Source organism: Halopiger djelfimassiliensis (genome assembly GCF_000455365.1).
Classification (GTDB): Archaea; Halobacteriota; Halobacteria; order Halobacteriales; family Natrialbaceae; genus Halopiger_B; species Halopiger_B djelfimassiliensis.
The window spans coordinates 1-106654 of sequence record NZ_HG315688.1 but is presented as its reverse complement, the minus strand read 5'-3'; the positions used below and the strand labels follow the sequence as shown (position 1 = coordinate 106654).

The 106654-nt window shown below is 64.3% G+C and carries 125 protein-coding genes, 2 tRNA genes and 5 pseudogenes (1 of these 132 cut by a window edge); 84 read left to right on the top strand and 48 right to left on the bottom strand.

Annotation, left to right across the window (positions count from 1 at the left end):
- Nucleotides 1-150: the start of a cation:proton antiporter regulatory subunit gene (locus TX80_RS17950; RefSeq protein ID WP_049924699.1), read on the bottom strand. It extends 345 nt beyond the left edge of the window; the window shows 150 of its 495 coding nt (coding positions 1-150); its start codon is at nt 148-150; the stop codon falls past the left edge of the window.
- A gap of 196 nt (nt 151-346) precedes the next feature.
- Here TX80_RS17950 and TX80_RS17945 point away from each other — a divergent pair, with 196 nt between their 5' ends.
- The 4 genes from TX80_RS17945 to TX80_RS17930 all read left to right on the top strand — a co-directional run bounded on the left by TX80_RS17945 (nt 347) and on the right by TX80_RS17930 (nt 3254).
- Nucleotides 347-1147 (top strand): class I SAM-dependent methyltransferase, encoded by an 801-nt coding sequence (locus TX80_RS17945; RefSeq protein ID WP_049924697.1) that lies wholly within the window; start codon nt 347-349, stop codon nt 1145-1147.
- Nucleotides 1148-1210: 63 nt separating this feature from the next.
- Entirely contained in the window at nt 1211-1903 is a 693-nt protein-coding gene (locus TX80_RS17940; RefSeq protein ID WP_049924696.1) for a haloacid dehalogenase type II, read from the top strand.
- A 43-nt stretch (nt 1904-1946) separates the two neighbouring features.
- Entirely contained in the window at nt 1947-2783 is an 837-nt protein-coding gene (locus TX80_RS17935; RefSeq protein ID WP_049924695.1) for an alpha/beta fold hydrolase, read from the top strand.
- Between the two features lie 51 nt (nt 2784-2834).
- The gene (locus tag TX80_RS17930) at nt 2835-3254 is read left to right on the top strand and encodes a VOC family protein (protein WP_049924694.1); all 420 of its coding nucleotides are present in this window, start codon (nt 2835-2837) and stop codon (nt 3252-3254) included.
- 3 nt (nt 3255-3257) lie between these two features.
- On the opposite strand, the gene TX80_RS17925 is transcribed toward TX80_RS17930, so the two are convergent.
- Complete coding sequence (locus TX80_RS17925; RefSeq protein ID WP_049924693.1) at nt 3258-3524, bottom strand: hypothetical protein; 267 nt, start codon at nt 3522-3524, stop codon at nt 3258-3260.
- 138 nt (nt 3525-3662) lie between these two features.
- On the opposite strand from TX80_RS17925, the gene pyrF reads away from it, so the two are divergent.
- Together pyrF and TX80_RS17915 are read left to right on the top strand one after the other, a co-directional pair.
- On the top strand, nt 3663-4463 hold the full coding sequence (pyrF, locus tag TX80_RS17920; RefSeq protein ID WP_049924692.1) for an orotidine-5'-phosphate decarboxylase: 801 nt from the start codon (nt 3663-3665) through the stop codon (nt 4461-4463).
- A 448-nt stretch (nt 4464-4911) separates the two neighbouring features.
- The gene (locus TX80_RS17915; RefSeq protein ID WP_049924691.1) at nt 4912-5118 is read left to right on the top strand and encodes a hypothetical protein; all 207 of its coding nucleotides are present in this window, start codon (nt 4912-4914) and stop codon (nt 5116-5118) included.
- Between the two features lie 146 nt (nt 5119-5264).
- Here the strand turns inward: TX80_RS17915 and TX80_RS19575 are convergent, their stop codons facing one another.
- Complete coding sequence (locus TX80_RS19575) at nt 5265-5441, bottom strand: hypothetical protein (RefSeq protein ID WP_195893112.1); 177 nt, start codon at nt 5439-5441, stop codon at nt 5265-5267.
- 159 nt (nt 5442-5600) lie between these two features.
- Here TX80_RS19575 and TX80_RS17910 point away from each other — a divergent pair, with 159 nt between their 5' ends.
- Nucleotides 5601-7256, top strand: coding sequence for a GTPBP1 family GTP-binding protein (locus tag TX80_RS17910; protein ID WP_049924690.1), 1656 nt, complete (start codon nt 5601-5603; stop codon nt 7254-7256).
- A 106-nt stretch (nt 7257-7362) separates the two neighbouring features.
- Complete coding sequence (locus TX80_RS17905) at nt 7363-7674, top strand: hypothetical protein (protein WP_049924689.1); 312 nt, start codon at nt 7363-7365, stop codon at nt 7672-7674.
- 10 nt (nt 7675-7684) lie between these two features.
- Here the strand turns inward: TX80_RS17905 and TX80_RS17900 are convergent, their stop codons facing one another.
- The 8 genes and pseudogenes from TX80_RS17900 to TX80_RS17875 form a co-directional block, all read right to left on the bottom strand.
- Nucleotides 7685-8182: a hypothetical protein gene (locus tag TX80_RS17900; protein WP_081661670.1), complete on the bottom strand. Its 498-nt coding sequence runs from the start codon at nt 8180-8182 to the stop codon at nt 7685-7687.
- Nucleotides 8183-8184: 2 nt separating this feature from the next.
- Nucleotides 8185-9117 carry a methenyltetrahydromethanopterin cyclohydrolase gene (gene mch / locus TX80_RS17895; RefSeq protein ID WP_049924687.1) on the bottom strand — a complete coding sequence of 311 codons (933 nt, stop codon included), beginning with the start codon at nt 9115-9117 and terminating at the stop codon, nt 8185-8187.
- A 56-nt stretch (nt 9118-9173) separates the two neighbouring features.
- Nucleotides 9174-9383, bottom strand: coding sequence for a heavy-metal-associated domain-containing protein (locus TX80_RS17890; RefSeq protein WP_049924686.1), 210 nt, complete (start codon nt 9381-9383; stop codon nt 9174-9176).
- 65 nt (nt 9384-9448) lie between these two features.
- Nucleotides 9449-9760 carry an MTH1187 family thiamine-binding protein gene (locus TX80_RS17885; RefSeq protein WP_049924684.1) on the bottom strand — a complete coding sequence of 104 codons (312 nt, stop codon included), beginning with the start codon at nt 9758-9760 and terminating at the stop codon, nt 9449-9451.
- Between the two features lie 102 nt (nt 9761-9862).
- The gene (locus TX80_RS17880; RefSeq protein ID WP_049924682.1) at nt 9863-10216 is read right to left on the bottom strand and encodes a HalOD1 output domain-containing protein; all 354 of its coding nucleotides are present in this window, start codon (nt 10214-10216) and stop codon (nt 9863-9865) included.
- Between the two features lie 193 nt (nt 10217-10409).
- Nucleotides 10410-10616 (bottom strand): annotated as a pseudogene (locus TX80_RS20180) (DUF7836 family putative zinc-binding protein); the annotation flags it as partial.
- A gap of 138 nt (nt 10617-10754) precedes the next feature.
- Entirely contained in the window at nt 10755-10910 is a 156-nt protein-coding gene (locus TX80_RS19180; RefSeq protein ID WP_154658703.1) for a hypothetical protein, read from the bottom strand.
- Nucleotides 10911-11160: 250 nt separating this feature from the next.
- Nucleotides 11161-11231 (bottom strand) — tRNA-Gly (locus tag TX80_RS17875).
- Nucleotides 11232-11510: 279 nt separating this feature from the next.
- Between TX80_RS17875 and TX80_RS17870 the strand changes: the two genes are divergently transcribed.
- From TX80_RS17870 to secY, 25 genes are read left to right on the top strand one after another with little or no spacing between them, the layout of a single operon-like run.
- Nucleotides 11511-12380, top strand: a complete 870-nt coding sequence (locus TX80_RS17870; RefSeq protein WP_049924681.1) for a putative RNA uridine N3 methyltransferase — start codon at nt 11511-11513, stop codon at nt 12378-12380.
- A 4-nt stretch (nt 12381-12384) separates the two neighbouring features.
- Entirely contained in the window at nt 12385-13404 is a 1020-nt protein-coding gene (locus TX80_RS17865) for a 50S ribosomal protein L3 (RefSeq protein WP_049924679.1), read from the top strand.
- 3 nt (nt 13405-13407) lie between these two features.
- Nucleotides 13408-14160, top strand: coding sequence for a 50S ribosomal protein L4 (rpl4p, locus tag TX80_RS17860; protein WP_049924677.1), 753 nt, complete (start codon nt 13408-13410; stop codon nt 14158-14160).
- Nucleotides 14157-14411, top strand: coding sequence for a 50S ribosomal protein L23 (locus TX80_RS17855; protein ID WP_049924676.1), 255 nt, complete (start codon nt 14157-14159; stop codon nt 14409-14411). The genes rpl4p and TX80_RS17855 overlap by 4 nt, the downstream gene beginning before the upstream one ends.
- Before the next feature lie 2 nt (nt 14412-14413).
- Nucleotides 14414-15136 (top strand): 50S ribosomal protein L2, encoded by a 723-nt coding sequence (locus tag TX80_RS17850; RefSeq protein WP_049924674.1) that lies wholly within the window; start codon nt 14414-14416, stop codon nt 15134-15136.
- A complete protein-coding gene (locus TX80_RS17845; protein ID WP_049924673.1) occupies nt 15133-15555 on the top strand; it encodes a 30S ribosomal protein S19 in 423 nt (140 codons plus the stop codon). The genes TX80_RS17850 and TX80_RS17845 overlap by 4 nt, the downstream gene beginning before the upstream one ends.
- Before the next feature lie 7 nt (nt 15556-15562).
- Nucleotides 15563-16036, top strand: coding sequence for a 50S ribosomal protein L22 (locus TX80_RS17840; RefSeq protein ID WP_049924671.1), 474 nt, complete (start codon nt 15563-15565; stop codon nt 16034-16036).
- Nucleotides 16036-16968 carry a 30S ribosomal protein S3 gene (locus TX80_RS17835; RefSeq protein ID WP_049924670.1) on the top strand — a complete coding sequence of 311 codons (933 nt, stop codon included), beginning with the start codon at nt 16036-16038 and terminating at the stop codon, nt 16966-16968. The genes TX80_RS17840 and TX80_RS17835 overlap by 1 nt, the downstream gene beginning before the upstream one ends.
- The gene (rpmC, locus tag TX80_RS17830) at nt 16968-17189 is read left to right on the top strand and encodes a 50S ribosomal protein L29 (RefSeq protein WP_049924669.1); all 222 of its coding nucleotides are present in this window, start codon (nt 16968-16970) and stop codon (nt 17187-17189) included. The genes TX80_RS17835 and rpmC overlap by 1 nt, the downstream gene beginning before the upstream one ends.
- A gap of 7 nt (nt 17190-17196) precedes the next feature.
- Nucleotides 17197-17658, top strand: a complete 462-nt coding sequence (locus tag TX80_RS17825; protein ID WP_049924668.1) for a ribonuclease P protein component 1 — start codon at nt 17197-17199, stop codon at nt 17656-17658.
- The gene (locus tag TX80_RS17820; protein WP_049924667.1) at nt 17649-18098 is read left to right on the top strand and encodes a 30S ribosomal protein S17; all 450 of its coding nucleotides are present in this window, start codon (nt 17649-17651) and stop codon (nt 18096-18098) included. The genes TX80_RS17825 and TX80_RS17820 overlap by 10 nt, the downstream gene beginning before the upstream one ends.
- On the top strand, nt 18098-18496 hold the full coding sequence (locus TX80_RS17815; RefSeq protein WP_004213668.1) for a 50S ribosomal protein L14: 399 nt from the start codon (nt 18098-18100) through the stop codon (nt 18494-18496). The genes TX80_RS17820 and TX80_RS17815 overlap by 1 nt, the downstream gene beginning before the upstream one ends.
- Nucleotides 18497-18500: 4 nt before the next feature.
- Nucleotides 18501-18857 (top strand): 50S ribosomal protein L24, encoded by a 357-nt coding sequence (gene rplX / locus TX80_RS17810; protein WP_049924666.1) that lies wholly within the window; start codon nt 18501-18503, stop codon nt 18855-18857.
- Entirely contained in the window at nt 18854-19549 is a 696-nt protein-coding gene (locus TX80_RS17805) for a 30S ribosomal protein S4e (RefSeq protein ID WP_049924665.1), read from the top strand. The genes rplX and TX80_RS17805 overlap by 4 nt, the downstream gene beginning before the upstream one ends.
- Nucleotides 19546-20082: a 50S ribosomal protein L5 gene (locus tag TX80_RS17800; protein ID WP_049924664.1), complete on the top strand. Its 537-nt coding sequence runs from the start codon at nt 19546-19548 to the stop codon at nt 20080-20082. Before TX80_RS17805 ends, TX80_RS17800 begins: the two co-directional genes overlap by 4 nt.
- Nucleotides 20075-20269, top strand: coding sequence for a 30S ribosomal protein S14 (locus TX80_RS17795; protein WP_049924662.1), 195 nt, complete (start codon nt 20075-20077; stop codon nt 20267-20269). The genes TX80_RS17800 and TX80_RS17795 overlap by 8 nt, the downstream gene beginning before the upstream one ends.
- Nucleotide 20270: 1 nt before the next feature.
- On the top strand, nt 20271-20663 hold the full coding sequence (locus TX80_RS17790) for a 30S ribosomal protein S8 (RefSeq protein ID WP_049924661.1): 393 nt from the start codon (nt 20271-20273) through the stop codon (nt 20661-20663).
- A 2-nt stretch (nt 20664-20665) separates the two neighbouring features.
- The gene (locus TX80_RS17785) at nt 20666-21199 is read left to right on the top strand and encodes a 50S ribosomal protein L6 (RefSeq protein WP_049924660.1); all 534 of its coding nucleotides are present in this window, start codon (nt 20666-20668) and stop codon (nt 21197-21199) included.
- Between the two features lie 3 nt (nt 21200-21202).
- The gene (locus TX80_RS17780; protein WP_049924659.1) at nt 21203-21925 is read left to right on the top strand and encodes a 50S ribosomal protein L32e; all 723 of its coding nucleotides are present in this window, start codon (nt 21203-21205) and stop codon (nt 21923-21925) included.
- A complete protein-coding gene (locus TX80_RS17775) occupies nt 21918-22367 on the top strand; it encodes a 50S ribosomal protein L19e (RefSeq protein ID WP_049924657.1) in 450 nt (149 codons plus the stop codon). Before TX80_RS17780 ends, TX80_RS17775 begins: the two co-directional genes overlap by 8 nt.
- Nucleotides 22367-22915: a 50S ribosomal protein L18 gene (locus tag TX80_RS17770; RefSeq protein ID WP_049924656.1), complete on the top strand. Its 549-nt coding sequence runs from the start codon at nt 22367-22369 to the stop codon at nt 22913-22915. Before TX80_RS17775 ends, TX80_RS17770 begins: the two co-directional genes overlap by 1 nt.
- A complete protein-coding gene (locus TX80_RS17765; RefSeq protein WP_049924655.1) occupies nt 22912-23568 on the top strand; it encodes a 30S ribosomal protein S5 in 657 nt (218 codons plus the stop codon). The genes TX80_RS17770 and TX80_RS17765 overlap by 4 nt, the downstream gene beginning before the upstream one ends.
- Nucleotides 23568-24035, top strand: a complete 468-nt coding sequence (locus TX80_RS17760) for a 50S ribosomal protein L30 (protein ID WP_049924653.1) — start codon at nt 23568-23570, stop codon at nt 24033-24035. Before TX80_RS17765 ends, TX80_RS17760 begins: the two co-directional genes overlap by 1 nt.
- Before the next feature lie 2 nt (nt 24036-24037).
- Complete coding sequence (locus tag TX80_RS17755; protein WP_049924651.1) at nt 24038-24523, top strand: uL15m family ribosomal protein; 486 nt, start codon at nt 24038-24040, stop codon at nt 24521-24523.
- A gap of 3 nt (nt 24524-24526) precedes the next feature.
- A complete protein-coding gene (gene secY, locus TX80_RS17750; RefSeq protein WP_049924650.1) occupies nt 24527-25993 on the top strand; it encodes a preprotein translocase subunit SecY in 1467 nt (488 codons plus the stop codon).
- Nucleotides 25994-26087: 94 nt separating this feature from the next.
- Here secY and TX80_RS20055 read toward each other — a convergent pair whose 3' ends face one another.
- The 3 genes from TX80_RS20055 to TX80_RS17735 all read right to left on the bottom strand — a co-directional run bounded on the left by TX80_RS20055 (nt 26088) and on the right by TX80_RS17735 (nt 29400).
- Nucleotides 26088-26210: a hypothetical protein gene (locus TX80_RS20055; RefSeq protein ID WP_268258159.1), complete on the bottom strand. Its 123-nt coding sequence runs from the start codon at nt 26208-26210 to the stop codon at nt 26088-26090.
- Nucleotides 26211-26982: 772 nt separating this feature from the next.
- Nucleotides 26983-28965, bottom strand: coding sequence for a hypothetical protein (locus TX80_RS17740; protein WP_154658702.1), 1983 nt, complete (start codon nt 28963-28965; stop codon nt 26983-26985).
- A 168-nt stretch (nt 28966-29133) separates the two neighbouring features.
- Nucleotides 29134-29400, bottom strand: coding sequence for a cytochrome C oxidase subunit IV family protein (locus tag TX80_RS17735; RefSeq protein ID WP_049924647.1), 267 nt, complete (start codon nt 29398-29400; stop codon nt 29134-29136).
- 102 nt (nt 29401-29502) lie between these two features.
- Between TX80_RS17735 and TX80_RS17730 the strand changes: the two genes are divergently transcribed.
- The 3 genes from TX80_RS17730 (at nt 29503) to TX80_RS17720 (ending at nt 33015) form a co-directional block, all read left to right on the top strand.
- On the top strand, nt 29503-30906 hold the full coding sequence (locus TX80_RS17730; RefSeq protein WP_049924646.1) for a hypothetical protein: 1404 nt from the start codon (nt 29503-29505) through the stop codon (nt 30904-30906).
- A gap of 121 nt (nt 30907-31027) precedes the next feature.
- Complete coding sequence (locus TX80_RS17725) at nt 31028-31315, top strand: DUF7410 domain-containing protein (RefSeq protein WP_049924645.1); 288 nt, start codon at nt 31028-31030, stop codon at nt 31313-31315.
- 80 nt (nt 31316-31395) lie between these two features.
- A complete protein-coding gene (locus tag TX80_RS17720; RefSeq protein WP_049924644.1) occupies nt 31396-33015 on the top strand; it encodes a S8 family serine peptidase in 1620 nt (539 codons plus the stop codon).
- Between the two features lie 208 nt (nt 33016-33223).
- Here the strand turns inward: TX80_RS17720 and TX80_RS17715 are convergent, their stop codons facing one another.
- Together TX80_RS17715 and coxB are read right to left on the bottom strand one after the other, a co-directional pair.
- Nucleotides 33224-35698, bottom strand: coding sequence for a cbb3-type cytochrome c oxidase subunit I (locus tag TX80_RS17715; protein WP_049924642.1), 2475 nt, complete (start codon nt 35696-35698; stop codon nt 33224-33226).
- Entirely contained in the window at nt 35695-36738 is a 1044-nt protein-coding gene (gene coxB / locus TX80_RS17710; RefSeq protein ID WP_394324887.1) for a cytochrome c oxidase subunit II, read from the bottom strand. The genes TX80_RS17715 and coxB overlap by 4 nt, the downstream gene beginning before the upstream one ends.
- Nucleotides 36739-37166: 428 nt before the next feature.
- Here coxB and TX80_RS18800 point away from each other — a divergent pair.
- Nucleotides 37167-37449 (top strand): annotated as a pseudogene (locus TX80_RS18800) (amphi-Trp domain-containing protein).
- Nucleotides 37450-37470: 21 nt separating this feature from the next.
- On the opposite strand, the gene TX80_RS17705 reads toward TX80_RS18800, so the two are convergent.
- A complete protein-coding gene (locus TX80_RS17705) occupies nt 37471-37881 on the bottom strand; it encodes a hypothetical protein (RefSeq protein WP_049924638.1) in 411 nt (136 codons plus the stop codon).
- 59 nt (nt 37882-37940) lie between these two features.
- Between TX80_RS17705 and TX80_RS17700 the strand changes: the two genes are divergently transcribed.
- Nucleotides 37941-38576: an adenylate kinase gene (locus TX80_RS17700; protein ID WP_049924637.1), complete on the top strand. Its 636-nt coding sequence runs from the start codon at nt 37941-37943 to the stop codon at nt 38574-38576.
- Nucleotides 38577-38582: 6 nt separating this feature from the next.
- Here TX80_RS17700 and TX80_RS17695 read toward each other — a convergent pair whose 3' ends face one another.
- Together TX80_RS17695 and TX80_RS17690 are read right to left on the bottom strand one after the other, a co-directional pair.
- Complete coding sequence (locus tag TX80_RS17695; protein WP_049924636.1) at nt 38583-40067, bottom strand: DUF7289 family protein; 1485 nt, start codon at nt 40065-40067, stop codon at nt 38583-38585.
- Nucleotides 40068-40245: 178 nt separating this feature from the next.
- Nucleotides 40246-41754, bottom strand: a complete 1509-nt coding sequence (locus TX80_RS17690) for a DUF7289 family protein (protein WP_154658701.1) — start codon at nt 41752-41754, stop codon at nt 40246-40248.
- 147 nt (nt 41755-41901) lie between these two features.
- Between TX80_RS17690 and TX80_RS17685 the strand changes: the two genes are divergently transcribed.
- The 4 genes from TX80_RS17685 to TX80_RS17670 all read left to right on the top strand — a co-directional run bounded on the left by TX80_RS17685 (nt 41902) and on the right by TX80_RS17670 (nt 44586).
- On the top strand, nt 41902-42849 hold the full coding sequence (locus TX80_RS17685) for a DUF106 domain-containing protein (RefSeq protein WP_049924633.1): 948 nt from the start codon (nt 41902-41904) through the stop codon (nt 42847-42849).
- Between the two features lie 123 nt (nt 42850-42972).
- Nucleotides 42973-43548, top strand: a complete 576-nt coding sequence (cmk, locus tag TX80_RS17680; RefSeq protein WP_049924632.1) for a (d)CMP kinase — start codon at nt 42973-42975, stop codon at nt 43546-43548.
- The gene (locus TX80_RS17675; RefSeq protein WP_049924631.1) at nt 43548-44456 is read left to right on the top strand and encodes an RNA-guided pseudouridylation complex pseudouridine synthase subunit Cbf5; all 909 of its coding nucleotides are present in this window, start codon (nt 43548-43550) and stop codon (nt 44454-44456) included. Before cmk ends, TX80_RS17675 begins: the two co-directional genes overlap by 1 nt.
- Nucleotides 44457-44515: 59 nt before the next feature.
- Nucleotides 44516-44586, top strand: a tRNA-Pro gene (locus tag TX80_RS17670).
- Nucleotides 44587-45354: 768 nt separating this feature from the next.
- Here the strand turns inward: TX80_RS17670 and TX80_RS17665 are convergent.
- Both TX80_RS17665 and TX80_RS17660 read right to left on the bottom strand, forming a co-directional pair.
- On the bottom strand, nt 45355-45825 hold the full coding sequence (locus tag TX80_RS17665) for a type IV pilin (protein ID WP_049924630.1): 471 nt from the start codon (nt 45823-45825) through the stop codon (nt 45355-45357).
- A complete protein-coding gene (locus TX80_RS17660; RefSeq protein WP_049924629.1) occupies nt 45822-46307 on the bottom strand; it encodes a type IV pilin in 486 nt (161 codons plus the stop codon). The genes TX80_RS17665 and TX80_RS17660 overlap by 4 nt, the downstream gene beginning before the upstream one ends.
- Nucleotides 46308-46832: 525 nt before the next feature.
- Between TX80_RS17660 and TX80_RS20050 the strand changes: the two genes are divergently transcribed.
- Complete coding sequence (locus TX80_RS20050) at nt 46833-46961, top strand: hypothetical protein (protein ID WP_268258158.1); 129 nt, start codon at nt 46833-46835, stop codon at nt 46959-46961.
- Nucleotides 46962-47090: 129 nt separating this feature from the next.
- Here TX80_RS20050 and TX80_RS19570 read toward each other — a convergent pair whose 3' ends face one another.
- Together TX80_RS19570 and TX80_RS17655 are read right to left on the bottom strand one after the other, a co-directional pair.
- Complete coding sequence (locus tag TX80_RS19570) at nt 47091-47249, bottom strand: hypothetical protein (protein ID WP_195893110.1); 159 nt, start codon at nt 47247-47249, stop codon at nt 47091-47093.
- A 97-nt stretch (nt 47250-47346) separates the two neighbouring features.
- Nucleotides 47347-47544, bottom strand: coding sequence for a hypothetical protein (locus tag TX80_RS17655; RefSeq protein WP_049924628.1), 198 nt, complete (start codon nt 47542-47544; stop codon nt 47347-47349).
- Between the two features lie 113 nt (nt 47545-47657).
- On the opposite strand from TX80_RS17655, the gene TX80_RS17650 reads away from it, so the two are divergent.
- The 3 genes from TX80_RS17650 (at nt 47658) to TX80_RS17640 (ending at nt 49975) form a co-directional block, all read left to right on the top strand.
- A complete protein-coding gene (locus TX80_RS17650; RefSeq protein WP_049924627.1) occupies nt 47658-48479 on the top strand; it encodes an Nmad3 family putative nucleotide modification protein in 822 nt (273 codons plus the stop codon).
- Between the two features lie 52 nt (nt 48480-48531).
- Nucleotides 48532-49041 carry an acyltransferase gene (locus TX80_RS17645; protein WP_049924626.1) on the top strand — a complete coding sequence of 170 codons (510 nt, stop codon included), beginning with the start codon at nt 48532-48534 and terminating at the stop codon, nt 49039-49041.
- Nucleotides 49042-49105: 64 nt separating this feature from the next.
- A complete protein-coding gene (locus TX80_RS17640; protein ID WP_049924624.1) occupies nt 49106-49975 on the top strand; it encodes a DUF4013 domain-containing protein in 870 nt (289 codons plus the stop codon).
- Between the two features lie 12 nt (nt 49976-49987).
- Here the strand turns inward: TX80_RS17640 and TX80_RS17635 are convergent, their stop codons facing one another.
- Together TX80_RS17635 and rocF are read right to left on the bottom strand one after the other, a co-directional pair.
- Nucleotides 49988-51157, bottom strand: a complete 1170-nt coding sequence (locus tag TX80_RS17635; RefSeq protein WP_049924622.1) for an NAD(P)/FAD-dependent oxidoreductase — start codon at nt 51155-51157, stop codon at nt 49988-49990.
- 82 nt (nt 51158-51239) lie between these two features.
- A complete protein-coding gene (gene rocF / locus TX80_RS17630; protein ID WP_049924621.1) occupies nt 51240-52151 on the bottom strand; it encodes an arginase in 912 nt (303 codons plus the stop codon).
- A gap of 102 nt (nt 52152-52253) precedes the next feature.
- On the opposite strand from rocF, the gene TX80_RS17625 reads away from it, so the two are divergent.
- The 3 genes from TX80_RS17625 to TX80_RS17615 all read left to right on the top strand — a co-directional run bounded on the left by TX80_RS17625 (nt 52254) and on the right by TX80_RS17615 (nt 54634).
- Entirely contained in the window at nt 52254-52934 is a 681-nt protein-coding gene (locus TX80_RS17625; protein WP_049924620.1) for a metal-dependent transcriptional regulator, read from the top strand.
- 117 nt (nt 52935-53051) lie between these two features.
- Nucleotides 53052-53984, top strand: coding sequence for a ZIP family metal transporter (locus TX80_RS17620; protein ID WP_049924618.1), 933 nt, complete (start codon nt 53052-53054; stop codon nt 53982-53984).
- Between the two features lie 116 nt (nt 53985-54100).
- Nucleotides 54101-54634, top strand: a complete 534-nt coding sequence (locus TX80_RS17615) for an Rrf2 family transcriptional regulator (protein ID WP_049924617.1) — start codon at nt 54101-54103, stop codon at nt 54632-54634.
- Between the two features lie 255 nt (nt 54635-54889).
- Here TX80_RS17615 and gyrA read toward each other — a convergent pair whose 3' ends face one another.
- Both gyrA and gyrB read right to left on the bottom strand, forming a co-directional pair.
- Nucleotides 54890-57379 carry a DNA gyrase subunit A gene (gene gyrA / locus TX80_RS17610; RefSeq protein ID WP_049924616.1) on the bottom strand — a complete coding sequence of 830 codons (2490 nt, stop codon included), beginning with the start codon at nt 57377-57379 and terminating at the stop codon, nt 54890-54892.
- Nucleotide 57380: 1 nt separating this feature from the next.
- Nucleotides 57381-59315: a DNA topoisomerase (ATP-hydrolyzing) subunit B gene (gene gyrB / locus TX80_RS17605; protein WP_049924615.1), complete on the bottom strand. Its 1935-nt coding sequence runs from the start codon at nt 59313-59315 to the stop codon at nt 57381-57383.
- 230 nt (nt 59316-59545) lie between these two features.
- On the opposite strand from gyrB, the gene TX80_RS17600 reads away from it, so the two are divergent.
- From TX80_RS17600 to TX80_RS17585, 4 genes are all read left to right on the top strand, one after another.
- On the top strand, nt 59546-60325 hold the full coding sequence (locus TX80_RS17600) for a sulfite exporter TauE/SafE family protein (RefSeq protein WP_049924614.1): 780 nt from the start codon (nt 59546-59548) through the stop codon (nt 60323-60325).
- Between the two features lie 61 nt (nt 60326-60386).
- Nucleotides 60387-60812: a universal stress protein gene (locus tag TX80_RS17595; RefSeq protein ID WP_049924613.1), complete on the top strand. Its 426-nt coding sequence runs from the start codon at nt 60387-60389 to the stop codon at nt 60810-60812.
- A 100-nt stretch (nt 60813-60912) separates the two neighbouring features.
- Nucleotides 60913-61437 (top strand): hypothetical protein, encoded by a 525-nt coding sequence (locus TX80_RS17590; protein WP_049924612.1) that lies wholly within the window; start codon nt 60913-60915, stop codon nt 61435-61437.
- 82 nt (nt 61438-61519) lie between these two features.
- Nucleotides 61520-62779, top strand: coding sequence for a hypothetical protein (locus TX80_RS17585; protein ID WP_049924611.1), 1260 nt, complete (start codon nt 61520-61522; stop codon nt 62777-62779).
- Nucleotides 62780-62857: 78 nt separating this feature from the next.
- Here TX80_RS17585 and TX80_RS17580 read toward each other — a convergent pair whose 3' ends face one another.
- Entirely contained in the window at nt 62858-63820 is a 963-nt protein-coding gene (locus tag TX80_RS17580) for a transcription initiation factor IIB (protein WP_006108914.1), read from the bottom strand.
- Nucleotides 63821-63982: 162 nt separating this feature from the next.
- On the opposite strand from TX80_RS17580, the gene rnhA reads away from it, so the two are divergent.
- Nucleotides 63983-64576 (top strand): ribonuclease HI, encoded by a 594-nt coding sequence (gene rnhA, locus TX80_RS17575; protein ID WP_049924610.1) that lies wholly within the window; start codon nt 63983-63985, stop codon nt 64574-64576.
- Between the two features lie 49 nt (nt 64577-64625).
- Nucleotides 64626-65243, top strand: a complete 618-nt coding sequence (locus TX80_RS17570) for a DUF7108 family protein (RefSeq protein WP_049924609.1) — start codon at nt 64626-64628, stop codon at nt 65241-65243.
- Here TX80_RS17570 and TX80_RS17565 read toward each other — a convergent pair.
- The gene (locus TX80_RS17565) at nt 65224-65583 is read right to left on the bottom strand and encodes a PadR family transcriptional regulator (protein ID WP_049924608.1); all 360 of its coding nucleotides are present in this window, start codon (nt 65581-65583) and stop codon (nt 65224-65226) included. The two genes, TX80_RS17570 and TX80_RS17565, sit on opposite strands and share 20 nt — an antisense overlap.
- Nucleotides 65584-65779: 196 nt before the next feature.
- Here TX80_RS17565 and TX80_RS17560 point away from each other — a divergent pair, with 196 nt between their 5' ends.
- The 12 genes from TX80_RS17560 to TX80_RS17515 all read left to right on the top strand — a co-directional run bounded on the left by TX80_RS17560 (nt 65780) and on the right by TX80_RS17515 (nt 75262).
- Nucleotides 65780-66313, top strand: coding sequence for an inorganic diphosphatase (locus TX80_RS17560; protein ID WP_049924607.1), 534 nt, complete (start codon nt 65780-65782; stop codon nt 66311-66313).
- A gap of 131 nt (nt 66314-66444) precedes the next feature.
- Nucleotides 66445-66579, top strand: coding sequence for a hypothetical protein (locus TX80_RS20045; protein WP_268258157.1), 135 nt, complete (start codon nt 66445-66447; stop codon nt 66577-66579).
- Between the two features lie 120 nt (nt 66580-66699).
- A complete protein-coding gene (locus TX80_RS17555) occupies nt 66700-68043 on the top strand; it encodes an alkaline phosphatase family protein (protein ID WP_049924606.1) in 1344 nt (447 codons plus the stop codon).
- A 58-nt stretch (nt 68044-68101) separates the two neighbouring features.
- Nucleotides 68102-68476 (top strand): hypothetical protein, encoded by a 375-nt coding sequence (locus TX80_RS17550; protein ID WP_049924605.1) that lies wholly within the window; start codon nt 68102-68104, stop codon nt 68474-68476.
- Nucleotides 68477-68534: 58 nt separating this feature from the next.
- Nucleotides 68535-68948, top strand: a complete 414-nt coding sequence (locus TX80_RS17545; RefSeq protein WP_049924604.1) for a DUF371 domain-containing protein — start codon at nt 68535-68537, stop codon at nt 68946-68948.
- Nucleotides 68949-69095: 147 nt separating this feature from the next.
- Entirely contained in the window at nt 69096-69263 is a 168-nt protein-coding gene (locus tag TX80_RS19565; RefSeq protein ID WP_195893109.1) for a hypothetical protein, read from the top strand.
- A 133-nt stretch (nt 69264-69396) separates the two neighbouring features.
- Nucleotides 69397-70209: an endonuclease III domain-containing protein gene (locus tag TX80_RS17540; protein ID WP_049924603.1), complete on the top strand. Its 813-nt coding sequence runs from the start codon at nt 69397-69399 to the stop codon at nt 70207-70209.
- A 74-nt stretch (nt 70210-70283) separates the two neighbouring features.
- A complete protein-coding gene (gene bluB, locus TX80_RS17535) occupies nt 70284-70946 on the top strand; it encodes a 5,6-dimethylbenzimidazole synthase (protein WP_049924602.1) in 663 nt (220 codons plus the stop codon).
- Between the two features lie 293 nt (nt 70947-71239).
- Complete coding sequence (locus TX80_RS17530) at nt 71240-72397, top strand: ABC transporter substrate-binding protein (protein WP_049924601.1); 1158 nt, start codon at nt 71240-71242, stop codon at nt 72395-72397.
- Between the two features lie 3 nt (nt 72398-72400).
- Complete coding sequence (locus TX80_RS17525) at nt 72401-73540, top strand: ABC transporter ATP-binding protein (protein WP_049924600.1); 1140 nt, start codon at nt 72401-72403, stop codon at nt 73538-73540.
- 2 nt (nt 73541-73542) lie between these two features.
- On the top strand, nt 73543-74466 hold the full coding sequence (locus TX80_RS17520) for an ABC transporter permease (RefSeq protein ID WP_049924599.1): 924 nt from the start codon (nt 73543-73545) through the stop codon (nt 74464-74466).
- On the top strand, nt 74459-75262 hold the full coding sequence (locus TX80_RS17515; protein WP_049924598.1) for an ABC transporter permease: 804 nt from the start codon (nt 74459-74461) through the stop codon (nt 75260-75262). The genes TX80_RS17520 and TX80_RS17515 overlap by 8 nt, the downstream gene beginning before the upstream one ends.
- Nucleotides 75263-75315: 53 nt before the next feature.
- On the opposite strand, the gene TX80_RS17510 is transcribed toward TX80_RS17515, so the two are convergent.
- Nucleotides 75316-76281 (bottom strand): EamA family transporter, encoded by a 966-nt coding sequence (locus tag TX80_RS17510; RefSeq protein ID WP_049924597.1) that lies wholly within the window; start codon nt 76279-76281, stop codon nt 75316-75318.
- 224 nt (nt 76282-76505) lie between these two features.
- Nucleotides 76506-78440 carry a beta-CASP ribonuclease aCPSF1 gene (locus tag TX80_RS17505; RefSeq protein WP_049924777.1) on the bottom strand — a complete coding sequence of 645 codons (1935 nt, stop codon included), beginning with the start codon at nt 78438-78440 and terminating at the stop codon, nt 76506-76508.
- 337 nt (nt 78441-78777) lie between these two features.
- Here TX80_RS17505 and TX80_RS17500 point away from each other — a divergent pair, with 337 nt between their 5' ends.
- The gene (locus TX80_RS17500) at nt 78778-79263 is read left to right on the top strand and encodes a hypothetical protein (protein WP_049924596.1); all 486 of its coding nucleotides are present in this window, start codon (nt 78778-78780) and stop codon (nt 79261-79263) included.
- On the opposite strand, the gene TX80_RS17495 is transcribed toward TX80_RS17500, so the two are convergent.
- Nucleotides 79264-79875, bottom strand: coding sequence for a hypothetical protein (locus tag TX80_RS17495; protein ID WP_049924595.1), 612 nt, complete (start codon nt 79873-79875; stop codon nt 79264-79266).
- A gap of 126 nt (nt 79876-80001) precedes the next feature.
- On the opposite strand from TX80_RS17495, the gene nucS reads away from it, so the two are divergent.
- Nucleotides 80002-80730: an endonuclease NucS gene (nucS, locus tag TX80_RS17490; RefSeq protein ID WP_049924594.1), complete on the top strand. Its 729-nt coding sequence runs from the start codon at nt 80002-80004 to the stop codon at nt 80728-80730.
- 75 nt (nt 80731-80805) lie between these two features.
- Here the strand turns inward: nucS and TX80_RS20040 are convergent.
- From TX80_RS20040 to TX80_RS17465, 5 genes and pseudogenes are all read right to left on the bottom strand, one after another.
- Nucleotides 80806-80880, bottom strand: a pseudogene (locus TX80_RS20040) (helix-turn-helix domain-containing protein); the annotation flags it as partial.
- A gap of 354 nt (nt 80881-81234) precedes the next feature.
- Nucleotides 81235-81696 (bottom strand): YbhB/YbcL family Raf kinase inhibitor-like protein, encoded by a 462-nt coding sequence (locus TX80_RS17480; protein WP_049924592.1) that lies wholly within the window; start codon nt 81694-81696, stop codon nt 81235-81237.
- A gap of 95 nt (nt 81697-81791) precedes the next feature.
- Nucleotides 81792-84059, bottom strand: a complete 2268-nt coding sequence (locus TX80_RS17475; protein WP_049924590.1) for a heavy metal translocating P-type ATPase — start codon at nt 84057-84059, stop codon at nt 81792-81794.
- Between the two features lie 176 nt (nt 84060-84235).
- Nucleotides 84236-86956, bottom strand: coding sequence for a DNA mismatch repair protein MutS (gene mutS, locus TX80_RS17470; protein WP_049924588.1), 2721 nt, complete (start codon nt 86954-86956; stop codon nt 84236-84238).
- A gap of 129 nt (nt 86957-87085) precedes the next feature.
- Nucleotides 87086-87706 carry a DUF7509 family protein gene (locus tag TX80_RS17465; protein WP_049924776.1) on the bottom strand — a complete coding sequence of 207 codons (621 nt, stop codon included), beginning with the start codon at nt 87704-87706 and terminating at the stop codon, nt 87086-87088.
- 97 nt (nt 87707-87803) lie between these two features.
- Between TX80_RS17465 and TX80_RS17460 the strand changes: the two genes are divergently transcribed.
- From TX80_RS17460 to TX80_RS17445, 5 genes and pseudogenes are all read left to right on the top strand, one after another.
- The gene (locus TX80_RS17460; RefSeq protein ID WP_049924587.1) at nt 87804-88229 is read left to right on the top strand and encodes an ArsR/SmtB family transcription factor; all 426 of its coding nucleotides are present in this window, start codon (nt 87804-87806) and stop codon (nt 88227-88229) included.
- 10 nt (nt 88230-88239) lie between these two features.
- Nucleotides 88240-88384, top strand: a pseudogene (locus TX80_RS20175) (IS6 family transposase); the annotation flags it as partial.
- A 111-nt stretch (nt 88385-88495) separates the two neighbouring features.
- Nucleotides 88496-89989, top strand: a complete 1494-nt coding sequence (locus TX80_RS19870) for a helix-turn-helix domain-containing protein (protein ID WP_049924586.1) — start codon at nt 88496-88498, stop codon at nt 89987-89989.
- A 167-nt stretch (nt 89990-90156) separates the two neighbouring features.
- On the top strand, nt 90157-90786 hold the full coding sequence (locus TX80_RS17450) for a DUF7437 domain-containing protein (RefSeq protein ID WP_230198768.1): 630 nt from the start codon (nt 90157-90159) through the stop codon (nt 90784-90786).
- Complete coding sequence (locus tag TX80_RS17445) at nt 90779-91357, top strand: hypothetical protein (RefSeq protein WP_049924585.1); 579 nt, start codon at nt 90779-90781, stop codon at nt 91355-91357. Before TX80_RS17450 ends, TX80_RS17445 begins: the two co-directional genes overlap by 8 nt.
- Before the next feature lie 9 nt (nt 91358-91366).
- Here the strand turns inward: TX80_RS17445 and TX80_RS17440 are convergent, their stop codons facing one another.
- Nucleotides 91367-91624 (bottom strand): winged helix-turn-helix domain-containing protein, encoded by a 258-nt coding sequence (locus tag TX80_RS17440; RefSeq protein WP_230198767.1) that lies wholly within the window; start codon nt 91622-91624, stop codon nt 91367-91369.
- 66 nt (nt 91625-91690) lie between these two features.
- Here TX80_RS17440 and TX80_RS20170 point away from each other — a divergent pair, with 66 nt between their 5' ends.
- On the top strand, nt 91691-92344 hold the full coding sequence (locus TX80_RS20170) for a zinc ribbon domain-containing protein (RefSeq protein WP_449271538.1): 654 nt from the start codon (nt 91691-91693) through the stop codon (nt 92342-92344).
- On the opposite strand, the gene gvpO is transcribed toward TX80_RS20170, so the two are convergent.
- The 3 genes from gvpO to gvpA are packed head-to-tail and all read right to left on the bottom strand — an operon-like array spanning nt 92311 to nt 94239.
- Nucleotides 92311-92871: a gas vesicle protein GvpO, halophile-type gene (gene gvpO, locus TX80_RS17430; protein ID WP_049924583.1), complete on the bottom strand. Its 561-nt coding sequence runs from the start codon at nt 92869-92871 to the stop codon at nt 92311-92313. The genes TX80_RS20170 and gvpO overlap by 34 nt on opposite strands.
- 57 nt (nt 92872-92928) lie before the next feature.
- Entirely contained in the window at nt 92929-93948 is a 1020-nt protein-coding gene (gene gvpN / locus TX80_RS17425) for a gas vesicle protein GvpN (protein ID WP_049924582.1), read from the bottom strand.
- Between the two features lie 6 nt (nt 93949-93954).
- Nucleotides 93955-94239: a gas vesicle protein GvpA gene (gene gvpA, locus TX80_RS17420; protein ID WP_049924581.1), complete on the bottom strand. Its 285-nt coding sequence runs from the start codon at nt 94237-94239 to the stop codon at nt 93955-93957.
- 273 nt (nt 94240-94512) lie between these two features.
- Between gvpA and TX80_RS17415 the strand changes: the two genes are divergently transcribed.
- The 8 genes from TX80_RS17415 to gvpM all read left to right on the top strand — a co-directional run bounded on the left by TX80_RS17415 (nt 94513) and on the right by gvpM (nt 99287).
- The gene (locus tag TX80_RS17415) at nt 94513-95136 is read left to right on the top strand and encodes a GvpL/GvpF family gas vesicle protein (protein ID WP_049924580.1); all 624 of its coding nucleotides are present in this window, start codon (nt 94513-94515) and stop codon (nt 95134-95136) included.
- 2 nt (nt 95137-95138) lie between these two features.
- Nucleotides 95139-95393 carry a gas vesicle protein GvpF gene (gvpF, locus tag TX80_RS17410; protein WP_049924579.1) on the top strand — a complete coding sequence of 85 codons (255 nt, stop codon included), beginning with the start codon at nt 95139-95141 and terminating at the stop codon, nt 95391-95393.
- On the top strand, nt 95393-96241 hold the full coding sequence (locus TX80_RS20065) for an Hsp20/alpha crystallin family protein (RefSeq protein ID WP_049924578.1): 849 nt from the start codon (nt 95393-95395) through the stop codon (nt 96239-96241). Before gvpF ends, TX80_RS20065 begins: the two co-directional genes overlap by 1 nt.
- Entirely contained in the window at nt 96238-97110 is an 873-nt protein-coding gene (locus TX80_RS17400) for a hypothetical protein (RefSeq protein WP_049924576.1), read from the top strand. The genes TX80_RS20065 and TX80_RS17400 overlap by 4 nt, the downstream gene beginning before the upstream one ends.
- 107 nt (nt 97111-97217) lie before the next feature.
- A complete protein-coding gene (gene gvpJ / locus TX80_RS17395; protein WP_049924574.1) occupies nt 97218-97754 on the top strand; it encodes a gas vesicle protein GvpJ in 537 nt (178 codons plus the stop codon).
- A complete protein-coding gene (gvpK, locus tag TX80_RS17390) occupies nt 97751-98095 on the top strand; it encodes a gas vesicle protein GvpK (RefSeq protein WP_049924573.1) in 345 nt (114 codons plus the stop codon). The genes gvpJ and gvpK overlap by 4 nt, the downstream gene beginning before the upstream one ends.
- Nucleotides 98092-98964 carry a gas vesicle protein GvpL gene (gene gvpL, locus TX80_RS17385; RefSeq protein WP_049924571.1) on the top strand — a complete coding sequence of 291 codons (873 nt, stop codon included), beginning with the start codon at nt 98092-98094 and terminating at the stop codon, nt 98962-98964. The genes gvpK and gvpL overlap by 4 nt, the downstream gene beginning before the upstream one ends.
- The gene (gene gvpM / locus TX80_RS17380) at nt 98961-99287 is read left to right on the top strand and encodes a gas vesicle protein GvpM (protein ID WP_049924570.1); all 327 of its coding nucleotides are present in this window, start codon (nt 98961-98963) and stop codon (nt 99285-99287) included. Before gvpL ends, gvpM begins: the two co-directional genes overlap by 4 nt.
- A 59-nt stretch (nt 99288-99346) precedes the next feature.
- On the opposite strand, the gene TX80_RS17375 is transcribed toward gvpM, so the two are convergent.
- The 3 genes from TX80_RS17375 to TX80_RS17365 all read right to left on the bottom strand — a co-directional run bounded on the left by TX80_RS17375 (nt 99347) and on the right by TX80_RS17365 (nt 102452).
- Nucleotides 99347-99562 carry a hypothetical protein gene (locus TX80_RS17375; protein WP_049924569.1) on the bottom strand — a complete coding sequence of 72 codons (216 nt, stop codon included), beginning with the start codon at nt 99560-99562 and terminating at the stop codon, nt 99347-99349.
- 393 nt (nt 99563-99955) lie between these two features.
- The gene (locus tag TX80_RS17370) at nt 99956-100969 is read right to left on the bottom strand and encodes a Gfo/Idh/MocA family protein (protein WP_049924568.1); all 1014 of its coding nucleotides are present in this window, start codon (nt 100967-100969) and stop codon (nt 99956-99958) included.
- A gap of 421 nt (nt 100970-101390) precedes the next feature.
- Nucleotides 101391-102452, bottom strand: a complete 1062-nt coding sequence (locus TX80_RS17365) for a zinc-dependent alcohol dehydrogenase family protein (RefSeq protein ID WP_049924567.1) — start codon at nt 102450-102452, stop codon at nt 101391-101393.
- A 181-nt stretch (nt 102453-102633) separates the two neighbouring features.
- Between TX80_RS17365 and TX80_RS17360 the strand changes: the two genes are divergently transcribed.
- Nucleotides 102634-103380 carry a class I SAM-dependent methyltransferase gene (locus TX80_RS17360; RefSeq protein WP_049924566.1) on the top strand — a complete coding sequence of 249 codons (747 nt, stop codon included), beginning with the start codon at nt 102634-102636 and terminating at the stop codon, nt 103378-103380.
- A 237-nt stretch (nt 103381-103617) separates the two neighbouring features.
- Here the strand turns inward: TX80_RS17360 and TX80_RS17355 are convergent, their stop codons facing one another.
- The 4 genes and pseudogenes from TX80_RS17355 to TX80_RS19860 all read right to left on the bottom strand — a co-directional run.
- A complete protein-coding gene (locus TX80_RS17355) occupies nt 103618-104355 on the bottom strand; it encodes a hypothetical protein (RefSeq protein ID WP_230198766.1) in 738 nt (245 codons plus the stop codon).
- A 233-nt stretch (nt 104356-104588) separates the two neighbouring features.
- A complete protein-coding gene (locus TX80_RS17350; protein WP_049924564.1) occupies nt 104589-105455 on the bottom strand; it encodes an eCIS core domain-containing protein in 867 nt (288 codons plus the stop codon).
- 5 nt (nt 105456-105460) lie between these two features.
- Nucleotides 105461-106378 carry a hypothetical protein gene (locus TX80_RS17345; protein WP_049924561.1) on the bottom strand — a complete coding sequence of 306 codons (918 nt, stop codon included), beginning with the start codon at nt 106376-106378 and terminating at the stop codon, nt 105461-105463.
- Between the two features lie 2 nt (nt 106379-106380).
- A pseudogene (locus TX80_RS19860) lies at nt 106381-106654 on the bottom strand (DUF4157 domain-containing protein); the annotation flags it as partial.

Here is a 106654-nt window from a genome sequence, read left to right as displayed (position 1 = left end):
CAGTTTGTCGCCATCCGCGTCCGCGTCCGCCTTCAGGTAGACCTCCCGCTTTCCCGTGTTGTGGGTCACGATGACGAGTCGGGTGCTGTCCTCGAGTTCGACCTCGAACTTCTTCCCGACGCCGGGGAGATCGCTCTCGTAGATGGTCATACGGATACGTTGGAACCGCGGGCATTAAATGCCGACCCCCGTCCGATCGGACCTCATCGCGCGTTTCACTCCACGTCCCCGTGCCCGGCGTGACGTGTGAGCGCGTTCACGCTTTGCACGGGGGTGAACGGTTGTGTCCGGGGAAGAATACAGCTGACGGCCGCCGACTTTTCCCCGTCGAGCGTTGAGACGCGGTATGACCGACTCGAGCGAGTCCGGCGACCGATCGGCGAGACACGTCTGGTCGGCCGGCCGGTATCCGGCGATGGCCCCGAACATGTTGCCCGCTATCGCGCGCCTGATCAACGCCGCGGGCGTCGATCCGGGCAATCGCGTCCTCGATGTCGGCTGCGGGACGGGCAACGCCGCGCTGACGGCCCGCCGGTCGGGGGCCGACGTCGTCGGCATCGATCTCGCCCACGGAATGCTCGAGCGCGCCCGCGACAACGCGTCGCTCGCCGGCTACGACGACATCGACTGGGTCGCCGGCGACGCCGAGACCCTGCCCGTCCCGGACGACGCGTTCGACGTCGTCCTCTCGAACTTCGGCCACGTGTTCGCGCCGGACTCGACGCGCGCCGGCGCGGAACTCCGGCGCGCGACGCGGACCGGCGGACGGGTCTGTTTCACCGCGTGGTCACCGAACGGCGTCGTGGGTGACCTCACGGCGGTCCTGACCGACCACGTCGGGTCCTCGCCCGACGATCCGTGGTCGCACCTCCAGTGGGGCGACCCCGACTTCGTCCGCGAGCAGTTCGCCGATGTCGCCGCCTGCTCGTTCCAGCGTCGCCTGCTCGAGTTCCGGTATGCCACGCCCCATCACTTCTGGCGCGAGTTCGCCGAGGAGTCCGGACCGCTCTCGCCGATCCTCCGGCGCATGGACGACGACGAGGCCCGCGCCGCGCTCCGTCGGGACGCGGTCACGGTGCTCGAGGAGTGGTTCGGCGACAACGCGATCCGGGTCGAGTACCTCCAAGTTCGGGCCGTGATCGAGTGACGGCGACGTACTCGTGTGGGCGCGGGCCAAGCTATTTCGACCTCCTCGGGGTAGCACAACGCCATGTCGTTCGACCCCGACGCGGTCGAGACGATCGCGTTCGACTCGTACGGGACGCTCGTGGACGTCTCCGCCGTCGCCGAGGCGCTCTCGGACCACCTCGAGGAACACGACCCCGATCTCGTCGCGAAGCTCTGGCGGGAGCGGTCGCTCACCTACGCGATGGTCGGCAACGCGATCGGCGAGTACGACGCCTTTTACGGGATGAATCGCCACGCGCTGCGGTACGCCCTCGAGACAGTCGGGGCCGGCGTCGGCGAGGACGAGCGCGAGGCGATCCTCTCGACGTACCACGAGCTGCCGGTCTTCGACGACGTTCGCGACGGTCTCGAGCGACTCCGGGAGCTGGGATACGACTGTTACGTCGTCTCGAACGGCAACGAGGGCATGCTCGAGTCGATGGTCGACCACGCCGATCTCGAGACGCTGCTCGCGGGGACGATCAGCGCCGACGAGGTCGAACGGTTCAAACCCGTTCCCGATCTGTACCGCCACGCGGCCGATCGGATCGGGACCCCGGTCGAAGCGATCGCGTTCGTCGCCGCGGGCTGGTGGGACGTCCCGGGCGCGATCAACGCCGGCATGCAGGGCGTCTGGATCAACCGACAGGGGACCCGGTGGGGACCGTACGAGACTGACCCGGATCTGACGATCGAACGCATCCCCGAACTCGTCGACGAACTCGAGGCGGCGTGACCCCCCAACCGCTATTGACGTTCGCGTGGCACCGCGACACGCCATGGAGTACGACACGTGGACCGAAACCCAAGAAACGGCGACGGTGACCGTCGACGAGCACGACCTCGAGGTCGCCTACTACGACGACGGGAGCGGCGATCCCCTGCTGTTTTGCCACGGGATTCCGACGTCGTCGTACCTCTGGCGAGACGTCGCCCCGCCGCTGTCGGACGACTACCGGGTGATCGTCCCGGACATGGCCGGCTACGGGAACTCGGCGATGCACGACGGGTTCGACCGCTCGATCCGCGCTCAGGAGGCGATGGTCGACGGACTGCTCGCGGAACTCGGCCTCGAGACCGTCTCGTTCGTCGGCCACGACCTCGGGGGCGGCGTCGGGCTTCGCTACGCCGCCCATAATCCGGGGGCCGTCGAGACCCTCGTGCTCTCGAACGCGGTCTGTTACGACTCGTGGCCGGTCGAATCGATCCTCGAACTCGGCCTCCCCGCGACTATCGAGGAGATGAGCGTCGGCGACGCCCGGGACCTGCTCGAGGGGATCTTCCGGACGACCCGCTACGACGACCCGGAGGAGGCGTTCGTCGAGGGGCTGCTCGCCCCGTGGGACTCCGAGACGGCGATCGTCTCGCTCTCGCGCAACGCCATCGGGACGAACACGAGCCACACGACCGAGATCGATCCGAGCGACGTCTCGGCCCGGACGCTCCTGCTGTGGGGGGCCGAGGACGAGTTCCAGCCGATCGACTTCGCCGAGCGGCTGGAAACAGACGTCCCCGACGCGACCCTCGTCGGGATCGACGAGGCGAGCCACTGGGTCATGGCGGACCGCCCGGACGCCTACCGCGAGCGACTGCGTGAGTTCCTCGAGGCGGGCTGAGGCCCCCGGGGAGGCGGAAGCGTTTTTCCCTTGGCCTCGAAGATCTACCACATGTCATCGCTCAACGCACACCACGTCGGGCTCACCGTCGGCGACCTCGAGACGACGCTGCCGTTCTACCGGGACGTGCTCGGACTCGAGGTCGTCGATCGGTTCAGCGTCGGCGGCGAGGCGTTCTCCGAGGCCGTCGGCGTCGACGACGCCCGCGGCGAGTTCGTCCACCTCGACGCGGACGGCGTCCGCGTCGAACTCGTCGAGTACGACCCCGAAGCCCGCGGCTCGCCGGCAGCAGGGCTCAACCAGCCCGGCGCGTCCCACGTCGCGTTCGCGGTCGACGACCTCGAGGCCTTTGCCGCGGCGCTTCCCGACGACGTGCCCACGATCAGCGAGCCGCAGACGACCGAAAGCGGCAGTTCGATCCTGTTCCTCCGCGATCCGGAGTCGAACCTCGTGGAAGTGCTCGAGCGCTGAGCGCTACCGGGAGCGAAACGTGGAGCGAACCTGCTCTACGTCGCGTTCACACCGTGGACAGACCCGTTTTTCCTCGGCGATGTAGACGACCGAACAGTGCGGACAGGAAAAGAGGTTGCCGAGCGACTCGTTCGTCGACGCCGGTCCGTCGGCGGTCGATCCCCGGTCGGGAGCGGTGTCGCCGGAACCGGCGGTTTGCAGCGCAACTCGAAGGCGGTCCCGGAGACGACCGAGTCCGGAACCCTTCGTCAGCGTCCGTCGAAGCGTCATACCCGCTCCTTCCAGAACGATGGCGAAGTAGCTATCGTCAAATAATTTTGGAGTGAGTGATAGTCACGATCACGAGTCGGTACCGAGGGTGTTCGACGGATAGCAACCTTTTCGACCGTCGGCCGGCCATTCGGTCGCATGAACTTCTTCGACCGCTTGCACGACCGCATCCGGACGGTCGACAGCGTCGTCTCCGTCGGTCTCGACCCCGACCCGTCGCGCATTCCCGACCACCTCGAGGAGTACGACCTGCCCCGGTGGGCGTTCAACCGGCGGATCATCGACGCGACCCACGAACACGCCGCCGTCTTCAAGCCAAACGCGGCCTTCTACGAGGACCCCGACGGGTGGGCCGCGTTGGAGGAGACCATCGCCTACGCCCACGGCAAGGACGTGCCGGTCCTGCTCGATGCCAAACGCGCCGACATCGGGAACACGACCAGACAGTACGCGAAACTGCTCGAGACCGTCGACGCGATCACGGTCAACCCCTACATGGGTCGGGATTCGCTGCAGCCGTTCCTCGCGGACGCGGAGTCGGGCGTGTTCGTCCTCTGTCGCACCTCCAACCCCGGCGGTGCCGACATTCAGGACCTCGAACTCGAGACCGGCGAACCCGTCTACGAGCGGGTCGCGGCGCTCGCGGATCTCTGGAACGAGAACGACAACGTCGGACTCGTGGTCGGGGCGACCCAGCCCGAGGAACTCGAGGAGTTGCGCGAACAGGTGCCCGACCTTCCGTTTCTCGTTCCCGGGATCGGGGCGCAGGGCGGCGACGCCGAGGCCGCCGTCGAGTACGGACTGGCCGACGGCGTCGGCCTCGTCAACTCCTCGCGCGGGATCATCTTCGCCGGCGAAGACGACGGCGAGGAGTTCGCGGCGGCCAGCGGACGGGCGGCCAAGCGGCTGAAGCGGCGGCTCAATCAGTATCGGGACTGACCGGGACCCGGGCCGCCCACGCCGACTGACGGCTTTCGGCGATTTCCTCGAGCCACCCGTCCACCGGACGTGTCGGACCGCTAACAGTAGATATAAGTTATCCGACGACAATACGCAGAATGGAAGTCACGTTCCACGGGCGTTCGCGAAATGCCCCGGGTGCTGGCACACCCGAGACGTGGCTTCCAATCCCCTAGCCGGGATTTGAAGCCATGATTGCGTACATTCTACCGGGATATAAACGTCCCGCAAGACAACCGTACCGTCCGAAAAATACAGCGAGAGACAGCGAAGGCGTCCGTTCCGCGGACGGGTGCCGTCCAGCCGTTCCGGCCACTCGCCTCGCGTCCACTGCGGCAGTGACTCGAGACCCGCTCCTCGAGACGACCGCTTCGACCGGCCGGAGTACCGATTTCGGTCATAACGCCGGAGCCGGAGGGGTGGGACGATGACCGGCGGCAGTCACGACCGCGACGGAAGCGACGACCCTGATCCGCCGTCGTGGGCGACCCCCTGCCCGCGGTGTGGCACGCCGATCCTGCGGGTGTCCGTGGCCGGGCCGCTCGAGGCCACCGCCGGCCCGTGTGGCTGTCCGGTTTCGCCGGGGATTCTCGATCGGCGGTCCGACGGCGACCCGGACTCGCGGACCGGATAACGGCCGTCCGGCCTCCCGTCTCGAGGCGGGCGGCACGCCGGCTCCGCGGCGTTCGGGCGACGGCCGCTCCCAACCGCGTCCACAGCCTCCCTCCCAACCGCCGCCGTTGCTCCGCCCGCGGGGCCGGCCCGTACACCGGCCTCGAGTCAGAACCGGTGGATGTCCACGTCCGACTCTTGGCCCGGGTCGGCCTGTGCGGCACAGTCCGCACAGAGTCCCTTCCCGCGGTCGTAGTGTTTTTCGCACGCGAGCGTGCCGCAGTTGGTGCATCGTTCCTGTGCCTCCCGGGACTCGCAGATCTGACAGAGGCCGCTGATGCTCATAAGTGCTATCGGGCCTCGAGCGCCTTGAAACCGGGCCCGGAACTGCTCGGGCGGTGAGCCGCTCCGCCGGCCCCAAACCGGGAAATACCGCCGGTAAAGGATGGTGTACGGTATCAATTGACGAGAAAGCTTTTGCCGTGGGGGCCGCTATCGGACCATATGAGCCGTGACCGGGCCCTCCTCGAGCGGGCCCTGGAACGTGGCGAACAGGACGGTGGCAACGTCGAGTTCAAGGAACGACTCTCGCGGGACGTCCACCTCGAGGGTGGGCGACGGGAGAGCCTCGCCGCGCAACTGCGACACCGACTCCTTTCCGGCGACGGCGAGGCGACGTACGTGGTCGGCGTCACCGACGACGGCGGCCTCGCCGGCGTCGATCCCGACACCTTCTCCGAGACGATGGACGTGCTTTCGTTGCTGGCCGAGGAGGCCGACGCGCACATCGACGACGTTCAGACGTGGGGCGTCAACGGGATTTCTGACTCGACCGGGGAAGAAGCGGACCGGGCGTCGGAGACCGCCGAACGCGGACTCGTCGGCGTCGCCACGATCCGCGAGGGCGGCGTCCTCGAGACCGACGACGAACACGTCGTCGTCGGGACGGCGGGCCACGTCGACCACGGGAAAAGTACGCTCGTGGGATCGCTGGTGACCGGCAAGGCCGACGACGGCGACGGGGCGACCCGTGCGTTCCTCGACGTCCAGCCCCACGAGGTCGAGCGCGGGCTCTCGGCGGACCTCTCCTATGCCGTCTACGGGTTCGACGACGACGGTCCCGTCCGCGTTCGAAACCCGAACCGCAAGTCGGACCGCGCCGAGGTCGTCGAAACCGCCGATCGGCTCGTCTCGTTCGTGGATACCGTCGGTCACGAGCCGTGGCTTCGGACGACCATCCGCGGGCTCGTCGGCCAGAAACTCGACTACGGCCTGCTGGTCGTCGCCGCCGACGACGGGCCGACGCGGACGACCCGCGAACACCTCGGCGTGTTGCTCGCGACCGACCTGCCGACGATCGTCGCGATCACGAAAACCGATACCGTCGACGACGATCGCGTCGAGGAGGTCGAACGCGAGGTCGAGCGACTCCTCCGGGAGGTCGACAAGTCCCCGCTTCGGGTCACACGCCACGGCGTCGACGCCGCCGTCGAGGAGATCAGCGAACGCGTCGTCCCGATCGTCCGAACGAGCGCCATGACGATGGAGGGGCTCGACACGCTCGACGAACTGTTCGACCGGCTCCCGAAGACCGCCGAGGACGCCGGCGAGTTCCGGATGTACGTCGACCGAAGCTACTCGGTGACCGGCGTCGGTGCCGTCGCCTCGGGGACGGTGATGTCCGGCGAGGTCGAAGCGGGTGACGAACTCCTCATCGGACCGATGCCCGACGGCCGGTTCCGGGAGGTCGAGGTGCGGTCGATCGAGATGCACTACCACCGCGTCGACACGGCCCAGGCGGGTCGCATCGTCGGCATCGCGCTCAAGGGGATCGACGAGAGCGCCATCGAACGCGGCATGGTGCTCCTGCCCCGAGACGCCGACCCCGACCCCGTCCGGGAGTTCGAGGCCGAAGTCATGGTACTCAACCACCCCACCCGGATCGGCGACGGCTACGAACCCGTCGTCCACCTCGAGACGATCGGCGAAGCCGCCGCGTTCTACCCCGAAAACGGCCGGCTCCTCCCGGGCGATACGGGCACGACCACCGTCCGGTTCAAGTTCCGCCCGTACCTCGTCGAGGAGGGCCAGAAGTTCGTCTTCCGCGAGGGCCGTAGCAAGGGCGTCGGGACGGTGACCGACGTCCATCCGATCGACTGAGGCTGATCGGTAACGCGACGGTCGCCGCGGAACCGCGTCCGGTCACGTCTCCACCGGAAATGTAATTTCAATAGATATTCGAAGAATTAAAATGGGTGTTTAGCCCGTGCTTCCCGACTCCCCGCTCGGCCGTCTCGAATGGGCGTTCAGAGAATCGCTGGTGATTTTCGGCATCCTCCTGCTTTGGGTCGGCGTCGCCATCGTCGCGACGCTCGCGACGCGGATATTCGGTATCACCGTCGAAGCCACCATCGAACTGATCGGTGGGCAGGCCGTTCCCCCGATGGCCGAACTGCTTCGACTAACGGAGCACCTCTGGGAGGCCGTCGTTCCGATAACCCTCGTCACGGCGACCCTCTACGTCCTCGTCCGTGCGGGGACGCTTCTCATCGACCACTATCACCGAACCGCGCGGTGACCGATCCCGTCTATTCGAGCCCCTCGGCCGTCCGGTAGCCGTCGGTCGTTCGCTCGGCGAGGTCGAACAGGACGGCCCACTCGAGGAGCCGTTCGGTTCGTTCGGGGTCGCCCGTGCCGGAACGGCCCGCCGAATCCCCTCGCCGAACGCGATCGACAACGTCCGCTGCCGAGAGCGGGCCGTCGGCAGCCTCGAGCGTCTCGAGAACTGCGGATGCACCGTACACCCGGTTCCGAAACGCCGTCCGGAGCCGCCCGGGTTCGAGATCGCCTCGTGTCCGCACGAACCCGGACGGCTCTTCGGTCGCCAACTCGAGCGCCCGGAGGAAGGTCAGCCAGGTGCCGGCTTCGTCGCGGTCCCGAACGTCGGTCCGGCGGACGACTCGAGCACAGCAGTCGACGTCGCCGTCCGATTCGGGCCCCGCGTCGGTAGCCGGGGGAACCGCTCTGCGGACATCGGCCAGCGCGTCGAGATCGGCGGGCGGGTCGGGAACGGGTTTGAACTGCACGGTTACAACTGGAACGATTCGGCGAGCAGTTCCTCGTCGGTCTCGCCGTGGACGTAGGTCGGACCGCCGAGGACGTCGATCGTCACCTTCGCAGGGGCAAACAGGTCCGACGGGACGTCCTCGAACTCCCAGTCGAGGTCGTCGAACACCTCGCCGAACGGGCGACCGTGGTCCTCGGCGGCAGTCGACGGGACCGAATCGAAGATATCGGCGTCCTCGCGAACCGTCAGATGTGCCGTCCCACCGTATGCAATCGAATCGTTCGTACGCGCGATGGCCGTTCGCTCGTCGTCCGCTACGGGCGCTACCGGTGCCCGTCCCGTCGCCGAGACGACGTCCAGCGGATCGTAGCCGAGTTCGGTCAGGCGAAACGTCGCGAGTTCGGCCGCGCGGGCGGCGTTCGTGATGCTCCCGACGACGCTTGCGGTCGGATACGCGAGCAGGAAGACGCTGCTGGTCTCGACCTCGGCGAGGTCGGCGACCTGCGTCGCTGCGGACTCCGGCGGAAGTTCGTCGGTCTCGACCGCAAGCGCCGTCAGGTCGAACGCGTCGGTGTAGCCGACCCGGCGGAACTCCGCCTCTTCGGCGACCAGCGCCCGAGCAGGGCCACTGCCCAGCCCCTCGAAGTCCTCGGTCCGCAGCTCCCAGCCTGCCTTCTGCGAACAGAGCAGCGATAGCGCCGGCTGGTCGGTCGACAGCTCGACGACGGGGATCGGCGCGCCGTCGATCTCGCCGAGTTCGTGACTCGGCGTCGCCAGCCCGGCGGTCTGGATCTCCGTCAGCAACAGGCCGGCCTCGACGCCGCCGTCGAACTCGATCCCGAAGTCAAGCACCGTCGCCTCGTTCTCGAGGTCGTAGCCCCCGACGTTCAACTCCTCGGCGTAGTCGAGGGCCTCGTCGACCAACTCGATCGCCATCCGGTTGAGACTCTCCATGGCCGCCCTTTCAGCGCCCTGCGTAAAACAGTTTGTCAGTTTACGTCCGACCGAGGTCAGACCGCCGCCTCGTATCCCGCGTTCTCGATCGCGTCGACGATCGCACCGTCGTCGACCGCCGTTTCGTCGTGTTCGACGCGGACTTCGTCGGCATCGTGATCCGCGGTCACGGACGAGACCCCCTCGAGCGCCTCGACGGCCTCGATCACGTTCGTCTCACAGCCGCCACAGGACATCCCAGTGACCTCGAACGTTGTTCGTTCCATACGCGACGGTAGTCACCAGAACGGATTGAGCCTTCCGTTCCCGATCGATCGGGTCCGACGGACGGCTAGTCCGTGCTCGTCGGCGGCCGTCCGAGCTCCGCCTCGACGGCACCGACCTTCTCCGCGGCCGAGGTGTCACGCGTCCGTTTGTCGTCGATCTTCAGGACGGTACTGACGCGGTCGCCGTCGACGGCCTCGTGTGCCGCCTGTGCGGCCGCGAACAGTTCGCCGATATCGTCGGTTTCGATCACCGTCCCCATCGGGTTCGTCTCGTACTCGACGTCGTAGTCCTCGAGCGCGTCGACCGCTTTCGCGATCTCGCCGGCCATGCTGTCTTCGATCACGGGTGCGACGCTCAGGAGTGCAATAACTGTCATCGCTTTCGTTGACGGCAAGGAGGCCCCTAAATCCGTTCCATGCTGGATACGGCGCAACGCGAACGGAACCGGTCGTTTCGGGCCGTCGAGAGCGAATCCCGGTTAGTTCGCCTGCGGCGACCGGGTCGCCTCCGTCGGCGGGTAGATGATGACATCGCCGTTGGCGTAGACGTAGATCTCGTGCTCGAGGGCGGTGAACGCGACGTGACCGCCGGACCGTTCGGTCCCGTCGGCTTTCTTGCTGAAGATGCGATCGAGCGCGTCGGGATCGACGCTGTCGTAAAGCGAGAACTCCCCCTGTGAAACGTCGGTGTCCGCGATCGATGCGAGGGCGTGGACGATCGTCGTGGTGATCGTCGCAGTCCCGTCGGGATCGTGCTTGAAGACGTAGCGATCGTTCGTCTGGTCGTACTGGTACTCGTCCGTGCTGTCGGTTGGTGAAAGTTCAGTTTGCATAGGAGGTCAGCAGCTTCAATCGACTATTGATTCGTAGTTACTTGGAGTATAAAAGCCAATCGCAGCCGGAATCGGTAAACGTATGTGAAGGAAAGTGCGGCTAATATTTCACGATTCCCTATTCACTATCGATCCGTGAACGTCGCCGGTCGTGACCGGTCCCTGCGACCGAGACCGTCGTCGAAAGCAGGGGTTACTTGCGGTCGATCGTTCGCGTTCCGACGCAACCGGGGCTTAGGTCCCGCTCGCAGGCCTCCGCTGGCTTCCCGTGGAACTCCACGAGGATGTCGAGGCCGCACTGTGTCTTCACGAACGCCGCAGTCGACCGTTTTGCCCCGCAGTGATCGCAGGTGAACTCGGTTCTGGGCGACGGCAGGTCGGCGGGGTCGGCGTCCCACCGTTCGTCACAGTCGACATACTAGAGCTGGATCCAACCATCGCGCATACGGTCTGGGTCGTCTTCCGCTCCTCCTTGAGGTCTCTCGTGCGCGTTCGTCTACGCCGTGAAGGCGGGACTGCGAAGGCGGTGGTCGTGGCCTTAACTCACGTATTTGGCCACGACGAAGGTGAGGAACATTCCGACGATGAAAAGGAGGATTCGGCTGTTGAAGAGGAGCAGCATCGATCCGAAGACGCCGATCGGACACACGACCCGTGCTGGATCGCGTTTCACGCTGGCGAGTAGTCCGCTCATTTCGGTTGTCCTACAGCCGTCGACGAGTTAAGGGTTCGCTTCGCTATCCGTGGCGTTCGGCTGCATCGAGTGGGTTCCACCGACGAACGCACGGATCGCACGTGGGTTCGTTCGCAACAGAACCGACACGGGATTGCCGTCGCTCGTGGGGGAGTCCGGGACGTGCGCTGGCTGGGATTCGAACCACGCCGAGAACCCGGAACGAGTTTCGAGGAACAGGCTCCTCGCTTGCCGTGTGGTTCCTCAAAAATGCGCTGGCTGGGATTTGAACCCAGGTTGTGACCATGGCAAGGTCACGTGATACCACTACACTACCAGCGCCCTGCTGCACTTACACCTACTGTCGGAAGGATGTATAAGGGTTGCGAATCGACACGGCATCGGCATGGTCCGGCATGCCGGTATTCGCCCGCCGGTAGGGGACTCGAGAGGGCTTCGTCGACGGGGCGGCGATCGATCACCTCGAGTGAGTGTGTGTTCGTTCGGCACGAATTCGGGGCTGTGAGGCGTTCACAGCCGTAATCGAATCCGCTATCCTTTTAAGACCCTGTCCGCAAAACATCGCTACAGTCTAGTGACGCGGCGCCGAAGCGTCACGGCATGACCGTCAGCGTACTCGTGCCGTCGTCGCTCACCCGGGAAGCCGAGGACAAACGCGAGGCCACTCGCAAACTCGGATACGTCGCCCGCGCGGCGACTGTCTTCCGGGCTGACCGCCTGATCGTCTTCCCCGACCGGGACGGCGAACGGGGGGAGTTCGACGGCGGGTTCGTAAGCACCGTCTTTCGGTACGCCGCAACGCCGCCGTACCTCCGCAACGAGGTATGGGGGATGCGGGACGAACTGGAGTACGCGGGCGTCTTGCCGCCGCTCCGCGCTGTGTCACGGACCGGCTCCGAATCCGACGGTTCGGGGTCGTTAAGACAAGGGATCGTGACCGAGGTCGGACCTGAAGGGCGCGTCCGGGTCAATTGCGGACTGCAACACCCGATCTCCCTCAACGTCCCTCCGAAAATGGAGGTCGACGAGGGGGAGCGCGTGACCGTCAGGATCTCTTCGCGACGACCGGTCCGGGCGAAGCTCGTCGGCCGGCCCCTCCCGGGGCTGTCGGTCGAGCGGACGGACCTTTCGGCAGCACTCGGCCGTGAGGACGCCGGCGTCTGCATCGCCGCCTCCCGCTACGGTGAACGACTCACCGTCGGGCGGCTCGAGACGCTGGCCGGGACGATCGAACGGGACGGGATGACCGTCGCGTTCGGTGCACCCGAGCGAGGGTTGCCGGATATCCTCGGAATCGAGGCGTCAGCCGTCCCCTCGTCCGACGAGGGTGACGCTGACGACGGAGTCGAACCCACAGCCGATCCGGGGTTCGACCTCTGGCTAAACACGGTTCCGGATCAGGGAAGCGGGGTCGTGCGAACGGAAGAAGCGCTGTTCGCCACCCTCGCTCCCCTCTCACTGAGAGAGTGATAGAATGCCACAATCAAACGCACCACGGAAAGGCTCACTCGGGTTCGGTCCACGGAAGCGCGCCACCTCGGAGGTGCCGCGTTTCAACTCGTGGCCGGACGACGACGGACAGCCGACGCTCCAGGGCTTTGCGGGCTACAAGGCCGGCATGACCCACGTCGTCATGGTCGACGATAAAGCGAATTCGCCGACCGAGGGGATGGAACAGACCGTCCCCGTGACGATCGTGGAGACGCCGCCGATGCGCGCCGTCGCCCTGCGTGCGTACGAAGACACACCGTACGGTATGAAGCCGGTCACCGAGGTCTGGACCGACGAGTTCGTTCCCGAACTCGATCGCGTCCTCGATCTCCCCGGCGATGACTACGACAGCGACGCCGCCGCGGACGAACTCCGCGGCTACCTCGATGAGGGACGCGTCGACGACGTTCGCGTCATCACCCATACGGTGCCAGCCGAGGTTCCCTCGGTTCCGAAGAAGAAACCGGACGTGATGGAGACCCGCGTCGGCGGCAGCGCCGTCGAGGAACGCGTCGACTTCGCCCTCGAGTTGCTCGAGGACGGCGGCGAACACGTCATGAACGACGTGTTCCGTGCCGGCGAGTACGTCGACGCAAGCGGCGTCACGAAAGGGAAGGGGACACAGGGTCCCGTCAAGCGATGGGGCGTCCAGAAACGCAAGGGCAAACACGCCCGGCAGGGCTGGCGCCGCCGCATCGGGAACCTCGGTCCCTGGAACCCGTCCCGGGTTCGGTCGACGGTCCCACAGCAGGGCCAGACCGGCTACCACCAGCGGACGGAACTGAACAAGCGCCTCGTCGATATCGGCGACGGCGCGGACGCGACGGTCGACGGCGGCTTCGTCAACTACGGCGAAGTCGACGGGCCGCACGCGCTGATCAAGGGCTCGCTCCCCGGGCCGGAGAAGCGGCTTGTCCGCTTCCGCCCGGCGATCCGACCCGGAGACCAGCCGCGCCTCGATCCCGAGGTTCGGTACGTCTCCACCGCATCCAACCAGGGATAACATATGGAAGCAACAGTACGCGACCTGGACGGCTCGGACGCGGGCACGCTCGAGCTCCCGGCGGTCTTCGAGACCCAGTACCGCCCGGACTTGATCGCCCGCGCGGTCCGTGTCGCCCAGGCAAACCGGAAACAGGACTACGGCGCCGACGAGTTCGCCGGCCTTCGAACGCCGGCCGAATCGTTCGGTAGCGGCCGCGGGATGGCCCACGTCCCACGACAGGAGGGGCGCGGTCGGCGCGTTCCCCAGACCGTCAAGGGACGCAAGGCACACCCGCCGAAAGCCGAGAAGGACTGGACCGAATCGATCAACACGAAAGAAAAGAAGCTGGCCGTCCGCAGCGCCATCGCCGCGACGACCGACGAATCGCTCGTCGCCGAGCGCGGCCACGAGTTCGACGAGGGCCTCGAGCTGCCCGTCGTCGTCGACGACGAGTTCGAGGACCTCACCAAGACCAAGGAGGTCGTCTCGTTCCTCGAGGCCGCCGGCCTCGCGGACGACGTCGAGCGCGCGGATGAGGGCCGCAGCGTCCGCTCGGGTCGCGGGAAGACCCGCGGTCGCAAGTACAAACAGCCCAAGTCGATCCTCTTTGTCACCTCGAGCGAGACCGGCCCGTCCCGTGCGGCCCGGAACCTCGCCGGGGCCGACGTGACGACCGCTGCGGAGGTCAACGCCGAGGATCTCGCGCCCGGAACGCAGCCGGGTCGACTGACCGTCTGGACCGAAAGCGCACTCGAGGAGGTGGCCGACCGATGAGTTCGATCATCGAACACCCGCTGGTCACGGAGAAGGCGATGAACGACATGGACTTCGAGAACAAGCTCCAGTTCGTCGTCAACCCCGACGCCACCAAGCCCGAGATTCGGGACGAAGTCGAGGAGCGCTTCGAGGTCTCGGTTGACGACATCAACACGCAAGTGACGATGAAAGGCAAGAAGAAAGCAACCGTCAAACTCTCCGAGGACGACGACGCGCAGGAAGTCGCCTCGCGAATCGGGGTGTTCTGAGGATGGGACGACGCATTCTCGGACAACGACGCGGTCGCGGTACATCGACGTTCCGCGCCCCGTCGCACCGATACAAGGCGAAGCTCGACCACAAGAAGGCAGAAGACGACGACGTCGTTCGCGGGACGATCGTGGATATCGAACACGATCCAGCGCGATCGGCACCCGTCGCCGCCATCGAGTTCGAGGACGGCGAACAGCGGCTCGTCCTCGCGCCCGAAGGCGTCACCGTCGGCGAGGAGATCCAGGTCGGCGTCTCCGCGGAGATCAAGCCGGGCAACACGCTTCCGCTCGCGGAGATCCCCGAAGGGGTCCCGATCTGTAACGTCGAAGCGAACCCGGGCGACGGCGGCAAGTTCGCTCGTGCGTCGGGTGTCAACGCGGACCTGATCACCCACGACCGCAACGCCGCGGTCGTCCAGCTTCCAAGCGGCGAGGTCAAGCGCCTCGATCCGCAGTGTCGTGCCACCATCGGCGTCGTCGCCGGCGGCGGCCGCACGGAGAAGCCGATGGTCAAAGCAGGCAACAAGCACCACAAGATGAAAGCTCGGGGTACCAAGTGGCCCCGCGTCCGCGGTGTCGCGATGAACGCCGTCGACCACCCGTTCGGTGGCGGCGGCCGACAGCACCCCGGCAAACCGAAATCCGTCTCGCGGAACGCTCCGCCGGGACGGAAGGTCGGTGACATCTCCTCCCGGCGAACCGGCCGAGGTGGGAACAAATGAGTCAGGAGTACCGAACCGGCCGCGAAGGTGAGTTCACCTATCGTGGCTACACGCTCGAGGAGCTGCAGGAGATGGAGCTCGAAGAAGTCGCGGAACTGCTGCCCGCACGAAAGCGGCGAAGTATCCAGCGCGGCCTCTCCGTCGAGAAGCAGAAGCTTCTCGAGGAGGCACGCGAGAAAGGCGAGGAAGAGACCGCGAACGCGCCGATCCGGACTCACCTGCGGGATATGCCGATCCTGCCGGAGTTCGTTGGCCTGACCTTCGAGGTCTACGACGGCCAGTCGTTCGAGCGCGTCCGGATCGAACCCGAGATGATCGGACACTATCTCGGCGAGTTCCAGCTGACCCGCAAGTCCGTCGAACACGGACAGGCGGGGATCGGCGCGACTCGCTCGTCGAAGTTCGTCCCACTGAAGTGATCAACGTATGGGAATCAACTACTCAGTCGACGCCGACCCGGATACGACCGCGAAAGCGATGCTCCGGGAGCGTCACATGAGCCACAAGCACAGCAAGGAGGTCGCCCGCGAACTCAAGGGCCGAACGGTCGGCGACGCGCAGGCGTACCTGCAGGACGTAATCGACGAGAAACAGTCGGTGCCGTTCAAGTCCCACAACGCCGGTGCCGGACACCGGTCCGACGTCGACGGATGGGACGCCGGTAAGTACCCCGAGAAGGTCTCGGAAGCGTTCCTCGACCTGCTCGAAAACGTCGAGTCCAACGCCGACCACCAGGGTTTCGACGGCGAGTCGATGGAGATCGTCCACGTCGCCGCCCACAAGGTCGGCGAATCGATGGGACGCAAGCCCCGCGCGATGGGGCGTGCCTCGGCCTGGAATACGCCCCAGGTCGACGTCGAAATCGTGGTCGAAGAGACCGACGAAGAGGGTGATAGCTAATGGCTGACGAACAACAGTTCATCGAAAACGGCCTGCAGCGGTCACAGATCGACGAGTTCTTCGCTGAAGAACTCGGCCGCGCAGGCTACGGTGGCATGGACGTCGCCAAGACGCCGATGGGAACCCAGATCGTCCTCAAGGCCGAGAAGCCGGGGATGGTCATCGGCAAAGGCGGCGAGAACATCCGGAAGGTAACGACCGCGCTCGAGGAGAAGTTCGACCTCGAGGATCCCCAGATCGACGTACAGGAGGTCGACGAACCCGACCTCAACGCACGGATCGTGGCGGATCGACTCGCGAACGCCTTGGAGCGTGGCTGGTACTTCCGAAAGGCCGGTCACACGACGATCGACCGGATCATGGAAGCCGGCGCACTCGGTGCCGAGATCGTCCTCTCGGGGAAGGTCACGGGCGCGCGATCGCGCGTCGAGAAGTTCAACCGGGGCTACATCAAGCACAACGGCGAACCCGCAGAGGAGATCGTCGACGAAGGCCAGGCGACGGCCGTCATGAAACTCGGCACGATCGGCGTCACGGTGAAGATCATCCCGCCGAACGCCGAACTGCCAGACGACTTCCGAATCCACGACGACGTCGATCCCGAGGAGCTCGTCCCCGAGGCCGTCGAGGCCAACGAGGCCGAAGGCGTCGACGAACTGCTCGAGGGTGAACCCGAAGCGGCCGATGTCGACGCCGATGCCGACGAGCCGGCCGCCGAAGCCCCCGACGAAGGCGAGGCCGAGGAGGTCGTCGAGGAAGTCGTCGAATCGGACGCCGAGGCCGACGAGGAGTTCGAGGAAGTCGAGGTCCCCGGAGACGAGGGCGTCGAAGAGGAACTCGAGGAACTCGAGGAAGACGTCGAAGCCGAAGCCGAAGAACTCGTCGCGGAGATGGAAGACGAGGACGAGGATGACGACGGAGGTGACGCCTGATGGCGATCCTGCACACCGAGGAGATCCGCGACATGACGCCTGCCGAACGGCAGGAGGAACTCGAGGAACTCGAGACGGAACTGCTGAACGCAAAGTCCGTCCTCGCAGCCGGTGGGGCCCCGGAGAACCCGGGCCGTATCGGCGAACTGGGCCGGACGATCGCGCGGATCAAGACGATCCAGCGCGAGGAAGGCGATCTCGAGGACGAAGACGAACAGTAATACACAAATGGCACTGACACCCGAGACTCTGCCGCGACACGAACTCAACGGCCTGCCCGTCCGCGTCGTCGAGAGCGACGACGCCTCGCGGGTGGGGCTTGAGGGGCGGGTCGTCATCGAGACGACAAACACCCTCTCTATCGAGGTTCGCGAAAACGGCGAGTCTCGGGTCGTCATGGTGCCGAAATCGGGCTCGACGTTCGAGTTCGCGATCACAGATGACGCCGCCGACCCCGCCAAGGGGTCGGGGACCGCGTCCGAACTGGCCGATTCCCAACCCTCGGCCGCCGGCAACGGCGACGAGGAACGAGCCGGCGGCGACGCCGCCGGCTGTCGTGACGATGATCCCTCGCGGGATCACCGTCACGCTGCCGGCGAGGACGTGGCCTACGTTACGGTCGATGGATCGCGACTGCTCTCACGACCCGCCCGACGAACGGAAACGACTGGTGATTCACCATGGCAATAGGACTAGACGTTGAAACCCCTCCGGAACCCGAAAACCCGGAGGAATACGACTACGAGAAGTGTCCGTTCTACGGCGACCTTCCCGTTCGAGGCCAGGTCCTCGAAGGAACCGTCGTCTCGACGGACATGGACAAGACCGTAGTCGTCGAGCGAGAGTACGACGTAGCGGTCCCGAAATACGACCGCTACATGAAGCGACGCTCGCGCATCCCGGCACACGTGCCGGGCGTGCTCGAGCCGCTCTCGGTCGGTGACACGGTCAAGATCGCAGAGACCCGACCACTGTCGAAGACCAAATCGCACGTGGTCGTCGAAGTAACCGAAGAAGCGACCGTGGAGGACGTCGCCGAACTGACACGCGAAGCGGAGCCCGAACGGGAACTTTCGGGCGGCGACGTTACCGAGGGAGCCGAACCCGAAGCAACCGAGGGTGATCGGTGATGGAGGCAATGAAAGCCGACGTCACGCAGGGCCTCAAGAAGGGGTCGCTGGTCACGTGTGCCGACAACACCGGCGCGCGTGAACTGAAGGTCATCAGCGTCTCGGGATACCACGGCACCAAGAACCGCCAGCCGAAGGCGGGACTCGGTGACAAAGTCACGGTCTCCGTGACCAAGGGTACCCCCGAGATGCGCCGTCAGGTCCTCGAGGCCGTCATCGTCCGCCAGCGCAAATCGATCCGCCGGCCGGACGGGACGCGGCTGAAGTTCGAGGACAACGCGGCGGTCATCATCGACGAGAACGAAGAGCCCCGCGGAACCGAGATCAAGGGGCCGATCGCCCGCGAAGTCGCAGAGCGCTTCGGAGCAATCGCCTCTACCGCGACGATGATCGTATAGAACCATGAGCAAGCAACCCCACAAACAGCGAACGCAGACCGAGCGTGCGCCGCTGCACAAGCGACAGAAGCAGCTTCACGCGACGCTCTCCGAGGAGCTCCGGGAGGAGTACGACACGCGCCGAACCCGCGTCAACGCGGGGGATACCGTCGAGATCATGCGCGGCGACCACGCCGGCGAAGAGGGCGAGGTCGTTCGCGCCATCCTCGAGGACGGCGTCGTTCACGTCGAGGACGTGACCGTCGAGACGGCCGACGGCGAAGAGGTGCCCCGGCCGCTTGACCCGTCGAACATCCGTATCACGGAGCTCGACCTCGAGGACGAGCGTCGCGAGGCACGCCTCGAAGGTGATAACGAATGACGAAACACCAGAAACGACTGTCAGTACCGAAGTCCTGGCCGGTCGAGCGCAAGACCGACGTCTTCACGGTGAAAGCCGACGCCGGTCCCCACGGCGAGGACGGCGTTCCGCTCGTCGTCCTCCTTCGTGACGTGCTCGGCTACGTCGACTCGAAGAAGGAAGCGCGATACGCCCTCTCCGAGGACGCGATCCTCGTCAACGGGACGCCGATCAACGACGAGCAACGTCCGATCGGGATGTTCGACATTATCGCGTTCCCCGGTCGCGAGGAGTATTACCGCGTCTTCCCCGACGAGGGCGGTCGGCTCGCGCTGACCGAGATCGACGGGGCTGCAGCCGACAGCCGCCTCGGAAAGATCGAGAAGAAACAACACGTCACCGGCGGCGACGTCCAGTTGACGCTGCACGACGGGACGAACGTCATCGTCGACGACGAGTACGAGACGAACGACTCGATCGTCATCGACAACGAGGACAAGTCGATCGTCGCTCACTTCCCCTACGAGGAAGGGGCGCTCGTGACGGCCGTCCGTGGCAACCACGGCGGCAAGATCGGCGAGATCGACGACATCGAAGTCACCTACGGCAGCGGTTCGAACACCGTCACCGTCTCGACGGACGACGGCGAGTTCGAGACCGTCGAGGAGTACGTCGTCGTGATCGACGAGAACTTCACGGGTGGTGACGAATGAGCGAAGCCGAAGCCGACTTCCACGAGATGCGCGAACCGCGCGTCGAGAAAGTCGTCGTCCACATGGGCGTCGGTCAGGGTGGTCGCGAACTCGGTAAAGCCGAAGACATCATCGAGGAGATCACCGGTCAGGAAAGCGTCCGTACGCAGGCGAAACGGACCGAACCGGACTTCGGGATCCGTCAGGGCGATCCGATCGGCACGAAGGTCACCCTTCGTGGCGAGGACGCGTCCGACTTCCTCGAGAAGTCCCTGCCGCTTGCGGAGCTTTCGAAAAGGCAGTTCGACGATACGGGGAACTTCAGCTTCGGCGTCGAGGAACACACCGAGTTCCCGAGCCAGGAGTACGACCCGAACGTCGGGATCTACGGGCTGGACGTCACCGTCAACCTGGTGCGTCCGGGCTACCGCGTCTCCAAGCGAGACAAAGCGACCCGTCCGATCCCGTCGCGACACCGACTCACCCCCGAGGACGCCATCGCGTTCCTCGAGGCGAACTTCGACGTAACCGTCGAGGAGACTGACGATGAGTGAAAGCGAAACCGACCACGAAACCGAAGCCAACCGCACGGGCGAGCACGCGGCAAAGCGCACCGGCCAGATCGAGGAGTGCCAGCGCTGTGGTCGCAAACAGGGACTCGTCGGCAAGTACGACATCAACCTCTGTCGGCAGTGCTTCCGCGAGATCGCCCGTGACATGGGATTCAAGAAGTATCGATAATATGACTGGAAACGATCCACTCAGCAACGCGCTCTCGGGACTCGACAACGCCGAGAGCGTGGGACATCTCACGCACGAGGTAACGCCCGCCTCGAACGAGATCGGCAGCGTACTCGAGGTCTTCTACGACCGCGGGTACATCGACGGCTTCGAGTACGTCGACGACGGCAAAGCCGGTCAGTTCGAGGTCGAACTGAAAGGAGCGATCAACGAGTGTGGCCCCGTCAAGCCCCGCTACAGTGCCGGTGCCGACGAGTTCGAGAAGTGGGAGAAGCGTTATCTCCCCGCTCGGGACTTCGGCGCGCTCGTCGTCACGACGAGCAACGGCATCATGAGCCACTACGAGGCTCGCCAGCAGGGTATTGGGGGCCAGGTGATCGCATACGTCTACTAACCATGCGAGTCGAACTGGAAATCCCCGACAACGTAACCGTCGAGAAAGACCACCTCGACGTGACCGTCGATGGACCGGAGGGCAGCGTCACACGACGTCTCTGGTACCCCGACGTGAACGTCGCGGTCGAAGACGACAGCGTGGTAATCGAAAGCGAAGCCGAGGACGCAAAGACCAATGCGACCGTCGGCACCTTCGAGAGCCACCTCGAGAACGCCTTCCACGGCGTGACTGAGGGCTGGGAGTACAAGATGGAAGTCTTCTACTCCCACTTCCCGATGCAGGTCCGCGTGGAAGGCGACGACGTCGTCATCGAGAACTTCCTCGGCGAAAAGGCAGCGCGACGAACGACCATCCACGGTGATACCGATGTCTCCGTCGACGACGAAGTCGTCGTCCTCTCCGGTCCGGACAAGGAGGACGTCGGCCAGACGGCGGCGGACATCGAGCAGCTGACACGCGTCAGCGGCAAGGACACCCGCATCTTCCAGGACGGGGTCTACATCACCGAGAAACCCGCCACCGGAGGTGCCTGATAGATGGCAGAAGACAACGCGGACGAGCCACAGGAGCTCGAGGACATCAGCGGCGTCGGCGCAAGCAAGGCAGAAGCGCTGCGCGAGGCCGGTTTCGAGTCCATCGAGGACGTCAAGGAGGCCGACCAGGACGACCTGGCGGAGGCCGACGGCGTCGGAAACGCACTCGCGGCCCGCATCAAGGCCGACGTCGGCGATCTCGAGGTCACCGAAGAGACCGAAGCCGAGATCGAAGACGAAGGCGTCGAAGAAGAAGCGGAGCCGGAGGAAGACGTCGAGACGGAGCTTCGGCCACGCGGGCTGACCGAGAAGACGCCCGAGCTGACTGACGACGAGGAGCGTCTGCTCCAGCGGCGTCGTTCCGTCGGCAAGCCGCAGTTCAACCGTCAGGATTACCACAAGAAAAAGCGGACGCCGGAATCGTGGCGCCGCCCACGCGGTACGCTGTCCAAACAGCGCAAGGGCGTCAAGGGCAAGGGTCCGAAAGTGCAGGCCGGTTTCCGGTCGCCGACCGAAGTCCGGGGCAAACACCCCAGTGGCTTCGAGGAGGTCTACGTCGAGAACACCGACGATCTCGACGGCGTCGACGGCGACCGCGAGGCGGTCCGTATCGCTTCCTCGGTCGGCGCTCGCAAACGCGAGCGGATCGAGGAGCTCGCCGAATCGGAGGGCATTCGCGTCCTGAACCCGACCTACGAAGAAGTCGAGGTGGAATCCAATGACTGATCTTTCCGCACAGAAGCGACTCGCAGCCGACGTCCTCGACGTCGGCGAAAACCGCGTCTGGCTCGATCCCGACGCGCAGGGAGACATCGCCGAGGCGATCACCCGCGACGAGATCCGCGAACTCGTCGAGGAGGGTCGCATTCAGGCCGACGAGCCCTCGGGCAACTCCCGCGGCCGCGCCCGCGAGCGCAACGCGAAACGCGCCTACGGCCACCAGAAGGGGCCGGGCAAGCGACGCGGCAAGAAGGGCGCACGCCAGAACGAGAAAGACGAATGGCAGAACAAGATTCGCGCACAGCGACGGAAGCTGCGTGAACTCCGCGACAAGGGCGAGATCACGCCCACGCAGTACCGCGAGCTCTACAAGAAGGCTGGCGGTGGGGAGTTCCGTAGCGTCCGGTACCTGTTGAACTACATCGACGAGAACTACGGTGACCAATAATGGCGACAGGACCACGATACAAGGTGCCGATGCGGCGTCGCCGTGAGGTCCGGACGGACTACCACCAGAGGTTGCGCCTGCTGAAATCGGGCAAGCCACGCCTGGTTGCTCGCAAGAGCAACAAGCACACCACGGCGCAGCTGATCACTCCCGGACCTCAGGGAGACGAGACGCTCGCGAGCGCACACTCGAGCGATCTCGAGGAGTACGGCTGGGAAGCCCCCACGAGCAACATTTCCGCGGCGTACCTGACCGGCCTGCTGGCCGGCACGCGGGCCGTCGAGGCCGGCATCGAGGAAGCGGTTCTCGACATCGGCCTCAACACGGCCACGCCCGGAAACAAGGTGTTCGCGGTACAGGAAGGGGCGATCGACGCCGGCCTCGAGATCCCGCACAACGACGAGGTGCTCGCGGACTGGTCGCGTACCCGCGGCGAACACGTCGCCGAGTACGCCGAACAGTTAGACGAGCCGCTGTACAGCGGTGACTTCGACGCAACGGACCTACCAGAACACTTCGACGACGTACGAGAGGCGATCCTCGAATGAGCGCAAACGACTACAACGACGACGGTTGGCAGCCCGTCACCCGTCTCGGCCGGAAGGTTCAGGAGGGCGACATCGATACGATGGAGGACGCCCTGAGCTCGGGACTTCCGCTGAAGGAACCCGAGATCGTCGACCAGCTCCTCCCGGGGCTGGACGACGAAGTGCTGGACATCAACATGGTCCAGCGGATGACCGACTCCGGACGCCGCGTGAAGTTCCGATGTGTCGTCGTCGTGGGCAACCGCGACGGTTACATCGGCTACGCGGAAGGCCGGGACGATCAGGTCGGGTCTGCCATCCAGAAGGCGATCGGTATCGCGAAGCTAAACATCATCGAGGTCCCGCGTGGCTCCGGGTCGTGGGAGGACCGCTCGGATCGGCCCCACTCGCTGACCCGACGGACCAACGGCAAAGCCGGCTCCGTCGAGGTCGAGGTTATCCCCGCGCCGGAAGGGCTCGGACTGGCCGCAAGCGACACCGTTCGCGCGGTGCTCGAGCTGGCCGGTATCGAAAACGCCTGGACCAAGAGTCACGGCAACACTCGAACGACCGTGAACCTCGCGAAAGCGACGTTCAACGCGCTCGAGAACGCATCGCAGTCGCGCCATCCACAGCGCCGGACGACTCGCGACGAAGCCGAGGTGACTGAGTGATGAAGGCAATCGTGCAGGTCCGTGGCGAAGTCAACCGCCAGCAGGACGTTCAGGACACCCTGCAGATGCTCAACATCCACAGCGTCAACCACTGTGTGCTGGTCCCCGAGACCGACACCTACGAGGGGATGATCACCAAGGTCAACGACTACGTCGCCCACGGCGAACCCAGTTCGGACGTGCTCGCGACGGTGCTCGCACAGCGTGCGGAACCCCTCGAAGGGGATCAGTCGGACGTCGACGAGGAGTGGCTCGCCGACAACACCGACTACGACGACTTCGACGCGCTTGCCGACGCGCTGCTGGCCGAGGAAACGACGCTTCGCGACGTGGGGCTGTCCCCGACGCTGCGATTGCACCCGCCCCGCGGCGGTCACGATGGCATCAAGAAGCCGACAGCCGAGGGAGGGCAACTCGGAAAGCATACAACAGAGCAGATTAACGACCTGCTAGAATCGATGCGATAACCATGACGAGTAAAAAACGACGCCAGCGCGGATCGCGAACGCACAGCGGCGGCTCGCACAAGAACCGACGCGGTGCGGGTCACCGCGGTGGTCGTGGCCGCGCCGGGCGGAGCAAACACGAGTTCCACAACTACGAACCGAAGGGCAAACACGGCTTCAAGCGACCGCAGGACATCCGAGAGGACGTCGCGGAGATCGACGTCCAGAAGCTCGACGAGGATGCGATCCTCTACGTCGCGGAAGACGTTGCCGAGGAGACCGACGACGGCTACCGCCTCGACGCTCGCGATATCGTCGAGGACGGTCACGAAGTCGACGTCGTCAAAGTCCTCGGCTCCGGTCAGGTCCGAAACGCCCTCGAGGTAACGGCGGACGCGTTCTCCGAGACGGCACGCGAGAAACTCGAGGCTGCCGGCGGTGAGGCAGTCCTCTCCGAACGTGCACAGGAGGACGAAGCCGACACCGAATCCGAACAGGACGAGGAGTAACATATGGGATGGAAGGAAGCCGCTGAACCGGTCTTAACGCGGATGCCCACAGTGCGCCGACCGGAGGGGCACGTCCCCTTCAAGCGCAAGCTGGCGTGGACGGCCGGCATCCTCGTGTTGTACTTCTTCCTGACGAACATCACCCTGCTCGGCGTGGAAACCGGGCAGACATCCGACCTCTTCGGCGAGTTCCGTGCGATCCTCGCCGGTGAGCATCGGTCGGTGTTACAGGTCGGTATCGGCCCCATCGTCACGGCAAGCATCGTTATGCAGTTGCTCGGTGGTGCGGACCTGCTCGGGCTCGACACGGACGACCCGCGGGATCAGGTCCTCTACCAGGGACTGCAGAAGCTGCTCGTCTTCGTCATGACGGCGTTGACCGCGCTTCCGATGGTGTTCGCCAGCGGCTTCCTGCCAGCCCAGTCGTCGTTGACGCTCGGCGGGTTCACCTTCGATCAGACGCAGGTCCAGCTGCTGATGTTCCTCCAGATCTTCATTGGCGGTGCGCTCGTCCTCTATATGGACGAGGTCGTCAGTAAGTGGGGGGTCGGCAGCGGGATCGGCCTGTTCATCATCGCCGGGATCAGCCAGCGTCTCGTGACTGGGTTCATCCAGCCCACGGAGGGAGGATTCTTCTACGACTGGTACCGAATCCTCACCGGGCAGGTGGAGGTCGGGTCGCTCGTCACCAGTGATGGGTTGACCACCCTGTTGCTTCAGGACGGCCATCTCATCGCCCTACTCACGACGCTGCTGATCTTCGGAATCGTCGTGTACGCGGAATCCGTCCGGGTGGAGATCCCGCTCAGCCACGCCCGCGTCAAGGGTGCTCGCGGCCGCTTCCCCGTGAAGCTCATCTACGCGAGCGTCCTGCCGATGATCCTCGTTCGGGCAGTGCAGGCGAACGTCCAGTTCCTGGGCCAGATCCTCTATCGACAGCTGGGCAACGATATGCCCAGCTGGCTCGGGCAGTACAATCCACGGGGGCAACCCGTCAGTGGGTTCTTCTACTACGTCGCGCCCATCTACTCGCCGCAAGATTGGATGTGGTGGACCGGGAACGTCTCACAGGAGACCTGGATGGTGTTGATCCGTATCGCCGTCGACCTCTCGTTCATGATCGTCGGTGGCGCGGTCTTCGCCATCTTCTGGGTCGAGACGACGAACATGGGTCCGGAAGCGACCGCAAAGCAGATCCAAAACTCGGGGATGCAGATCCCCGGCTTCCGACAGAACGTCGGCGTTATCGAGAAGGTCATGGAGCGGTACATCCCGCAGGTGACCGTCATCGGTGGCGCACTCGTCGGTCTGCTCGCCGTCTGGGCTAACATGCTCGGCACCATCGGGACCGTCTCCGGGACGGGACTGCTGCTTGCCGTCTCCATCACCTACAAGCTCTACGAGGAAATCGCGGAAGAGCAGATGATGGAGATGCACCCGATGATGCGCCAGATGTTCGGCAAGGAGTAGCGGACCGAGACGCCGTTTCGTTTTTTATCTCTCGTTGCGCTCCTCGCGTCGCACGAAGGTGTCGAACGGCTGCGGTATCGCCGAGCGTCCGAGCTCACAGCAGCCGCTGGACACGGTCCCGTTCGTAGAACTCGAGGCTTCGTGTGTCGGCGTAGCCGTCCCTGTAGACCGCTCGAAGCTCCACGAACCCGAACGGAAGTAGCGATGCGAGGGTCATGACGACGAGCCCGACGTTCGTCAACCAGAAGGCTCCGCGGAATCAGATCGGTTCCCACGCCGCTTCGGGGTGACGACCTGTAGGATGCACGTTCGATGTCCCGCTTGCTAACCTCCTCGAGCACGCGACCGAGAGGACGGTCCGGGTTGACATCTAACTCGGCGCAAAACCGTGCGTGGGCCGCCGTGATCGCAACGGTGCTCCGGTCGTTTACGTTCGAGGATGCCCGCTCGCACGCCCTCGGGTCCGAAGCCGGCCCAGCCGGCCAGTCACGGTCGTATCGTCGCAGGAACGCCTCGAGCGCCCGGCTACAGCGACCGTCACCGTGGCGTCGGCCGTTCGCGGCGATCGTTTTCGATACCGGTGGTCTTCAGGTCGTCGACAACCCGCTGGACGAGTCGGTCACTGCCCTCGCGTTGATCGTTGCTGCCTCGATCGAGCGCTTCGGTTGCCCGTCAAGCGGCAGCGCAACTGGCCCGCGCCGACATCGCGTATGTTTCGACGCCCGTCTCGAGACGATCAGTCACGGAATCGATCCGCCGACGGTCGAAACCGTTCCGGGAGTCGCTACCGGACAGGACATTTCTGCTCCTCATGGCAGATCGTACATCCGCTCGTATCCCTAGCCGGCTCGACGGGAGTCCGTAATAGTACAGGCGTCACTTGCAGGGGAGCTCCGACCGCCCATCAGGTGTAAAAACTGTAGCGAAGCGATTCGGTGGCCGCTTTGAGCGATCGATTCCGGGGACCGGCGGCGAAACGTCGGAAGGCGTTACGACCGCCGCGCCAGCAGTGCCGTCAGTACGACGGCGACCGAAACGAGCGCAGTACCGATACCGTATCCGGGAAGTCCGTCCGAGGAGGACTCCGTGGCCGTGTGTTCGATACCGAGGTACTCACTGGCTTCGGCAGTGTCGACCTCGGGGAACTCGGTGTCGGCGTCCCATTCGCCGGCCTCGTGGACCGTCGTCTCGTCGGAGACGAAGTCGAGGTGTTCGATGTCGGCTTTGCTCGCCGAACCGGTCTCAACGTCGAGATCCTCGACGTGGACGTACACCGTCGACGTTCCGTCCTCGGTCTCGCTGGCGATGCTGGAGATCCCGACTGCGTTCTCGGGACCGACCTTCTCGAGCAGTTCGCCCATGTTCTCGAACTTCGCGCCGCCTTCGACCGTCACCGTGCCGTCCTCGAATTCGATGTCGGTCCGTGCGAGTTCGAGATCGGACTGTTCGAGGGCGACGATGAAGTCGGCCGCATCAGTCGTATCCGCGGGGTTCTGTCGGAGCGACTCGGTCATGCTCTCGAGTGCCTGGTCGATGAGTTCCTCCTGCTGGATTTCGAACTCGCCGTCGAGAACGATCTCGTCGTTTTCGGTAGTGACCTGAAGGTCGAAGGTCATGTCTTGACCGGTCTCGACGCCGCGTTGTTCGAGTTCATCGACGTATGCCTGCCAGTTCTCAGTGGAACTGCTGACGTCGGCGGTGATCTGGGTCTTCTGATCGGGCGTCTGCCCGGCCCGACCGGACCACTCGATCGTCGTTCGGAGGTCCGCAGCGTTCTGTGCCTCGAACATGGCCTGAACGTCATCGAGTTCCTCGTCGGAGACCCACTCGGTCGTGGTTTCGTCCGACTGGACGACCTCGATCATCGCGAGGACGGCGTCGTCGTAGTTCGTCAACTCGACCTCCCAGTCGGCCTCGACCGATCCGCCGTCGCTGATCATCGAGAACTCGAAGGTCTCGAGTTCGATCTCGCTGACGGAGGCACCGATCTCTCGGGCCTGTTCGTCGGTCAGATCGAGTTCGGGATCGTTCGCCAGCTCGTCGGTGACGGTTCGTTCGATTCCGTCCTCGATCCCGGTGTACGTGACGGTCACGTCGAGTTCGAGATCGTACTGTCCGTCGTCGCGCTCATCGAACGAGTAGTGTTCGATGGTGATTTCGCTCTCACCGCCGAGGTCGTCCGCAATGGAGCCGAACTCGTCGTCGAGAGTCTGCTCTGCGGCCTCGCGGGTTTCCCAGCGGTCTTTCGACCAGCCGTTGACGATCTTCGTTCTGGTCACGTCAAGTTCGTATCCCTCGGCGGAGTCATCGAGGGATGCCACGAACCGCTCTTCTCCGTTCTGTCCTGCAGCAACGCCGGATTCGTAGGCAAGAGTGCCAGTCGTCCCGAACGTATCCGACGTGGCGTATATCTCGCCGTCCGTCGTGACTGCTGTCGAACCGAGCGTCTGGTCTTCGAACGTGGTCTGGAACGTCGCGTCGAACTCGTTTACCTCGTCGGAGGACTCGCCGGAGATGTCCACCGAGAGATCCTCGAGATCACTCGGTTGGTCGGCGTTCAACGAGGCTTCCCCCGAAAAACTGCCTTCGTCGAGGAGGGCGGTCGCGTTCCCCTCGATCCCCTCGGCCCCTTCGTCGAGTTCGTCGACGATCAGCAGGTGTGCCAGCCCTTCGCTGACGTCGACGCCGATCTGCATCTCGTTCAGGTCGGTGTCGTCCTCGTAGGCGAGGACGGCACTTCCGTCGTCTTTGAGATAGACGTCGTCTGCCGGATCGAGTTCGTTTTCGGCCGCTGCAACGGAGTCATACGACGAGAGCTCGTACTCTGCGTCGGTCTCAGCACCATCTACAGTCGACGTCCCGGCGAACATAACGCCGAACGACGCTGTAGCGAGCATCCCGACAAGGAGGACACTTACGAGCGCACCACGGCTGATGCCTCGTAATCTGTCTGTCGGTTTTCTTTCACCCATGTGTTACTGTACTAGCTTCTCACATATAAATGTTCTAATTACAAATGGTTCCGTCGCCTAGTGCAGGACGGACGAAACGGATCGGAGCCCGCCGCTACTGGGTCGACGAGCCCCAGCAGAAGTGTGAAAGTACCGGAGGGCGGACAGAATCGGGACCGGGAAATCGGGTTACTGGATCGAGTATCCGGCGGCGATTGTCAGCAGGAACACCATAAAGACGGCCGATGCCATCATGTACGTGAGCGACCGCGGCTCTTCGATCAGATGCTGGTAGTAGCCGGCGATCAACGACGACTTGATGATTGCAAGAATGATCGTCCCACCAATAGCCATCTGGTACGTAAAGACCTGGTCGAAGTGGAAGAAGACGAACTTCCCCGTCCCTAACGCTAACAGTGCGACGTAGATGAGGGCGTACGTTCGAATGTCAGCCATTGGTATCGAATGTGAGCGACGGCTACTTATACCTTCCTCATACGAGTAGCCTGAGACGACTGAAACGACACGTAGATGGGTCCCCAGTGCGATTATCCAGCAATGAATCGACGTTCGGCTCTCGTCCGCCGGACCGGTATCGTGATCGCGTTCGTCGTGGCGTTGCTGTCGGCTGGGGCCGGTATCGTCGCGGCGAGTAACGCCGCCGTTGGACTTTCCGGTTCGAGTGGCAACGTGACGGTCCCCACGTGGCTCTATCTCGCCACCGGTGGGGGTGTCGTCGGCGCGTCGGCGCTCGTGACGATGCTCGTTACCGATCGGACGATCATCGACGCGTTTCACGACGATGCGGTCGGCTTCCCGATGCAACGTCTGCAGGACGTCGGCTCGCTCCTGCTCGGGACACTCGGCGTCGTCGCTCTCGTGTTCGTGATCGCCGTCGGTCTCGTCGGCCCACAGATCGGTAACTTCAGCGCGGCAGTGCTGGTGACGTTCGTCGGCGGGCGCGCCCTGTTGACGATCGGGGCGTATACCATCGGGAATCCGTGGCCGGCCCTGAATCCCTGGCGGCGGATCGCGACGGTGCTTCCGAACGGATACGCACGCTATCCCTCGTGGCTCGGTTCTTGGCCCGCGGTTGCCGCACTCCTCGTATTGCTCTGGCTCGAGATCGTCGCGCCGCTTAGCAGTTCGCCGCGCGTGCTCGCGCTCGTGGTCCTCGCCTACACGGTCGGAACGCTCGCCGCTGCGGTCGTGTTTACGCCCGAGACGTGGTTCAAGAGGGGCGATCCGATCTCGGCGTGGTTTCGGCTCTACGGTGCGGTTGCGCCGATCCAGCGCACCGCGGACGGCCTCGAGTTCCGGTATCCGGGGGCGAAGCTCAGCGAGGACGACATCGTCACCGAGTCCGCGACGGTCGCGGTCGTGCTCCTGTTGGTCTGGGAGCTGACTTACAGCGGTTTCATCGTCACGGAGCCGGGCGTCCGGACCGTCGAAACGCTGGTCGGTATCGGGTTCCCGCCGAGCCTCGTCTACCTCGGGCTGCTTCTCGCCGGGTTCGGGCTCTTCTGGAAGGTGTACTGGGTCGCCGCATCACGGGCACGAGATCAGGCGGAGACGTACCTCTCTGAGCGGTACATCGCGCTTCGGTTCGCGCCGTCGCTGCTTGCCATCGCGGCCGGGTACCACTTCGCCCACTACGCCGGGTTCGCGATCTCGCTGTGGCCCTCGTTGCTGGATACCCTCGTTGCCCCGCTGAACCCGCCCGCGAACCCGACCCAGTACGCGCTCACGTCGTGGTTCGGCTACGTCGAAATCGCCGGTGTCTTGCTCGGTCACGTGGTTGCGGTCTGGATCGCTCACACCGTCTCGTTCGAACTGTTTCCCGGCAAACTCCAGGCCATTCGAAGCCAGTATCCGTTCATCATCGTGATGGTGTTCTTTACGATGGTGAGCCTCTATCTCGTCTCGCTGCCGTCGATGGGCGCACTGTACGTTCCTGACTGAACCGCCGGTCGGCCGTTTCGACGGCATCGCTGCTGATCCGCCCCGACACGGCTGCTGGCCGCTGGGTCGTCGGGGGATCGGTAAACACTTCATCGCTGCAGTACAACTCGAGACTACGGAGATGTCCGTCGATCGAATCACCGAGGGCAGATACGACGTGCCGGACGACGAGGTGCCGGCCACGAGTTGTCCCTACTGCGGTCGTCCGTTCCGATCCGAGCAGTACGCGACCTTTCACGTCGGACTCGCCCATCCCGACGAGTGTTCGGACGACGAACTGGCGGCGTTCGACGAGGAACGCGACGACGAGGAGTACGATCTCCTCACCTTCCATCTCAAAGCGGCGGTCTCCGTCTTTCTGGTGTATTTCATGTTCACCTTCCTCTATGCGCTTGTCTGGGCAGGGTAACGTCCTCGACCCGTGATCGTTTCCACGACCGATCACCGCTCCAGAACCTCTTTATTCGATGACTTTCCAGTACACGTATCATGGCCGGTTGCCGCTTGCCGTCACGATCACTCGTCGTCATCGTCTCCTGTCTCCTGATTACGTGTACCCTGTCGCCGATCGCTGTCGCGACTCCGTACTCCGACGGGAGTGGGGCGGTAACCGACGATACCCCCGAAAGCATCGTAATCGACGACTCGCTGCCCGATTCGGGCGATCCGATCGGGGTCGTCGTTCGACTCGAAGACCCTGCGATCGATCGAACGGACGACCACGACGAACCGGTGCCAGCGCGTCTCGAGACTCACGCCGACGACACGCAGGAACCGGTACTCGAGTACGCAGCGGCGACCGACGGGATCACGGTCGAATCGGAGCTCTGGTTAACGAATGCCGTGGTGCTCGAGGTCGATCCCGACCGGGTCGACTTCGAGACGTTCGAGCGGTTCGATGCAGTCGAGGCGGTCCACGAGAACTTCGAGGTCGATGTCCCAGCGATATCGGCGGGCGAGAGCGCCACGACGGGAGCGATCGCAGCGGGTTCCAACCGAACCCCAGAGCCGACGACGCCGGGAGTCGACATGGTGAACGCACCCGCCGTCTGGGACGAGTACGACACCTGCGGTGACGGCGTTCGCGTCGCGGTCCTCGATACCGGTATCGACGCCGACCACCCCGATATCGACCTTTTCACCGACGATCCGACCGATCCGACCTATCCCGGCGGCTGGGCTGCCTTCGACGAAACCGGCGGGGCCATCCACGGCGCTGTCCCACACGACACCGACGGGCACGGGACTCACGTCAGCGGGACGGTCGCCGGCGGCGCTGCAAGCGGCCCCGCGATCGGCGTCGCCCCAGACGTCGACCTTCTCCACGGACGCGTTCTCGACGAGAACGGCGGGACCTTTGCACAGCTCGTCGCCGGCATGGAGTGGGCACTCGAGGAAGACGCCGACGTGCTCAGTATGAGCCTCGGTTCGACCGGTGCCCACGCACAGCTGATCGAGCCGGTTCGCAACGTCCGGGCAAGCGGCGTCGTCGTCGTCGCGGCGGTCGGGAACGAAGGACCGGAAACGTCGGATTCGCCCGGCAACATCTACGAGTCGATCAGCGTCGGAGCAGTGACTGACGCTGGAGCGGTCGCACCGTTTTCCGGCGGCGAACGGCTCGAGCGATCCGACTGGCGGACCGTTCCGTCGACGTGGCCGGACTCGTACGTCGTTCCGGACGTCGTTGCCCCGGGCGTTGCGATCGAAAGCGCCGTTCCGGGCGGCGGATACGCACGGATGCCGGGCACTTCGATGGCGACGCCACACGTCACAGGGACGGCCGCCTTGCTGTTGTCGATCGATCCGACCGCCTCCCCGGCGGAAATCGAAGCCGCGCTCTCGGAGACGGCCCGAAGGCCGACCGGCGAGGATCTCGAGCCGGATTCCCGCTACGGACACGGAATCGTCGACGCGAACGCCGCAGCCGACGCACTCGTCGCTGACGACAGCGGTCAGGACTCGAGGACGGTGGCCGCCGAAACCGGCGATGAATCGACGGGAAGCGGCTCCGGTGAGTGGTCGGTGACGGACGCCGTCTTCGCGATCGCCCTCGCTGGCCTCGTTGCGGCCCTCGCCGCGGCGATCCGGGAATGGAACGACAGTCACTGACGAACGGTCGACGTACCGCTCGTATCGTTTTACGTTGGGCCTGAAAAGGGTCGCAACCGGATCAGGCCACGCGGTCGGCCTCGAGTGTTCCGAAAACGGCTCCCAGAACCGGCTCCGGATCCGTCACGCTCGAGCCAAAGCAGCAACGCTCCTGTCGTGAGAGCGGTGAAAACGGAACCTCGAACCGAAACGACGTAGCGGAGAGCCGCTACATCAGGTAGAACAGCGGGAACAGGAAGACCCAGACGATGTCGACGAAGTGCCAGTAGAGGCCGAAGAACTCCACCGGCCGGTGATCCTCGAGGTAGGCGTCGACGGTGAAGATCCGGTAGACCATGAAGCCGGCGACGAGCAGCCCGAGGATCACGTGCAGGGCGTGGAGTCCGGTCGTCACGAAGTACAGCGAGTACTTCATCTCCGAGAACCAGTAGACGCCGTGAGCGAACTCCTCGGACCACTCCCAGGCCTTCACGCCGAGGAACACGAACCCGAGCAGGAGCGTCGCGAGCATGGTCCCGAGCAGCCCCTTCTTGTTCTTGCGTTCGGCCATCACCAGTGCGAGGATGACGGTGAAACTCGAGGTCAGCAGGACGTAGGTGTTGAAGAGCCCGGCCATGCTCGACGGCGGCACGGGTTCCCAGGTCCCCCAGCCGGCGTGGATGCGTGCGAAGATGTAGGCCCCGATAGCGGCTCCGAAGACAACGACGTCCGACGCCAGGAAGAACCAGACGCCGAGTTTCGTCGTTCCGACGCCGCCGAACGGCCACCGTTCGGCGATGGCCATCTCGGGGACGTTGAACTCCTCGCGACCGAAGCTAAACAGCGCGACCGCCATCATCGCGAGACCGAGCACGGTCAGGGCCGGATACATGACGTTCGGCTCCGCGGAGGTCCCGATTACATCGTGACCACGCGCTTCGGCGAATTCAATGATATACGGCGTAATACCCGTCAGCCCGAGGAAGAACACGAAGGTGCCCACGCCGATTCCGAACGGCCAGATGCTTGCGTGGTCGGCGTGTTCCTCTTCGTGGGTGACCGTCGCTTCGGCGGTCGTTCCCTGGCCGTGTGCGACGCCGCCGTCGGTCGCGGCCCCCGAGTCATCGACGAACTCGAGGTGACCGCTAGCGTAGCTCGGCCGACCGCTCCAGTTCTCGAGCGGCGGCGGCGAGGGGATCGACCACTCGGCAGTGCGGGAGAACTCCCACGGGTTGTCGGGGGCGTCCGGGCCCGCAACGAAGCTGTGGATGAACGTCGCGAACATGATCAGGAACGACGCGCCGAGGGTAAACGCCCCGACCGTCGCGATCTGGTGGTAGATCTGGATCTCCTCGGGGAAATGGAAGACACGGCGTGGCGTCTCCCAGGCGAGGAACATCGGGAAGTACAGCAGGTTAAACCCGATGAAGTAGACGGCGAAGTTGAGTTTGCCGAGCGTCTCCGAGTACATCTTCCCGGAGATTTTCGGCCACCAGTAGTACAGGCCCGCGATCAACGCGGTGACACCCGAGACCATCACGTAGTGGAAGTGCGCGACGACCCAGTAGGTGCCACGGAACTCGTAGTCGAGCACGACGGCACCGAGGAAAACCCCGGTGATACCGCCGAGGATGAACAGGACAAGTGCGCCGAGGCTAAACAGGAACGGCGTCGTAAACCGGACCCGTCCCTTGACCATCGTGTAGATCAGCGCGAAGACCATCAGGTCGAACGGCAGCGAGATGCCGATGGTCGTCGCCATGAACAGCGTTTTGATTTCCAGGTTGATGGTCGTCAGGAACATGTGGTGCATCCAGACGAGGAACGACTGGACGGCCACGAGCACCATCGCGATGATGACCCACTTCCGACCGACGAGCCGCCGGCCACAGAAGGTCTGGAACGTCTCGAACATGACGCCCAGTGCGGGGAAGAAGACGATGTACACCTCCGGATGGCCGAAGAACCAGAACAGGTGCGCCCACAGCAGGCCCGAGCCCTGGTCGGTCGCGAAGTACTGCGTAAGGAGGATGCGGTCGGCCGACAGCAACAGCAACGCAGCCAGCAGTGCTGCGAAGGCAAACAGCATCATCCAGACGGTCAACAGCCACGACCAGGTAAACATCGGCATGTTCCAGAGGCCGAGTCCCTCCGCACGCGAACGGTGGATGGTCGTGAGGAAGTTCACCGTCCCGATCGTAATCGAGATGACGAACAGCACCAACCCGAGGATCGTCGCGTTTCCGCCGGTCGTCGCTTCCATCGCCGGGTGGTACATCGGCACGTTCAGCGGCGCGTACATCGTCCACCCGCCGGCGAAGGAACTACCCTGGAAGAACGACACGATGAGCAGGATCCCCGAGAAGAGGTAGAACCAGTAACTCAGAGCATTGAGCCGGGGGAACGCCAGATCTTTTGCGCCGATCTGCAGCGGGACGAAGTAGTTCGCAAAGCCGGCTGCGAACGGCGACAGGAACCAGAAGACCATCAACAGCCCGTGGGTCGTGACGGCCTGGTTGAACTGTTCCCCTTGAAGGAGACCCGTTCCGCCCGGTACCCACAGGTGGGCACGGAACACGAGCGCCATGACGCCACCAAGCAGGAGGAAAAACAGCGCCGTCGCCAGATAGAGGATCCCCACGTCCTTGTGGTTGGTCGTAACGAGCCAGCGCTTGACCGTGTTCATCGGCGGGAGCTCACTCATTCGCTTTCACCTCCAGTTTCGGTTTCGGTTCCCTCGTCGGTGGCGTCCTCGCCACCGTCGGTCGATTCGGTGTCCGTGGTTTCGGTTTCGTCATCGGTATCATCTCCGCCCGAACTCGCGAGTTCGTAGGTTTCGTCTACGGGTCCGGTGAAGTCGATGGTGTCCTCGGTCTCTTCGAACTGACCGTCGGTCGGCGTAATCGTCACGTTGTACGATCCACCTTGCTCGATATCACCGATCGTGATCGACCCGTTTTCGAACTCGTCGTCGGTGTACGTGAAGCTGAGGTCCTCGTCGAACTGATCGTTGTTCTGGTGGTCGAGCGAGAGTTCGAAGCCGTCAGTGACGCGTTCACCGTTCTCGTCTTCCAGCGTGATCGTCATCGTGAGCTGTTCGTCCATCCACTCCTCGAACTGCTCTTGCTCGAGAACGGTCACGTCGGACGTCATGCCGGAGTGTCCGGGACCACACAGCTCGTAACACTGGGCAGTGTGATTGCCGGGTTCGTCCGCGACGAACCAGGTTTCGTCGTACTCTCCGGGGATCGCGTCGGCTTTCACCCGCAAGTCGGGTATCCCGAACGAGTGCCAAACGTCTAGGGACGTCGTCTCGACCCAGATCGGCGTATCAGCGGGAACGACCAGCCCTTCGCCGAGGGAGTCGGTTTCGACGCCGTTCTCGTAGTTGAAGTTCCAGCCGAACGCCCACCCTTCGACTTCCACTTCGAGTCCGTCTTCGGGGCTTTCCGCCGGGCCGTCCTCGACGTACAGCAACATCCCGTACGTCCAGACGACCAGCGAAATGACGATGATGGCACTCAGTCCGAACGAGAGGAACAATTTCTTTCCGCCCTGTCCGCCTGTCGGTAGTTCCCCGAGCGTCGGCAGATCTTCGTCGGCTTTCCGATCGCCGTGATCACGGTACTTGTACGCGTTGTACAGCGTGTACGTGATCACGACGACACCGACGAGCGTCCCGAGTGCGAGGAAGACGAGGAAAATCTCCTCGAACACGTCGACACGCGTCTGCTGTAACGGCATCGGGTTCATAAGTGCGCTGAAGATTGTATTCACCTCTTTTGAAGGCCGCTTATATGTCGGACGATGGTTGCCGGGGGCACTTATCTATTTGGAAACCGGCCGACAGCCCGTCGCTCGTCGACCGTCGTGTCGGTACCGTTTGCGTTCGTCGCCCCGTTTGCTCGGTCCTCTCCGTTCTGTTGGGTTCCGTCCTCTTTTTTCTATCGCTAATCCACACCGGTTATTATCGAAAAAAGCGACCATCACGGGAAACGGGGGGTATATCCGAACCAGTTCGGGTCGTAATCGAACGTTACCCCGCAAATCGGACCGTCGATCCCGGTCCGACCGTCGTGGTTTCGCTCTCGCGCGCCTGTGCGCTATGCGGTCAGTTCCGATCGGGACCCCATCGGCGGAACGTTCTCTACCTTCGGTCCCGAAGCGGACGTCTGCCAGAAGAAGTGCTCTTCGAGTTCGAGCGGCGACTGGACCGAACCGAGATCGCGGACTACTTTCGGACCGTCGCCGACAGCATCGAGGGCGGCGAGGCGATCACGCTCCGTGCAGCAGACGAGTCCGTGACGCTGACTCCCCCGACGGCCGACCTTCGAGATTACGGCCGAACGGGAAACCTCGAGCGAGGGCGACCCGCGCGAACTCAGCGTCGAGTTCGAGCTCGAGTGGGTGGAAGGAGAGACCAGATCCGAGAACGGGGAGCTCCGGATCGAGTAGGTTCGGCGCGTCGTCGAACGGCTACACTTCGACGGCCCAGACGCGGAATCCCTCGGGGAGTCCGTAGACGCGACGAAACACCGCGTCGAGACACTGTGCGATCCGGTTGGGGTCCGCTTTCGCGCTCACGCGGACGTTAACGCCGTCGGTATCGTCGGGACGCGTTACCTCGTCGATCTTGAACGCGGGGAACTCCTCGAGCAGCGACTTGAGTTCCGCCAGTTCCGCGTCGGTGCAATCGAGATTGATCGTCCCGTCGCCGAACTGGAGCCACGGGACGCCCAGTTCCGGATCGGGTGCCTCCGTGGCCGCCAGTTCCTCGCCGTCGACCTCGAGCGTCAGGAAGCCGCTCCCGCGTTCGCGGTGGGCTGTGATGGCATCGACGTACAGTTTTCGGCGCTCCGTCGGATCCGCTGCGTCGAAGCGGGTCATACGGAAACGGATGTGGCCGTTTCTTTAAGCCTTTATGTGCCGGCCCTGAACGGTGACGTATGGCACAGCCACGAATCCTGATTCTGGGTGCTCCCGGCGCTGGGAAGGGGACCCAGAGCGCGAACATCGTCGAGGAGTTCGATGTCGAGCACGTCACCACGGGCGACGCCTTGCGATCGAACAAGGAGATGGACATCTCCGACATGGACACGGAGTACGATACCCCCGGCGAGTATATGGACAAGGGTGAACTCGTTCCGGACGAGGTCGTCAACGCCATCGTCGATGAGGCCCTTTCGCAGGCCGACGGCTTCGTCCTCGACGGCTACCCGCGGAACCTCGAGCAGGCCGAAGAACTCGAGGGGATGACGGATCTCGACGTCGTCCTTTATCTCGATGTCAGCGAGGAAGAACTCGTCCACCGGCTGACCGGTCGCCGTCTCGATCCCGAGACCGGCGAAATCTACCACGTCGAGTACAACCCGCCGGAGGACCCCGAGGTCGAGGACCGACTCGAACAGCGCGAGGACGATACGGAAGAAACCGTCCGGGAACGACTGCGAGTCTACCGGGAGAACACGGAACCAGTCATCGACTACTACGACGACCGCGGGGAACTCGAGCTGATCGACGGCGAACGGGCCCCAAACGAGGTCTGGGACGACGTGAAGGCGACGATCGAGGACGCGGCGTAACGGACGTCAGTTGTTTTTGACCGTCACCTCGTGGCGAGCGACGTTGAGGTAGGTGAGCTGTGGCGGGAGTTCGTAACTATCGGGATACAGGTCGATATCGTTGTTCTCGAGGGACGTATCGTACTCGAAATCGACCGAAGCCGAGTGGACGTACGCGGACGACGCGATGAGTGCCCCATCGAACTCCACGTTCGCTTGCATACACACCTGTTCGGAACAGCCCGGATCGAACACCGCGTTCGGGGTATCTCCCCACGTTTCGTCGCGGGGAGCGTAGATCGTTCCCTCGAAAGAGGACGTTTGAATCCCAATGTGAGTTTCCGAGGTCCCGTATAGCTGTAACTGTGCCGCGGTACCGTCATCGACGGAGACGTTTCCGTTGTGAAGGTCAACGTGACCGGTCGTATAGATCTTCAGTTCGTGGTCCGTCCCGTCCGTGTCGGCATAGACGTCGCCGTCGATGGTGATATTGTCGTCGACGATCAGCGTCGAGTTTCCGTCCGAAACGTCGAACGTGAGTTCGTCATCGTCTTCGATATGTAACTCGTCCGACTGCCAGTACGTCCCGTTGTCCGCGACGGTCCCGTCCGTCGTCGGCAGCGGGTCATATGCCATCGAACCGTCCTCGATATCATCGATCATCTCCGCAATTACCTCGTCGAGTTCCGGCATCGATCCCTTCTTGATGTCGCCGTCCTCGACGTCGGCGTTCTCGAAATCGTCGAAGTTCTCGGAGATGAGAATGCCGTCTTCGAAGGCTTCCTCGATCTCGAGATAACCGACCCGTACCTTGAGGGTCCGGTTGTCGTGGTCGACGGATTGGACGACAGTATCGCCCGCCTGAGTTCGGAAGTACGACTCCCAGCCGCGGTAGTAGTCGCTCTCGATCGTGATCGTCACGCTCTCGTTTTCGACGACGTTGGCTTCCTGATACGTCTTCGTCTCTCTGTGGCTGATGAATACGTTTCCGGAACCGAGCTTTTGCTTGCCGCTGACGGTCACGACAGGGAGCGTGAGGGTTTCGGTGGCTGTGTCGTAGTATATCGGCGGCGACGAGACGAGTTGTGTCTCGTTCCCGGTCTCTCGGAAGACGGTTCCCGCCTGATAGGCAAGCACTGTCCCGTCGCTGCTCTCGTACTCGATCGTTCCGATCGTGAGATCGATGTCGTTTTCGAGAGCAGCCGAAGTAACGTTGACTGAGCCGGTATTCTTCCGGACGACCGCCCCGTCCTGACCGATCTCGAGGTTCATCGCCCGCGACGTGTCGTCGTTCGACGAGGCCGTCGCCATCTGTTGTCCCAGTTCGACGAACGCGTTTTCGACACGGTCCTGTTCGGACTGCTGTTCGATACTGGTGATCGTCTCCCCGGCAACGAGAACGATCCCGACGCTGATGGTTGCGACCATTCCGATCAACAACACGAGACCCAGCATAGCCGACTGAGCCCGGGCCGTCGATCCGGCAGGAGTATCACCGCGTCGTCTACTCATGGCCGGAAGATATTCAGTATAGATAATAATCAACCGGTCCGATCAGACGCTTCAAAATGGTTTATATCGTCCAGAGCAACCATATATTCGTTACTTTGGTACGGGAATTAGGCAGAAGGGGAAGCCGAACCGAATCAAAACGGAGTAAACGGATAGCGGGCCGATCAGGGTACTGGTCCTACTCGTTTTCGACGATCACTTCGTGTTCGGCGACGTTGAGGTAGGTGAGTTCCGGCGGGAAGATATATTCGTCGAGGTTCAGTTCCGGGCTGAAATCCACGAGGTCGGGATCGTGATTCGCTTCGGTGTTCGGCGTTTGCGAATGTGCGGACGCAACGACGAACGAGCCGTCGGTTTCGACCGTCGACTGATAGCAGAGTTGTTCGTCGCTACACTGTCCCGTGTTGTGAATCTCGTTGTCGGTGAACTCGGTGTCTCCCGGCGGGGCATAGAGCATCCCCTCGAAATATGTTTTCCCGGTCCCCATACTGATGCTCATGTCCGATTTCCCGTACACCTGTAGGTGTTTCGCGTCCACCTCGTCGTTACAGGGTTCGACGCACATCTCACCGCCGCCGCCGCTGGCGTCGAAGTTCCCGCCGGCATAGATCTGGACCGATCGGTTGCCGCCTGCGTTGGCGACGTGCAGTTCGTCGCCGTCGACGACGATGTCTTCCTCGACGACGACCGTCGCGTTACCGCTCGAAAGATCGAAGGTAAGGTCCCCGCCGAAATCGGCAGGGTCGAGTTCTTCGGCATAGTACGTGCCGCTCGAGATCGGACTACTGACGTCGCTGAGATTCGTCACGTCGTCGTCCGACCTGAGGTCGGCGATCATGGTATCGATCAACCCATCGAGCGACGGCGGGGAGTCGCCGTCGCCAGTGCTTACGTCCCACCCACCTGTCTTGCCGTTTACCTCGTCGTAAACGACGACGCCGTCCTCGAACGTTCCGTCTTCGATGTCGAACCGGCCGAGCTGGACGCGAACCGTGTCGTCGTCACCGCACGTTTCGCGGATCGCTTGTCCGTCGCCGGTTTCCGTCTGTTTCTCGAAGTACGTCTGCCAGCCGACGCAGTACTCGCTGGTGACGTTGACCATGATACTGTCGTCGACGTGAACCGTGTCCTGATACGGTTCGGTGTTTCCGGAGTGCGTGACCGAGACGTCGCCGGAGTCGATGTCCCCGTCGTCCGCGATCTCGGTTATCGAAAACGAGAACGTGTTCGTCTCGCTGTCGTAGTCGAGTGGCGGTGCCGAGACGACCTGCGTTTCGTTGCCGGTTTCGCGGAACACGCCACCGGCCTGATAGGCGATTCGTGTTCCGTCGTCGCCCTCGTACTCGATGGCCCCGATGTCCGTTTCGATATCGAGATCCGCGCCGCTGATCTCGATCGTACTGACGTTCGTTTTGACGACCGCACCGTTTTCTCCCGCATCGAACTCGAGGGTGGTCGAGGCGTCGCCGGTCGACGCGACCGTCCGCATCTGTTGACTCAACTCGACGAACGTCTGTTCCACTCGTTCGTTTTCGGACTGTTTCTCCACGCTAGAGACGCTTTCACCCGCGACCAGAAATAGCCCGACGCTGATGGTTGCTACCATTCCGATCAATAACACGAGCCCGAGGAGTGCGGACTGCCCTCGTCTCGACGGCGTCACTGAACGTCCCCTGCGCGAACTCATTGCACAAAATATGCGGTGTAGCTATAATAAAAGGTTCGGACAGCTAGACACTCACGAGCGAAAACGGGTCGGTCGATCGAAAGCGAGCACGCGAGAGGCCACCGAAGATAAACACTTGTATACCGAACGACCCCTAGCACGAATCAGATGACGCGTACAGCCGAGAAGATCAACTCCCTCGTTCGTGAGGATTCCTCGATGACGGACGCCCTCGAGGCCATCCGCGAGGAAGCCGACAGGAACGGCGGGGAAATCCAGTGGTCCGACGTAAGCGACGACCTAACGAGCGGACAGTGGGGCCGATTAATCGAAAAAGGCGTCCTGGTCGACGGCGACGAGGGATTCGAAATCGCCGACCGAGAGGCCTACGACGACGCCCTCGACGGCGACGGTGACGGGCCGGCAGCCGACGTGGAAATCGACGCGGAAACGACACAGTGGTCACAGTGGGACAAGACCGCCGCAATGGGGTCGGTGTTGCTGATGGTCGGCTACTGGCTCAATTCGGTTCGGGACACGGTCGGGTCGACGATCGACACCGTTCTCGCACCGCTCGATGCGGCCTTGCCGTTTTATGCGGTAATCCTGTCCGTCGCGCTGTTGACGGGCCTGTACTCGACGCTGCTGCAAGCGAACCTCATGAACCCGGAGGTCATGAGCAAGTACCAAGAGCGGATGAAAGCCATGCAGGAAAAGCAGGAAGACGTCCGCGAGCGCAAAAAGGCAGCCGAGGAACGCGGTGCTAGCGAAGCCGAGATCGAACGTCTCGAGAAGGAACTGGAGGAAGTCCGCGAGGAACAGATGGAAGCGATGGCCGAGAACATGGGCATGTTCAAAGAACAGATCCGGCCGATGGTCTGGATCATGCTGTTTACGATCCCGCTGTTCCTCTGGATGTACTGGAAGATCAACTCCGTGGGCCTCGATGGGGCCGAACAGACCGTGGTCATGCCGATCGCCGGTGAAACCAAGTGGACCGCGTCGCTGCTCGGCCCGATGCCCGCGTGGATCGTCTGGTATTTCCTCTGTTCGATGAGCTTTACGCAACTGCTCCGCAAGTCGCTGAACATCGACATGACGCCGTCGACGTCCTGATTCGACGGTCGTCCGATCGATTTGCTTCCGGTCCGTTCGCCTTCCAGCTTGAACCACCCGCCGACGGCATCGAGGTCTCGAGCGATTCAAAACCCATTTTACCCGCCACGTCGCAGATTAGATATGTTACTGACCGTCTCCGGCCCGCCGGGCAGCGGGAAGAGCACGACTGCGGAGTTGTTGGCCGACGCGTTCGGTCTCGACCACGTCAGCGGCGGCGACATCTTCCGCGAACTGGCCGACGAACGCGGCTATACGCCGCTCGAGTTCAACAAACTCGCCGAGGAGAACGATCAGATCGATCGAGATCTGGACCGACGGCTCCGGGAGATCGCCATCGAGGAGGACGGGCTCGTGCTCGAATCCCGACTCGCCGGCTGGCTCGCAGGTGACCACGCCGACTTTCGGTTCTGGCTCGACGCACCACCACGGGTTCGTGGCGAACGGATCGCCGAACGCGAGGATAAGGATCCCGAGCGTGCAACCGAGGAAACCAAAGCCCGCGAGGCAAGCGAAGCCCAGCGATACGAGGAGTACTACGGGATCGACATCAGGGATCTAACGATCTACGATCTCTCGGTGAATACGGCACGCTGGGAGCCCGACGCCGTCCTCGACATGCTCGTGACCGCCGTCGAGGAGTACGACCCCGACGGCGACGAAGGACAGGCACGCGTTCATCTCGACGCCGAGTTCTAATGGCGCTCCGTGGCCCACCCGAAGACCGTCCGCCCGCCGAATTGCTCACGTTCGGCGTCGTCAACCTCGACAAACCGCCCGGGCCGTCCTCCCATCAGGTCAGCGGCTGGCTTCGCGACGCCGTCGCGGAGACGCTGGCCGAACGCGGCGCCGACGCCACTATCGACCGGGCAGCCCACGCCGGCACGCTCGATCCGAAGGTAACCGGCTGTCTGCCGGTCATGCTCGGCGACGCGACGCGGCTCGCACAGGTCTTTCTCGAGGGACCAAAGGAGTACGTCACCGTCCTCGAGTGTCACGCACCGGTCCCAAGCGACGCCGAGTCGGTCGTCGCGGCGTTCGAGGGGCCGATCTACCAGAAGCCGCCCCGGAAGAGCGCGGTCGCGCGTCGCCTCCGCGTGCGCGAAATCTACGACCTCGAGGTGCTCGAGCGCGATTCGCGACGGCTCCTGTTACGAATCCGATGCGAGAGCGGGACCTACGTCCGCAAACTCTGTCACGATCTCGGGCTGGCGCTCGGGACGGGTGCCCATATGGGACACCTGCGCCGGACGGCGACGACGCCGTTCGACGACACGGACCTCCACTCCGCACACGAGTTCCTCGACGCGCTTTCCTTCTGGATCGAGGACGACGACCCCGAGCCGCTTTTCGAGGTCGTCGATCCGGCCGAACGGATCCTCGAGGGGATTCCCCGGGTCGTGATCGCCGAGAGCGCGGCCCGCGAGGTGGCCACCGGTGCGCCGGTTTACGCCCCGGGCGTGCTCGAGGCCGACGACGCGGCCGATCACGGGGAGCTCGTGGCGTGTGTCACGCCCGACGAGGCAGCGGTTTGTCTCGGGGAAGTCGTGGGCGACCCCGATGCGGACGAGGGTGTTGTCGTCGACCTCGAGCGGGTGCTGGTGTGATCCCGACGACGATCGCGAAACGACACGCTTAAACGGCAGACGGTCCTCGGTTCACGTGCGGGACCGTGGGGTAGTGGTATCCTCTGCGGATGGGGTCCGTAGGACCCGAGTTCAATTCTCGGCGGTCCCACTTCATATTCCCTAAGTGTTCAACTCTTAGCCGCTCGTACCCCTGAGGCGGCCGAAAATCCAACTATTGTCTTCTGCATATTATCGGATAGTCGACAGACTGTTTGGAGGTAGTCGGCGTGACGATCGCTCCCATCGATGTAGCGAGTGCTCCCGTGTGAAGGAGTACGCAAATCCGTCGGTCACGGTGTGGTTCGCGGGTGGGACCGTTCATCCGACTGGAGTGTCGATCGCGTTGATACCGTCCAATAGAATCACAAGACGGCCCACGAACGATCAATCGAGGTGGAAATCCACCGATGAAACTCCTCGCGATCGGCTTTGCCCTCGTCACAGCGGTCGTCCTCTCTTTCCTCCCGGTGGGGCAGTCCAGTGGTGGCATTCGATCGAGTCACCCAGAAACTCCGTAGACGTGACTGGCGAGCGATTACGGACGGCCGCCATCGATGTCTGTGTTATTGTGGCGCATACCCTGTAGAGACTAGATCGGGAGTGGTGACAGAATGAGCCGTTTTCTTGCGACCCCCGACGTTGGACGCGGTTTGTCGGTCGTAGTTGCTCGAGAGACGTGATTTCTTGCTCCGAACCACTTTACTCACCCGACGAACGCACGAATTTCGATCCCGTCAAGCGGTCCGTCGGTATCGACGGGACGTATTCCGTGAGAACAGCACTGACCGTAGATACGGCGGGTTTTCATCAATCCAAAAAACGCTATGAAACCGATGTCCGATGCAGCGTCTAAATAACTGAGAACGGTTGTGCTACGTTAGCACTCCCAGTCTTTGCTACCGACGTTCGTCCACGACTCGCCGTCCTGAGACGCGACGATGGTTACCGTTCCACTGTCGCCGGCACTTTCGTTGAGTCGATAGCCGCCGCTGCTATCGCACGAGAGCTTAAGCGTATCGCCAGCGCCGCTTAGAGAGGTGTAGTTCTCGTTATCGCTGACCCACGCGCTATTACTTGCATCGTAGTAATCGCCACGGACCTCCCAGTAGTTGGAGTTGCCCTCCGAGGTGAGCTCAACCGTCAGCTCGGCATCGTCCGTGTCGTATTCCATCTGAGCGCCGGCTTGTGCTTCTTGGTCGATGCTGTCGCCCATATCGAGCACGAACGCGGCGATCACAGCGGCCAGGATGACCGTGATCGCTACCATCAGGATCACACCGATGACGGGAGAGACGGCACGCTCCTCCTCACTCCCGACAAGCTTCGAGCGAACCTCCTTCAAATTCATGGGTTACCACATTCCCACTCCTGGCTACCGACGTTCGTCCACGACTCGCCGTCCTGAGACGCAACGACCGTCAGCTTACCGGTCTCGTCGTTACTGGAGGAGTTCAGGGAATATCCGCTGGAGGGGTCCGAACAATCGATCGTTAGCGTGTCTCCAGCGCCGCTCAGGTTGCTGTAATTGCCGTTTTCGGAAACCCAGTCGCCGCCCGTATTGTCGTAGTAGTCGCCGCGAAGTTGCCAGTATTCGGAGTTACCTTCGGAGGTCAACTCGACGTCGAGTTCTCCGCTGTCCGAATCGAACTCCATCTGGACACCGGCCTGTGCTTCCTGGTCGATGCTGTCACCCATGTCCAACACGAACGCAGCGATGACGGCTGCGAGGATGACGGTGATTGCGACCATCAGGATGACCCCGATGACCGGCGATACGGCACGTTCCTCGTCGTTTCCGACGAGTTTGTCGCGGATGATTTTCGCGTCCATATGTTATCACAGCACCCCAAACGGGCGGGAAAGCTTATGATGGCCGGCGTGAAACCGGCCCACTGGCGCTTGGGGGTGGAGCCCGTCGCGCCATACCGCACTTCCTCGCCGCGTTTGGTGCTGGTAATGGGCACTGTAGGAGATGCATATATATCTAGGGGATCGTGATTGTTCACGGCAACGAACACACTTTCAATTCTGATAATCAGCGGTGACTGGAAGGGTTACAGCACCCCCTTGAACCGTTGCAGTCCTGCGATTTTTCGATTTAGGTCTCGAGTCCGACTCGAACTGACTAGTCGTCTCGAGTGACTGATAATATTGGTTACAGGGACGCCTTGGATGGCGGTGGGAGGCACTTGAGGGAGACCACCGGGGAGACGCCGGAGCGGCGAACCCGTGACTGTGCGCGCCAGCGCGTGACGTGGGTCGGCCGTCTTCGATCCTGTCGACCGCGTCGACATCGATCCGCCGTCGTGGGCGACCCCCTGTCAGCGGTGCGGGACGCCGATCGTGCGGGTGTCGGTGGCCGGGCCGCTCGAGGCCACCGCCGGCTCGTGTGGCTGTCCGGTTTCGCCGGGGGTCCTCGAGCGCGGTTCGGGATCTGACTCCGCGGCCGTCGACGCCGAGGCTCGCGACTCCGCCGGCGAGTAGCGAGGTGGCGGCTCGGCCACGGCGGGACGCCGGCTCCGTGGCCCGTTGGCAACAGCCAATCGACACTCTCCCACCTATCGCCGTTATCCCGACCCGCGGAGCCGGCCCGGATACTGGCCGCGAGTCGCCTTACGAGATGTCGCCCTCGGTCATCGCTCGCGTCTCGCTGACGACGAACTTCGCCAGTTTGCGCTTCGAATGCGCCGCCATCAGGTGTTCCTCGAGTTTCTGATCCGACGGTGGATCCTCTCGACAGAGCGGGCATTCGACCGGTGCTTTGGATGCCATATGGTATCCAGCATCCGGGCGAAGAAAAGGCTGTAGCTGGCACGCTCGGTGCCGTAGCCGCGTCGACCCGCCGACGCGGCCGGCCGGCCGAGCACCGCTACGCTTGCGGTCGTCCCCGATCGTCGACGTCCGGAACGTCCTCGAGTTCGCTGTCGTCGAGTACGTCGAACGTCTCGTTGCCACACGAACACGTCGCGCCGGTGCCGATCGGGTGGACCGAGCCGTCCTCCCAGACGGTGACCGCGAGCACGTTTTCACACGCCGTACAGACCGCCGCCGCTCGCTCCCTAGCCATTAGCGGTTACCCTACGCCATCGCGCCGCATCAAGCTTTTCTCAGGATACCCGACGGATCGAGACCGCCGACCATCGGGGGCTTTATCGCCGTCCTCTTCCAGCACGTACACGAATGACGGTCGTCCTTGCAGGCGTCGGCGCGGATAGCACCAACCTCGGGGTGCTGGGACCGCTGTACGACGACGGGCGGTTCGAGTACGTTCCGATTCCGGAGAAGACCCGCGAGACGACCGAATCCGAAACACTCGGCTCGTGGGAGCTCCGTGGCGACGACCGAGTCGCGGCCGATCTCACAACCCGGATCGAGCCCCAGCCGGTCCGTGACGGTGCCGAGTCGGTTACCGGCGACGCCCTCGCGTCCTGGCCGCTCCATCGCGACCCTCACTTCGAGGCGCTGACCTACGGCGAACACCGCACCAGCGGCTACGTCACCCGGCTTCGCGCCCTCGAGCCCGGCGACGTCGTCGGGTTCTACGCGGGCCTGCGCCGCCCGGGTGGCGACCGCGCCCACCGGTACCTGATCGGGTATTTCACCGTCGACGATGTCGACGTGGTGACCCCCGAGATGTCCGCGGAGGAACGCGAGGCGATCCTCGCAGCCCATCCGGAGAACGCACACGCGAAACGCGCCCGAAACGGTGAACTCTATCGGGCGGAGAAGACGGTGGTGATCGTCGATGGCCGGAAGCCGGGTGGACTCTTCGACCGGCACCCGATCCGGCTCAGTGACTACTACGTGAAACCGGGCAACCAGCGGGCTCAATACTACTTGCGCGAGGAAATCGCGTCCGCTTGGAACGTCCGGGCCGGTGGTGAGAACATGATGTTCAAGCCGGCCTACCGCTGTGAACTGACCGGCGAGGTGTTCCGCCGACGGGTCGGCCGGCCCGGCGAGCGGACCGCCGACGCTGCGACGGTCGAGTCGACCCGGTGACGCCGCATCGAATCGGTCGATTTCTTGTACTGTTCGGTCGAACACTCCGCGAGTGACCGACGACACTTCACGTCACGACCGGGTGCGTCGCCATCCGACGCCGGGGGCACGGAACTCGCTGGCCTACTGGACGGACGCGAAGCACCCGCTTCGGCTCGCGATCAACTACGTGATCGTCTGGCTCGCCCGGATCGCCCCGAGCCTGCGGCTCCGGCGGTGGTGCCTGCGCCGGCTCGGTGTCTCCGTCGGCGACGGCGTCTCTTGGGGGCTCGAGGCCACGCCGGACGTGTTCTGGCCCGAGTTGATCACGCTCGAGGACCACGCCATCGTCGGCTACGACGCGACGATCCTCTGTCACGAGTTTCTACAGGACGAGTACCGGACCGGCGAGGTCGTCGTGGGAGAGCGGGCGATGATCGGTGCGGGGGCCATCGTGTTGCCGGGCGTGGAGATCGGCGCGGACGCGAGCGTGGCCGCGAACTCGCTCGTCACGACCGATGTCGAACCGGGGACCACCGTCGCGGGTGTACCGGCGCGGCCGATGGGGACCGACGAGGAGTGACTCGTATTCGGAACGCAGCTACAGGAAACATAACAGTTATGGGGCAACGACCGAACGCTCGCTCATGTCGTACTGCAGCGAATGTGACGAAACGTTCGAACGGGGGACGCTCATCTGTCCCACGTGTGGGGGGAAACTCGGCGACGATCGGTCCGACACGTCCGATCCGTCGCACCGGCAGGCGGACCCGATTCCGACGGCGTCCGCGTCCGACGAGGGGAGCACGTCCGGCGGCGACAGGGATCTCTTCGACGTCGCGTTTCGGTTCCCGCTCGGGAGAAGCGGCCGGCCGCTGTTGATCGACTCCGTGTTGATATTCCTCGGATTTCTGGTAGTACCCCTGCTGTGCTCGTACGGGTACTCCTTCCGCCTCGGTCGTGCGGCGGCCCGTGGCGATCCAGAACCGCCGTCGTTCGAGGACTGGGGGGGACTCGGAACGGACGGTCTCGTCCTGTTTGCGGTGTACCTCGCGTGGACGGTCGCCCTCGTGGGCGTGATGGGTGTTGCGGTTCTCGGTGCGGTTCCGATCGAGGACCCGGTGGGCGTTCTCCTGATCGTCGCCGCCGGGGTCTTCATCGCGCTCGCGCTCGGGTACGTCGGGGGTGCGATCGTCCCGGTGTTGATCGGGACGGGAAGCCTCAAAGAATCGATCGCGGACTGGCGGTTCGTCAGGTTCGCTTTCTCGATCCACTACCTGAAGGGAATCCTGTTGCTCGTCGCGTTCTCGAGTATCGCGGGGATCGCCATGTCGATCGTCGCGTTCGTACTCGTGATTACGGTCTTCGGGGCCCTCCTGTTGTTCCCCCTGTACTACGTCTTTACGGCGTATCTGACGAACATGGCGTTTGCCGTGTGGGGGCACATCTACGCCGAAGCGGCCGAGGCCGGTGACGTCCCGCCGGTCGATCCCGACGGCGGACTCGGAATCGAGTGAGAAACAGCGCCGTTACAGCGAGGACCAGGACTTTCGGGCCTCGTTCCAGGAGGTGATGTCCGCGATCCAGCGGGCGGCGATCATCTTCTTGAGGTTCTTCGCGGGGAAGCCGCCGAACGTGTCGACGGGAAGCGAAACGCCGAAGGCCGGCTTGACCTCGTGGGCGACGGCTTTCTCGCCGACGGAGACGACGGTCCCTTTGTCCTCGTACTCCCAGGTTTTCAGCGGTCGGTTCTCGATCGCGCGGGCGATGTTCTCCCCGACGACTTCGGCGGCCTGCCAGGCGGCCTGTGCCGTCGGCGGCGCGGGCTGGTCGCCCTGATCGATGATCGCCGAGTCGCCGATCGCGAAGACCCGCTCGTCGGTGGTCTGGAAGTTCGCCGAGACGTTGACGCGGTTGTGCTCCTTTTCGACATCGGCGTCGTCAAGGGCGTCACGGCCCGTGATACCGCCGGTCCAGACGAGGACGTCGTGCTCGAGCGGGTCGCCCTCGTCGAACTCGATGTGGTCTTCGGTGGCTTCGGTGATCGGGTCGTCTGTGTGGATGTGGACGCCGGCTTCCTCGAGCAGGTCGCGCAGGGCCTGCTGAATTTCGGGATCGTTGCCGGGGAAGATCTCCTCGAGCGCCTCGACGAGGTGGATCTCGATCGGCGCGCGGTGGTTGTCGCGAAACTCCGCGATTTCGCCGGCCGTCTGGATGCCCGAGAGGCCGGCCCCGCCGATGACGACCTGTGCTGGCTCGCCACGGGTGGCGTTCTGGCTGGCCTCCTTGACGGCCTCGTGGATCTCGAGGGCGTCGTCGAGGCTCTTCAGCGTCAGGGAGTGTTCCTCGAGTCCGGGGATGCCGTAGAAGGCGGTTTTGGTCCCGAGCGCGACGAGCACGTAATCGTACTCGACGTTTTCCTCCTCGGCGAGTTCGACGACCTGCTCGTCGACGTCGAGGCCGGTGACCTCGTCCCGGATGAACTGGGTCGACGGGTCGGCGACCTCATGGACCGGGAACGTGATGTCGGATCTCACGTCGGGATCACGGATCACGCGGTGGGCTTCGTGCAAAACGAGGTGATAGTCGACGTCGGCGATCCAGGTCAGCCGTGCGTTACCCCCAAGCTCCGACTGGAGCTTGTTGATCGCACCCGCGCCGGCGTATCCGGCGCCGAGTACGACGACGTTCTCAGTCATACTGCACAGTCTGAAACACTACGATACAAAGGTGTTGGAACGCTCATCACCGTGTTCAACGTTCCCAACCGTCAGGGTACGCTCAGAGGATACGCTTTCCGAACGCGCTCGCGGTGAGTTCGGCCGCCAGCGTCGCAGTTTCGTTTGCCTCGTCGAGGATGGGGTTGACCTCGACGACGTCCATCGATCGGAGCGCGTCGTCGTACTCGGAGACGGTTTCGAGCGCGGAGTGGGCTTCCCGGTAGGTGGCGCCGCCGCGGACGGGCGTCCCGACGCCGGGTGCGGCCTTGGGATCGAGCCAGTCGAGGTCGAGACTGACGTGGACGCCGTCGGTCCCGTCGGTCGCGATCTCGAGCGCGTCTTCGACGACGGCGGTGATCCCGCGCTCATCGATGTCGGCCATCGTGAACGCCGTCATCTCGCTGTCGCGGACCATCTCGCGCTCTTTCTCGTCGATACTCCGGAGCCCGACGTAGGCGATCGATTCCTCGCGGACGGTCGGGGCGTGTGCCCACTCCATGTCGCCGAAGGCACCGCGGCCGAGCGTCGCGGCGAGTGGCATTCCGTGGACGTTGCCGCTCGGCGACGTCTGTGGCGTGTTGAGGTCGGCGTGGGCGTCGAACCAGATCACGCCCAGGTCGGCATCGCGTGCCGCGCCGTGCATCGATCCGATCGCGACGGAGTGGTCGCCGCCGAGTACGAGCGGGAACTCCCCGTCCGCGAGCGTGTCTTCGACCCGGTCCGCCAGGCGCGAACACCCGTCTTCGATCTCCCCGAGGAACTTCGCGTTCCCCTCGGGCGGCTGGTCTGCGTCCGGATCCAGTTCTTCCGCGCGGGGAACGTGCAGATCTCCCGCGTCGACCGGCTCGACGCCGGCCTGTTCGAGTTCGTCGCTCAGTCCCGCGTATCGGATCGCGGACGGTCCCATGTCGACTCCACGCCGGTTCGCGCCGTAGTCTATCGGTGCACCGATGATTCGAACGGTCGATACCATACCGCGCTCTTTCCCCCGGAGTGGCTTGACCGTACTGATGTCCGTTCGACCGGGGCGTCGCTGTCGACAACTTTAGGGTTAGACGGGGCTAAACGTCCGACGATGATGCTGAGCGACGTGATGGAGGATTACCTCAAGGTCATCTACCAGCTCCAGCGGGGGGACGACGAGCGGATCAAAACCTCCGCGATCGCCGAGGAGCTGGACGTCACGTCGCCGACCGTGACCAGCATGCTCGAGAAACTCGAGGAGCGGGGACTCGTCGACCGTGAGAAGTACCGCGGGGTTACGCTCACCGACGAGGGCGAGACCGTCGCGCTCGAGGTGGTCCGCCATCACCGGCTGCTCGAGGCGTATCTCACCGAACACCTCGATTACGATTGGTCGGAGGTCCACGCGGAGGCCGATCGACTCGAACACCACATCAGCGAGGACTTCGAGGCCCGGGTCGCCGACGCCCTCGGCGATCCGGAGGTCGATCCCCACGGATCGCCGATCCCGAGCGCGGATCTCGAACCGCCGGACCGACCGGCCGGCCGTTCGGTCACGGAGTTTTCCGAGGGCGATACCGTCGTCGTCGAGGAGGTCGCGGATCGTGACTCCGAAATCCTCTCGTATCTCGCCGATCACGGTGTCGAACCCGGCGTCGAACTCGAGATCGTCGAGATCGCCCCCTTCGGGATGATTACGGCTCGCTCGAGCGAGCGCGACGAATCCGTCTCCCTCCCCAAAGACGTCGCCCGCCACGTCCGCGTCGCTCAGCCGGCCGAACTCGAGTCCTAACCCACTGAGTGAGACCAAGTCTAGCCCGTTGGCCGGCCGAAAAGGCATAAATTTAGAGACCACTAACTTCGTTGTGATGAGGCATCTATCGACGAGCCACGGAGGTGATGGCAGCTAATGGGTACCCGACTCGGGGTTGCGCTGTCCCGCTGGCTTCTCGCGATCGCCCCGGTGGTGCTTCTCGGGACCATCGTCGCGTTCCTGACGCGTACCGTCCCCGTCGGTGATCTCGCCGCGGTCGAGGAGGCGAGTACCCTCGAGATCATCTGGATGCTCACCGTCATCGGGGCGCTCGCGGGGATCGTCCCCGTCGTGATCGGAATGCTGTGGTTTCCGTTTATCCGGGAGCTGAACCCGCGATACCTGCACGCGTTTCTGGCGCTTTCAGCCGGCGTGCTCGTCTTTACCGCCCTCGAGATGGTCGTCGACATCGTCGGCTACGGCGTCGCGACCGACCGGACGGCGCTGGCCGCGGCTCTCGCGGTCGGCGGCGTCGCCGGCACCTTCGCTGTCATGTCTCTCGCAAGCGGGTGGCGACACCACGAGATGGTGGCGACGGGCAAGAACGGACTCGAGATCGCCTACCTCGTCGCGCTCGCTCTCGGCCTCCACAGCATCGGCGAGGGACTGGGGATCGGTACCTACTTCATTCAGGGTGAGTCGACGAAAGTGCTGTTGCTCGTGTTGGCCTTCGTCATGCACAACGTACTGGAGGGTCCGACCGTCGTCACCGCAGTCGCCCGCGAGCGGACGACGCCGCCGAGACACCATTTCGGTGCGATGGGAGTCATCGCCGGCGGCCCCGTCATCGTTGGTGGTTGGCTCGGCAGTTTCGCCCAGTCGCCGCTGCTTGCCGTCCTCTGTTTCGCGGTTGGCGTCGGTGCGATCCTGCAAGTCCTCATCGAGGTTGCGGAACTCGTTCGGTTCGACGCCGAGGCCGTCCTGACCCGGACTACCGTCGTTACCTTCGCCACCGGATTCACCCTCATGTTCCTTCTCGAGGACGTCCTCGTGGACGCCGTGCTCGAAGGCTTGCTCGGCCCGGCCTGAGACCTGCCGCCGAGACGAAAAGAAACGCCTTACTGTGACCGATTCCAACGACGAAATCCTGTACGACACCCGGCCGACCCGTCGGGTTTAAGGAATCCAATTACGAACAATTCACTATGTCATCCATCGAACTGACCCCAAGCCAGAAGAAAATCCTCCGCGCATTAACGAATCTCCACAAGGAGTCCGAAGACGCGATCAAGGGGGAGGATATCGCCGAACAGGTCGACCGGAACCCGGGAACGATCCGCAACCAGATGCAGAGTCTCAAAGCCCTCCAGCTCGTCGAGGGCGTCCCCGGCCCTAAAGGCGGCTACAAACCGACGGCCGCCGCTTACGAAGCACTCGAGATCCAGCAGATGGACGATCCCGCAGCCGTCCCGATCGAGCACGAGGGCCAGCCGATCGACGACGTCATCGTCGAGGAGATCGACCTCTCGAGCGTTCACCACCCCGAACTCTGTCGCGCCGAGGTACACCTGCAGGGCGCAATCGACGATATCTCCGAGGACGACGCCGTCACCGTCGGCCCGACGCCGCTGTCGAAACTCCTCGTCGAAGGACGGGTCGACGGCAAGGACGACACCAACAACATTCTCATTCTGCGCATCGACGATATGGTCGCTCCCGCCGAAGAGCCGAACCACTGACGCTGTCGACGCGGCTTCTCCGAGATGAGCACGCAAAGCGACGGCTCTCGGCTGCGGTCGGTACTGTATCCGGGCAGCGTCGATCAGCTTTTCCGAGTGCGTTCGATCTCGTCTCCGCGTCGCTTCCCGGCTGTTTACTGACGATTCCGGAGAACTGGAGTCGATCGACGACTGATTTCAGTCCGATACCGCGACGAGTCCCGCGCCGCAAGCGCCACGCCTCGAGTGGCCCGGTACTTGTCGGATCGGAACCGTTCAGTCCTCGGCGGCCGTCGCGTCGTCTTCGGTCGCCGTCGTGGCCGCGGGAACGTCGTCGACGCTCGCGACTGCGTCGCCGTCGTCGACTTCCATCACGATCACGCCCATCGTATTGCGGCCGACGGTCGAGATATCGTCGACGTGCGTGCGCATGATCTGTCCGCGTTCGCTCATCAATACGAGCTGATCGTCCTCGGAGACCGCTTTGACGGCCGTGACGGGCCCGTTCCGTCCGTCCGTCTTGATGTCGATCAGTCCCTTGCCGTACCGCGACTGGGTGCGATACTCCGACAGCGGCGTCCGCTTGCCGTACCCGTTCCGGGTGACCGTCAATAACGCCTGCTCGTCGCCCTCGTCCGTCGCGACGAGACCGGCGACGGCATCGTCACCCTCGAGTTTGATCCCGTTGACGCCGCGGGCGTTCCGACCCATCGCCCGAACGTCGCCTTCGTCGAAGCGGATCGTCATGCCGTCCTCGGTGGCGATGACGAGGTCCTGCGTTCCGTCGGTAACCTCGACGTCGACGAGTTCGTCGCCCGACTCGAGGTCGGCGGCGATGATCCCCGTCGAGCGGATGTTGTCGAACTCGTCGCCGGCGGTTCGCTTGACGTAGCCGTTCCGGGTCACCATCGTCACGTACTCGTCGTCGCCGAGGGCGTCGGTGTCGACGATAGCCGTGATGTCCTCGCCGCCGTCGAGGTCGAGGATGTTGACCGCCGACTTGCCGCGGGCGGTCCGTCCCATCTCGGGGATCTCGTAGGTTTTGAGCTGGTAGACCTGTCCCTGATTGGTAAAGCATAGCAGGTAGTCGTGGGTGTTCGCCCGGAAGACCGTCGCGACGCGGTCCTCGTCTTTGACGTCCGCGCCGATGATCCCCTTGCCGCCGCGACCCTGGGGGTCGAACTGCTCGATTGGCATCCGCTTTACGTAGTCGTCCTCGGTCATGACGACGACGACCTCCTCCTCGGGGATGAGGTCCTCGTGGGTGACTGTCCCCTCGTCCTCGACGATCGAGGTCCGACGGTCGTCGGCGTACTCGGCTTTGATCTCGCGGAGTTCCTCCTTGATGACCTCGAGCAGTTCCTGTTCGCTCTCGAGGATCGTCGTCAGGCGTTCGATTTCGGCCTGAACGTCCTCGTACTCGGATTTGATCTCGGCAGCCTCCATGGAGGTGAGACTGCCCAGCTGCATCCGGACGATGTGCTCGGCCTGATCGGCCGAGAAGTCGTAGGTCTCCCGGAGGGCATCCTTTGCGTCCGATCGGGTCTCGCTGTTGCGGATCAGATCGACCACGTCTTCGGCGTTCTCGACGGCCTTGAGCCGTCCTTCGAGGATATGGGCGCGATCCTCGGCTTCCGCAAGGTCGTACTCGCTGCGTCGTCGCACGACTTCGCGGCGATGGGAGACGTACTCCTCGAGCGTTTCTTTGAGCGAGAGCACTTTCGGCTGGCCGTCGACCAGCGAGAGGTTGATGATGCCGAAGGTCTTCTCGAGGTGGTTCTCGAGCAACTGGTTTTTGACGACCTCGCTGTTGGCCCCGCGTTTGAGTTCGATGACGATGCGGATGCCGTCGCGGTCGGACTCGTCTCGCAGATCCGAGATCCCCTCGATCTTCCCCTCGTTGACGTCGTCAGCGATGCGCTCGACCATCCGGGCCTTGTTGGCCTGGAAGGGAAGTTCGGTGATGATGATCCGTTCACGGTTGTTCTTCCACTCCTGAACTTCGAACTCGGCGCGGACGCGGATGCGCCCGCGGCCGGTTTTGTAGGCGGAGTAGATGGCGTCCCGGCCGACGATGTTCGCGCCCGTCGGGAAGTCCGGACCCTTGACGTGCTCCATCAGGTCCTCGACGGTCGCGTCGGGGTTGTCGATGAGTTCGATCGTCGCGTCGACGACCTCGCCCAGATTGTGTGGCGGGATGTTCGTCGACATGCCGACCGCGATCCCCGAGGAGCCGTTGACCAGCAAGTTCGGGAACGCCGCCGGGAGCACGTCCGGCTCCTGCAGACGGTCGTCGTAGTTCGAGGAGAAGTCGACGGTATCCTTGTCGATGTCCTCGAGCAGTTCTTCGGCGATGGGTGCCATGCGGGCCTCGGTGTATCGCATGGCGGCCGGCGGATCGCCGTCGACGCTGCCGAAGTTCCCCTGGCCGTCGACGAGCGGGTACCGCATCGAGAAGCCCTGGGCCATCCGGGCCAGCGCATCGTAGATGGATTTGTCGCCGTGGGGGTGAAAGTCGCCCATCGTGTCGCCGACGATGTTCGACGATTTCCGGTGGCTCGAGCCGCTCGTGACGCCCGACCGGTGCATCGCATAGAGGATGCGCCGGTGGACGGGTTTCAGTCCGTCGCGGACGTCCGGCAGCGCACGACCCGCGATGACCGACATCGCGTAGTCGATGTAACTCTGCTCCATCTCGTCCTCGACGCGGACGTTCCGTACTCGCTCTGCGACCTCGTCGGGGAGGTCCGGTGTCTCCGTACTCATATCAGATATCGACCCAATCGGCTTCGGTTGCGTGTTCTTTGATGAACTCCTTTCGCGGCTCGACGGCGTCACCCATCAGGACCGAGAACATCTTGTCGGCTGCGGCCGCGTCCTCGACCGTGATCTGTTTCAGGATGCGGTTTTCGGGGTTCATCGTCGTCTCCCAGAGCTGTTCCGGGTTCATCTCGCCCAGTCCCTTGAACCGCTGGACCTGCGAGGGGTTGCCGTCGCACTGTTCCTCGATGATCCGTTCGCGTTCCGTCTCGGTCATCGCGTCGTAGGTCTCGCCGCGGTGGCGGATGCGATACAGCGGCGGCTGGGCCGCGTAGACGTAGCCCGCCTCCAACAGCGGCTTCATGTACCGGTACAGCAGCGTCAGATAGAGCGTCCGGATGTGCGCGCCGTCGACGTCGGCGTCCGTCATGATGATGATCTTCTGGTACCGGGCCTCCTCGATGTCGAACTCGTCGCCGATGCCGGTCCCGATGGCGGTGATGAAGTGACGGATCTTGTCGTTTTCGAGCACGCGATCGAGCCGGTGTTTCTCGACGTTCAACACCTTGCCGAACAGCGGCAAAATTGCCTGGAACTCGCGGTTGCGGGCCTGCTTTGCGCTACCGCCTGCGGAGTCGCCCTCCACGACGAACAGTTCGGCCTCGCTCGGATCGCGGGTCTGACAATCGGCCAGTTTGCCGGGGAGAGCCGTCGATTCCAGCGCGTTTTTCCGCCGGGTCAACTCCTCGGCTTTCTGTGCGGCCTTGCGAGCCTTCGCAGCTTCGACGGCCTTGGCGACGATCGCTTCCGCGGTGTCGGGGTGTTCCTCGAAGTAGGTTCCCAGCCCCTCGTGCATGGCGCTTTCGACGATGCCCCGGACCTCGCTGTTCCCGAGTTTCGTCTTCGTCTGCCCCTCGAACTGCGGATCGGGGTGTTTGACCGAGATGACCGCGGTCAGCCCCTCGCGGATGTCCTCGCCTTTGAGGTTCTCGTCGAGATCGTTCAGGAGGTCGTTCTCGTTCGCGTAGTCGTTGACCGTCCGTGTCAGGGCGGTCTTGAACCCGGTGAGGTGGGTACCGCCCTCGCGGGTGTTGATGTTGTTCGCGAAGGCGTGGATCGAACCCTGCAGTTCCTCGGTGGCCTGCATTGCGACTTCGACCTGAATGTCTTGCTCCTCGTCCTCGAAGTAGATGACGTCGTCGTGCATCGCCGAGCGCGTCTCGTTGAGATACTCGACGAACTCGCGGATACCACCGTCGTACTCGTAGGTTTCTTCGACGATGCCGTCTTCTTCACCCGCCTCCTCGCGTTCGTCACGCAGCGTGATCCGAACGCCCGAGTTGAGGAAGGCGAGTTCGCGAAGCCGGTTCGACAGCGTCGAGAAGGAGAACTCGCTCGCCTCGAAGATGTCGACGTCGGGCCAAAACCGGATCTCCGTCCCGGTCTCCTCGTCGGCCTCCATCTCACGAACCCGTTCCATGTCGCCGACGGGTTCGCCGCCCTCGAACGCGTGGCGGAAGACGCTGCCGTCGCGTCTGACCTCGGCCTCGAGGCGCTCGGAGAGGGCGTTGACCACGCTCACGCCGACGCCGTGAAGCCCACCGGAAACCTGGTAGGACTTGTTGTCGAACTTGCCGCCGGCGTGGAGGACCGTCAGAATGACCTCGAGTGCAGGGCGGTCGTACTCGTCGTGTGTATCGACGGGGATTCCACGGCCGTCGTCCGCGACGCGTACCGAGCCATCGTCGTGGATGGTAACGGTGATGTCGTCGCAGTAGCCAGCCAGTGCCTCGTCGATCGAGTTGTCCACCACCTCGTAGACCAGATGGTGGAGTCCTCGAGAATCGGTAGAGCCGATGTACATCGCCGGCCGCTTTCGCACGGCTTCCAGGCCTTCCAAGACCTGGATCTGTCCGGCTCCGTACTCGCTTTCCTGGGACATGTAAAACCTGATTCCGGGTAGTGCGCCGTACCTAATAAAACTCACGTACGCGCGCGAGCGCGTCGAAACCGCTATCAGCGACGGCGTCCGGTTCGCTCGAGGGCCGTCACCGGTTTCCCACACCTGCAGGCGCTCCGGCGAACCGCCGGATCGGGGCGACGCCATGCTCCCGCCGGTCGGAACCAGAAGAGTCACAGCCCCCGGCCCGATCGACTGGATAACGTCCCCACATGCTCGAGTTGCCCTTCGATCTTGCACTCACGTTGGTACTGATCTCGATCGCGTTCTTCTCCGGCATCGGGATCACGACGATCGGTCCCGGCGGTATCTTCGTTACGATCGCGCTCTACTCGTTGACGCCGCTTGCCTCGAGTCAGGTCGCCGGCACGGCTCATGCGACGTTCGTCGTCACCGGGCTCGTCGGTAGCGTGGCCTACCTCCACTCGGGTGAGATGAACACGGGCGAGAGTCGCGCGATCGCGGTCGTCCTCAGCGCCTCGAGTATCGTCGGTGCGCTGGCCGGCGCACAGCTCAATCGCTACGTGCCGCGGTCGCTGTTTGGGCTCTTGCTCGGCGGCGTCGCGATGGCCGTGGGTGGGATCATCCTCTATCGCGAGCGACGGGGCTTTACCCCCGTCTACGAACTCGATCCCTTACGGCGACGCGGACAGCTCGCCCTCGGCGCGCTCGGCCTGACGCTGGGAATCTTCAGCGGGCTTTTGGGCATCGGCGGCCCGGTGCTCGCCGTGCCTGCGCTCGTGATCGTCGGCGTGCCGATGTTGCTCGCCGTCGCTGCCGCGCAGGTCCAGTCGATCTTCATCGCCGCGTTCGCGACCACGGGGTATGCCGTACAGGGCAACGTCGACCTCGCGCTTGCGGTCGTTATCGGCACCCCGTTGTTGCTCGGCGTGGTCGTCGGCTGGCGGGTCGCACACGCTATCGACCCCCAGCGGTTGAAGGCCGCGCTGGGTGTCGTGCTCCTCGGCGTCGGGCCGTACCTCGCGCTGTGACCGCCCCGAGGCCGCCGTTGCAGGCAAAACGCCGACACCGCCCGGGGTCAGACTCGACGGTATGCCAGCGCGGATCCTCGTTCCGTTCGACGACTCGGGTCCCGCCCGCGAGGCGCTCGAGTACGCCGTCGAGTTGTTTCCCGACGGCGAGTTCGTCGTTGTGACCGTCGTCGACGCCTCGTCGGTGCCGTTCGTTCCGAACGCAAACGAGGACGCGACGGACTCGGAACTGCAGGCGATGCTCGAGCGGGCCGACGACCGGGTGTCGGCGGCCGAGTCGATCGCCGATGAACGGGACATCGCGATCGAGACGCGAACGAGGATCGGTCCGCCCGCACGGGAAATCGTCGAGGAGGCGACAACGAACCCGATCGACCACGTCGTCATGGGAAGCCACGGCCGCTCCGGGGTCAGGCGAATCCTGCTCGGAAGCGTCGCCGAAGTCGTCGTCAGACACTCGCCGGTGCCGGTCACGGTCGTTCGGTAGCGCGGTTCCGACCGCCGACGGGTCGGTCGAGACCACAGGACGACCCTGCACGTTCGTGCCTCATCCTCTTTCCGACGGATAACGGAGACGACGACGGGCGATGACCAGACCGCTCTGGGAGGCAAGCGAGCACGACCCGGACGCGAGCCACGACGAGCGTGGCCGCCGCGATGGGACCGTAACGAACCGGGATGCCATCGAACACCGACCGAACCCGGACGAACGCGGTACCCGGCTCGCGACAGCCCTCGTCGTTCTCGGAGCGGTGACGATCGGACTGGCGGTCGCGTTCGATTTCCCTGCGAGTCAGTTCTGGAACGCCCTCCTCGCCGGCGTGGTGTTGTGTGCTACCGGCGCGTACAACTACGTCCGTCGGTCGAACGAGGCGTTCGGTAGCGCCGGTGCCGCGGCGTTTGCCGCACTCGTGGGCCTGTGGCTCGTCGCGTCACCGGCTCTGGTCGGTCCCGAACCGGGTGGAGCGGCTACCGCCGACTCCGGCGCGTGGATCGGCGTCGTCGGGCTCCTCGCGTTCGCCATCGGGAGCTACAGCGCCGTCACCGTCCGCAAGCGACGCCGAGCGGCCGAGGCTCGCTCGACGGCGGTGTACGACCGTCGCGGGCAGTGACCCCGCGGTAACGGTTTCCCGACGCGAATGCAGCAGTTGCCGGCACAACCGACTTACTGCGTGTAATGGTACCACTCCCCGAATGCTCCCGCTCGCCGCGCTCGCGTTCGTGCTTATCGCCACGGCGATCGTTCTCGAAGTCGTCTCGTCCGCCGCGCTCAAGCGAATCCCGTCGGTCGCAACCGAGGAGTTCCCGGAGATCGACCGCGAGTTGCTCGAGAAGTTCAGCAGCTTCGACTCGGAACTGGGCTGGTGTCCCCAGCCGAACCGGGAGAAACAGAAAGACACCGGCGATCATCTTCCCGGTGAAGAAGTCCGGAGCGTCGTGACGTACTCGACGGACGAGTACGCAAGCCGGATCTGTCCCGCGCGACAGCGCGACACGGACGCGGAGCTGACGGTCTCGACGTACGGTGACTCCTACTGCTTCTGCCGGGAAGTCGACAACGACGAAACGTTCCAGAACTACCTCGCACGGGAACTGGATACCCACGTCGGGAACTACGGCGGCGGCAACTACGGGCTGGATCAGGCCCTGTTGCGACTCAAACGCAAGTACCCGGACGATCCCACGGACTACGTCTTCATGGTCGTCACCGCCTCCTCGATCGCGCGCATCCTCTCGGTCTGGAAACACTATCAGGAGTTCGGCAACATTCTCGCCGTCAAACCCCGGTTCGTCCTCGAGGACGGCGACCTTACACACGTCGAGAACCCCGTCGACGAGAAGGCGGACCTGCTCGATCTCGAGTCCAAGGCCGACTTCCTTCGCGAGTACGATTTCCACTACGAGCACTGGTTCAAGCCCCACTACGCCACGTTTCCGTACACGCCGGCCTTCCTCGACGATGCGGAGAAGCTCCGGTACGCTCTGTACACGGGTGGAAAGGAACTCGAACGCCGTCTCGAACGGCCCGTTCCCGGCATCGACTTCGATCGGGCACAGACCCGCTCGGCCCTGCGGCTGGAACGGCCACGGGTGCGGTATCACGAACGGCTGTTCGATACCCACGAGGCCCTGTTCGATGCACTCATCGAGGAGTTCGTCGAGTACGCGGACGAACAGGAGTTCGTTCCCGTGTTCGTGATGGTCCAACAGCTCCGGTACGCGAAATACGAGGCCGAACACGGCCCCATCTATGGCGATCTACTCGATCGCCTCGATCGGCGGTACGAGGCCCTCGAGACGGTCGATATGGCGCGTCACCTCGAGCCCGACGACGGCGTGGAGTCACTGTATGTCGAACGCGGCGAGGGTGGCCACTACAGTCCGGAGACCAACGAAGCGATCGCAGGGGTGCTATCGACGCTGGTCGAACGCCGGACGAGACAGGAGGCATAGCGCGTCGCCTCGAGCGTGAGACGGGACGCTGTACTGTCGGGTCGACGCACAACAAAAAGGTCGGGTGAGCGGACGAAGTTAGCCGTGGATGCCCATCGCTTCGATCTGTTCCTGATACCGGTTTCGGATCGTGACTTCGGTTACCTGCGCGACGTCTGCGACTTCACGCTGGGTTTTCTTCTCGTTGCACAACAGCGAGGCGGCGTAGATCGCGGCGGCGGCGTAACCGGTCGGCGACTTGCCCGAGAGAAGTCCTTCCTCGGCCGTCTTCTCGATGATCTCGTTGGCCTTGGTCTGGACCTCTTCGGACAGTTCGAGTTCGGAACAAAAGCGCGGGACGTATTTTTTCGGGTCGACGGGACGCATCTCGAGGCCGAGTTCCTGCGAGATGTATCGATACGTACGACCGATCTCTTTCCGTTCGACGCGGGAGACTTCCGAGATTTCTTCGAGACTGCGCGGGATTCCTTCCTTTCGACAGGCGGCATACAGTGCCGAGGTCGCGACGCCTTCGATCGATCGACCGCGGATGAGGTCTTCCTTGAGGGCGCGTCGATAGATGACCGACGCGACCTCACGGACCGATCGCGGAACGCCGAGGGCGGATGCCATCCGGTCGATCTCGCTGAGTGCGAACTGCAGGTTGCGTTCGCCGGCGTCTTTGGTTCGAATGCGTTCCTGCCACTTGCGCAGTCGGTGCATCTGACTGCGCTTTTTCGAGGAGATAGAGCGGCCGTAGGCGTCCTTGTCCTTCCAGTCGATCGTCGTCGTCAGCCCCTTGTCGTGCATCGTCTGGGTCGTCGGCGCACCGACGCGGGACTTTTCCTGTCGTTCCTGGTGGTTGAACGCCCGCCACTCCGGGCCGGGGTCGATCTTTTCCTCCTCGACGACGAGCCCACAGTCTTCACAGATGAGCTCACCCCGATCGGAGTCTTTTACGAGATTGTCCGATTCACATTCAGGGCAGGCACGTACCCCCTCCTGATCCTCGGTCTCGTCCGTCTCACGCGTTCGCTCCCGCTGGCGGGTGGACCGTGTCATCGCACTTTTATAGTAGTATCACCATCATACATAAACCCTTGGGAAGCGTTTTCGGCTGTTGATGGGAATCAACCGATTTCAGCGGATATAGGACTTCAGAGGGGAAGTTTACGATTTGAAACCGGAAAGACTTTATCCGGAACCGGCCGATGACAGTCCCGAATGCCGGTTATCGAATGCGACGTCGACACAGCGCGTGACCGTCTCGAGGAGGCGGGCGTCACCGTCGAATCCGGAAACACGGATCACGAGCGCTGGCGGGCGAGTCGGGGCGGCGCGACTGCGGTTGCCTACGACGATAAGGTCGTCATTCAGGGCTCGGACCCGCGCGAGCTCGAGGCTCTGCTCCGCGAGGGCGGCGGCCGCGCCCACGTCTATTTCGACGGCGGCTCGCGCGGGAACCCCGGCCCGGCCGCGATCGGCTGGGTGATCGTCACCGGCGACGGCATCGTCGCCGAGGACGGCGAAACGATCGGGACGGCGACGAACAATCAGGCCGAGTACGAGGCGCTGATCGCGGGACTCGAGGCCGCCCGCGACTACGCCTACGACGAGGTCCACGTCCGGGGCGACTCCGAACTCATCGTCAAGCAGGTCCGCGGGGAGTACGACACCAACAACCCGACGCTCCGCGAGAAGCGCGTGACCGTCCACGAACTGCTGTCCGCGTTCGACGAGTGGACGCTCGAGCACGTCCCCCGGGATGTCAACGAGCGCGCGGACGAACTCGTCAACGAAGCGCTGGATCAGGGGTAGGTTACCCGGATCAGCAAGCGGCAAAGCCCTCGAGTCCGAACGAGTTCGCATGAGCGATCCGAACGACGGCACCGAACCGAACGGCGACGACGTCGCGGAACTCCCGGCCGATGTCGTCGACGAGGCCGAACGGCTTACTCGACTCGAGCGAACCGCGACGGACGAAAACGAGGCCGCCGCTCACGAACGGCGGCGCGATCGGCTGCTTGCCGAACACGATTTCACCGCGCGCGTCCGCGACGACGGGGGCGACGACGTTCTCGTCCTCCATCCCGAGGAGTGGCACGAAGACGGCGTCATCAGGACCGAACGCATCGAGAATATCTCGCGCGCGATCGAGATTCCACTCGAGGGAACCGGCGATCCGGACAACTGGGAGGCGGTCGACGACCACAACCGCGACCTCGTCGCCGCGGTCAGAGCCCAACACGGCGACGTCCACGGAGAGAACGCGGCGGCGCTTGCGGATTTCGTCGGCAACCACTACGCGAAACCGATCGAATCGCTCACGGCGGCGGAGCTGGCGGAGTTTCGCACGGAGTACTTCGTTCGAAACGCGTGGCCGTCCGAAAAGCAACGAGACGCGATCGACGAGTCGATCCGCCTCGTTTACGAGACGGCCGGTGAACCGGTGCCCGAATTCCAGTTCAGTAGCTCTCGTCGATGATCTCTCGGATCTCGTCGGCGCGGTCGTCGCCCGTGACGACCTTCGAGAGAGTCCAGCGGATGCCGTCGAGAACGGCCTCGTAGCCGTCGTCGGTCAGCGAGTACTGGTTGGTTCGCTTGTCGAGTTCGCTTTTCTCGACCAGGCCGAGCTCGACGAGTTCGTCGAGGTTGGGGTAGAGACGGCCGTGGTTGACTTCGGTTCCGTAGTAATCCTCGAGTTCGCGTTTGATCGCCAGGCCGTACATTGGCTCCTTGGCGAGGATGACGAGGATGTTGTTCTGGAACGCCGTGAGTTCGCGAGCGATGCTCTGTTCGCCGGTGATTGATCGTGCCTCTGACATACCTATGCAAATGTCACCAGACTATTTAAGACTTGCTAACTATTCGATCGTAGCGCCGGTTAGACGGAGCTAACCGTCGGTGGATACCCGGACGGTGCGGTCCAGGTCGCGTCTGTCGGCTGTCTGGCAGCCGTCACATAGTTGTTGAAACTCGATTACGAAAGTACTTTTTGATCGACGATGGAGATTTCAGTATATGGTCAACCTTTGGGAAGACCTCGAAACTGGACCGAACCCGCCGGAAGAGATCTACGCCGTCGTCGAGTGTCTCAAGGGAGAACGGAACAAGTACGAGTACGACAAGGACGTGCCCGGCGTCGTCCTCGATCGAGTGCTTCACTCGAACGTCCACTACCCCAGCGACTACGGCTTTATCCCGCAGTCGTACTACGACGACGAGGACCCCTTCGACGTGCTCGTCCTCGTCGAGGACCAGACGTTCCCCGGCTGTGTCGTCGAAGCCCGTCCCGTCGCGCTGATGAAGATGGACGACGACGGCGAACAGGACGACAAGGTCATCGCCGTCCCCACGGAAGACCCGCGTTACGATCACATCGAGGACCTCGAGGACATCCCCGAGCAGACTCGAGACGAGATCGACGAGTTCTTCGCGACCTACAAGAATCTGGAGGAAGGCAAGGAAGTCGAAACGCTCGGCTGGGAGGACAGACAGGCCGCCTACGACGCGATCGAACACGCTCAGGAGCTCTACGAAGCCGAGTTCGAGTAACGACTCGCCGTCCCGGGGTTTGCGGATCGACCGGTCGTTTTTCGGATTCACACGAGTTATCCGCCGGCAGCCCTTCATGAATTATGAGCATGGGTAATCTTATCCGATGGGGAACCGTACGTTCGTCCGTCATGGCAGCACCCAATCCGTCCCCACGCGAGTCGCCATCGGCCGACGAGCCGTCAGAATCCGGGCTCGGCGTGGCCCACCCGACGGTCGTCCCGACCAACTTCGACCGGGACGACTCGAGCGACCGCGACGAGTAATTCCGAGCGTCGGACCCACGGCCGGCGTTCGGCCCAGCCGCTGCGTTGACGGGACGGAACCGTTTGCAAAACACTGTCCCGAAACGAACCTTCTTGTATACGGTCGAACTACGTCCGCCTATGGGTCTGTTCGATCGGTTACGGGGCGACGGCGATCCCCGGGTCGCTTTTATCGGGATCGACGGCGTGCCGTATAGTCTCCTGTCGGAAAACGACGAACTGTTCCCGAACCTCGCCGCGCTCGCCGACGAGGGGACGGCAAGCGAGATCTCGAGTATCGTTCCCCCCGAATCAAGCGCCTGCTGGCCCTCGCTGACGACCGGAGTAAACCCCGGTGAGACTGGCGTGTACGGGTTTCAGGACCGGGAAGTCGGTACCTACGACACCTACGTTCCGATGGGTCGGGAGGTCCAGGCCGATCGGGTCTGGGACCGCGTTCAGGAGGACGGCCGGCGGGCGACCGTCATGAACGTCCCCGTCACGTTTCCACCGCAGCGAAACGTCCAGCGAATGGTCTCGGGCTTTCTCTCCCCCGGGCTAGACAAGGCCGCGTTCCCCGACGACGTCCGCGACTACCTCGACTCGCTCGACTACAGGATCGACGTCAATCCGAAACTCGGCCATCAGGAGGACAAATCCGAATTCATCGAGGACGCCCACGCGACCATCGATGCCCGCTTTGAAGCGTTCCAACACTACATCGAGGAGGACGACTGGGATCTGTTCTTCGGCGTCTTCATGACGACAGATCGGGTCAATCACTTCCTCTTCAAGGATTACGAACGCGACGGCGAGTACAAAGAGGAGTTCCTCGAGTTCTACCGGAAAGTCGACGACTACATCGGTCGCCTTCGTGAGTCCCTGCCCGAGGACGCCACCCTGATCGTCGCCTCGGATCACGGCTTTACCAGCCTCGACTACGAGGTTCATTTCAACGAGTGGCTTCGGGATAACGGATGGCTCTCCTTCCGGACCGACGATCCCGAAGAACTCGGCGACATCGCCGACGACACCACGGCCTACTCCTTTATTCCCGGCCGCTTCTACATCAATCTCGAGGGCCGCGAGCCGCGCGGTTCGGTTCCCGAAGACGAGTACGACGCCGTCCGTGACGAACTCAAAGCCGAACTCGAGGCGCTCGAGGGACCGGACGGTCGTCCGGTCGTCGACCGCGTCGTCGAGAAGGAGGCGGCGTTCCGGGGCGACCACGACGACATCGCGCCGGATCTGGTCGCGATTCCCAACGACGGGTTCGATCTCAAATCCGGTTTCAAGGCCGACTCCGAGGTGTTCGACACCGGGCCGCGCAACGGCATGCACAGTTTCGACGACACCGCCCTCTTCATCGACGATCCCGACGCCTCGATCGGCGACGCCGACCTCTTCGACATCGCGCCGACGATCCTCGAGTTGATGGACGTCGAGTACAGCCGCGGCGAGTTCGACGGCGCGAGCCTGATCTGACCCATCGCTGCCCGAGGGCTCCCGAACGTATTTGTTAGTACCGGAACTAGTTGGTCGTATGAACGACTCCATCGTCCTCGGCGGAAGTCTCTGCCTGTCGTTCGTCCTCGCCGGTGTCGTCAGCGTCGTCACCGGTAGCCCGGCCGTCCTCGGGATGACGCCGGCCGGGCTCGCGATCTATCTCGCCGTCGGCGTCGGCATGCCACAGTATCTCCGCTCTCGACGCCGCGAATCGCCGCTCCCGTTGGGGCTGGCCGCCTTCGCGGTCGGCGGAGCCACGATCGCAACCGTTGCCGGTCTCGCCTTCGGCAGTCTCAACGAGGCGGTCGGACTCGGAATCGTTCCGATCCTGACCCTCGTCGTCCTCGGTCCCCTCCTCGGTGCCGGCGTCCGCGAGTTCCGCGCGGGCTACCGGTCCGGCTCCCGGGCCTGATCCCGTCGACTCGAGCGCGGTTCGAACCCGTTTTCCGACCGGGAACGTACCGCCGACCATGGAAGAAGTCATCCACGCTCGCGGCCACGAGCACGTCACCGCCGAACACGCGAGCACGTTCGAAGTCACTACCGACGACTATCTGACGCCGGCGGGCGACTGTATCCTCGCTATCGAGGCCGACCGCGCACCGGCGGATTTCGCCCCCGAGTTCGTCGACGCCTGCCGGGACGCCGACGCGACGATCACGGTCACCGTCGAGGCCGACGGCCACGAGCAAACCGTCGAAGGGACGGGCGATCCGGCCCTCGAGTTTACGAACGAACGCAGTGCGGTCGGCCGAACGAGCGATTACGTGGACGACCGCACGATCCTGACGCGAGCCGAGTTCGCGGCCGAGGGGTTCGATCGCGACCTCGTCGCCGCGCTGGCCGGCGGTGCCGACGTGACGGTGACGATCGCCGTCGAGTGAGTTCGGGTTACGACCGTCTCGACCACTCGAGCGTCGGTTTCGCTATCGATACTCGAGTAGCCGCCATCGTTTCGTCCGTCGGAATCTCCGTCAAACGGACGTATTGGCCCGAAAACGTAAGTGAACGAGAAGGAGATATCGAGAGGTATGTCACAACGCGTGGTCTGTCCACACTGTTCCGAACGGACGTCCGTCGACATCGATATGACAGTCACCAGAACGAGCGAGCGGGTCGGCTCACTCGCGGAGGGGTTCGCCAAATCGGCGACCTGTTCGTCCTGCGGCGAGGATTTCAGCTGCAAGACCGAGTGGTAACGCCGTCACACGGCGCAGGGGACTCGCGGGTTTCTCGAGTGTCTTTCATCGATCTTCGGGTACCGGTATCGCGTTCGACGATCCTGAAACCGACACGAAAATTACCGCCGAGAACGGAGGTGTTAGAACGGATATGTGCGACGATCCCGAACCCGCCGTCAACATCAGCGGCGGGACCGAGGGTGGCGGCAGCGCCGCCGCGTTCGATCCCGCGACCGCGGATACCCGCGCGGAAGCGGTCGTCGACCGACTGGGCGAACTGTACTGGCAGAAGACCTACGGCGGTCGGGACGCCTTCACCTGTCTCGTCCGCACCATCTTGAGTCAGAACACGAGCGACAAGGCGAGCCAGCCGGCTCACGACGCGCTGCTCGAGCGCTACGACGACGCGGCGGGCGACCTCGCCGACGCCATCGCCGACGCGGAGCGATCGGAACTCGCAGAGACGATCAGTTCCGCGGGGTTGTACAACCAGAAGTCCGAGATACTGATCGAGGCCGCCGAATGGGTCCGCGAGGAGTTCGGTTCCGCCGCCGAGTTCGACGCCTTCGTCAAAGGCGAGGAGCCGTCGACGGTCCGCGAGACCCTGCTTTCGGTCCGGGGCGTCGGGCCGAAGACCGCCGACTGCGTCCTGCTCTTTGCGGGCGGGCGCGAGGGCGTCTTTCCCGTCGACACGCACGTCCACCGGATCTACCGCCGCATGGGGATCGCACCGCCGGACGCCGACCACGAGGGCGTTCGCGCCGTGCTCGAGCGCGACGTCCCCGCCGAGAAGTGCGGCTTCGGCCACACGGCGACGATCCAGTTCGGCCGCGAGTACTGCACCGCGAGAAAGCCGGCGTGTCTCGAGGATCCCGACGCCTGTCCGCTCGGCGATCGGTGTGAGCAGGTCGGTGTCTTCCCCGAACCCGGTGAGGTCGTCGATCCGGCCGACGCCAGCGACTGACGGCGACCCGATGGGTCGACGCTTGCGGCCGTCGACCACCGCATTTATCCACCCGTCTTTTCATTCGTGAACTGATGGTTTCATTCACGGAGGAGGAACGCAGTGCGGTCTACGAGGCTATTTACGCCCGCCGTGACATCCGGCGGTTTCGGGACGACCCGATCCCCGAGGACGTTCTCGAGCGGATCGTTCGGGCCGCCCACCACGCCCCGAGCGTCGGCTTCTCGCAGCCGTGGGATTTCGTCGTTGTGCGGGACGAGGAGACGAAAGCCGAGGTCGCCGAGATCGCCGACCGTGCGATCGCGGCCGCCCGCGAGGGCTATGCGGAACCGACGCGATCCGAGTTCGCCGCGTTGAAACTCGAGGGGATCCGCGAGTCGCCGGTCAACGTCTGCGTGACCTGCGATCCGACGCGGGACGCCCCACACGTCCTCGGCCGGAGTTCGATGAAGCGGACGGACGTCTACTCGACGTGTCTGGCGGTCCAGAACCTCTGGCTTGCCGCCCGCGCGGAGGGCGTCGGCGTCGGCTGGGTGAGCGTCCTCTATCCGTACGAACTGCAGGAAGTGCTGGGGATTCCACCGCATATCAAACCGATCGCGTACCTCTGTCTGGGCTATCCCGAGGGCGGGTTTCCCGAGGAACCGGTCCTCCAGCAGGAGGGGTGGCGCGAGCGGCTGGACCTCGAGCGGCTCGTCCACGACGAACGCTGGGAATCCGACCGGGACCGGTCCTGACCCGCTGTAGAGCGGTTTCGATCGGGTTCGGAGCCGGCGACCGCCGCGTGACCGCCACGATTCGCCGGTGTGACTGCGAAAGCAAAGTGGCGGTAGCTCCGGAATCGAACCCGTCGCTGACCGGAGGAGAACCCGCTGGAAGTGTAGCCTCCCGCTGTGAACGAATTGTCTCCAGTCCGTACCGACTGAAACGAGCCGCGATGCTGTCGAGGTGGCGGGTTTTCGCGGTCGGACTGCGATATTCGGAGTCCACAACGGTTTTATGCGGGGATCAAAGTATACCCGGCGTACCAATGGCTGCAGACCCAGAACGGGTTGCAGAGACCAGCGGATGCGAGTCGAAGTACGAGTCTTCAACTGACGCGACGTCTGGTTCTCTCTCGCGCCGTGACGTACTGTCCGCGACAGCGGCCGGATCGATGGCGACGGTGGCCGGCTGTGCCAAGATCTTCGGCAGCGACACCGCCACGGAGGGCGAGACGCTCGACGTCTGTGTCTGGAGCGGGAACTACGCCGACCGGTTCGAGGAATCGGTCGTTCCGATGTACGAGGAGAAGACGGGGAAATCCATCCGCCTTCACCGCGGCTGGAACGAGATCCTCGCCGACATCCGGCAGGCACCGGACGACGAGCCGCCCTACGACGTGACCGTCACCGAAGGACAGTTCTACCACATCGGTCGACAGGAAGAGCTCTTCCTGCCGATCCGCGAGGAGAACGTCCCCAACCTCGAGGCGGTCATCGACTACTACACCGAGTTTCGGACCACGGAGTACGGGATGCCGGTCGACGGCGCACCGTGTACCATCGTCTACCGGGAGGACATGGACATCGAGCCGGACTCCTGGGCCGATTTCGATTCCGACGCCGTCCGGAACAGTTCGGGCATCGGCGTCGACACCGGCTTCTGGTGGTTCCCGGTCCACGCCGCCGCGATCGGCATGGACGACCGCGAGTTCGCCGGCGAACTCTACGAGTCGGAGCTCCACGACGACGTCTTCGAGACGTTCCGGAACTGGAACGTCTCCGGCTGGGCCAGCTCCGGCGAGGACATCTGGCAGGACTTCCAGAACGACGTCATCGACGTCGCGCAGTGGTACTTCGAACAGACGGAGTTCGACATCGACGACTACGACGGGCTGGCACACACGACGCCCGAACACAACACCGGCTACCTGAACCACTGGTGTGTCGTCGACGGCACCGACAAGCGAGCACAGGCCGAGGACTTCCTCAACTTCCTCATGGACGCCGAGGTCCAGACCGAGTGGTCCGAACACATGCCTACGCTGTTTACCAACGAGAACATGTCCTACGCGGACGATCTCGGCGAGGAGTTGCCGACCAACAGCGAGGAGGCGGAGAACATCGCCTTCCCCGACTGGGGGTACCTCATGGAGTACTACGAGGAACTCAACCAGACGTACACGGACATTCAGACGGACGCCTAATTCATGTCGAAAATCACGCTTGACGGCCTCGAGAAACGGTACGGCGACACGCTCGCCGTCGAAGAGGTCTCGGTCACGATCGAAGACGGCGAACTCCTGTGTCTGCTGGGGCCGAGCGGGAGCGGGAAGTCCACGACCCTGCGGATGATCGCCGGCCTCGAGACGCCGACCGACGGCGAGATTCGCATCGGCGAGGAGGACGTCACCGATCGCCCGGCCTACGAACGCAACACGTCGACCGTCTTTCAGGACTGGGCGCTGTTTCCGCACATGTCGGTGCTCGAAAACGTCGCGTTCGGGCTGAAGATGCGCGGCGTTTCGAAATCCGAGCGCCGCGAACGGGCCCGGACGATGCTCGAGCGCGTCGAGATGGGCGAGTACGCCGACCAGAACCCGACGAACCTCAGCGGCGGCCAGAAACAACGCGTCGCGCTCGCGCGTTCCCTTGCGGTCAACCCCGACGTGTTGTTGCTCGACGAGCCGCTATCGAACCTCGATAAACGGCTCAGCGAGGACATGCAGATCGAACTCCGGGAGATCCACGAGGAGTTCGACGAGACGTTCGTCCACGTCACACACGATCAGGACGAGGCGTTCACCCTCGCCGATCGGATCGGGATCATGGACGAAGGACGACTCGTCCAGATCGGCGATCCACACGAGGTCTACGAGAACCCGAAGAACCTGTTTATCGAGGGATTCCTCGGGGATACGAACTTCGTCACGGGTGAGGTCACGAAGACGACGACCGAGACGGTTCACATCGCGACCGAACTCGACCGGACGGTCGTGGTGCCGACGACCGGCGATCGATCGTCGCTCTCGGCCGGCGACTCGGTCACGCTGTCGTTGCGCCCGGAAGCGTTGTCGATCGACTCGGTGAACGGAGCCAGCGACGACCCGCAAAAGCAACCGGCGATGGCCGACGGGAGTACGACCAACTCGGTCGTCGGAACGATCGAGAACGTCATCTATCGGGGCTCGACGGTTCGCTACTCCGTCGCAGTCAGCGACACGTCGATGTTCGTCGAGCGGACCGTCGCGGACTCCGGCGCGTTCGAGGCCGGCGACGACATCCGCATCACCTGGGACGGCGGCGACGTGCTCGCGTTCCGCGAAGACGGCTCGAGGGTCGGGCGGTAACCATGTCCGGAACAGCGACGCCGCTGTCCGGCACGCTCGATCGGGTCTGGCAGCCACTCATGGAGCGCTCGCGGTCGAAGCGGGCGCTGTTGCTCATGCTTCCGCTGTTGGCCTTCGAGTTGTTGATCTTCGTCGCGCCGTTTCTGATCCTGCTGCGGATCAGTTTCGCGGAGGGGGCGACGGCGGGAGCGTTCCGCGAGGGGACGTGGTCGCTCGATGCGTACGCGACTGTCCTGTCCTCCGGCGTGCTCAAGGAGATCGTCGCCTACTCGTTCCTGATGGGCTTTGCCGCGACGGCGATCGCCGTCACGGTCGGGCTGGTGTACGCGTACGCGATCTGGCGGGCCGGCGGTCTCCTCCAGTCACTGCTGTTGTTCTCGGTCGTGTTGCCGCTTTTGACGACCCTCGTGATCAAGACCTACGCGTTCATGCCGTTGCTTGCGCCAAACGGGACGCTCAACGATCTGCTGGTCGGCCTCAACCTCCTCTCGGAGCCGGCACAGATCGTCCCCGGTACGGCGGGGGTCATCGTCGGACAGGTGTACATCGTCCTCCCCTATGCCGTGTTGGCGATCTACAGCGTCATGGCGTCGATGGACTGGCAACTCGTCGAAGCCGCCCGCGACCTCGGCGCGAGTCGACCGCGGTCGTTCTTCGAGGTCGTCGTTCCACAGGCGATGCCGGGGATCATCGTCGCCACGGTGATCTCGTTTGCCTGGAGCGTCGGGGCCTACGCCGCACCGGCGCTGCTCGGCGGCGGCAGTGACCTCACGTTCGCGATCGAAGTCGAAAGAAAGATGCTGACGGGCTTTAACTGGCCGACCGCGACCGCGCTTTCGGTCCTGATGATCGGCCTGATGCTCGCAAGCGTCGCCGTTCTCGTCGTCCTCCTCGATTACTTCGGAGGTGAGTTCGACTATGCATAGAGAGCGCCTCGAGAACGCGCTCTTTCGGGCCAGTTACGCGGCGGTCCTTGCGTTCATGCTGTTGCCGCTGCTCGTCGTCGTCGCGACCTCGTTTTCGGCGTCGGGGCAGCTTTCGTTCCCCCCCGAGAGCTACTCGCTGGTGTGGTATCAGGAGTTCTTCGCTGACGATACGTGGCTCATGGCGTTCGACAACAGCCTCATCGTCGGCCTCGGGACGACGGTTCTGGCGACGATCCTCGGCGTAACGGCGGCGTTCGGACAGGAACTCGACGACGGATCGGTCGGCCGACTCCTCGTGCCGCTGGTCCTCTTGCCGATGCTCATTCCGCCGGTGATCCTCGGGCTCACGCTGCTTGTCTACTTCAACGAGGTCGGACTGCAAAGCAGCTATACGAGTATCATCCTCGCACACACGCTGTGGGCGACGCCGCTCGTGTACTTCGTCATGCGTTCGGTGTTCAGCCAGTTCGACTGGCAACAACTCGACGCCGCACGCGACCTCGGGGCCGGTCCGGTCCGGTCGTTCGCGTACGTCGTCTTGCCCAACGTGAAACACGGCATCTTCGTCGGCGCGTTGCTGGCGTTCATCATCAGCCTGCAGGAGTTCGTGATGGCGCTGTTCCTCTCGAGCCACGCGACCGAGACGATTCCGGTGGTCGCCTGGAACCAGTTGCGCCAGTCGCTCGATCCGATGGTCAGCGTCGTCTCGACGTTTCTCATCCTGATCTCGCTCGGAGCGATCCTGCTTGCGGCGCTCGCGACGAACCTGCAGTGGGTCTCGAAGCAACTGTCCTGAACGGGTCCCGACCGCGGGAGCCGCTTTTACGCTGCCACGGATCGACGCGCCGCTCAGTAGCTGAACTGAATCAGGGCACAGCCGACGAGAATAACGACCGAGGCCGACCCCTTCTGGGCCAGCGTGAACGGATCGAACCGCTCGTTCAACAGCGTCGGCGCGAACTTCGACAGCGAGAACGCGCCGACGAAAACCAGCAATACGTCGAGTTTGGTGATCGCCGTCGCCAGCGAGACGGGGCCATGTTCGAGGGCCTTGAGGAACGTCCAGAGCGCGACTGCGTTCAGCAGCCCGCCGACGAGCAACAGCCGTGTCCCGTTCGTAACCCGTGGCCCGCGCGAATCCGTCCCGTGCTCGGCCCCTCGAAACCGCGACCCGGCACGCAGCGGGGCGACGGCAACGACCGACAACAGGCCGCCGAGACTGATCCAGAAGAGCAGTTCGATCGTCCCGAACGCTCCCGTCAGCGCCTTCATCCCGGTGTTGAGCACTGCGAACGCGCTGGCGGCCGCGGACGCGACCGCAACGGTTGGGAGTCCGAGGCGCTCGAGGAACGTCCCGGTGTCGCGTTCGTAGGAGATCGCCAGCGCGCCGACGACGACCAGTCCGACGCCGCCGTAGACGCCCGTCGGAAACGTCTCCCCGAGGACCAGAAAGCCGAGTCCCAGCACGAAGATGGTCTCGATTGCAAGCGCCGGGACGAACCGCGAGACGTCGCCGTTCACGAGCCCCCAGTAGTAGACGCCGTAGGCGATCGTCGAGACGACCCCGAAGGCCATCGCTGCGAGTACCGGCATCGACAGTACGACGGCCGCGATCCCCCTCCCGTCGCCGGTGATCGACGGCCACTCGAGGACGGCTCCGACGACGACGTAGACGGCGTAAAACGGCACACAGGTGGCAACGGTGAGCGCGATCGGATCGTCGATATCGGTCCCGCTGACGACCTTCGAGAGCAACGCGATGGCTGCGTACACCGTCGCGGTCAGGAACGCGTAGACGAACCACGCCGGAATCACGGATCGATCACCACGGTGCTGCGGGAAACGGTTCGACAACGGGTGCGATCGCCAGCCACGAGAAGCGGTCGGTATCCGTAATACGCCATCCCTGCCGAGGGTAACACTCGAATCGGAAAAATCGGTCGAACCCGGCGGCTCCTGACGGTCGGTCGACGCTTGCGGACTCGAGCGCTCGAGTCAGGGAGCGGCGGCGAATCGCTCGCGGACGACCCGAGAGCGAGTCACAGGAAGCGGTAGGTCTCGAGGTTCTTCGGCGCGAATGTGCGCATGTCGAACTCGTGGTACAGCGCCGACGAGAGGTCCTGTGTGGAGCGTTCGTCGCCGTGGACACAGAGGACTTTCTCGGGACGGGGGTTCATCGTCCGGACGAAGTTCTCGAGGCCGGCCCGATCGGCGTGGCCGGAGAAGCCGTCGACGGTTTCGACGTCGACGTTCAGCGAGAGGGTGCCACGGCCGTTACCGCCGCCCATGGCACCGACCTCGTTAGTCGGGATCTCGTCCCAGCCGTTCTGGATGCGCCGACCGAGAGTCCCTTGTGCCTGGTACCCGACGAAGACCATCGTCGAGTCCGGGTCGGGACCGATGTGGGAGAGCCAGGACATGATCGGGCCGCCAGTGACCATCCCCGAGGTCGAGAGGATGATACAGGGTTCGCCGTCGGCGACGTCCTGGCGTTCCTCCTCGCCGCCGTCGATGTGGTTGAACTCCTCGGCGAGGAACGGGTTCTCGTCCTCGTGGAAGATCCGATCCCGGAGGTCGTCCCGGAGGTACTCGGGATAGGTCGTATGGATCGCGGTCGCCTCCCAGATCATCCCGTCCAGGTGGACCGGCATCGACGGGATCTCGCCCTCGCGCATCGCCTCCTCCAAGACGAGCATGATCTCCTGGGAGCGACCGACCGCGAACGCCGGAATGAGGACCTTGCCGCCCTCCTCGTAGGTCTCCTTGATGACTTTCTTGAGTTTCTCCTCGGAGTCCTCCTGATCGGTCTGGTAGTCGTTGCGACCGCCGTAGGTCGACTCGAGGACCAAGGTCTCGACGCGGGGGAAGTCGTTGACCGCGCCGTTGAACAGGCGGGTGTCCTCGTAGTGGATGTCGCCGGAGAAGGCGACGTTGTAGAGGCCGTCGCCGATGTGGAAGTGCGAGACGGCCGACCCGAGGATGTGCCCGGCGTTGTGGAAGGTGAGTTTGACGTCCGGCGCGATGTCGGTCACGTCGCCGTACTCGAGCGGAATGGTGTGCTTGATCGCCTCGCGGACCTGTTCGCTCTCGTACGGCGGGGAGCGTCCTTCCTTGGCCGCGACGTCCAGATAGTCGAGCGTCAGCAGTCCCATCAGGTCCCGCGTGGGCTCGGTACAGTAGATCGGGCCGTCGTAACCGTACTTAAAGAGGAGCGGGATGAACGCGGAGTGGTCGAGGTGGGCGTGGGTGAGCACGACCGCGTCGATCGTCTCCGGGCCGGCCCCGAACGCTTCGGGCGCGTGGAGGTACGGCACTTCGCCTTCGGCACCCGGCTTGTCCCCGCAGTCGATGAGGACCCGCGTTTCGGGCGTCGAGAGGATAAAGGACGCGCGGCCGACTTCGCGACAACAGCCCAGCGTCGAGATGCGGACGTACTCGTCGTCGGACATCTCCTCGCGGTGGATCTGGCGACCGACCTTCTCGAGGATGTCGCGGCGCTCGTCGCGTTCCTGCTTGAGGAAACTGCGGACGTTCGAGACCGTCGAGGACTCGATCGGCGGCGTCCGGACGACCTCGGGGGTCCAGCCGACGTTTTTGGTGATGTCGCGCAGCGTCGACCCGTGGCGGCCGATCACCATGCCCGGTTTCTCGGCCTCGATGACGACCTCGCCGGTGTCGGCGTGGAAGTCGAGGTCGGTGACACCCGCCTCTTCCGGGATGACGTTCATGATCTCCTCGCGCGCCTCCTCCGGTCGCGAGAGAACGCTCGGGTCGGGGCGGACGGTGATCCGCTTGCGTAGCTTGCTCGCGAGCTGGCGGATGAGATCGCCCTGGCGGGCGAACTTCTTCGGGTCGCGTGTGTAGACCACAAGCTCGGGGCCTTCGTATTTCACCGAGGAGACCGAGATATCGCTCGGTAACTCGCTCGTGATCTCTGCTTTCAAATCGTCGAGTTGCTGCTCTACAGTGCTCATAATCGCCGAATGTGGCTTGCGTGAACTCGCCGCCGGGGAGCGAACGTGCCGGCCGGCGTCGGAGTCGGGATCCGGTGTACTGATGCCGTCACAACGGTCGCCGATCGTCGATCGATCCGGCGGAGCCATCGCGAGACACGTCCCACGTAGACCGGTGCAGCACGTCTCGTGTCTCGGATCATCCTCTGTGACACCGTGCCGTGACGAACACGCTCCCAGGTCGGTTATCCTGGTTCGTGCGGGAAGATTCCAGGGAGAACCCGCTTACCCGACGCTATTCTTTGCGTAGTATAAAAGCCTTCGCAAAAGACAGGGCCGTCCGTCGCGTACCGGGCGTATGAACCTGACACCGGAACGGGTCGTCGCCGAGCGAAACTGGGTCGCAGACCGTGCCGACACCGTCGTTCCGCTCATCAACGACGTCCGTGACGATCTCGGCGCGGTCTTCGACGCCGACGTCGACCACGTTACCGACGCCCAGTATCTCGCCGAGGTCGACGCCGTCTTCGCCGACGGCGACCTCGCGGTCAACGTCGCCGCGATGGTCGCGATCCTCCGGGATCTCGACGTCGACGACGACTATCCGGGGTTCGTCGTCGACGAACTCCTCGGCCGGGAACTGGCCGCGGCGATCGCCGGCACCCAGCCGCTGCGGACGCTCGGCGAGGCGACCTTTCACTACGCGGATCTGCAAACCCACGGCGACGAGCACGAAGCCGCGGGCGTCGACGATCTCGAGGCGGCGCTTGCGGCCGGCTTTCAGGAACGGCTCCCGGGCTGGCCGTGGACCGAACGGGAGAGCCCGTTTGCCGTCCGGGACTGACTACTCGGCGGTTTCGTTCCCGGCGTCCGAATCGTTCGACTCATCGGCTCCCTCAGAGTCGTTCGAATCAGCCGTTTCATCGCCGTCGTCTTGGGACTCCTGCTGTTGTTGTTGCTCGAGCAGCGCCCGTTGTTGTTGCTGTTGTTGTTCTCGCTGCCGCTGTTGCTGGAGGAAGGCCTCGTACTGATCGCTGGGATAGATCCCCACCAGATCGCCGTTCCGAAGCGCGTCCATGATGACCTCGTCGGAGCCGGTGACGCGGAACAGCCCGTACTGGGTTTTGGATTCCTCGATCGTGAGGTCCTCGTTAGCCGCCGTTTCCTCGAAATCCGACGCGGCTGCTTCCGTCAACTCGCGTTGTTGCTTTTGATACTTCTCTCTCGCTTCCAGTTGGTCGAGGTCGCCGCTCTCCATCTTCGACTGGATCTCCTCGCTGAGACTCTGTAACTCCGATTCGTCCGGGGAAACTGCAACCGTGACCGCGTCGGCCGATTCACCGTCGGCTTCGTCCGATTGGGTCAGCGAGTCGAATTGCGAACAGCCGGCAAGCGCCGCCGTCGTTCCGGCGCTTGTAAGCGCGAGAAAGTTCCGGCGTGAAGGGAGGTCTGTCATCGTTCCTCTCGAGTGCAGGCACGAATCGAAATAAACGTTCGCATTCAGTAGCGAACTGTCCCCCGGTCCTGTCCGTCGAGTCACTTTTGGTCGCGCCGCCGGTATCCGATGTCAGTGACGGAACCAATGGACGGCTTGCGGACGAACACGCTCCACCGGCCGGCGCTTGCGGCCGCCCGCGATGCGATCGCCGACGGCATCGAACGGGATGCCCTCGTGACGATCTTCGGCCGGTGTACCGTCGACTACGACGGCCGCGCCTCGAGCAGCCTCGGCCCGGGGGATCGCCACGTGATGCTCAAACCCGACGGCACGACGCTTGTCCACACCGACGAGGGGCAACAGCCGGTCAACTGGCAGCCCCCCGGCTGTGACCACGACGTCGTTCGGGACGACGACGGGCTGGTCATCGCGAGCAAGCGTTCGAACCCCGACGAGCGGCTTCGCGTTCGCTTCCGGGAGGTCTTGCAGGTCTCGTCGTTCTCGGGAACCGACGAAACCGAACTCTCGGTTTCGGGGACCGAAGCGGACCTTCGTCGGCGGATTCTGGACGACCCGGCGCTTCTCGAATCCGGGTTCACGCCGCTCGCGACCGAGCGGAACACGCCGGCCGGAGCCGTCGACATCTACGGGGAGGACGCGGCGGGCCGTTCGGTCATCGTCGAACTCAAGCGCCGCCGCGTGGGTCCGGACGCGGTGAGCCAACTGCGCCGCTACGTCGACGCGCTCGAGCGCGACCTCCACGCCGACGCTTCGGTTCGCGGGATCCTCGTCGCCCCGTCGGTGACCGACCGGGCGAACCGGCTGCTCGTCGAGCACGGCCTCGAGTTCGTCTCGCTCGAGCCGACCGGCTAGGTCACGACCCCGTGGTCCGTTCGTCGAGGTCACGTTCGCTTCGTGTTCGCTCTCGAAGACGGTCTCGACGAGTTCCCGCTCGGCGCTGCGGATGTGCTGGGAGAACGTCGCCGGGGCGATGTCGAGCGTCTCGGCGACCTCCGCCCCGATTTGCTCGCGGTCTCCTCGCTGCCGGCCCCGGCGTACAGGAACAGGGAACGTCTTGGCGTAGCTCCCGAACGTCGTACACCAACGAGAGGCCGTCCCCCGCGGGCAGTTCGAGGGCGCTCACCACGCAGTCGATTCTCTGCCCCTCGCTTTCGATCACCCCGAGTGCGTCGTCTGCGGTCCGTACAGTCCGAACGCGGATCGTCGGGTGGTCACGGAGAGCCGGAGCGACGGACTCGAGCACCGCCGACGGACCGACGACGAGCGTGTCGGCTGGGCGGTCGTGCATCGTCTCTCTCCCTGAGGACGGGAATCCGTAAGAGTCCCGGAGCCGGCGGTGTCCCCGGGCCGTCGGCGCTATGCCGGGTACGTTCCCTCGAGTCGGTCCTGCGAGACGACGTGGCCGTCCATCGCGTCCCGGAGGGCGTCCGCGTCGGCGTCGGCACCGAGCTCGAGCGTGGTGTCGAGCGCGAAGAGCGTAAAGCGGTACGTGTGTTCCCTGTCCGGCGGGTTCGGGCCGCCGTAGCCGGTGTCGCCGTAGTCGTTCGTTCCCTCGGCAGCGCCGATGCTCTCCGGGGACCAGTTCTCGGGAATCGTCGTCTCGTCGGTGGGTACGTTCCAGACGATCCAGTGGTCCCACACCTTCCCCGCGGGCGCTTTCGCGTCCGGATCGTCGACGATCAGCGCCAGCGACTCGGCGTCGTCCGGGACGCCGTCGATCTCGAGGGGCGGGTTGACGTCGTCGGCCTCGTAGCCGTACTGGTCGGGAATCCGTTCACCGTCGTCGAAGGCTGGGCTCGTAAGCGTAAGGTCGGCCATGTCGGATCACCTCTCGTGGCGGCTCTGGCTCGCAGTCGCTGCACGCGGTCGTTCCACGTCCATGCAAAAAACCTTACAGTGGGATCGCCGGCTTCTCAGTCCGACGGCTCGTCGCCCGTCTCGAGCGCGAAGCCGGTGGAACCGCCCTCACCGGAGCGGAGGCGGCCGGCGAAGCTGTTCGCGAGGACGGCCGAAACCGACAGCCCCATCGCGATCATCGCCCAGATCGGGTGGACGAGTCCGGTCGTCGCCGCCGCGACGCCGATCCCGTTGAACGAGAACGCCGCGAGGAGGTTCTGTCGGGTCTTTCGGTAGCTCTCCGCACCGATCTCGACGGCCGCCATCACGCCGCCGAGTCGCTCGCCAAGCAGGACGACGTCCGCACTTTCGATGGCGATGTCGGTCCCCGCGCCGATGGCGATTCCGACGTCGGCCTGTGTCAGCGCTGGCGCGTCGTTGATGCCGTCGCCGACCATCGCGACACGGTGGCCCGAATCCTGCAAGCGGTCGATCTCCGCGCGCTTCTCGTCGGGCAAGACGTCAGCCAGTACCCGGTCGATGCCGACCGCCTCGGCGACGGCACGGGCCGTGCGCTCGTTGTCGCCGGTGAGCAGTACGGGCGTGATGCCAGCCTCGCGTATCCGTCGCACGGTCGACTCGGCATCGGTCCTGAGTTCGTCACCGATGCCGAGCAGTCCGATCAGTTCGCCGTCGCGGACGACCCCGGTAACCGTGAGACCACGATTCCGCAGTTGCTCGATCTCGTCGGCGGCGATCGAGGGATCGACGCCTTCGCCGTCGAGCCAGCCGGGTTTTCCGACCAGTACCTCGGCCCCGTCGGTCCTCGCAGTTACCCCCTTCCCGGGTACTGCGTCGAACGTTTCGGGATCGGCGTACTCGACGCCGCGGTCGTCGGCTGTCTCGAGGACGGCGTCGGCCAGCGGATGAGAACTGAACGCCTCAGCGGTCGCCGCCGTCGCCAGAACGTCGGCTTCGGTCGCCTCGAGACCGTCGCCGTCGGGGACGACGACCGCGACGACGGCGGGTTCGCCGACGGTGAGCGTGCCGGTCTTGTCCAGGACGATGTGATCGACGGCGGGCAACAGCTGGAACGCGTCGCCGCTTTGCAGCAACACGCCGCGGTTCGCCGCCTTTCCGCCGCCGCGAATCAGCGCGAGCGGCGTTGCCATACCGAGCGCACACGGGTACCCGAGGACGAGCACCGCAAGCGCCGCGAACGCCCCGCGCTGGACGTTCGGCTCCCCGCTCCACACGACCGGTGTGGCCACCCAGAACAGAAAGGCGACCGCCGCGGTGACGAGGACGGCCGGCACGAAGTACCCCAGCACGCGGTCGGCGAGGTGGACGATACCGGGCTTCATCGCCCGGGCGCGCTCGACCTCGCTGGCGACCCGATTCAGGAAGGCGTCCTCGCCGGTCGCCGTGACCTCGACGAGCAGCGTTCCGGTCTCGTTGATGCTGCCGCCGATCACCGCGTCACCCGGAGATTTCTCCTGAGGAACGGGTTCGCCCGTGGCGACGGACTCGTCGACCGTGGATTCGCCCTCGACGACCTCGCCATCGGCGGGGACGTTCTCGCCGGGCGTGATCCGAACGCGGTCGCCGACCGCGAGGTCGTCGACGGGGACCCACGTCACGTCGCCGCCGGGGGCGACCCGGCGAGCGGTGTCGGGCCGGAGGTCGAGGAGGTCCTGTACCGCCCGCGAGGCCCGCGTACGAACGAGCAGGCTGGTGTACTCCGAGAGGACGTGGTAGGCGGTGATAAACACCGAAACTGCGAAGAAGTGGACGGTCGGGAACTCCGGAAAGACGACCAGCCCGAGGAGGCCACCGACTACCCCCGCGAACGCGCCCGCCTCGAGCAGGACGTGCTGGTTGAAGATACCACGACGGAGGCTCTGGAACGCCTTTGCCGCGATGTACCGACCCGGGCCGAACATCGTCGCCAGTGCGAGCGCGAGCGCGGTCAGGTCCATCGCCAGCGACGCCGATTCGAACCGGCCCATCACGACGATCATCCAGCCCATCAACCCGGCGGCGGCGACGGCGGCGCTCCCGGCGAGAACGAGCCGTCGCTTTCCCCTCTCCAGTTCCGCCCGCTGTTCCTCGTAGCGGTTTCGCTTCTCCGGGTCGCGGATCGTGTAGCCGAGGTCGCGGAGCGTCCCTTTCACCTCGAGTTCGCTCACGATGTCGTCATCGTACCGCACGAGGACCGCTTCGTGGGCGAGGTTCACGTCCGCGTCCACGACGCCGTCGGTGCGGTCGTAGGCCGTCTCGATGCTCTCGGCACAGAACGAACAGCTCATCCCGCCGACGGCGAACCGCGTGCGGGTTGTTCCCATCTCTGTTCGGCCTTGACACGCGATGCCTAAAGCCATTCTGACGACACGCTCCCGTCCCACCGCCGGGGATAGCGCTGTTCGAATCCGACGAGCCGCGAGGTCTCGACCGCCGATCGGACGACGGCGACAGCCCCCGAAAACGCCGTCCGGACGAAGCGGTATACGCGCCGACGCAATCACTCCTCGAGCAGCCGTTTCAGCCGATCGAGTTCGGTCAGCGCCTCGACGGGCGTGAGGTGAGCGAGGTCGAGCGCCCGGAGTTCGGCGGCGACGTCGGTCGGGACGTCGCCCCCGTCGGCCGTGGCCGTCTCCGGCGCGGACTCGGCGGCCGAGGCCGCCGTAGCGCCCGGGGAATCGGCACCGTCGCCCTGCGTTGGCGAGTCGTCCTCGGCGGTCGCCACCAATTCCCGCGAGCGCTCGACGACGGCGTCCGGGACCCCCGCAGCGGTGGCGACCTCGACGCCGTACGATCCGGAGGCCGCGCCCGGAGCGATTTCGTGGTGGAAGACGACCTCGCCGTCCGCCTTGCCGACCTCGAAGTGGAGCGTGAACGCGGCCTCGAGGTCGTCTGCGAGTTCGGTCAGCGGGTGGTGGTGGGTCGCAAACAGGGTCGTCGCGCCGACCTCGTCGTGGAGGTGTTCGGTGATCGCCTGTGCGATAGCGAGTCCGTCGGCCGTCGAGGTCCCCCGTCCGACCTCGTCGAGCAACACCAGCGAGCGCTCGTCGGCCTCCCGCAGGATGGTCGCGAGTTCGTCCATCTCGACCATGAACGTCGATCGCCCGCCAGCGATGTCGTCGCTCGCGCCGACACGGGTGAAGATCCGTTCGACGGGCCTCAGCCGGGCGGCGTTCGCCGGGACGAAACTGCCCACCTGCGCGAGCAACACGATCTGGGCGACCTGCCGCATGTACGTCGACTTTCCGGACATGTTCGGCCCGGTGATCACCGCCAGCCGCCGGTCGTCGGTAACGCGGGCGTCGTTGGGCACGAACGAGTCCTGCGTGCGCTCGACGACAGGATGCCGTCCCCCCTCGATCTCGAGGAGGCGTCCGTCGGCGTCGCCGTCCGCTTTGATTTCGGGCCGGCAGTAGTCGTACTGGGCCGCGGCGGTCGCCAGCGAGACGAGCGCGTCCAGCGTTGCGAGGGCGTCGGCGAGGTTCTGGACGCGTTCGACCTCCTCGGCGACCGCCCGGCGGACGTCACGGAAGCGTTCGTACTCGAGTTCGTCCGCACGCCGCTGGGCGCTGACGATCTCGTCCTCGCGCTCCTTGAGCTCCGGCGTGACGAACCGTTCGGAGTTTTTGAGCGTCTGCCGGCGCTGGTAGTCCTCCGGGACCGCATCGAGGTTCGGGTTCGTCACCTCGATGTAGTAGCCGTGGACGGAGTTGTGGCCGACCTTCAGCGAGTCGATGCCCGTCCGCTCGCGCTCGCGTTGTTCGAGGTCGTCGATCCACTGTTTCCCCTCCCGGGCGGTCGAGCGCAGGTCGTCGAGGTCCGCGTCGTAGCCCTCGGCGATGATCCCGCCCTCGGTGATCTCGATCGGCGGGTCCGTGACGATGGCGTCGTCGACCAGCACCCGTACGTCAGCGAGCGGATCGAGGGCCTCGTAGAGTCGCTGTAGCCGGTCGCAGTCGGCGGCTTCCAGTTGCTCGCGGATCTCGGGAACGACCGCGAGCGTGTCGTGTAGCGACCGCAGGTCCCGCGCGTTGGCTCGCTCGCGGGAGATGCGCCCGATCAGTCGCTCCAGATCGTAGACGTCCCGCAACAGTTCCCGGAGCCGCTCGCGGGTCCGGACGGCCCCCGTCAGCTCCTCGACGGCGTCCAGCCGCGCCTCGATCCGATCGGGCTCGAGCAGCGGCCGGCGCAGCCAGTCCCGCAGCTTTCGGCCGCCGAGCGCGCTGGCGGTCTCGTCGAGCACGCCGACGAGGGTGGCGTCCTCGTGGCCGTGGACGGCCCGCGGCTCGAACAGTTCGAGGCTCCGCAACGCGACGGCATCGAGCAGGAGATACTCGCGGGGATCGTACCGCGTGAGGTGGGTGAGATACTCGAGGCGCTTACCCTCGTCGGGGGCGTCCGCGGCATCGTCGCTCGCTTCGCCCCGTTCTCCCTCGTGTTCGCCGCCGCGGACGTACTCCGCGTAGGAGAGCAGGGCACCGCAGGCCCGAATCTCGGCGTCGCCGGCGAGCAGGGCGTCGGGGTTGCGGAAGTACGTCGAGAGCTTCTCGCCGGCGCGGTCGCGGTCGAACGCGCGCTCGTCGTACGGCGTGACCATACAGTCGTCGGGGAAGAGGTCGGCGGGCGCGTCCGGCCCGACGACGGCCTCCGCGGGATCGAACCGGCTCACCTCGTCGGCGATGGACCCGCTCGAGTCCGAGCTGGTCGCGAGGAAATCGCCCGTCGAGACGTCGAGCAGGGCGAGCGCGAGTTCGCAGTCGGGACCGCCGTCGCCGGTTGAGCCGCCGCGAGCGACGGCCGCGACGAAGTTGTTGTCGTCGCTGGCCAGCAGTTCGTCCTCCGTGAGCGTCCCCGGCGTGATGACGCGGGTCACGGCCCGCTCGACGACGCCCGCGGTCTCGCCGGGCTCCTCGACCTGATCGGCGACGGCGACCCGGTAACCGGCCTCCAACAGGTCCTCGATGTACGACTCGGCGTTGTCGATCGGGATGCCGGCCATCGGATACTCGCCGGTGGAGTCTTCGCGGCTGGTCAAAGCGACCTCGAGCAACCGCGCGGTCCGTTCGGCGGCACCGCAGAAGGTCTCGTAGAAGTCCCCGACCTGAAAGAGAACGATCGCGTCGTCGTAGCGCGCACAGAGATCGTGGTACTGACGCATCATCGGCGTCAGTTCGTCGCGTTTCTCGGCCATCTCCTCGGGAGGGCCAAGCGCCGGATCCATACCCGAACCCCGCCGCCGGACGCTAAAATAGCTTGCTGGTCGGCGATCGACCGCACCCGCGAGAACTGCCACCGGGGAGGCGTTCGTTCGATCGTCGAGACCGATGGGTGGCCGTTGGGGCCTCGAGACTTACTCGAGCGGCTCGAGGTCGCCGAACTGCTCGCGGTTCATCACCGTGACGACGAAACGGCGTATCGTCGCCGCCAGTTCGGCTTCCGTCTCGTACGTTTCGATGCGGAGGTCCCACCGCGTTCGCGCCGACCGGATCATCTCGCTCGTGACGTTCGCTTCGTGGACGAACACGATCCGGTGGCCGTGCGTTTCCGCAACGTTCTCGAGGATGCTCCCGGCTTCTTCGCCGACGCCGAAATTGTGGCCGAGAAACGGGACGACGAAGACGGTCGCGTTCGCCCGTTTCGTGTACTCGACGCTCTGGGTTACCGCGTCGATCCGGGCGGTATCGACGCCGACATCGACGGCGAGGAACGCGTTGATACCTGGATCCGCCCGTAGGCACCCCTGGATCCGGCGAAGCAGCGCCTTCGCCTCGTCGATCGTCTCTTTGTTCCGGAAGAGCCTCCTGAGCGGACCGGGTAACTCCGCGATGTCGATCTCCGCCCGTTCCTCCTCACTCAGGACGTAATTGAGATTGAACGACTTGTACGGCCCCATGAGATAGAGGAGAAAGCGGTCGTAGGCGACGGTGCCGAGCCGGCTCACGATCAGATCGCGGGTAATATCCGTCGTCACGTGTCCCACAACTAACCGACTGTATATAAAGAACGGTGCTTTCAGCGAATCCTGGCTTGACAAGGGCTAAAAGACCGGACCCCGTAGTGACGAGACGATGGGGACGAAAAACTCGCGGGTCACGGCGGACGCCCCGGACGATCCCGACGACCTCCTTCCGGAACGGAGCCTGCTCTCGCTCGAGGAGTACCTCGACATGCAGGCCGCGATCGGAAACCGGACGCGGTTCGAGATCGTTTACCGGCTCTCCCACGGCGACGAACTCACGCCGACGGAACTCGACGAGGTGATCGACGTCGACGACAGCACGCTTCACTACCACCTCAACGAACTCCGGGACGTCGGACTCGTCGAAAAGCGCGCTCGGACCGAACGGGACAGCGACGGATTGTACACGTACTACCGGGCGACGATCCTCGGGGACGTGATCCTCGAGCACGGCGTCGAAGAACTCCTCCGGCGCGAAGCGGTGTTCAGCGACGCGTACGGGAGCGACGACGATCCCGAGGCTGAATCGGCGTAATCGGCCCGCGGTCTCGGTGCGGATCGTCCGCTTTTATTCGTTCTGACGGAGCGGTCCGGCCGGCACAGCCGCTGGCTCGAACGGTTCAGACACCACTACAACCACGACCGGCCGAAGGACTCGCTGGCCGAACACCGGTCGAAGAGGTACCGAACGAGACAGTGCCGGTTGAACTGTCTGTTTTTCTCAGTGATAGGTTCGGCTCCGTGACCGTCACGAAACGGAAAAAGCGTATACCGGCGGATACCACAGTGGGGGACGAACACATGACATCGAGTTCGTCGATCGCTGGACGACTGCTCGCGTGTTGTGCCGCCGTGATCGTCGTCGGCGCGGTTGGGGGTGCCATGCTCGCCGGCACTGCGGCAGCGTCGGCACCCGACTCGAGCGACGGCGCGACGCTGTCGGACTCGATCGGCGAACGTGGCGACGCCCGGGCAACGCTTTCGGGCACGGCCGACGACCTGCTCGGCGACGACCCCGATATCGGAACGGTCGACGAATCGGAGCGCGAAGCGTCCGACGAGCCGGCCGAGATAGATATTGATGGGGGTACAGGTTCGGATACTGATAGTATCGTGGACGCGACCGACGCGCTCGCGGCGGACGAACTCCCCGACGGACCGGACGAGGGATCGACTGATGGATCCGACGCTGCGGAGTCGCTCGAGACTGTCCCCCTCGAGAACGCAACCGATCCCGTCGGTATCGATCCCGAACCGAACGAGACTGCGGCCCTCGAGAACGCGACCGCCGCCGCTCTCGAAAACGCGACGGACGACATCGGGGCGACCGTCACCGACCTCGACGACGTCACCCTGCCGGAGGGACTCCCCGAGTATCTCGTCAACGGGACCACGGGTACCGTCGAGGTCGGCCCCGTCGACGCGGTCGGGACGGCTCCCGAGATGACTGCCGACGGCGTGGATGCGGGTTCGGAAGTGCGCGGCGACGATTCGGATGCGTCGGACGCGAGCGCCGCCGAAACCGCGACGACTGACGACGAGGGAGGGACCGATGGCGCGCCCCAGCCCCTCGCGACGGAGACGCTGCTGGTCGGCCTTCTGGGCGCGATCACCGCCTCGGGTGCGGCCGCCGGCAGCGCCGGCGCGGGCGCGACCGGAGCCGGTGCCGCCGGGGCGACCGGCCTCGCCCGCGGGTTCCTGACGCGCTGGCTCGACGCACCGGGGACGCCCCTCCGACGCCTCGGCTCCGCCATCCCGTGGAAACTCGGCCCCGTCTTCGGGTACAGCCGGTACGACGACTCGGACCCGCTCGAGAACGACCGCCGCCGAGCCGTCTACGAGACGATCCGAGCCGATCCCGGCTGTTACCTCTCGCAGGTCCGCGACCGCACCGACGTCTCGCTCTCGACGGTCCGCCACCACGTCCGCGTTCTCGAGGAGGAAGGGCTGGTGACCTCGGTCAAGGTCGGCGGCAAGCGCCGGTACTATCTCGAGGACATCGAGCATGCGGAACTCGAGGCCGCCCTCGCAGAACCGGCGAAACGCGACGTACTCGAGGCGCTGGCCGATCTCGGCCCGGCCCGCAACGGGACGCTCGCGGACGCGCTCGACCGCGACCCGAGCACCGTCTCGCACCACCTCTCCTCGCTCGAGACTGACGGACTCGTCGTCCGCGAACGGGACGGCCGCGCGGTCGTCGCCGACCTCCCGCCCGAGGTCGAGGCGGCCGTCCGCGGCGAGGCGTCGCTCGAGGGCGGCCGCGAGTCGACGCTGCCGTCGCCGGCCGACGACTGAGCGGACCGCTGTGGCACCCGCGTCCGGCGTGTGGCGAGTAACTCGCTCGAGATCGACCGACGTGGTGATCCGGTTCAAAGCCGAACTGATAGCGTCGACTCGGCGGTGGCTGGTATCCGAGACCTATCCCCGGAGCATTTTTGTTCATAGTTCGCGTACTATGGACTATGTCGAACGCGCCGACCCCAGTGCAACCCCCGGACGCAGGACACACGGCCCACCGATTTTTCGTCATCCAAGAGTTGTTGACCACTCCGGATCTCGCGCGGTTTTACACGGATCTGTTGATCAACTCCCCGACGACGGTCACCGCCGTCAGAGACCGTCAGGGGTTCTCGAAGAGTACCGCCTACAAGTACGCCAACACACTGGCCGAGTTGGGCGTCGCAGCGGAGCTTGACGCATACGAAGACGGATCGTCACTCTGGCGTGCTGACCCCGTGAGTGGGAACTGGACGGACGAAACGACCATCGAACTCGGCCCCGTTCTTATCGCCGTCTATGGAGCGACCGGCGTTGACGACGATCTCGCACTTTTCATCGACCGCCACGGGAAAGCTGCACTCGCACCCGCAATCACGGCGACGATCGAGTATCTGAAAGGGGAAACAACGCGCCGTGGCGTCGCAGACGATCTCGGCGTGCCCGCCGTGGAAGCTATTGCAGTCACGCAGGCGATCGAACGGATCGTCGTCGTGGTGAAAGCCCATGATCCGACGCTTGCCGACATCACGTTCGGCGTAGCTGTTCACGAGCGGGCACTTGAGAAGGCACCGTACCGGCACGCCGATGTGTGAGGAGCATCCGTCGCCGTTTCCGGCAGCGCTCATCCTCGATACGAGTTTCCTTCGAACGATCGGTGGAACGGAAAGCAACCCGTACCAGACGTCCATCCAGTACGTCCAAAGCGAAGATCGAAAACTGTATCTAAGCGCGGGCGTCGTCGAAGAACTCACCGAACAGCGTGGATACCTCAGCATTGACTGGGTGGATCGAGCGGACACGACGGAGTGGATTACCATCGTGGACGATGTCCAGCCGGGTGTTCGGGTACACGATGGTCCACGTGCCGGTGAGGTCATGGACCGAGCTCACGAACGGCTGGCAACGTTCGAACGGACGGATCCGGACGAATTGCGAAAGACGGACTCGGAACTGCCAGCAGTCGCCGTGATGCTCCTCGGCTCGACGTCGCACGACTCCGTCGGGATTTTGATGAATGATCGAAACGCTGAACGAGCGATTTCCGGAGTCCTTGAGAATACGTACTACGAAGGACGGATCCGCATCATCGACATCTGGACGGCGATCGAATTCATGGAGTCACAAATGAACGGAACATCCCTCAACAAGGGATCTAACCGATAAGCCGCTAAGCTACGGGGAGTCAACTTCGAGATAGGCGTGGCCGTCGTCCGTGATCGTGTAGTAGCCGTCGTCGACGTTCTCGACGAGTCTATACTCGATGAGAACGCGGAGTCGTTCGTGTACGGTGCTCTGTGATTTATCGATGTTCCTCGCGATAGCAGCGGGACCGATCTCGAGACTCCTTGTCGAGAGCTTCGAGAATGAGATTAGGGGAGTTGCAACCATTCCCTCGGTTTTCTCATCACCGCTGAAACAGCGAATCGACATTTAGTTGGTTCGAATACGCCCAGCTGGTGGACGATTTTGTCCGAGAAATCGGGCTAAAAGGTCCGAATGTCGATCTCGCAGGAAGTGTTACTGGTAACTAACGCGAGTTACACGCGGGTTGACCATCAGTTGGTCCGTGTGAAAATACGGCCCGGTGGAACCAGCATCGGGTCGCACGGCTCGCGTAACTCCGGGACGCAAGCCATGTCCGACGACGCTTCGCGGGGCCTTGAAAGACCCGACACGAGAGACGCATCGCCTCGTTCGATCGCCCCGACGCCCACGCGGTTCGTCGTGGCTATTGCCCGCAGCCCGTCTGCGGCTGCGGACCACGGCATTCCGGCGGCGACGGTGCCCGAGGAGTACACTACACAGGAGTGTCACGCTTGTGGCGTGCTCGGCGATCGGGTGCGGAACGCGGTCCTCGAGTGTCTCAACCCGGACTGTCACGTCGACACCGGCATTGCCGACTTCGACGCCTCACGGGCCTTGCCGGGCGGTACTATTCCGGCCGATGCTGTGGCTACCGGCCCCGACGACTACCGAACTCCGCGGATCGACCGCCGCTCGCCGCCGACGGCGACTCTCCGGACCGAGCGATCGGTCCCACCGTATCGACCTCGATCACCACGTCGACCAGACGACGGGCGAGAGCGTTCCGTTCCAGCCGCCAGCGTATCGACCGATCACTCGAACGCGACCGTGTCTCCGCGGCGGTAGCGATCGAGTCGCCGGTAGCCGTGAACGGTCCCGTTGACGTCGAGTTCGATCTCGTACCGGCCGATGATGTCCTGCGTGTCGGGGACCGCCCGCCGTTCGACGACTTCGACGACCGCGCGCCAGCCCTCGTCGGTCGGCGCGATTTCGCTGACGCCGTCGAACTCGCGGCCGATGACCTCGCCCGCGGTCGACTCGACGGTTCGCCGAACGGCGAGGACGCCTTCGATCTCCGCGTGATCGACGTCGACGTCTTGGGTATCGACCGTTTCGGGGTCCGTCCGCTCCTCAGCTGTCATATCGCCCGCCGCGGAACGACGTTCCTCGCCGGCGTCGGCCTCGCTGGAGTCGGGTTCTTGGTCTTCCTGTTCGGGTTCTCGTTCGGCTGTTTGACTGTCGCTCACGGTTGGATCACTCTCGTCGTGTTGGTAGCAAAACCCGTCGTCCTGGGCCGGCCGCGAGCAGCGCTCGCCGTCCTCGGTGAGCGCCTTGCACTGCGTGGTCGATTGCTTCGTGTCGGCGTCGGCCATTGGTCTTGGGGTCGGGTCCGCGTCGTGGTGTCGGTCCCGAGGTCGGATGTGGTCGGGTCAGATCGATTCCGTGACCTGTGCTCGTAACGTTTCGACGTCGCTGTCGCCGTCGCCGGCGACTTTCGGCGCGAGGACGTCCGTGAAGACGTCCGCCAGCAGTTCGTCGTCGAACCGGCCGGTTCCGTCGCCGTCGAAGACGGCAAGCCCCTTGGCGGCCGTGATCGCCGCCCGGGTGCCGACGACGATCTCGAGGTCGTCCCGCAGGGTCCGGACCGTCTCGACGACGCTCTCGACGCCCTCGTCCGGGAGGGCGGTGTGTGCGCGGACGATCTCGCGCTCGGTCTCCGCGTCGTAGTAGTCGACGTGAACGCCGACGAACCGGTCGAGCAGCGCGTCCTGTTGCCGGTGGACGCCCGCGTACTCGACGTCGTTCGAGGTGACGATCGCCCGAAACTCCGGGTGAACGTCGATCGAGCGGTCGTCGCCGCGTTTGCCCGGCCGCTCGAGGACGCCTTCCTCGAAGACCGAGAGCAAGACGTTGTGCGCCGCGGGATCGCTGCGCGAGAACTCGTTGTAGACGAGCGTCGCGCCCTCCCGTACGGCGACCGAGAGCGGGTTGTCGACCCACCGTTCGCGCACGATCTGTGTTTTCTTGTGGACGCCGCCGACGAACCGGTCGTCCTCCTCGTAGCGTTCGCCGCCGGCGTGTGCGCCGACGAGCGCCGCGGTGTCGACGGCCTCGTCGCCGTTGATCCAGACGACCGGCCGGCCGCGCTCGGCGGCGGCCGACAGCGCAAGCGCCGTCTTGCCACAGCCGGTCGGGCCGATCAGGTGGACCGGCTGATCGGCCTCGAGCCACCCGGTGACGCGTCCGCGCAGCGACTCGACGGCGTCGGTCTCGACGAACGGTTCCGGTGTAATCTCCCCCGGATCGGACAGCGGATTCTCGCCGTTTTCCCCGTCCGTTGCCGTCGCCCGCGCGAGTTTCTTCTTCGCCCGCCGCCCCGTTTTCCGTTCGCGGTCGCTCCTGATCTTCCGTCCACGTACCTTCCGCTTGCGCGACGTATCGTCCGCCATGAAGCACTATTCCGCGGATTGGGGTGACGATTCGGGGCGTGGCTCGACCTCGAGTTCCTCGAGTTCTTCGAGGTCGCCCTCCGCGGTGGCCTGCTCGATTTTGGCGATCTCCTCCGCGTAGTGCAGGAAGGTGTCGACGGAGGCGACGACGACGCGAGCTTCGATCGTCAGCAACTCGATGCCGACTACCGAGATCCGCGCCCAGACGTCGATGACGACGCCCTTATCGAGGATCCGATCGAGTACCTCCGCAAGACTCGATGAGTCGGGTCTTCGCTGTGGTTGTGCCATGATCCATCCACAGGTTCACGGCGTGCTCGTAACACGGCTTGCGCTGCGACTGCAAGCGAACGGTCGCGAGAGTCGGCCTCCGCTGCGACTGCAAGCAGTACGATAACGCGTCGCGGCGGCGAAGGCCTCCCCGAGCGTTCCTCGAGTACCCACGGGTCCGAACCCCGGCACGGGTAGTCGAAACCGAACTCCCATGATACCAGTACCAACGCGCTCTCGGGTCGTCCGGCCGCCAGCGCGGACGGGACCCGGATCGAAACGGGTGATGCGACCGTGACGAACCGCTACGTCTACGGCGTCGTCGACGGCGACGATGTCGCGTTCGAGACCGACGCGGTCGCCGGGGCGGATCGCGTCTACACGATCTCACACCGACGCCTCGGGGCCGTCGTCTCGGACATCGATACCACCGATCCCGAGGAGACCGACGAGGACGCACAACGCCACGACGACGTCCTGCGGGAGATCATGACCCGCGACGGCGGCCGCACGATCGTTCCGATGCAGTTCGGCATGGCCTTCGAGAGCGACCGAGCGCTGAAGAACGTCCTTCGCGGTGCCAGACCGGCGTTCCGGCGCGCGATACGCGACATCGAGGGCCGGGTCGAACTCGGTCTCAAGGTCGTCCGCGAGGCGGGCGCCGACGTCGACGCGGACGCGATCGAAGCGGCCGTCGCGGACGAACTCGAGCCGATCGCCGCCCAGTCGGTTCCGAACGACCTGTTCAGCGATCGACTCGTCCTCAACCGCTCGTATCTCGTCGAGCGCGACGAGCGCGAGGCCTTCGACACGGCGATCGCGCGACTCGAGGACGAGCACGACGACCTCCTGTTCAGGTACACGGGACCGTTCGCACCGTATAGCTTCGTGGACGTGACGATCGGAGCCCAACGCTAACCATGTTCGTTCTCGACGACCTCCTGTTCCGGCCGTTCGTTGGCATCGTCGACGCGCTGCACACGATGGCGCTCGACGAACTGTACGACATCGAGTCCCTCGAGGACGAACTCAAGGAGAACCAGTTGCTGTACGAACTCGGCGAACGCTCCGAAGCGGAGTACCAGCGGCGCAAAGCCGAACTCGAGGAGGAACTCGAGATCGCCCGCGAGGTCCACGAACGGCTCTCGAGCGGCCGTATCGAGGTGAAATCGTAATGACCGAGGACGACCCGACCGAGCACGACCCAGACGGGCCGGACGAGCGCCCGGCGGAATCGACCGACGAGCACGACCCCGACGACCCACGCGGTGTCGAAGACGACGGCGAGACGGATGCCGATCACGACGGAGCCGACGACCCCGGCGACGAAGCTGACGGCGACGCTCACGAAAACGAACCCGAGAGCGGGGCCGACGGGAACCGGGAGACCGACCGCGCCGATCGGTCGCGGACTGGAGCGCGCGATCCCGACGGCCGACGGGACCGAAACCCGGAGTCGGACGACCCCCGTCTCGGCGTCTCCGCCGCGGATGCCGACCGGCGGGGTGACGACGAACACTGGCTCTCGAGCCTCCTGTCCGCGCTCGAGCGCCTCGAGAGCGGAACGCTGTCGGGGCGACGGCGAAGCGACCGGACGGTTCTCGATTACGACGTGTCGATCGGGACGGCGGACCCCGGGGACGAATCGGGGTCCGGATTCGACGGGAACCCGTTCGCAGGCGATCGAAACGACCGCGGTCGCGGTCGCGATCGTGACCGTCCGAGAACGCGCCGGCACCGATCGTCCCCCGCCGGTCACTCGCCCTCGAGCGACCATCACGTGACGACCCGGTTTCACGAGGACGAACTCCTTGTCACGGCCGACGTCGCCGGCGTCGATCCCGACGAGGTGACGGTCGGGTTCGACGGCTCGATGCTGGTGGTCGGCGTCTCCGGCCGCGAACTCGACCGTGTCGACGTCCCGTGGCGCGACAGAACGGCCGAGGCGACGATCAAAAACGGCGTGCTCACCGTACAGGTCCGCCCCGGGGACGCAGACGCGGAGCCGGAGGGTGACGGATGACCGACGCCGACGGCGGCGAGGGGTTCGCGACCCGCCTCGCGGACGCAATGGACGCCCTCGAGCGACTCGAGGAGCGGACCGACGCCGTCGAACGACTCGACGAACTCGACGACCGCGACGCCGTTCTGGGGGATCTCGAGGCGCTCGTGACCGTCGCCGAGGAAGCTGCCGAGTTCATCGACGCGGTCGATCTCTCGGAGTTACCGGACGCGGTCGATTTCGAGGAACTGCTCGGGGCGATCGACGTCGGAGAGGTTCCCGCCGCGCTCGCCGACGACACGGAGAGCGACGTGGTGCAGGTTCGGCAACTGGTCGACGCGATCGATCTGCTGAGCGCGTGGGACGCGGCCGAACTCGGCGATCTCTGGGAGGAGAAACGCGAACTCGATGACGCGGTCGACGACCTCGATGACGGCGAGGACGCCGGACTGGTCGAGGATGCGGTGTCCGACGTCGCCGATGACGACGGTGATGACCTCGTCGAGACCGATATCGGCGCGACCGAGGCCAAGGAACTGCTCGGGTCTCCGGATCCCGAGGACGACCCGGAGGCCTACCAGGTCTTCATTCAGAACCAGGCGATGAAAGGCGTCGACGAGTTCCGGGCGGCGCTGCTCGAGACCCACGAGAAGTTCGAACGCCTCTACGAGTACAACCGCGAGAAGATGCGGCGTCAGGACACGAGCACGAACTCACGGAACCCGACCGCGGCGTCGACGATGCCGACCGATCGGATAGCGGGCGGTAGCGGCGTCAAATACGCGACGGTTCCGCGGGACGTTCGGCTCTCGACGGCCCCGAGCCGGACGCGGATCTACGGCCAGCGGTTCGAACTCGAACGGGAGAAACTGCAAGACGATGATGACTGATCCACTACCACCACCACGACGGCGGGACAGACAACGACAGTGGCAAGCGAGCGATCCAGCGCTTCCAGTTACGGACACGGCCTTCGCCGCACCGCGAGGTGAGTCCCGTGGTCAATGATTTCCAGCCGAGCCGGCAACAGACCGATCTCGCGGAGGTCATCGAGATGCTGCTGGACAAGGGTATCGTCATCAACGCCGACATCGCCGTCTCGATCGGCGACACGCAACTGCTCGGCGTCCAGGTCCGGGCGGCGATCGCCTCCTTCGAGACGGCGGCGAAGTACGGCCTCGAGTTTCCCGAGGGAACGGACATGCGACGGGTCGCCGAGGCGGTCGGCGAGCCGGAACTCGCCGAGATGGAGCGGCCGAACCCGGCGATCGATCCGACTCGAGGGGTCAACGTCACGCCCGACGAGACCGACCACGACGAGGGCGAGACGGGAGACGACGAATCCGAACGGGACAGCGACAGGTCCTTCGAGCCGCCGGACCGGGGGACCGAACGGCTCGGCGCGCGGCCGGATCCCGACCGGCCGATCGGCGGCGGGATCGACCTGATCAGCGACGACGCCGGGACCGAGGCGGACGAAAACGACGAAAACGACGAAACCACCGCCGCGGAAACGGAGGGGTCGGGATCGTGACGACGATCGACGTCGGCGACGGCGACGACGCGCGGCAGGGACTCGTGACGCTCGTCGTCACCGTCGTCGAACTCCTGCTCGAGGCGTTAGAGCGCGAGGCGGTTCGGCGGATGGAGTCGGACGGCCTCTCGGACGACGAAATCGAGCGGCTGGGACGCCAACTCGCGACGATCGAGGACGAGATCGACCAGCTCAAACGCGACGAGGGGATCGAGGACGGCGTCGCGGACCTCCGTGGGGATCTCGACGGGCTGGTCGCCGACGCGATCGAGCGACTCGACGAGAAACCGGCCGCCGGCCACAGGCCCGGCTACTCCGTGTTCGGCGGTGAGGACGAATGACGACGGGAAACGACGTCGCCGCGCCGGACGAGCCCGACGCCGACGAACTGCCGGAGATCGACGAGGGGAGATACCTCTACTGCGTCGTCCGGGCCGACGCGGACGCGACGTTCGAGACGACCGGCGTCGACGGCGAACCCGTCTCGATCGTCGTCGAGGACGGGATCGGCGCGATCGTCCACGCCTGTGACGACCTCTACGATTCGGCCGATCTCGCGCAGGTCAAACGCTGGCTCGTCCGCCACCAGACCGTCGTCGACGAGGCCGGCGAGGCGTTCGGCACGCCGATCCCGTTCCAGTTCGACACGATCCTCCGTGGCGACGACGCAGGGCTTCGCGAGTGGCTTCGGGAAACGCACGACACCCTCGAGCGGGCGCTGTCGGAGCTGGCCGGTCACTGGGAGTACCGCGTCGAAGTCGTCGAAACCGATCCCGTCGACGACGCGGCGTTGATCGAGCACGACGACCGACTCCGCGAGCTCGACGAGCGCATCGCCGCGTCAGAGACGGGGACGGCCTTCCTGCTCGAGAAGCAGTTCGACCAGCGTCTGGCGGCGGTCCGGGAGTCCCGCCGGGAGGCGCTGACCGGCGATCTCGAGGCCCGACTCGACGAGCGAGCGCGGGAGGTCCACTCGCTCGAGCGGTCGCCGAGTGCGACGCTCGAGGGGGCAAGCGGCGAGTCGGATGCGGCCGACGGCGAAACCCTCTGTCGGCTCACCCTCCTCGCACACGAGGACGCCGAAGGGGAGATCGGCTCCGTGCTCGACGACGTGGCGGCGACCGACGGCCTCGAGGTCAGGTTTACGGGACCGTGGCCGCCGTACACGTTCGCACCGGAACTGGGCGGCGAGACCGACGAGCACCCATGAGACCGCGCAAGGACGACGAGGCGCTGGTCGACGTCCTCGACGTGTTACTCCGGGACGGCGTGATCGTCCGGGCCGACGTGATCGTCTCGGTCGCGGAGATCCCGCTCGTGGGAATCAAACTCACGGCGGCGATCGCGGGCATGGAGACGATGACCGAGTACGGCCTCTTCGAGGAGTGGGACGCCAGACACAGAACGCGGGCGGTCGAACGGAGACAGTACGACACCCCCGACGACCCGGAGCGCCTCGCGATCGGGCACAGGGACGGGCGATCGGTGGCGGCGGACGATCGGTCCGAACCCGAAACCGAGAACCGAGAGTGAGACGCGTCGACGGGTTGAACCGTCGGTACCGTCCGTCGCCCCCGAACGGGGGCGACCGGTCAAGCGAATTTCGGGCGTTCCGTCGTGAGTTCGACGTCGCCGGTGACGGTTTCCTCGTCGTGGTCCTCGTCGTAGACGTACCGCCCGGTCGCCCCGCAGAGCGTACACTCGTAGGTCTCGGAGATCTCGTTGATCATCTCCCCGTCCTCGAAGTAGACGCGGCTCTGAGTGATCTGCAAGAACTGCGGGGTCTCGCAGTGACTGCAGGTGATCATACCGGATCGATCGGCTGCACTGGTTGTAGTTATCCGGCTTGTAACCGAAAGGAGCGACCGTCTATGGGTTTCTTACCGCCGGATTCGTTCGCAGCCGGAACCGCTGTCCGTGGTACGGTCTGTCATCGTTGATTGAACGGTTTTGGATCGGAGTAAATATTCCGTAACTGCATGCAAGCGGCGGCTCTCGCTCGGCCCGTGCCGATCCGACGCGCCCGCCGGAAACGACCCGCTATCTCGCCCGGCGCGGACGGTTATCCGGCGGTTTCTCGGCCCGGTTTCGGACTCGCGTTCGGACCCGATCGGCGGCGATTCCTCGTCGCTTGAGTCCGGTCGTCCGACCGTCGTACACGGACGGTACAACCGTCGAAATACCGTCACTTTCGCCGCGAGCTACACGTCGGGAACCGGAATCCGTTCCCCGGTTCGGGCCGCCTCGTAGGCGGCCGTGGTCAGCGCCGTTACCCGGAGCGCGTCTCGAGCCGTCGCCGGGGGATCGCTCCCCTCGCGGACGCTCTCGAGGAAGGCGTCGGCGCGGGACCGTTCCCGGCGGGGATCGACGTAGGGGGTATACTCGCCGGCGTCGGCGTCGACCTCGACCACCGTTCGCGGCCCCCACTGTGTGCCCTCGATGTACACCGCGCCGTCGTCGTCCCAGCAGTGAATGTGTTCCCGAACCGACGGCGCGTCGCCGTACAGCGAAACCGTCCCCGTCGCGCCGCGTTCGAACCGGACGTCGAGGTGGGCGCGCCGATCGATCCGCTTTGCATCGTCGTAAAAGTCCATGCTCGCGGCCACGGAGTCGGGTTCGAGGCCGGTCGTCCAGAGGATACCGTCGAGGAGGTGACTTCCCGTATCGGAGAGGAAGCCGCCACCCGAGCGGTCGGGATCGAGACGCCACGTCCCCCTCGAGTCGTCGATCCAGTTCTGGGTGATCGACGCGGTCAGCCAGTTCGGGGACGGGCTTTCCGGGCCGACGAACCGTTCGCGAGCGTGCCGGAACGCCGTCTGTACGTGTCGTTGATAGCCGACGAACAGCGTTTCCCGGCTCCGCTCGGCCCGCCTCGCGAGATCGCGGGCGTGCTCGAGGTCCGTCGCGAGGGGTTTGTCGCAGTAGACGTGACAGCCGTGCTCGAGGGCGGCGACGGTCTGTTCGTAGTGGAGCGTGTGAGGCGTTCCGATCAGGACCGCATCGAGGTCGCAGTCCTCGAGCATCGTCTCGGAGGCGGCGTACCGTCGGTCCGACGGGACGTCGAAGGTCGATCCGACCTCTGTGCGGCGGGAGTCCGCGAGATCGCAGACCGCCCGAACGGTCGCATCGGGGTGGCGAAAGAACTGGCCGCCGACGGTCGTTCCGATGTACCCGAGGCCGACGATACCGATGCGAAGCGGTGACGGGTCGCTCATAGGCGCGCACATGTGGTCCAGCAGTATCCGTTTCCGGTCGTCGCTGGCAAGGACGCGCCGGCGGCGGGCCGGAAGTCGCGGCCTATCGAATCGAAGGGGTCGCCAACCGGTCGCGGTCGTTTCGAACGGACCGCCAACCGATCCGTAGCACGCCGCTATATCCGGAGTATACGCGTCCTGTCAGCCGATCGGATGGACTACCGGGCTCCAATCGGCTCCATAACAAAGGTGGGCACTTGCATTGCTCCTCGTGCGGGGATGAAACGCCCCGCCGGGTACGCGCTTGGCCCAGACAACGACGCGCTGACCAGTCGATTGCGTGCGTTCGTGCCCGGATCGCTCGGAAGTGGACTCGCCCCCGCTTCGAGTTAGCTCATGTCTCTCACGCCGGCGCGGGTTCCCGCCCCGCCCGGACTTCGGCCTAAAACTCCGTAATGACCGGAATGCCGACCGTCTCGTAGTCGTCCATCGCGGCCAGCGTCTCCGGTGCCGCCTCGAGCGACAGCGTCTCGCCGATGATCGCGCTCGGCTCGAGGGTTCCCTGCGCGATCAGTCTGAACAACTCCCCATAGCGGACCAGCGGCATCCCAAACGAGCCGTGGAAATCCAGTTCCTGCATCGTCATCGCGTCGACCGGTAACTCGATCCGGCCCTGCTCCTCGCCGGTCGTGAGTCCGACCTGAACGTGGCTGCCCCGCGTCCCGAGGCAGGCGATCGAGTTCCTGCAGGTCTCGGCGATCCCCAGCGCATCGATCGAAACGTCCGCGCCGCCGTCGGCGATGGCCTTGACCTCCTGAGCCGGGTTGTCGACCGCGGAGACGTCGACGGTCTCGACCGCGCCGAGGTCCCGTGCCCGCTCGAGTTTGTCCTCGAGGACGTCGACCGCGATCGGGTGTGCGCCGAGCGCGTCGGCGATGTGGATCGCCGAGAGGCCGACCCCGCCACAGCCGTGGACCGCCACCCAGTCGCCGGGCCGGAGGTCGGCGCGGTCGGCCAGCGCGTGGTAGGCGGTCATGAACCGACAGCCGAGCCCGGCCATCTCGGTGAAGCCGACGTCGTCCGGAAGCCGGACGCAGTTGAAATCGGCTTCGCGGACCGGGAACGCCTCCGCGAACGCGCCCGGCGCGACCCCCGACAGCCCGAGGGGCACCACCGTTTCGCAGTTGTTGGCCCGCCCCTCCCGGCAGTGTGGGCAGGTCCCGTCGCCGAGGTGAAACGGCACGGCGACTCGATCGCCCTCCCGGAGCGTTTCGACGTCCTCGCCGACCGCCGCGACGACGCCCGCCGGCTCGTGGCCGAGGATCTGTCCCTCGGGGACCGACGCGCCGATCCAGCTCCAGTCGCCCTGCCAGGCGTGCCAGTCGCTGCGACAGATCCCGCAGGCTTCCGTCTCCACGACCACCTGATCCGGGTTCGGCTCCGGATACTCGACGTCCGTGATCGACAGCGGTTCCCCGTGCTCCTCGAGTACGGCTGCTCGCATACCTCGCCCGTCCCGACGGAGCGTATAAAAGTTTGGGACGGTTATCGCCGATACTTCCGGCCGCGGCATCGCCCCGGGCGGCCGGCCCGTTCGCGGGTCGCAGGCGATGGGCGGCGGCTCTCTGCCGGCGTCCGTACGGACGTTTTTGGTCCCTGCCGTCGCACCGTGCGTACGGATACCGATGCGATACTACTTCGGGCTCTATCACTGGCGGCGACGGCTGGCGCGGCTCGCGTTCGCGCTCGTGGTCGTCGCCGGTGCCGTTCTGGTCGGGCGGCGGACGGCGTCCCGGCGAGTCCGGACGCTTGCCGGCCTCGCGGGGCTGGCGGCGGGATCCGTCGGCGCTCGAACGGCTCGAACCGTCCTGTCGCCGCCGCCCTGGCGGGTTCGACGGCGCAAGTACGAAACGCTGGCACGGCAGTTGCCGATCGACGGGGCCGCCACCGTCCTCGACGTCGGCTGTGGCACCGGGCGGTCGCTGGTCGGCCTCGCGCCGTTCGTCCCCGACGACTGCGCCGTCGTCGGCCTCGACGTGTTCGACGACCGGATCATTCTCGGCAACGGGCCGCGACTCGCCGTGCGAAACGGCCGTGCCGCCGGCATCGACGTCTCCCCGGTCGCCGGCGACGCGACCCGGCTTCCCGTCGCGACCGACTCCCAGGACGTCGTGACCGCGTGTCGGGTCCTCCACGATCTTCCGGCCGACGATCAGCGGGCGGCGCTCGCGGAACTCCGGCGGGTCTGTGCCCCGGACGGTGCCGTCGGAATCCTCGAACTCCCCATCACGCCCGACGGGACAACGGCCGACCCCGAATCCTACTGGACCGACCGCATCACCGACGCCGGGTTTTCGATCGCGCGACTCGAGCGCGTCGAAAGCGACCGCCGGACGGAGCCACATCTCGTCTTCGTGGCGGAGCCCTCGTAAATTCGAGCCTGGAAGCCGCGTGAAGCCGTCACGACCGGCATGGATTCGTGCGGTCGCTCGCTCGACGCCCCGTCGGTCTTCCGCTCCAACTGCGGGCCGGGGTCGATCTCGAGATCATCCGACGTAGGCATCATACTGATCGCCGCACCGGTCTCCTATTCGACGTCGGCGAGTCCATGCCAGTTTTGCGGCGTCTGAGGATCGTATTCGGCTCCACGACGGCGGCAGCTCGTCAAGTCAGACGAACGCGTGCTGTTCCTCGGGATCGATGTAGTTCGGGTACATCTCGAGGCGCTTGTACTGCTCGGCAGCTTCGAACTCACCATAGCCGAGGATCTGAAACGGTTCCGGCGGTTCAAGTCCCATTCGGACGAAGGAGTCGCGCACCTGGCAGGCCAAGTTGTGGTTGACGTAGTCCTGAAACTCCGCGAGGGAGCCTGCGTCCATCACGGGGAGTTCGATCCGCGCGTCGGGTTCGCGGTCGAACGGCTCGTCGGCGTCGGTAACGTGTTCCTCGCCCCGGCCGTCGATGTACGCCATGTGCAGCGACGAGACGCCGGCGATCTGTAACCCATCGGAGAGATCACCGTCGGCGGCGTCGGCTAGTGTTCCCAGTTCTCGGGACGCAGCCTCCCAGCCATCGAGGTCGATCGTCGATCCCTCCTCGAGTGACATGGTATCTAACTGCTCCAGCGAGAGATCCAGCCCGTGACGGGCAGCGATCGCTTCAGCTTCCGCGCTGAATTCGGTCTCGAACGGATCCAATCCCAAATAGACGTTCTTCCGATAGAGCACCGACTCGGGGCTCGACGCCGCCGACGGGACCTCGATCACGCGGTCGGTACCAGGGTCGTCGTAACTCCGAAGTTGGTGGTAAAGGTCACCGAAGTACTGCTCGAACTCCGACTCGGAGAGTCCGGCGATGGCGACCCGAACAGCGTTGATCCGCTCGGGGTGAATTCGACGCGGTTTCACGGTATCGTAGCCACGCTCACAGTAGACGTAATACTGGGCGAATTTCCGAGCTTGGTGGATACGCTCGCTCTCTTCCGGGTTGCGTTTAGATGGATCATCTGGATACCCATCCTGAGAATGACCCTGTATTTTACCATCAAAACCTACTGAGACAGTATGATTCTCAGAATTACCATCAATGACTTTGACACCGATTCCTCGGTCGTCCTCTCCAACGATTGTTCCCTCCATGCTCATTCCTCCTCAAACCGGCTCGATCCAGTCTGAGCATCATCACGGAACCGTTTTCGAAGTTTCTCATCGATCAGTTCCTCGATCGATGCTTTGACACCGCCGAGTTGATCGAGAGACACGTCCGGGATTTCGGCGTTGGCAATCGCATCACGTCCTTTGCCCCAGAGCTTGCCGTACAGCGTTTTGCCGACGTCGGAGACGGCTCCGCCAGCGAGCGACCCTAACACCGGGTTTGAAGTCACGGCACCGACGACCAGGGATGTCGTGGTTCCTACAACCCCAGCCCCGGCGGCTTCACCGACGCGGTCGATCGTGCTTCGGTCGGAATTGACCGCGTTGAACAGTTTCGCCTGGTTGACCTTGAGGGTTCGAACTTCCTCGGCCAGTGCTTCGGGATCAGCCGCAACCTCGTCGGGAACCAGTTCGCCACCGTCTCGATCGTTCGCCCCACTGAACGGGTTCAGTTTTCCGAGCGCTGTTCGCTGAATACGGACGCTTGTTCCCAGCCGGTTGACAGTCAGTGGTTCCTCACCCGACAACGCCTCGTGGGCCGCCTCGTCGGCTTCACGCTCTAACTGCGGGTCGGGGTCGATCTCCAAGTCTGCATCCGACTTGGGCATCATGCTGATCGCCGCGCCGGTCTGCTGGCGGACGTGAGCGAGTTCGTGTGCCAGCAGGAACTGGCCCTCCGCACTCTCGGGATCGTATTCGGCGTAGTTGAACGCGAGATGGTTGCTGACGGTAACGGTCCGGACATTGATGTCTTGGCAGGCGTTGGCAGTCTGCGGCCCGGTGTAGATGCGGACGTCCCCCAGCGGGTCATCCATGTGTTCTTCCAGCGCCTGCTGTGTCTGCCGGACGATCATCGCGGTTACCGGCTGAACAGTGTGTCTTTGATCTGGTCGTACAGCGACTGATTGCTCCCTGAATCAACCAGCCCCCCGAGTTCGTCCCAGGTGATCGGGAGATCCGGGCGGAATTCGTGGGTATAGCCGGGGATATCGGCGTCGAAGACGTGATACGGCGGGTAAATGTCGAAGCTATCGTATTTCCCAGTGAACCGATACTGGCCGTGGCCGAGCACCCGGTACTCCTCGGGCGGTTCCAGCCCCATCATGAGATAGCAATCGCGGATCTGACACCGGAGATTATAGACGAGATAATCCCGAAACGGTGCCGGATCGACCAGCGGTGCCGGGAACAGTTCGACCCGGGCGTCCGGTTCTCGATCCGGCGCGTCACCGCGCCAGACGGTTTTGCGCTCACCCCTGGCGACGTAGTAAGTGATCCCGATGCCCGACACTGCCTCGATTGCGCCGTCATCATCGAGGTAAATCTCCTGTTTGTAGATAACCGCGTCCTCGCCGCCGATCTGCTCCGCGGGAAGTGCTTCCGGGCGTGTGGTATCCCCAATATCAACGTCCGGGTCGTCCGCGTAATGACTCAGACTCTGGGAAAGGAGGTCGCCAAAGTGCGTCTCTATCTCCTCGACCGAGAGGTCCTGCAACGCCTGCCGGACCGCCTCGAACTGATCCGCGTCTAGATCCCACGGCAGCGTGTCGTACTCCGTCTCCTGGTCGACGTAATACTTTGCGTACCGACGGGCCTGGTCAACGTTTTCGTTACCTCTAAAGGATCGTTTGGCGGCTTCATCTGGATAGCCGTCTTGTTGATGGCCAGTGATTACTCCATTTTCTTTCCGAACATCAATTACATGCTCCTCATCATCGTTATCGACGACACTCAGTCCAATTAATTCATTTGTTCGTCCAGTTATTTGCGCGTCCATGATTATCCACTCCTACTTTGACCAGCCACAGTCTCTGATCCAGTGTCAGTTCCTGTGTTGAACTCCTGATCGGTCTGTAGCCCGAGTACTTCACGTACGACTTTTTGGATTTTGCCGGCGGTCTGCTCACCGAACTTGGTGGTGAGGAACGCCCCGAGTGGTACGCCAGCGAGTCCACCGGCAACGGCACCGGCCGGGCCGGCGACGGACCCGAGCATCGAACCCGCGGTCCAGCCTTTCGTCGCGCCTTTAACTGTACTGCTGGCCGCGTCCTGC

What these genes read in the sequence shown, in the direction of transcription:
- TX80_RS17655 (WP_049924628.1), bottom strand. Translation starts at nt 47,544, where the DNA reads ATGGCTAGGGAGCGAGCGGCGGCGGTCTGTACGGCGTGTGAAAACGTG.
- TX80_RS17530 (WP_049924601.1), top strand. Translation starts at nt 71,240, where the DNA reads ATGGCTGCAGACCCAGAACGGGTTGCAGAGACCAGCGGATGCGAGTCG.
- TX80_RS17550 (WP_049924605.1), top strand. Translation starts at nt 68,102, where the DNA reads ATGAACGACTCCATCGTCCTCGGCGGAAGTCTCTGCCTGTCGTTCGTC.
- TX80_RS17560 (WP_049924607.1), top strand. Translation starts at nt 65,780, where the DNA reads ATGGTCAACCTTTGGGAAGACCTCGAAACTGGACCGAACCCGCCGGAA.
- rpl4p (WP_049924677.1), top strand. Translation starts at nt 13,408, where the DNA reads ATGGAAGCAACAGTACGCGACCTGGACGGCTCGGACGCGGGCACGCTC.
- TX80_RS17825 (WP_049924668.1), top strand. Translation starts at nt 17,197, where the DNA reads ATGGCACTGACACCCGAGACTCTGCCGCGACACGAACTCAACGGCCTG.
- TX80_RS17845 (WP_049924673.1), top strand. Translation starts at nt 15,133, where the DNA reads ATGAGTCAGGAGTACCGAACCGGCCGCGAAGGTGAGTTCACCTATCGT.
- TX80_RS17795 (WP_049924662.1), top strand. Translation starts at nt 20,075, where the DNA reads ATGAGTGAAAGCGAAACCGACCACGAAACCGAAGCCAACCGCACGGGC.
- TX80_RS17600 (WP_049924614.1), top strand. Translation starts at nt 59,546, where the DNA reads ATGCTCGAGTTGCCCTTCGATCTTGCACTCACGTTGGTACTGATCTCG.
- gyrA (WP_049924616.1), bottom strand. Translation starts at nt 57,379, where the DNA reads ATGAGTACGGAGACACCGGACCTCCCCGACGAGGTCGCAGAGCGAGTA.
- TX80_RS20055 (WP_268258159.1), bottom strand. Translation starts at nt 26,210, where the DNA reads ATGACCCTCGCATCGCTACTTCCGTTCGGGTTCGTGGAGCTTCGAGCG.
- TX80_RS17480 (WP_049924592.1), bottom strand. Translation starts at nt 81,696, where the DNA reads ATGGCCGACCTTACGCTTACGAGCCCAGCCTTCGACGACGGTGAACGG.
- TX80_RS17945 (WP_049924697.1), top strand. Translation starts at nt 347, where the DNA reads ATGACCGACTCGAGCGAGTCCGGCGACCGATCGGCGAGACACGTCTGG.
- TX80_RS17635 (WP_049924622.1), bottom strand. Translation starts at nt 51,157, where the DNA reads ATGACTGAGAACGTCGTCGTACTCGGCGCCGGATACGCCGGCGCGGGT.
- TX80_RS17565 (WP_049924608.1), bottom strand. Translation starts at nt 65,583, where the DNA reads ATGTCAGAGGCACGATCAATCACCGGCGAACAGAGCATCGCTCGCGAA.
- TX80_RS17780 (WP_049924659.1), top strand. Translation starts at nt 21,203, where the DNA reads ATGGCAGAAGACAACGCGGACGAGCCACAGGAGCTCGAGGACATCAGC.
- TX80_RS17495 (WP_049924595.1), bottom strand. Translation starts at nt 79,875, where the DNA reads ATGACAGACCTCCCTTCACGCCGGAACTTTCTCGCGCTTACAAGCGCC.
- TX80_RS17650 (WP_049924627.1), top strand. Translation starts at nt 47,658, where the DNA reads ATGACGGTCGTCCTTGCAGGCGTCGGCGCGGATAGCACCAACCTCGGG.
- TX80_RS17675 (WP_049924631.1), top strand. Translation starts at nt 43,548, where the DNA reads ATGGCGCTCCGTGGCCCACCCGAAGACCGTCCGCCCGCCGAATTGCTC.
- TX80_RS17475 (WP_049924590.1), bottom strand. Translation starts at nt 84,059, where the DNA reads ATGGGAACAACCCGCACGCGGTTCGCCGTCGGCGGGATGAGCTGTTCG.
- rocF (WP_049924621.1), bottom strand. Translation starts at nt 52,151, where the DNA reads ATGGTATCGACCGTTCGAATCATCGGTGCACCGATAGACTACGGCGCG.
- TX80_RS17785 (WP_049924660.1), top strand. Translation starts at nt 20,666, where the DNA reads ATGCGAGTCGAACTGGAAATCCCCGACAACGTAACCGTCGAGAAAGAC.
- TX80_RS17365 (WP_049924567.1), bottom strand. Translation starts at nt 102,452, where the DNA reads ATGCGAGCAGCCGTACTCGAGGAGCACGGGGAACCGCTGTCGATCACG.
- TX80_RS17625 (WP_049924620.1), top strand. Translation starts at nt 52,254, where the DNA reads ATGATGCTGAGCGACGTGATGGAGGATTACCTCAAGGTCATCTACCAG.
- TX80_RS17715 (WP_049924642.1), bottom strand. Translation starts at nt 35,698, where the DNA reads ATGAGTGAGCTCCCGCCGATGAACACGGTCAAGCGCTGGCTCGTTACG.
- TX80_RS17705 (WP_049924638.1), bottom strand. Translation starts at nt 37,881, where the DNA reads ATGACCCGCTTCGACGCAGCGGATCCGACGGAGCGCCGAAAACTGTAC.
- TX80_RS17665 (WP_049924630.1), bottom strand. Translation starts at nt 45,825, where the DNA reads ATGAATTTGAAGGAGGTTCGCTCGAAGCTTGTCGGGAGTGAGGAGGAG.
- TX80_RS17805 (WP_049924665.1), top strand. Translation starts at nt 18,854, where the DNA reads ATGACGAAACACCAGAAACGACTGTCAGTACCGAAGTCCTGGCCGGTC.
- TX80_RS17590 (WP_049924612.1), top strand. Translation starts at nt 60,913, where the DNA reads ATGACCAGACCGCTCTGGGAGGCAAGCGAGCACGACCCGGACGCGAGC.
- TX80_RS17555 (WP_049924606.1), top strand. Translation starts at nt 66,700, where the DNA reads ATGGGTCTGTTCGATCGGTTACGGGGCGACGGCGATCCCCGGGTCGCT.
- TX80_RS17595 (WP_049924613.1), top strand. Translation starts at nt 60,387, where the DNA reads ATGCCAGCGCGGATCCTCGTTCCGTTCGACGACTCGGGTCCCGCCCGC.
- TX80_RS17735 (WP_049924647.1), bottom strand. Translation starts at nt 29,400, where the DNA reads ATGGCTGACATTCGAACGTACGCCCTCATCTACGTCGCACTGTTAGCG.
- TX80_RS17620 (WP_049924618.1), top strand. Translation starts at nt 53,052, where the DNA reads ATGGGTACCCGACTCGGGGTTGCGCTGTCCCGCTGGCTTCTCGCGATC.
- TX80_RS19180 (WP_154658703.1), bottom strand. Translation starts at nt 10,910, where the DNA reads ATGAGCGGACTACTCGCCAGCGTGAAACGCGATCCAGCACGGGTCGTG.
- TX80_RS17440 (WP_230198767.1), bottom strand. Translation starts at nt 91,624, where the DNA reads ATGTCGATTCGCTGTTTCAGCGGTGATGAGAAAACCGAGGGAATGGTT.
- TX80_RS17910 (WP_049924690.1), top strand. Translation starts at nt 5,601, where the DNA reads ATGAGCCGTGACCGGGCCCTCCTCGAGCGGGCCCTGGAACGTGGCGAA.
- TX80_RS17580 (WP_006108914.1), bottom strand. Translation starts at nt 63,820, where the DNA reads ATGACACGGTCCACCCGCCAGCGGGAGCGAACGCGTGAGACGGACGAG.
- TX80_RS17930 (WP_049924694.1), top strand. Translation starts at nt 2,835, where the DNA reads ATGTCATCGCTCAACGCACACCACGTCGGGCTCACCGTCGGCGACCTC.
- mutS (WP_049924588.1), bottom strand. Translation starts at nt 86,956, where the DNA reads ATGGATCCGGCGCTTGGCCCTCCCGAGGAGATGGCCGAGAAACGCGAC.
- TX80_RS17855 (WP_049924676.1), top strand. Translation starts at nt 14,157, where the DNA reads ATGAGTTCGATCATCGAACACCCGCTGGTCACGGAGAAGGCGATGAAC.
- TX80_RS17760 (WP_049924653.1), top strand. Translation starts at nt 23,568, where the DNA reads ATGAAGGCAATCGTGCAGGTCCGTGGCGAAGTCAACCGCCAGCAGGAC.
- TX80_RS17720 (WP_049924644.1), top strand. Translation starts at nt 31,396, where the DNA reads ATGGCCGGTTGCCGCTTGCCGTCACGATCACTCGTCGTCATCGTCTCC.
- TX80_RS17505 (WP_049924777.1), bottom strand. Translation starts at nt 78,440, where the DNA reads ATGAGCACTGTAGAGCAGCAACTCGACGATTTGAAAGCAGAGATCACG.
- TX80_RS17520 (WP_049924599.1), top strand. Translation starts at nt 73,543, where the DNA reads ATGTCCGGAACAGCGACGCCGCTGTCCGGCACGCTCGATCGGGTCTGG.
- TX80_RS17740 (WP_154658702.1), bottom strand. Translation starts at nt 28,965, where the DNA reads ATGGGTGAAAGAAAACCGACAGACAGATTACGAGGCATCAGCCGTGGT.
- nucS (WP_049924594.1), top strand. Translation starts at nt 80,002, where the DNA reads ATGGACGGCTTGCGGACGAACACGCTCCACCGGCCGGCGCTTGCGGCC.
- TX80_RS17640 (WP_049924624.1), top strand. Translation starts at nt 49,106, where the DNA reads ATGTCGTACTGCAGCGAATGTGACGAAACGTTCGAACGGGGGACGCTC.
- TX80_RS17815 (WP_004213668.1), top strand. Translation starts at nt 18,098, where the DNA reads ATGGAGGCAATGAAAGCCGACGTCACGCAGGGCCTCAAGAAGGGGTCG.
- TX80_RS19565 (WP_195893109.1), top strand. Translation starts at nt 69,096, where the DNA reads ATGTCACAACGCGTGGTCTGTCCACACTGTTCCGAACGGACGTCCGTC.
- TX80_RS17525 (WP_049924600.1), top strand. Translation starts at nt 72,401, where the DNA reads ATGTCGAAAATCACGCTTGACGGCCTCGAGAAACGGTACGGCGACACG.
- TX80_RS17700 (WP_049924637.1), top strand. Translation starts at nt 37,941, where the DNA reads ATGGCACAGCCACGAATCCTGATTCTGGGTGCTCCCGGCGCTGGGAAG.
- TX80_RS17840 (WP_049924671.1), top strand. Translation starts at nt 15,563, where the DNA reads ATGGGAATCAACTACTCAGTCGACGCCGACCCGGATACGACCGCGAAA.
- TX80_RS17755 (WP_049924651.1), top strand. Translation starts at nt 24,038, where the DNA reads ATGACGAGTAAAAAACGACGCCAGCGCGGATCGCGAACGCACAGCGGC.
- TX80_RS17690 (WP_154658701.1), bottom strand. Translation starts at nt 41,754, where the DNA reads ATGAGTTCGCGCAGGGGACGTTCAGTGACGCCGTCGAGACGAGGGCAG.
- TX80_RS17400 (WP_049924576.1), top strand. Translation starts at nt 96,238, where the DNA reads ATGACCGACGCCGACGGCGGCGAGGGGTTCGCGACCCGCCTCGCGGAC.
- TX80_RS20065 (WP_049924578.1), top strand. Translation starts at nt 95,393, where the DNA reads ATGACCGAGGACGACCCGACCGAGCACGACCCAGACGGGCCGGACGAG.
- gvpN (WP_049924582.1), bottom strand. Translation starts at nt 93,948, where the DNA reads ATGGCGGACGATACGTCGCGCAAGCGGAAGGTACGTGGACGGAAGATC.
- gvpM (WP_049924570.1), top strand. Translation starts at nt 98,961, where the DNA reads ATGAGACCGCGCAAGGACGACGAGGCGCTGGTCGACGTCCTCGACGTG.
- TX80_RS17885 (WP_049924684.1), bottom strand. Translation starts at nt 9,760, where the DNA reads ATGACAGTTATTGCACTCCTGAGCGTCGCACCCGTGATCGAAGACAGC.
- TX80_RS17445 (WP_049924585.1), top strand. Translation starts at nt 90,779, where the DNA reads ATGTGTGAGGAGCATCCGTCGCCGTTTCCGGCAGCGCTCATCCTCGAT.
- TX80_RS17850 (WP_049924674.1), top strand. Translation starts at nt 14,414, where the DNA reads ATGGGACGACGCATTCTCGGACAACGACGCGGTCGCGGTACATCGACG.
- TX80_RS17460 (WP_049924587.1), top strand. Translation starts at nt 87,804, where the DNA reads ATGGGGACGAAAAACTCGCGGGTCACGGCGGACGCCCCGGACGATCCC.
- TX80_RS17515 (WP_049924598.1), top strand. Translation starts at nt 74,459, where the DNA reads ATGCATAGAGAGCGCCTCGAGAACGCGCTCTTTCGGGCCAGTTACGCG.
- TX80_RS17370 (WP_049924568.1), bottom strand. Translation starts at nt 100,969, where the DNA reads ATGAGCGACCCGTCACCGCTTCGCATCGGTATCGTCGGCCTCGGGTAC.
- TX80_RS20045 (WP_268258157.1), top strand. Translation starts at nt 66,445, where the DNA reads ATGGCAGCACCCAATCCGTCCCCACGCGAGTCGCCATCGGCCGACGAG.
- TX80_RS17545 (WP_049924604.1), top strand. Translation starts at nt 68,535, where the DNA reads ATGGAAGAAGTCATCCACGCTCGCGGCCACGAGCACGTCACCGCCGAA.
- TX80_RS17540 (WP_049924603.1), top strand. Translation starts at nt 69,397, where the DNA reads ATGTGCGACGATCCCGAACCCGCCGTCAACATCAGCGGCGGGACCGAG.
- TX80_RS17375 (WP_049924569.1), bottom strand. Translation starts at nt 99,562, where the DNA reads ATGATCACCTGCAGTCACTGCGAGACCCCGCAGTTCTTGCAGATCACT.
- TX80_RS17615 (WP_049924617.1), top strand. Translation starts at nt 54,101, where the DNA reads ATGTCATCCATCGAACTGACCCCAAGCCAGAAGAAAATCCTCCGCGCA.
- TX80_RS17345 (WP_049924561.1), bottom strand. Translation starts at nt 106,378, where the DNA reads ATGGACGCGCAAATAACTGGACGAACAAATGAATTAATTGGACTGAGT.
- TX80_RS17730 (WP_049924646.1), top strand. Translation starts at nt 29,503, where the DNA reads ATGAATCGACGTTCGGCTCTCGTCCGCCGGACCGGTATCGTGATCGCG.
- TX80_RS17765 (WP_049924655.1), top strand. Translation starts at nt 22,912, where the DNA reads ATGAGCGCAAACGACTACAACGACGACGGTTGGCAGCCCGTCACCCGT.
- cmk (WP_049924632.1), top strand. Translation starts at nt 42,973, where the DNA reads ATGTTACTGACCGTCTCCGGCCCGCCGGGCAGCGGGAAGAGCACGACT.
- TX80_RS17570 (WP_049924609.1), top strand. Translation starts at nt 64,626, where the DNA reads ATGAGCGATCCGAACGACGGCACCGAACCGAACGGCGACGACGTCGCG.
- mch (WP_049924687.1), bottom strand. Translation starts at nt 9,117, where the DNA reads ATGGAGAGTCTCAACCGGATGGCGATCGAGTTGGTCGACGAGGCCCTC.
- TX80_RS17880 (WP_049924682.1), bottom strand. Translation starts at nt 10,216, where the DNA reads ATGCAAACTGAACTTTCACCAACCGACAGCACGGACGAGTACCAGTAC.
- TX80_RS17835 (WP_049924670.1), top strand. Translation starts at nt 16,036, where the DNA reads ATGGCTGACGAACAACAGTTCATCGAAAACGGCCTGCAGCGGTCACAG.
- TX80_RS17695 (WP_049924636.1), bottom strand. Translation starts at nt 40,067, where the DNA reads ATGAGTAGACGACGCGGTGATACTCCTGCCGGATCGACGGCCCGGGCT.
- TX80_RS19575 (WP_195893112.1), bottom strand. Translation starts at nt 5,441, where the DNA reads ATGAGCATCAGCGGCCTCTGTCAGATCTGCGAGTCCCGGGAGGCACAG.
- TX80_RS17800 (WP_049924664.1), top strand. Translation starts at nt 19,546, where the DNA reads ATGAGCGAAGCCGAAGCCGACTTCCACGAGATGCGCGAACCGCGCGTC.
- TX80_RS17890 (WP_049924686.1), bottom strand. Translation starts at nt 9,383, where the DNA reads ATGGAACGAACAACGTTCGAGGTCACTGGGATGTCCTGTGGCGGCTGT.
- TX80_RS17775 (WP_049924657.1), top strand. Translation starts at nt 21,918, where the DNA reads ATGACTGATCTTTCCGCACAGAAGCGACTCGCAGCCGACGTCCTCGAC.
- gvpO (WP_049924583.1), bottom strand. Translation starts at nt 92,871, where the DNA reads ATGGCCGACGCCGACACGAAGCAATCGACCACGCAGTGCAAGGCGCTC.
- TX80_RS17935 (WP_049924695.1), top strand. Translation starts at nt 1,947, where the DNA reads ATGGAGTACGACACGTGGACCGAAACCCAAGAAACGGCGACGGTGACC.
- TX80_RS17360 (WP_049924566.1), top strand. Translation starts at nt 102,634, where the DNA reads ATGCGATACTACTTCGGGCTCTATCACTGGCGGCGACGGCTGGCGCGG.
- TX80_RS17660 (WP_049924629.1), bottom strand. Translation starts at nt 46,307, where the DNA reads ATGGACGCGAAAATCATCCGCGACAAACTCGTCGGAAACGACGAGGAA.
- pyrF (WP_049924692.1), top strand. Translation starts at nt 3,663, where the DNA reads ATGAACTTCTTCGACCGCTTGCACGACCGCATCCGGACGGTCGACAGC.
- coxB (WP_394324887.1), bottom strand. Translation starts at nt 36,738, where the DNA reads ATGCCGTTACAGCAGACGCGTGTCGACGTGTTCGAGGAGATTTTCCTC.
- TX80_RS17820 (WP_049924667.1), top strand. Translation starts at nt 17,649, where the DNA reads ATGGCAATAGGACTAGACGTTGAAACCCCTCCGGAACCCGAAAACCCG.
- TX80_RS17790 (WP_049924661.1), top strand. Translation starts at nt 20,271, where the DNA reads ATGACTGGAAACGATCCACTCAGCAACGCGCTCTCGGGACTCGACAAC.
- rpmC (WP_049924669.1), top strand. Translation starts at nt 16,968, where the DNA reads ATGGCGATCCTGCACACCGAGGAGATCCGCGACATGACGCCTGCCGAA.
- TX80_RS19870 (WP_049924586.1), top strand. Translation starts at nt 88,496, where the DNA reads ATGACATCGAGTTCGTCGATCGCTGGACGACTGCTCGCGTGTTGTGCC.
- TX80_RS17770 (WP_049924656.1), top strand. Translation starts at nt 22,367, where the DNA reads ATGGCGACAGGACCACGATACAAGGTGCCGATGCGGCGTCGCCGTGAG.
- gvpA (WP_049924581.1), bottom strand. Translation starts at nt 94,239, where the DNA reads ATGGCACAACCACAGCGAAGACCCGACTCATCGAGTCTTGCGGAGGTA.
- TX80_RS17925 (WP_049924693.1), bottom strand. Translation starts at nt 3,524, where the DNA reads ATGACGCTTCGACGGACGCTGACGAAGGGTTCCGGACTCGGTCGTCTC.
- rnhA (WP_049924610.1), top strand. Translation starts at nt 63,983, where the DNA reads ATGCCGGTTATCGAATGCGACGTCGACACAGCGCGTGACCGTCTCGAG.
- gyrB (WP_049924615.1), bottom strand. Translation starts at nt 59,315, where the DNA reads ATGTCCCAGGAAAGCGAGTACGGAGCCGGACAGATCCAGGTCTTGGAA.
- TX80_RS17940 (WP_049924696.1), top strand. Translation starts at nt 1,211, where the DNA reads ATGTCGTTCGACCCCGACGCGGTCGAGACGATCGCGTTCGACTCGTAC.
- TX80_RS19570 (WP_195893110.1), bottom strand. Translation starts at nt 47,249, where the DNA reads ATGGCATCCAAAGCACCGGTCGAATGCCCGCTCTGTCGAGAGGATCCA.
- TX80_RS17870 (WP_049924681.1), top strand. Translation starts at nt 11,511, where the DNA reads ATGACCGTCAGCGTACTCGTGCCGTCGTCGCTCACCCGGGAAGCCGAG.
- bluB (WP_049924602.1), top strand. Translation starts at nt 70,284, where the DNA reads ATGGTTTCATTCACGGAGGAGGAACGCAGTGCGGTCTACGAGGCTATT.
- TX80_RS17350 (WP_049924564.1), bottom strand. Translation starts at nt 105,455, where the DNA reads ATGATCGTCCGGCAGACACAGCAGGCGCTGGAAGAACACATGGATGAC.
- TX80_RS20170 (WP_449271538.1), top strand. Translation starts at nt 91,691, where the DNA reads ATGTCGATCTCGCAGGAAGTGTTACTGGTAACTAACGCGAGTTACACG.
- gvpF (WP_049924579.1), top strand. Translation starts at nt 95,139, where the DNA reads ATGTTCGTTCTCGACGACCTCCTGTTCCGGCCGTTCGTTGGCATCGTC.
- TX80_RS17865 (WP_049924679.1), top strand. Translation starts at nt 12,385, where the DNA reads ATGCCACAATCAAACGCACCACGGAAAGGCTCACTCGGGTTCGGTCCA.
- TX80_RS17685 (WP_049924633.1), top strand. Translation starts at nt 41,902, where the DNA reads ATGACGCGTACAGCCGAGAAGATCAACTCCCTCGTTCGTGAGGATTCC.
- TX80_RS17585 (WP_049924611.1), top strand. Translation starts at nt 61,520, where the DNA reads ATGCTCCCGCTCGCCGCGCTCGCGTTCGTGCTTATCGCCACGGCGATC.
- TX80_RS17915 (WP_049924691.1), top strand. Translation starts at nt 4,912, where the DNA reads ATGACCGGCGGCAGTCACGACCGCGACGGAAGCGACGACCCTGATCCG.
- TX80_RS17500 (WP_049924596.1), top strand. Translation starts at nt 78,778, where the DNA reads ATGAACCTGACACCGGAACGGGTCGTCGCCGAGCGAAACTGGGTCGCA.
- secY (WP_049924650.1), top strand. Translation starts at nt 24,527, where the DNA reads ATGGGATGGAAGGAAGCCGCTGAACCGGTCTTAACGCGGATGCCCACA.
- TX80_RS17450 (WP_230198768.1), top strand. Translation starts at nt 90,157, where the DNA reads ATGTCGAACGCGCCGACCCCAGTGCAACCCCCGGACGCAGGACACACG.
- TX80_RS17725 (WP_049924645.1), top strand. Translation starts at nt 31,028, where the DNA reads ATGTCCGTCGATCGAATCACCGAGGGCAGATACGACGTGCCGGACGAC.
- rplX (WP_049924666.1), top strand. Translation starts at nt 18,501, where the DNA reads ATGAGCAAGCAACCCCACAAACAGCGAACGCAGACCGAGCGTGCGCCG.
- gvpL (WP_049924571.1), top strand. Translation starts at nt 98,092, where the DNA reads ATGACGACGGGAAACGACGTCGCCGCGCCGGACGAGCCCGACGCCGAC.